Origin of the sequence: Myroides sp. DW712 (assembly GCF_046557355.1) — a bacterium.
Lineage (GTDB): Bacteria > Bacteroidota > Bacteroidia > Flavobacteriales > Flavobacteriaceae > Flavobacterium.
The window spans coordinates 1-115,343 of the sequence record NZ_JBKFDO010000002.1 but is presented as its reverse complement, the minus strand read 5'-3'; the positions used below and the strand labels follow the sequence as shown (position 1 = coordinate 115,343).

General features: G+C 37.6%; 90 protein-coding genes (1 of these 90 running past the window's edge). 26 read left to right on the top strand and 64 right to left on the bottom strand.

Translation table 11 applies throughout. The features are described 5' to 3' along the window. Nucleotides 1-707, bottom strand: the 5' portion of a protein-coding gene (locus ACLJX0_RS02065; RefSeq protein ID WP_410878003.1) for an SCO family protein. It extends 1 nt beyond the left edge of the window; 707 of the gene's 708 nt are visible here — the first part of the coding sequence; the start codon lies at nucleotides 705-707; its stop codon straddles the left edge of the window (only 2 of its three bases are visible, at nucleotides 1-2). Between the two features lie 240 nt (nucleotides 708-947). On the opposite strand from ACLJX0_RS02065, the gene ACLJX0_RS02060 reads away from it, so the two are divergent. Continuing rightward, on the top strand, nucleotides 948-3,014 hold the full coding sequence (locus tag ACLJX0_RS02060) for a M13 family metallopeptidase (RefSeq protein WP_410878002.1): 2,067 nt from the start codon (nucleotides 948-950) through the stop codon (nucleotides 3,012-3,014). A 184-nt stretch (nucleotides 3,015-3,198) separates the two neighbouring features. On the opposite strand, the gene ACLJX0_RS02055 is transcribed toward ACLJX0_RS02060, so the two are convergent. Together ACLJX0_RS02055 and ACLJX0_RS02050 are read right to left on the bottom strand one after the other, a co-directional pair. After that, nucleotides 3,199-4,776: a S41 family peptidase gene (locus tag ACLJX0_RS02055; RefSeq protein ID WP_410878001.1), complete on the bottom strand. Its 1,578-nt coding sequence runs from the start codon at nucleotides 4,774-4,776 to the stop codon at nucleotides 3,199-3,201. 10 nt (nucleotides 4,777-4,786) lie between these two features. Further along, nucleotides 4,787-5,215 (bottom strand): deoxycytidylate deaminase, encoded by a 429-nt coding sequence (locus tag ACLJX0_RS02050; protein ID WP_410878000.1) that lies wholly within the window; start codon nucleotides 5,213-5,215, stop codon nucleotides 4,787-4,789. 256 nt (nucleotides 5,216-5,471) lie between these two features. Here ACLJX0_RS02050 and ACLJX0_RS02045 point away from each other — a divergent pair, with 256 nt between their 5' ends. After that, nucleotides 5,472-5,900 (top strand): TerB family tellurite resistance protein, encoded by a 429-nt coding sequence (locus ACLJX0_RS02045; protein ID WP_410877999.1) that lies wholly within the window; start codon nucleotides 5,472-5,474, stop codon nucleotides 5,898-5,900. A 54-nt stretch (nucleotides 5,901-5,954) separates the two neighbouring features. On the opposite strand, the gene fbp is transcribed toward ACLJX0_RS02045, so the two are convergent. After that, nucleotides 5,955-6,965 carry a class 1 fructose-bisphosphatase gene (gene fbp / locus ACLJX0_RS02040; protein ID WP_410878298.1) on the bottom strand — a complete coding sequence of 337 codons (1,011 nt, stop codon included), beginning with the start codon at nucleotides 6,963-6,965 and terminating at the stop codon, nucleotides 5,955-5,957. Nucleotides 6,966-7,059: 94 nt separating this feature from the next. Between fbp and ACLJX0_RS02035 the strand changes: the two genes are divergently transcribed. The 5 genes from ACLJX0_RS02035 (at nucleotide 7,060) to ACLJX0_RS02015 (ending at nucleotide 13,376) form a co-directional block, all read left to right on the top strand. Continuing rightward, nucleotides 7,060-7,530: a GNAT family N-acetyltransferase gene (locus ACLJX0_RS02035; protein ID WP_410877998.1), complete on the top strand. Its 471-nt coding sequence runs from the start codon at nucleotides 7,060-7,062 to the stop codon at nucleotides 7,528-7,530. 7 nt (nucleotides 7,531-7,537) lie between these two features. Beyond that, nucleotides 7,538-8,791 carry an aspartate kinase gene (locus ACLJX0_RS02030; RefSeq protein ID WP_410877997.1) on the top strand — a complete coding sequence of 418 codons (1,254 nt, stop codon included), beginning with the start codon at nucleotides 7,538-7,540 and terminating at the stop codon, nucleotides 8,789-8,791. Between the two features lie 120 nt (nucleotides 8,792-8,911). Then, nucleotides 8,912-12,322 (top strand): hypothetical protein, encoded by a 3,411-nt coding sequence (locus tag ACLJX0_RS02025; protein WP_410877996.1) that lies wholly within the window; start codon nucleotides 8,912-8,914, stop codon nucleotides 12,320-12,322. Nucleotides 12,323-12,389: 67 nt separating this feature from the next. Continuing rightward, nucleotides 12,390-12,953, top strand: a complete 564-nt coding sequence (locus tag ACLJX0_RS02020; RefSeq protein WP_410877995.1) for a 2'-5' RNA ligase family protein — start codon at nucleotides 12,390-12,392, stop codon at nucleotides 12,951-12,953. A 75-nt stretch (nucleotides 12,954-13,028) separates the two neighbouring features. Next, on the top strand, nucleotides 13,029-13,376 hold the full coding sequence (locus tag ACLJX0_RS02015) for a tRNA-binding protein (protein WP_410877994.1): 348 nt from the start codon (nucleotides 13,029-13,031) through the stop codon (nucleotides 13,374-13,376). 35 nt (nucleotides 13,377-13,411) lie between these two features. On the opposite strand, the gene ACLJX0_RS02010 is transcribed toward ACLJX0_RS02015, so the two are convergent. Beyond that, nucleotides 13,412-14,518, bottom strand: coding sequence for a DUF2891 domain-containing protein (locus ACLJX0_RS02010; protein ID WP_410877993.1), 1,107 nt, complete (start codon nucleotides 14,516-14,518; stop codon nucleotides 13,412-13,414). Between the two features lie 187 nt (nucleotides 14,519-14,705). On the opposite strand from ACLJX0_RS02010, the gene ACLJX0_RS02005 reads away from it, so the two are divergent. The 5 genes from ACLJX0_RS02005 (at nucleotide 14,706) to metG (ending at nucleotide 18,787) form a co-directional block, all read left to right on the top strand. Beyond that, nucleotides 14,706-15,272 carry a hypothetical protein gene (locus ACLJX0_RS02005; RefSeq protein WP_410877992.1) on the top strand — a complete coding sequence of 189 codons (567 nt, stop codon included), beginning with the start codon at nucleotides 14,706-14,708 and terminating at the stop codon, nucleotides 15,270-15,272. Between the two features lie 3 nt (nucleotides 15,273-15,275). Then, the gene (locus ACLJX0_RS02000; RefSeq protein ID WP_410877991.1) at nucleotides 15,276-15,734 is read left to right on the top strand and encodes a cytochrome d ubiquinol oxidase subunit II; all 459 of its coding nucleotides are present in this window, start codon (nucleotides 15,276-15,278) and stop codon (nucleotides 15,732-15,734) included. A gap of 24 nt (nucleotides 15,735-15,758) precedes the next feature. Next, nucleotides 15,759-16,022: a hypothetical protein gene (locus tag ACLJX0_RS01995; protein ID WP_410877990.1), complete on the top strand. Its 264-nt coding sequence runs from the start codon at nucleotides 15,759-15,761 to the stop codon at nucleotides 16,020-16,022. A gap of 58 nt (nucleotides 16,023-16,080) precedes the next feature. Beyond that, nucleotides 16,081-16,554, top strand: coding sequence for a hypothetical protein (locus ACLJX0_RS01990; RefSeq protein ID WP_410877989.1), 474 nt, complete (start codon nucleotides 16,081-16,083; stop codon nucleotides 16,552-16,554). Nucleotides 16,555-16,726: 172 nt separating this feature from the next. Next, complete coding sequence (metG, locus tag ACLJX0_RS01985; RefSeq protein ID WP_410877988.1) at nucleotides 16,727-18,787, top strand: methionine--tRNA ligase; 2,061 nt, start codon at nucleotides 16,727-16,729, stop codon at nucleotides 18,785-18,787. Between the two features lie 46 nt (nucleotides 18,788-18,833). Here metG and ACLJX0_RS01980 read toward each other — a convergent pair whose 3' ends face one another. The 11 genes from ACLJX0_RS01980 to ACLJX0_RS01930 form a co-directional block, all read right to left on the bottom strand. Further along, a complete protein-coding gene (locus tag ACLJX0_RS01980; protein ID WP_410877987.1) occupies nucleotides 18,834-19,784 on the bottom strand; it encodes an aldo/keto reductase in 951 nt (316 codons plus the stop codon). A 136-nt stretch (nucleotides 19,785-19,920) separates the two neighbouring features. Continuing rightward, nucleotides 19,921-22,716: a TonB-dependent receptor gene (locus ACLJX0_RS01975; RefSeq protein ID WP_410877986.1), complete on the bottom strand. Its 2,796-nt coding sequence runs from the start codon at nucleotides 22,714-22,716 to the stop codon at nucleotides 19,921-19,923. Nucleotides 22,717-22,822: 106 nt separating this feature from the next. Next, nucleotides 22,823-24,445, bottom strand: coding sequence for a glucose-6-phosphate isomerase (gene pgi, locus ACLJX0_RS01970; RefSeq protein WP_410877985.1), 1,623 nt, complete (start codon nucleotides 24,443-24,445; stop codon nucleotides 22,823-22,825). A gap of 18 nt (nucleotides 24,446-24,463) precedes the next feature. After that, nucleotides 24,464-25,687 carry a peptidoglycan DD-metalloendopeptidase family protein gene (locus ACLJX0_RS01965; RefSeq protein ID WP_410878296.1) on the bottom strand — a complete coding sequence of 408 codons (1,224 nt, stop codon included), beginning with the start codon at nucleotides 25,685-25,687 and terminating at the stop codon, nucleotides 24,464-24,466. A 36-nt stretch (nucleotides 25,688-25,723) separates the two neighbouring features. After that, nucleotides 25,724-26,599, bottom strand: a complete 876-nt coding sequence (locus tag ACLJX0_RS01960; protein ID WP_410878294.1) for a tryptophan 2,3-dioxygenase family protein — start codon at nucleotides 26,597-26,599, stop codon at nucleotides 25,724-25,726. Nucleotides 26,600-26,656: 57 nt separating this feature from the next. Next, the gene (locus ACLJX0_RS01955; protein ID WP_410877984.1) at nucleotides 26,657-27,433 is read right to left on the bottom strand and encodes a DUF3108 domain-containing protein; all 777 of its coding nucleotides are present in this window, start codon (nucleotides 27,431-27,433) and stop codon (nucleotides 26,657-26,659) included. A gap of 257 nt (nucleotides 27,434-27,690) precedes the next feature. Further along, a complete protein-coding gene (hppD, locus tag ACLJX0_RS01950) occupies nucleotides 27,691-28,851 on the bottom strand; it encodes a 4-hydroxyphenylpyruvate dioxygenase (RefSeq protein ID WP_410877983.1) in 1,161 nt (386 codons plus the stop codon). Nucleotides 28,852-28,894: 43 nt separating this feature from the next. Continuing rightward, nucleotides 28,895-30,055 carry a homogentisate 1,2-dioxygenase gene (locus ACLJX0_RS01945; RefSeq protein WP_410877982.1) on the bottom strand — a complete coding sequence of 387 codons (1,161 nt, stop codon included), beginning with the start codon at nucleotides 30,053-30,055 and terminating at the stop codon, nucleotides 28,895-28,897. 218 nt (nucleotides 30,056-30,273) lie between these two features. Then, nucleotides 30,274-32,502, bottom strand: coding sequence for a patatin-like phospholipase family protein (locus ACLJX0_RS01940; protein ID WP_410877981.1), 2,229 nt, complete (start codon nucleotides 32,500-32,502; stop codon nucleotides 30,274-30,276). A gap of 24 nt (nucleotides 32,503-32,526) precedes the next feature. Next, nucleotides 32,527-34,317: an excinuclease ABC subunit UvrC gene (uvrC, locus tag ACLJX0_RS01935; protein WP_410877980.1), complete on the bottom strand. Its 1,791-nt coding sequence runs from the start codon at nucleotides 34,315-34,317 to the stop codon at nucleotides 32,527-32,529. Nucleotides 34,318-34,897: 580 nt separating this feature from the next. After that, a complete protein-coding gene (locus ACLJX0_RS01930) occupies nucleotides 34,898-35,482 on the bottom strand; it encodes a hypothetical protein (RefSeq protein WP_410877979.1) in 585 nt (194 codons plus the stop codon). 310 nt (nucleotides 35,483-35,792) lie between these two features. On the opposite strand from ACLJX0_RS01930, the gene ACLJX0_RS01925 reads away from it, so the two are divergent. Continuing rightward, complete coding sequence (locus ACLJX0_RS01925) at nucleotides 35,793-37,574, top strand: helix-turn-helix domain-containing protein (protein WP_410877978.1); 1,782 nt, start codon at nucleotides 35,793-35,795, stop codon at nucleotides 37,572-37,574. Between the two features lie 75 nt (nucleotides 37,575-37,649). Here the strand turns inward: ACLJX0_RS01925 and ACLJX0_RS01920 are convergent, their stop codons facing one another. The 7 genes from ACLJX0_RS01920 to ACLJX0_RS01890 all read right to left on the bottom strand — a co-directional run bounded on the left by ACLJX0_RS01920 (nucleotide 37,650) and on the right by ACLJX0_RS01890 (nucleotide 47,107). Beyond that, entirely contained in the window at nucleotides 37,650-38,213 is a 564-nt protein-coding gene (locus ACLJX0_RS01920; protein WP_410877977.1) for a 5-formyltetrahydrofolate cyclo-ligase, read from the bottom strand. Further along, nucleotides 38,206-39,162 carry a succinylglutamate desuccinylase/aspartoacylase family protein gene (locus ACLJX0_RS01915; RefSeq protein WP_410877976.1) on the bottom strand — a complete coding sequence of 319 codons (957 nt, stop codon included), beginning with the start codon at nucleotides 39,160-39,162 and terminating at the stop codon, nucleotides 38,206-38,208. Before ACLJX0_RS01915 ends, ACLJX0_RS01920 begins: the two co-directional genes overlap by 8 nt. Before the next feature lie 185 nt (nucleotides 39,163-39,347). Continuing rightward, the gene (locus tag ACLJX0_RS01910; RefSeq protein ID WP_410877975.1) at nucleotides 39,348-39,941 is read right to left on the bottom strand and encodes a lipoprotein signal peptidase; all 594 of its coding nucleotides are present in this window, start codon (nucleotides 39,939-39,941) and stop codon (nucleotides 39,348-39,350) included. A gap of 84 nt (nucleotides 39,942-40,025) precedes the next feature. Beyond that, nucleotides 40,026-40,412 carry a TraR/DksA family transcriptional regulator gene (locus tag ACLJX0_RS01905; RefSeq protein ID WP_002988912.1) on the bottom strand — a complete coding sequence of 129 codons (387 nt, stop codon included), beginning with the start codon at nucleotides 40,410-40,412 and terminating at the stop codon, nucleotides 40,026-40,028. A gap of 10 nt (nucleotides 40,413-40,422) precedes the next feature. Further along, entirely contained in the window at nucleotides 40,423-43,827 is a 3,405-nt protein-coding gene (ileS, locus tag ACLJX0_RS01900; RefSeq protein ID WP_410877974.1) for an isoleucine--tRNA ligase, read from the bottom strand. A gap of 245 nt (nucleotides 43,828-44,072) precedes the next feature. Beyond that, entirely contained in the window at nucleotides 44,073-44,786 is a 714-nt protein-coding gene (recO, locus tag ACLJX0_RS01895; RefSeq protein ID WP_410877973.1) for a DNA repair protein RecO, read from the bottom strand. Next, nucleotides 44,786-47,107: a two-component regulator propeller domain-containing protein gene (locus ACLJX0_RS01890; protein ID WP_410877972.1), complete on the bottom strand. Its 2,322-nt coding sequence runs from the start codon at nucleotides 47,105-47,107 to the stop codon at nucleotides 44,786-44,788. The genes recO and ACLJX0_RS01890 overlap by 1 nt, the downstream gene beginning before the upstream one ends. A 277-nt stretch (nucleotides 47,108-47,384) precedes the next feature. On the opposite strand from ACLJX0_RS01890, the gene ACLJX0_RS01885 reads away from it, so the two are divergent. The 4 genes from ACLJX0_RS01885 to ACLJX0_RS01870 all read left to right on the top strand — a co-directional run bounded on the left by ACLJX0_RS01885 (nucleotide 47,385) and on the right by ACLJX0_RS01870 (nucleotide 51,453). Next, on the top strand, nucleotides 47,385-48,470 hold the full coding sequence (locus tag ACLJX0_RS01885) for a PCMD domain-containing protein (protein WP_410877971.1): 1,086 nt from the start codon (nucleotides 47,385-47,387) through the stop codon (nucleotides 48,468-48,470). Further along, a complete protein-coding gene (locus ACLJX0_RS01880; RefSeq protein ID WP_410877970.1) occupies nucleotides 48,457-49,266 on the top strand; it encodes a porin family protein in 810 nt (269 codons plus the stop codon). Before ACLJX0_RS01885 ends, ACLJX0_RS01880 begins: the two co-directional genes overlap by 14 nt. A 275-nt stretch (nucleotides 49,267-49,541) precedes the next feature. After that, nucleotides 49,542-50,666 carry a PCMD domain-containing protein gene (locus tag ACLJX0_RS01875; protein ID WP_410877969.1) on the top strand — a complete coding sequence of 375 codons (1,125 nt, stop codon included), beginning with the start codon at nucleotides 49,542-49,544 and terminating at the stop codon, nucleotides 50,664-50,666. A 16-nt stretch (nucleotides 50,667-50,682) separates the two neighbouring features. Then, on the top strand, nucleotides 50,683-51,453 hold the full coding sequence (locus tag ACLJX0_RS01870; RefSeq protein WP_410877968.1) for a porin family protein: 771 nt from the start codon (nucleotides 50,683-50,685) through the stop codon (nucleotides 51,451-51,453). 57 nt (nucleotides 51,454-51,510) lie between these two features. Here ACLJX0_RS01870 and ACLJX0_RS01865 read toward each other — a convergent pair whose 3' ends face one another. Then, nucleotides 51,511-52,779 (bottom strand): ectonucleotide pyrophosphatase/phosphodiesterase, encoded by a 1,269-nt coding sequence (locus ACLJX0_RS01865; protein WP_410877967.1) that lies wholly within the window; start codon nucleotides 52,777-52,779, stop codon nucleotides 51,511-51,513. A gap of 94 nt (nucleotides 52,780-52,873) precedes the next feature. On the opposite strand from ACLJX0_RS01865, the gene ACLJX0_RS01860 reads away from it, so the two are divergent. Then, a complete protein-coding gene (locus tag ACLJX0_RS01860) occupies nucleotides 52,874-53,668 on the top strand; it encodes an NAD(P)H-binding protein (protein WP_410877966.1) in 795 nt (264 codons plus the stop codon). 31 nt (nucleotides 53,669-53,699) lie between these two features. Here ACLJX0_RS01860 and ACLJX0_RS01855 read toward each other — a convergent pair whose 3' ends face one another. From ACLJX0_RS01855 to ACLJX0_RS01825, 7 genes are all read right to left on the bottom strand, one after another. Further along, a complete protein-coding gene (locus ACLJX0_RS01855; RefSeq protein WP_410877965.1) occupies nucleotides 53,700-54,356 on the bottom strand; it encodes a CoA transferase subunit B in 657 nt (218 codons plus the stop codon). A gap of 25 nt (nucleotides 54,357-54,381) precedes the next feature. Continuing rightward, the gene (locus ACLJX0_RS01850; protein WP_410877964.1) at nucleotides 54,382-55,083 is read right to left on the bottom strand and encodes a CoA transferase subunit A; all 702 of its coding nucleotides are present in this window, start codon (nucleotides 55,081-55,083) and stop codon (nucleotides 54,382-54,384) included. 67 nt (nucleotides 55,084-55,150) lie between these two features. Beyond that, a complete protein-coding gene (locus tag ACLJX0_RS01845) occupies nucleotides 55,151-57,451 on the bottom strand; it encodes a penicillin-binding protein 1A (protein WP_410877963.1) in 2,301 nt (766 codons plus the stop codon). 15 nt (nucleotides 57,452-57,466) lie between these two features. After that, nucleotides 57,467-57,964 (bottom strand): gliding motility lipoprotein GldH, encoded by a 498-nt coding sequence (locus ACLJX0_RS01840; protein WP_410877962.1) that lies wholly within the window; start codon nucleotides 57,962-57,964, stop codon nucleotides 57,467-57,469. Next, complete coding sequence (ricT, locus tag ACLJX0_RS01835) at nucleotides 57,951-59,555, bottom strand: regulatory iron-sulfur-containing complex subunit RicT (RefSeq protein ID WP_410877961.1); 1,605 nt, start codon at nucleotides 59,553-59,555, stop codon at nucleotides 57,951-57,953. The genes ACLJX0_RS01840 and ricT overlap by 14 nt, the downstream gene beginning before the upstream one ends. A gap of 246 nt (nucleotides 59,556-59,801) precedes the next feature. After that, the gene (locus ACLJX0_RS01830; RefSeq protein ID WP_410877960.1) at nucleotides 59,802-61,889 is read right to left on the bottom strand and encodes a DUF5689 domain-containing protein; all 2,088 of its coding nucleotides are present in this window, start codon (nucleotides 61,887-61,889) and stop codon (nucleotides 59,802-59,804) included. Nucleotides 61,890-61,911: 22 nt separating this feature from the next. Continuing rightward, nucleotides 61,912-64,743 (bottom strand): carboxypeptidase-like regulatory domain-containing protein, encoded by a 2,832-nt coding sequence (locus ACLJX0_RS01825; protein ID WP_410877959.1) that lies wholly within the window; start codon nucleotides 64,741-64,743, stop codon nucleotides 61,912-61,914. A gap of 141 nt (nucleotides 64,744-64,884) precedes the next feature. On the opposite strand from ACLJX0_RS01825, the gene ACLJX0_RS01820 reads away from it, so the two are divergent. Further along, nucleotides 64,885-65,946 carry an endonuclease/exonuclease/phosphatase family protein gene (locus tag ACLJX0_RS01820; RefSeq protein WP_410877958.1) on the top strand — a complete coding sequence of 354 codons (1,062 nt, stop codon included), beginning with the start codon at nucleotides 64,885-64,887 and terminating at the stop codon, nucleotides 65,944-65,946. A gap of 111 nt (nucleotides 65,947-66,057) precedes the next feature. On the opposite strand, the gene ACLJX0_RS01815 is transcribed toward ACLJX0_RS01820, so the two are convergent. From ACLJX0_RS01815 to ACLJX0_RS01745, 15 genes are all read right to left on the bottom strand, one after another. Beyond that, nucleotides 66,058-67,545, bottom strand: a complete 1,488-nt coding sequence (locus ACLJX0_RS01815) for a DUF5689 domain-containing protein (protein WP_410877957.1) — start codon at nucleotides 67,543-67,545, stop codon at nucleotides 66,058-66,060. A gap of 12 nt (nucleotides 67,546-67,557) precedes the next feature. Next, nucleotides 67,558-70,401 (bottom strand): carboxypeptidase-like regulatory domain-containing protein, encoded by a 2,844-nt coding sequence (locus ACLJX0_RS01810; RefSeq protein WP_410877956.1) that lies wholly within the window; start codon nucleotides 70,399-70,401, stop codon nucleotides 67,558-67,560. A gap of 170 nt (nucleotides 70,402-70,571) precedes the next feature. Next, complete coding sequence (locus ACLJX0_RS01805) at nucleotides 70,572-71,330, bottom strand: 5'-methylthioadenosine/adenosylhomocysteine nucleosidase (RefSeq protein WP_410877955.1); 759 nt, start codon at nucleotides 71,328-71,330, stop codon at nucleotides 70,572-70,574. Between the two features lie 144 nt (nucleotides 71,331-71,474). Further along, nucleotides 71,475-72,338 (bottom strand): ATP synthase F1 subunit gamma, encoded by an 864-nt coding sequence (gene atpG / locus ACLJX0_RS01800; RefSeq protein WP_410877954.1) that lies wholly within the window; start codon nucleotides 72,336-72,338, stop codon nucleotides 71,475-71,477. A 67-nt stretch (nucleotides 72,339-72,405) separates the two neighbouring features. Further along, on the bottom strand, nucleotides 72,406-73,980 hold the full coding sequence (gene atpA, locus ACLJX0_RS01795; RefSeq protein WP_410877953.1) for a F0F1 ATP synthase subunit alpha: 1,575 nt from the start codon (nucleotides 73,978-73,980) through the stop codon (nucleotides 72,406-72,408). Nucleotides 73,981-74,023: 43 nt separating this feature from the next. Beyond that, on the bottom strand, nucleotides 74,024-74,560 hold the full coding sequence (gene atpH, locus ACLJX0_RS01790; RefSeq protein WP_410877952.1) for an ATP synthase F1 subunit delta: 537 nt from the start codon (nucleotides 74,558-74,560) through the stop codon (nucleotides 74,024-74,026). Nucleotides 74,561-74,567: 7 nt separating this feature from the next. Next, nucleotides 74,568-75,068, bottom strand: coding sequence for a F0F1 ATP synthase subunit B (locus tag ACLJX0_RS01785; RefSeq protein WP_410877951.1), 501 nt, complete (start codon nucleotides 75,066-75,068; stop codon nucleotides 74,568-74,570). Between the two features lie 100 nt (nucleotides 75,069-75,168). Beyond that, entirely contained in the window at nucleotides 75,169-75,363 is a 195-nt protein-coding gene (locus ACLJX0_RS01780; protein WP_002988855.1) for an ATP synthase F0 subunit C, read from the bottom strand. 61 nt (nucleotides 75,364-75,424) lie between these two features. Next, nucleotides 75,425-76,603, bottom strand: coding sequence for a F0F1 ATP synthase subunit A (atpB, locus tag ACLJX0_RS01775; RefSeq protein WP_410877950.1), 1,179 nt, complete (start codon nucleotides 76,601-76,603; stop codon nucleotides 75,425-75,427). Nucleotides 76,604-76,692: 89 nt separating this feature from the next. Beyond that, nucleotides 76,693-77,106 (bottom strand): DUF6168 family protein, encoded by a 414-nt coding sequence (locus ACLJX0_RS01770; RefSeq protein ID WP_410877949.1) that lies wholly within the window; start codon nucleotides 77,104-77,106, stop codon nucleotides 76,693-76,695. 5 nt (nucleotides 77,107-77,111) lie between these two features. After that, nucleotides 77,112-77,324, bottom strand: a complete 213-nt coding sequence (locus ACLJX0_RS01765; RefSeq protein ID WP_410877948.1) for an AtpZ/AtpI family protein — start codon at nucleotides 77,322-77,324, stop codon at nucleotides 77,112-77,114. Next, nucleotides 77,324-77,704 carry a bactofilin family protein gene (locus ACLJX0_RS01760; protein WP_410877947.1) on the bottom strand — a complete coding sequence of 127 codons (381 nt, stop codon included), beginning with the start codon at nucleotides 77,702-77,704 and terminating at the stop codon, nucleotides 77,324-77,326. The genes ACLJX0_RS01765 and ACLJX0_RS01760 overlap by 1 nt, the downstream gene beginning before the upstream one ends. Before the next feature lie 15 nt (nucleotides 77,705-77,719). Next, nucleotides 77,720-80,314, bottom strand: coding sequence for a tetratricopeptide repeat protein (locus tag ACLJX0_RS01755; RefSeq protein WP_410877946.1), 2,595 nt, complete (start codon nucleotides 80,312-80,314; stop codon nucleotides 77,720-77,722). Between the two features lie 410 nt (nucleotides 80,315-80,724). Next, nucleotides 80,725-81,432, bottom strand: coding sequence for an ABC transporter ATP-binding protein (locus ACLJX0_RS01750; RefSeq protein WP_410877945.1), 708 nt, complete (start codon nucleotides 81,430-81,432; stop codon nucleotides 80,725-80,727). A 7-nt stretch (nucleotides 81,433-81,439) separates the two neighbouring features. Then, the gene (locus ACLJX0_RS01745) at nucleotides 81,440-82,909 is read right to left on the bottom strand and encodes a DUF5687 family protein (protein ID WP_410877943.1); all 1,470 of its coding nucleotides are present in this window, start codon (nucleotides 82,907-82,909) and stop codon (nucleotides 81,440-81,442) included. Nucleotides 82,910-83,149: 240 nt separating this feature from the next. On the opposite strand from ACLJX0_RS01745, the gene ACLJX0_RS01740 reads away from it, so the two are divergent. Then, nucleotides 83,150-83,560 (top strand): hypothetical protein, encoded by a 411-nt coding sequence (locus ACLJX0_RS01740; protein WP_410877942.1) that lies wholly within the window; start codon nucleotides 83,150-83,152, stop codon nucleotides 83,558-83,560. A gap of 89 nt (nucleotides 83,561-83,649) precedes the next feature. Continuing rightward, a complete protein-coding gene (locus tag ACLJX0_RS01735; RefSeq protein WP_410877940.1) occupies nucleotides 83,650-84,063 on the top strand; it encodes a c-type cytochrome in 414 nt (137 codons plus the stop codon). 397 nt (nucleotides 84,064-84,460) lie between these two features. Here the strand turns inward: ACLJX0_RS01735 and ACLJX0_RS01730 are convergent, their stop codons facing one another. The 10 genes from ACLJX0_RS01730 to ACLJX0_RS01685 all read right to left on the bottom strand — a co-directional run bounded on the left by ACLJX0_RS01730 (nucleotide 84,461) and on the right by ACLJX0_RS01685 (nucleotide 94,740). After that, nucleotides 84,461-85,444, bottom strand: a complete 984-nt coding sequence (locus ACLJX0_RS01730; RefSeq protein ID WP_410877938.1) for a TerC/Alx family metal homeostasis membrane protein — start codon at nucleotides 85,442-85,444, stop codon at nucleotides 84,461-84,463. A 202-nt stretch (nucleotides 85,445-85,646) separates the two neighbouring features. Beyond that, nucleotides 85,647-86,642, bottom strand: coding sequence for an NAD(P)H-dependent glycerol-3-phosphate dehydrogenase (locus ACLJX0_RS01725; RefSeq protein WP_410877936.1), 996 nt, complete (start codon nucleotides 86,640-86,642; stop codon nucleotides 85,647-85,649). A gap of 221 nt (nucleotides 86,643-86,863) precedes the next feature. Then, nucleotides 86,864-87,451, bottom strand: a complete 588-nt coding sequence (nadD, locus tag ACLJX0_RS01720) for a nicotinate (nicotinamide) nucleotide adenylyltransferase (protein ID WP_410877935.1) — start codon at nucleotides 87,449-87,451, stop codon at nucleotides 86,864-86,866. Nucleotides 87,452-87,457: 6 nt separating this feature from the next. Further along, a complete protein-coding gene (gene gmk / locus ACLJX0_RS01715; RefSeq protein WP_410877934.1) occupies nucleotides 87,458-88,027 on the bottom strand; it encodes a guanylate kinase in 570 nt (189 codons plus the stop codon). A gap of 17 nt (nucleotides 88,028-88,044) precedes the next feature. Then, nucleotides 88,045-88,893 carry a YicC/YloC family endoribonuclease gene (locus ACLJX0_RS01710; protein WP_410878292.1) on the bottom strand — a complete coding sequence of 283 codons (849 nt, stop codon included), beginning with the start codon at nucleotides 88,891-88,893 and terminating at the stop codon, nucleotides 88,045-88,047. Nucleotides 88,894-89,403: 510 nt separating this feature from the next. Beyond that, nucleotides 89,404-89,757: an arsenate reductase family protein gene (locus ACLJX0_RS01705; protein WP_410877932.1), complete on the bottom strand. Its 354-nt coding sequence runs from the start codon at nucleotides 89,755-89,757 to the stop codon at nucleotides 89,404-89,406. Nucleotides 89,758-89,760: 3 nt separating this feature from the next. Beyond that, nucleotides 89,761-89,991 carry a ferredoxin gene (locus ACLJX0_RS01700; RefSeq protein WP_410877931.1) on the bottom strand — a complete coding sequence of 77 codons (231 nt, stop codon included), beginning with the start codon at nucleotides 89,989-89,991 and terminating at the stop codon, nucleotides 89,761-89,763. Next, a complete protein-coding gene (locus ACLJX0_RS01695; RefSeq protein ID WP_410877929.1) occupies nucleotides 89,988-91,232 on the bottom strand; it encodes a peptidase U32 family protein in 1,245 nt (414 codons plus the stop codon). Before ACLJX0_RS01695 ends, ACLJX0_RS01700 begins: the two co-directional genes overlap by 4 nt. 13 nt (nucleotides 91,233-91,245) lie before the next feature. Beyond that, entirely contained in the window at nucleotides 91,246-92,604 is a 1,359-nt protein-coding gene (locus ACLJX0_RS01690) for a rhodanese-related sulfurtransferase (protein WP_410877927.1), read from the bottom strand. A 162-nt stretch (nucleotides 92,605-92,766) separates the two neighbouring features. Beyond that, the gene (locus tag ACLJX0_RS01685; protein WP_410877925.1) at nucleotides 92,767-94,740 is read right to left on the bottom strand and encodes a KUP/HAK/KT family potassium transporter; all 1,974 of its coding nucleotides are present in this window, start codon (nucleotides 94,738-94,740) and stop codon (nucleotides 92,767-92,769) included. A gap of 428 nt (nucleotides 94,741-95,168) precedes the next feature. On the opposite strand from ACLJX0_RS01685, the gene recA reads away from it, so the two are divergent. Further along, nucleotides 95,169-96,173, top strand: coding sequence for a recombinase RecA (gene recA / locus ACLJX0_RS01680; protein ID WP_410877923.1), 1,005 nt, complete (start codon nucleotides 95,169-95,171; stop codon nucleotides 96,171-96,173). Nucleotides 96,174-96,307: 134 nt separating this feature from the next. Here recA and ACLJX0_RS01675 read toward each other — a convergent pair whose 3' ends face one another. Beyond that, nucleotides 96,308-97,060 (bottom strand): lysophospholipid acyltransferase family protein, encoded by a 753-nt coding sequence (locus ACLJX0_RS01675; protein WP_410877921.1) that lies wholly within the window; start codon nucleotides 97,058-97,060, stop codon nucleotides 96,308-96,310. Nucleotides 97,061-97,198: 138 nt separating this feature from the next. Here ACLJX0_RS01675 and trpS point away from each other — a divergent pair, with 138 nt between their 5' ends. Next, the gene (gene trpS, locus ACLJX0_RS01670) at nucleotides 97,199-98,176 is read left to right on the top strand and encodes a tryptophan--tRNA ligase (RefSeq protein WP_410877920.1); all 978 of its coding nucleotides are present in this window, start codon (nucleotides 97,199-97,201) and stop codon (nucleotides 98,174-98,176) included. Between the two features lie 47 nt (nucleotides 98,177-98,223). Here the strand turns inward: trpS and dprA are convergent, their stop codons facing one another. Next, on the bottom strand, nucleotides 98,224-99,333 hold the full coding sequence (gene dprA / locus ACLJX0_RS01665) for a DNA-processing protein DprA (protein WP_410877919.1): 1,110 nt from the start codon (nucleotides 99,331-99,333) through the stop codon (nucleotides 98,224-98,226). Nucleotides 99,334-99,506: 173 nt separating this feature from the next. On the opposite strand from dprA, the gene ACLJX0_RS01660 reads away from it, so the two are divergent. From ACLJX0_RS01660 to ACLJX0_RS01650, 3 genes are all read left to right on the top strand, one after another. Next, entirely contained in the window at nucleotides 99,507-100,433 is a 927-nt protein-coding gene (locus ACLJX0_RS01660; protein WP_410877917.1) for an SPOR domain-containing protein, read from the top strand. Nucleotides 100,434-100,513: 80 nt separating this feature from the next. Next, on the top strand, nucleotides 100,514-101,026 hold the full coding sequence (locus ACLJX0_RS01655) for an acyl-CoA thioesterase (protein ID WP_410877916.1): 513 nt from the start codon (nucleotides 100,514-100,516) through the stop codon (nucleotides 101,024-101,026). A gap of 8 nt (nucleotides 101,027-101,034) precedes the next feature. Beyond that, nucleotides 101,035-101,823, top strand: coding sequence for a S1/P1 nuclease (locus ACLJX0_RS01650; protein WP_410877914.1), 789 nt, complete (start codon nucleotides 101,035-101,037; stop codon nucleotides 101,821-101,823). A gap of 46 nt (nucleotides 101,824-101,869) precedes the next feature. Here ACLJX0_RS01650 and ACLJX0_RS01645 read toward each other — a convergent pair whose 3' ends face one another. From ACLJX0_RS01645 to ACLJX0_RS01620, 6 genes are all read right to left on the bottom strand, one after another. After that, entirely contained in the window at nucleotides 101,870-103,204 is a 1,335-nt protein-coding gene (locus tag ACLJX0_RS01645) for a hypothetical protein (protein WP_410877912.1), read from the bottom strand. 132 nt (nucleotides 103,205-103,336) lie between these two features. Next, nucleotides 103,337-105,250 carry an OmpA family protein gene (locus ACLJX0_RS01640; RefSeq protein WP_410877907.1) on the bottom strand — a complete coding sequence of 638 codons (1,914 nt, stop codon included), beginning with the start codon at nucleotides 105,248-105,250 and terminating at the stop codon, nucleotides 103,337-103,339. An 18-nt stretch (nucleotides 105,251-105,268) separates the two neighbouring features. Further along, on the bottom strand, nucleotides 105,269-106,195 hold the full coding sequence (locus ACLJX0_RS01635; RefSeq protein ID WP_410877910.1) for a type IX secretion system membrane protein PorP/SprF: 927 nt from the start codon (nucleotides 106,193-106,195) through the stop codon (nucleotides 105,269-105,271). 62 nt (nucleotides 106,196-106,257) lie between these two features. Beyond that, nucleotides 106,258-112,245: a fibronectin type III domain-containing protein gene (locus ACLJX0_RS01630; protein WP_410877909.1), complete on the bottom strand. Its 5,988-nt coding sequence runs from the start codon at nucleotides 112,243-112,245 to the stop codon at nucleotides 106,258-106,260. Between the two features lie 359 nt (nucleotides 112,246-112,604). Next, nucleotides 112,605-114,518, bottom strand: coding sequence for an OmpA family protein (locus ACLJX0_RS01625; RefSeq protein WP_410877907.1), 1,914 nt, complete (start codon nucleotides 114,516-114,518; stop codon nucleotides 112,605-112,607). An 18-nt stretch (nucleotides 114,519-114,536) separates the two neighbouring features. Further along, nucleotides 114,537-115,343, bottom strand: an 807-nt coding sequence (locus tag ACLJX0_RS01620) for a type IX secretion system membrane protein PorP/SprF (protein WP_410877905.1), incomplete at its 5' end; no start/stop codon positions are given.

The window sequence follows — 115,343 nt, the reverse complement described above, 5'->3', positions numbered from 1 at the left end:
TATTTCGATTTCTTTTCATGTTCATACAACCATTGGATGTCTTCCCACAGTTCCTCCATATTCTTGTTTTCCGGATCTTTGGTATTGAGATTGGTTCCGTCATAAAACCCTCTGATACGACCTTCGCTATCCACGAGAATAAAGTTTTCCGTATGAACCATATCATATAACTCATCAGGCGAACCTGTTTTTACTGCAAGGTAGGAGTTTCGTGCGATATAGTAAATATCGCGTTTATCTCCGGTGACTAAATTCCAAATCGAGTCATCTACACCTCTTTTTAAGGCATATTCTTTTAAAACAGGAACACTGTCAATATCTGGGGTAACCGTATGGGATAATAGTTTTACTCCTGGTAAGGCTTTTATTTTCTCTTGCAACCACTCCATATTATCTCCCATTATTGGACAAATAGTTGGACAAGTAGTAAAGAAGAAATCCGCCACATAAATATGTCCTTCGTAGTCTTTATTGGTAATGGTATCTCCATTTTGGTTAATAAAGGTGAAAGGCGCGATGCGGTGTTTTTGCTTGTTTGCCTCGTGTTGAATTAAGCTATCCACCATCTCGGGATTCACCATGGAAGGAGTGTACACGGGTAAACTCTTTCTGTATTTCAAAGCGTTATAAAACAAAATGAGAATTCCACAACTCATTAAAAAGAAGAATAGAAAGAAATATCTATAGCGTTTAAAAAATTGAAACATGATTTTTTGAGTTTCCTACAAACTTACAAATTCCAACCCATAAATACGTTAAAGCAAGCTTAAAACAAGCTCGTTAATCTAAGACGCTTCTCGCTATTATTTTTGCTTATTAAACCCGCAAATGAAGTAAAAAAACATGATTTATTCCTAAAAATTCAATTTATAGGCGGAAATAGGAATTACTCAAAAGATATTTTCTATTTTTGTTTAAACTAGAATTAAAGTAAAACTTAAATACAAATGAAAAAAAGAGTATTGTTAACCTCTGGTTTAGCTCTAGCTTCGTTAGTTGCTTGTAAAGATGGCAAGAAAGCAGAAGAAGTAGCAGACCAAGAAAATCACGGGATTAATTTAGAGTACATGGACCTAAGTGTGAATCCTGGAGATGACTTTTTCCGTTTTGTAAACGGTACATGGTACGATAACACCGAAATTCCCAATGATAGAACCCGTTGGGGAAGTTTTGATGAGTTGAGACAAAACACAGATAAAGATGCTTTAGCGATCTTAAAAGAAGCTGCTGAAGCGCATAATCTAGATGCTAAGTCGGATCAAGCGAAAGCCGTTGCTTTGTTTGAGTCGTATTTAGACGAAGCTACACGTAACAGTGTGGGTGTTGCTCCATTAAAACCTTATTTGGATCAAATCAATGCGATTCAAACACCAGCAGACGTGACTAAATTGATTAACGATTTAGCAGATGAAGGTGGTTTAGGGTTATACTCTTCTTATGTATATGCTGATGCAAAAAACTCAAATGAGAACACGGTTTATTTAAGTACAGGTTCTTTAGGATTACCTGACCGTGATTACTATGTATTGCAAGATGCAGACATGAAAGAAAAACGCGAGCAATACGTAGCACACGTAGCGCGTATGCTAGAGATGGCTGGTGAATCAAAAGAAGAAGCAACAGCAGATGCTACACGCGTATTGGCAATTGAGACCAAAATGGCTGAGCCACGTTTGACAAGAGTAGAGCGCAGAGATAGCCGTTTAACCTATAATCCAATGACAATCGCTGAGCTCCAAAAAACAACACCAGTTGTGGATTGGACGGCTTATTTCGAAGCAACAGGATTGAAAAACATCGATAAAGTGGTCGTTTCTCAACCGCGCTATATGAAAGCATTAAATGACATTTTAGCAGCTAAAAACATTGGAGATGTAAAAGCATATCTAAAATGGACGTTAGTAAATGGATATGCAAGTACGTTATCCGTTGCAATGGAAACAGCAAACTGGGAATTTTATTCTAAAACATTAGAAGGAGCCAAAGAGCAAAGACCAGCGGAAGAAAGAGCACTTGCTGTAGTAAACAATACAATCGGAGAGGCTTTAGGGCAATTATACGTAGCGAAAAAATTCCCTGCTGAAGCGAAGGCAAAAGCACAGGCCATGATCAAGAACGTATTGACAGCTTTCGGTGAGCGCATCAAGAACTTACCGTGGATGGCTGAAGAAACGAAAAAAGGAGCTTTAGAAAAATTAGCAACTACTACGGTAAAAATTGGTTATCCTGACAAATGGGAGGATTATTCAAAAATGGATATCAAATCTCCTGAAGCGAAAGGAAACTACTTCGAGAACATGAGAAATGCATCGAAATGGGAAGTAGCGAAAAACAGAGAAGATTACGGTAAACCAGTAGATAAATCGCGTTGGGGTATGTCACCACAAACAGTGAATGCTTACTTTAACCCATTATACAACGAAATCGTATTCCCTGCAGCTATCTTACAACCGCCATTCTACGATTACAAAGCAGATGAGGCTATCAACTACGGAGGAATCGGTGCAGTTATTGGACATGAGATTTCACATAGTTTTGACGACTCTGGTGCTCGTTATGACAAAAATGGGAACTTAAACAACTGGTGGACAGATGCTGATTTAGAACGTTTTACTGTTTTAGGTAATAAATTAGCGGATCAATACAGCGCATTAGAGCCATTGAAAGATGTTTTCGTTGATGGACACTTTACTTTAGGTGAAAACATTGGAGATTTAGGCGGAGTGAATGTTGCTTATGATGGGTTAAAAATCTACTTAAAAGAAAATGGAGATCCAGGTCTAATCGACGGATATACACCAGAACAACGATTCTTTATTTCTTGGGGTACTATTTGGAGAACGAAAGCACGTGATGAGGCTATCAGAAACCAAGTAAAAACAGATCCACATGCTCCAGGACATTATAGAGCGTATGTTCCTTTACAAAACGTTGATGCTTTCTATGAAGCATTCGATATTAAAGAAACAAACAAACTTTACATCAAACCAGAAGATCGTGTTAAGATTTGGTAGAAACAGAAATAGTTTACGGTTAACAGGACACTGAACCCATAAAAAAAGCGAGTTGTTTTTAAAAACAACTCGCTTTTTTTATGGTGATGCGTGAACATTTGTTCTTTGTTCTTTGCTCTTTGGTTTACAAGAAATAATCATATCACCAAATCCTCACCAAATCTCACCAATCACTCATCACCAATCACTCATCCCCTTGAACCACTTTTAAAACCATGGGATCAATCTTCAGCAACCATTCATAATAGTCTTCTTGTCCTTTGAGTTGGTTCAGATACTCTGCAATAAGAAAATGCAGGACTAATTCTTTGTGACGATCTAATTTGAAGAATAGCTTATTACTTTCTAAGTGACGCTTAAAGGCATTGTACTCCTTTTTATCCGCCTGCAAATGTGCAATTAATTCCTCCGTCGTCATATTAGTATAGAATTGACGGTCTTTATCAATTTCTTGGAAAACATAATAACTCACCATACCCGACTTCATCATCATAACTATTGCCTCTTCTCCATGCTTGCGAGCAATGGGAACGAACAAATCGGGAACAATTCCACCTCCTCCATAGACAATTCGCCCTGTTAGGGTTTTGAATTGGAGACTATCCGCTACTTTGATACTATCAGCTGCATATAATTCTCCATGTTCATAGCGAGAGCGGAAATCGTTGTTATAGTCTTCTATACCATTTTTGTAATTCTTTTGAATCGATCGTCCTGAAGGTGTATAGTAACGAGCAGTTGTCAATCGAATGGCCGAACCATCGCCCAACATCAATTCCCGTTGTACCAATCCTTTTCCGAAGGTACGTCGGCCAACTATCGTTCCTCGATCATTATCTTGAATGGCTCCAGCAATAATCTCACTGGCTGAAGCGCTATTTTCATTGACTAATACATAGAGTGGTTTGGTTGTAAACAAATTGGTACTTTTCGCTTTGGTAATTTTTTCTTGTCCTCCGCGGTTAATTGTTTTCACAATCGTTTGATCGGGTAATAATAAATCATTTAATATCTTGCTCGACTGATCCATATAACCTCCGCTATTATCGCGTAAATCGATGATCAGCCCTTGAATATCTTGTTCAATCAACTCCAATAGACCCGCTTGAAATTCTTCATAGGTTGTACTGGCAAAGCGATTAATTTTAATATACCCATAGTTATTATCTAATTTGATAGCGATATCCACGCTTTTCAGTGGGATAGGTTCTCGTTTTACCTGGATGGTTTTTCGTTCATCTGTCGTTTTTCGGTAAATATCTAGGGCAATTGTCGTCCCATCCTCTCCTCTTAAGACAGAAGATATGGTATCAGAGGTGATATCCTTACCATAGAGCACCTGCTGGTTGGCCTTTAGGATACGATCCCCTGCTAAGATTCCTGCTTGTTTAGAAGGACCTCCTTCAACGGCTTTAATCACTGCTAAGGAATCTTGGTATAAATAGTACTGGATTCCGATACCCACAAAGCTTCCCTGCATAGACTCCGTTACTTCTTGCATCAGCGCTTTGCCAATATAAACTGAATGCGGATCCAATTGTTCTAAAATCACAGAAACCGTACGATCTACAATAGAATCCGTATTAACTTGATCCACGTATTCTTGCTCAATAAAATCCAGTAGTCGATTGAGTTTTAACTTATTGTGATTGGTAAAAAAACTACCTTGCGCCCGTTGAGAAGCAGACACTAAGAATCCTCCCAACAGAACGCCAAGCGAAATAGACACTGCAACAATAAAAGGCCAAAAAAACTTTTTCATAAGATACGCATTAATCTAAGTCCTCAATATGAACTACCTCAACTCCCGCTTTATCTAGGAATTCAATCCCTGCCATATCTTTATATCCTTCTACATAGACCACTCGTTTAATCCCCGCTTGATGAATAAGTTTACTACAATCTCGACAAGGAGACATGGTAATGTACAACGTGGCATCTTGGCAACTTTGGGTAGAACTCGCCACTTTTAGAATAGCGTTTGCCTCTGCGTGTAAAACATACCAATAGGTTTGATCGTGTTCATCTTCACAGCAGTTATCGAATCCTGTGGGTGTTCCATTATATCCATCGGATATAATCATTCGATCTTTGACAATGATAGCGCCTACTTTTTTTCGCTTACAATACGATAACTGTCCCCATTCCCGTGCGATACGCAAATACGCCTTATCGTATTTAGTTACTTTAGGATTTGACATAAACCTCTATTTTATAACTCATAATATACGACAAAAATACACATAAGTTTCACGTAGGCCTCTATCCTCTTTTGAAATAATGTGATATACCCATTGTATTTCCTCTTTATCTCTTTGCTAAGCCCTGTTATCTCACTTATCTACTCCTTTTTATCTCTCTATTTTTTTTGTGCGATACCCGCATTATTTTAAAGTTTTTTTGTACATTACTTCTAATTAACACCTTAAACCAATTAACAACAAAAAAGAATGCGATATGGCTTATTTAGATTTATATGACAGTGGCTTTAAAGAGCGAAACAAAGGGCATTTTGCCTCTATTGTTCGCGTTGCCTTAGCCGATGGAGATTTTAGCGAAGAGGAACTTAAGTTTTTAAATGAACTAGCAGACAAGCTAGATATTTCACCCGAAGACTATGAGAAAATTCTAGCCAACCCTGAAAAATATCCCGTGAATCCTCCTTATTTAGAGATTAACAGGATTGAACGTTTATATGACTTAGCGCGCATGGTTTATGTAAATCATAAATTAGGTCCTAAACAAAAAGACATCTTGCGCAAATTTGCTTCTGCCCTTGGATTTACAGGAGACATTGACTTGATTGTAAACAAGTCCCTTTCTCTTTTAGTCTTAGAAGTAGACATTGATACGTTTATAGCAGAGATTCAAAAATTGAAACATTAATTTTACAAATAAAAAAAGGGATTCACGATGGAATCCCTTTTTTTATTTTCTATTTTATGGATGTAACGCCATAAATTCTTCTGCTTTTTCTACCATATGTTTACTTCCACAAAAGAAAGGAACACGTTGGTGTAATTGGGTTGGTTCAATTTCCATGATGCGATTGTATCCATCAGATGCTTTTCCTCCTGCTTGTTCCACGATAAAAGCAATAGGATTACATTCGTACAACAATCTCAATTTTCCTTTCGGAGCTTTTGTACTTGTTGGATAAATATAAATTCCTCCTTTTAAAATATTGCGGTGAATATCTGATACTAAACTTCCTATATAACGCGCCGAATAAGGACGATTTCCTTGTTCCTCTTGACAGTATTTTAAATAGTCTTTCACCCCTTGTGGAAATTGAATGTAATTTCCTTCATTAATCGAATAAATACTTCCATCTTCTTTAATTTTCATGTTAGGATGAGACAAATAGAACGTTCCAATTGCTGGGTTTAATGTAAATCCATTTACCCCTGCCCCTGTGGTATACACTAACATTGTCGATGAACCATAAACAATATACCCTGCAGCTACTTGATTCTCTCCTTTCTGTAAGAAATCCTCTAATTGAACTGGAGTTCCTGCAGGCGTTACACGGCGATAAATCGAGAAAATAGTTCCTACGGAAACGTTTACATCAATGTTGGAAGACCCATCTAGTGGATCAATCAACACCACATATTTGCTATCGTTATCACCTTTTTTTCCTTGAATAGTAATAAAATCATCTTCCTCTTCAGAAGCAATTCCACATACAATTTCGCGATTAACTAAGGTATTGATAAAAATTTCATTGGCGTAAACATCTAGTTTTTGCTGTTGCTCTCCTTGTATATTTTCTGTACCAAAAGCCCCTACAATATCGACTAAACCTGCTTGGTTTACTTGATGACTCACCACCTTTGCAGCTAATCGTAAAGAGTTAATTAAGCGAGAAAGCTCTCCTGAGGAGAATTTAAAATCCTCTTGTTTATCAATAATAAACTCCCCTAGTGTTTGGTGTCTTTTTGTTGTCATGGAAAAATGATTCTTTAGTTGTGTATTTTGCTGTGCAAATATCGTTAATTTTGTCATTCAAACGAAGTTATTAACCATAAATCCGACAAAAGACATGAATGTTAGAGCAGCTACACCAGCTGATATGCCAGCTATACTACGCTTAATTCAAGAATTAGCTACTTTTGAGAAAGAACCTGATGCGGTTATCCTCACGGTAGAAGACCTCATTCGTGATGGCTTTGGCGAACGTCCTCTTTTTCGCGCCTTAGTTGCTGAACATCAAGGTGAACTTGTTGGCATGGCACTCTTCTACTATCGATATTCCACCTGGAAAGGCAAAACCATTCATTTGGAAGACCTCATCGTAACAGAGCAAGCAAGAGGAACTGGAGCGGGAATGGCGTTGTACAAAACGGTGATTCAATTAGCCAAAGAAGAAGGAGTAAAGCGTGTAGAATGGGTGGTGTTAAATTGGAATCAGCCAGCGATTGATTTTTATAAAAAATCAGGAGCTCAAGTATTGGAAGATTGGTATACGGTACAAATGGATGAACAAGGCATTCATGCCTTTATCAATAAGTAAAAAGAATATGAAGATTTATAAATTTGGTGGCGCTTCGGTCAAAGATGCCGAGAACGTAAAGAATGTAGGTCAGGTCTTGCGTACCGTAGGCTATGCTGATAGCCTGTTGATTGCTTCTGCCATGGGAAAAACGACCAATGCTTTAGAAGTGGTGGTGCACAATTATTTTCAAAATCGTTTCGATCTAGCTGAATCTGTTCAAGTCGTCAAAGATTATCACTTGGTGATTATGCGTGATTTATTTACGGACACTACTCATACAGCCTATCAAGCAGTAGAAGCTTTATTTGACTCTTTAACCTCTTTCTTACTCCACAACAAATCGCCCAACTACAATTTTGTGTACGATCAAATTGTCAGCTACGGAGAGTTGTTATCTACCACCATCTTACACCATTACTTATCCCTCAGTGGCATCGAAAATACCTGGATTGATGCGCGTAATCTAATTAAAACCGATACGACCTATCGCGATTCGAACGTACAATGGGAGGCTACGGAAGCAGCGATTACGCAAGCAATAGACAAACAAGAGCTCTATATTACGCAAGGGTTTATCGGATCCGATTACAATGGCTTTTCTACCACCTTAGGAAGAGAAGGCTCGGATTACTCCGCTGCTATTTTTGCGTATGCCCTACATGCGGAGAGTGTAACGATTTGGAAGGATGTACCTGGCGTGCTCAATGCCGATCCGCGTTATTTTGAAGAAACGACGCTTTTGGAGCAAATTTCCTACCAAGAGGCAATTGAATTGGCGTTTTACGGTGCTTCAGTTATCCATCCTAAAACCTTACAACCTCTGCGTCAAAAGGAAATTCCATTGTATGTCAAATCCTTTGTCAATCCAACCTTAGCAGGAACTTCTGTTTCTAAAGGCGCGGATTTAAAACCAGTCATTCCTTGTTATATTGTTAAAAAAAATCAGCTGTTGATTTCGCTTTCTTCGAAAGATTTTTCTTTTATCATGGAGCAAAATATCAGCGATATTTTCAAATTGTTCTGTGAGTATAACATCAAAGTAAATGTCATTCAAAACTCAGCAATTAGTTTTTCTGTTTGTGTCGAAGATAAATTCAATCACTTTGAGGAATTACGTCAAAAGCTAAACGATCAATACCGTGTGAGTTATAACGAACAGGTATCACTTTACACGATTCGCCATTTTGACGAAACTTCAGCCGATCGCATTTTACAGAATAAAACCCTGCTACTCAAACAAGTAAATAGAGAAACCATGCAAATGGTAACGAAAGAATAATACAATAGCTTCAGTAAAAACGAAGCTATTTTTGTTTTACTGTGTTGGACTCTCTTCTATTCACTTTGTTAAATATTATGATAAATACACTACTTTTGATGAATTGGAGTTTATACCTACATGAACCTACAGCGATTTCTTTTTATCTTTCTCTTTTGGTACTCTTGTACAATTGCACAAGAAGGGAATTCGCTATATCAACAACGGACTTGGGAGATCGGATCCACCATCTTTCAACTTCCTGATATTCCATTAAACAACAGCTATTTTGAGCTTCGAGATGCCCAACAAGAGCTTGTTCCTGCATCGGACTATCAGGTAGACTTTGAGACGAACACGATTACCTTATACCAAACAACCCTTGATTTTCCACTAACCGTCTACTATCTGGAACTTCCGTCTTTCCTGACGACGCCTATTAGTTACTACGATACTGCGCGTATTGTACCGAATGAAGCAGGCAGTTTTACCTATCAACATCAAACAAATAACCAGCCTACCTTTGTTCCCTTTGAGGGTCTGAATACTATGGGAAGTTTATCGAGGGGATTAACTATGGGAACCAATCAAAGTGCGGTTACCTCATCTAACTTAGATTTGCAAATTACAGGAAATCTATCCGATCGAGTCAAAATTCGCGCCTCCATTCAAGATAATAATTTACCCCTACAATATGGGGGATATTCTCAAAAAATAAACGAATTTGATCAGATTTTCATTGAGTTATTTTCGGATACTTGGTCGATTCGAGCAGGGGATATATTTCTAGAAAATCGCGCACGACGGTTTTTAAACTTCAACAAAAAGGTACAGGGATTATCCACTCGATTTGTTTTTGGCAACGAAGACAACAAAACAACAGTAGAAGCTGCCGCAGCGCTAGCTCGTGGGCAGTATACCCGCAGTACTTTTAACGGACAAGAGGGCAATCAAGGTCCTTACAAATTAAAAGGAAACAATGGAGAACTTTACATTTTACTCGTATCGGGTTCGGAAAAAGTGTACATCAATGGATTGTTACTCAAACGCGGAGAAGAAAATGACTATGTGATTGATTACAATTCGGGTGAATTGCGCTTTACCACCCGTTATCCCATTACTGCAGATATGCGTATTGCTGTGGAGTATCAGTATACCGACCGGAATTACACGCGCTTTGTGGGCTATGGAAACATACAGCACGAAACGCAAACTTGGCAATTAGGATTAAGTGTCTTTACGGAAACCGATTTAAAAAATCAATCCCTCCAACAGAATCTAACTGAAGAACAAATTGACATCCTCAAGCAAGCTGGAAATGACCCAGCCCGCATGATGGCTCCTTCAGCTTATCGGGACACCTATTCTGAAAATAAAATACTCTACACGAAGGAGCAAACACCAGAGGGGCAGTCGTATTACGTATTTTCAACAGATTCCGAAGCAGAATTGTATTATGTCTCCTTTACAGCTGTAGGAAATAATCAAGGTGATTACGTTGTAAAAAGTACCCAATCCGTTGGGCGCATTTTTGAATATAGTCCTCCTGTAAATGGTGTGCCACAAGGAAATTACGCTCCCGTGGTCAAGCTCATTGCCCCCATACAGAACACAATTGCCACAGTGAATGCAGCCTATCATCCTTCTGAAAAGACGGCGATTGACATAGAGGTCGCCTTCAGCAATCACGATGCTAACCTTTTTTCATCTCTGGATGAAGAGGAAAACAAAGGTTGGGCAACCGCTTTCAAGGGAAAACAACGTTTGTGGACCAAAAATCAAGTCCAACTTAACGTCTTGACAGACGTCCAGTTCATCCATAAAAATTTCCATTCGTTAGAAAATCTATTCTCTATTGAATTTGATCGCGATTGGAATTTGCAATATGCCGAAGGCAATCAAAGCTTAGTGATGGGTGGATTAGAATTCCTTATTCCAGGGAAAGCCAACGCTACCTATTCCTTTGAACAACTCAATTTTGGACACGATTACAAGGGAACACGACAAAATTTATCGGGAAAATGGCAAGCCAATCCGTGGCTCATTCAAACGCAAAATAGTCTGATGCAAGCGGATGGGTTAACCGCGGAAACCACCTTTGTTCAGAGTCATTCTCAAGCAAAGTACTTCTGGAACAACAATTATGTGGGTTCCAAACTTTCTTTTGAACAAAATAAAGAAACAAATCTCGAAACACAAGTGCTCAACCCACTAAGTCACCGCTATTCTTCGTTGGATTTATTTGTAGGTAAAGGCGATTCTTTGGGCCAAAACATCGAATTAGGCTATCAATTTCGTCTCAATGATAGCCTACAAGACAACCAGTTGAAGCGATTCTCCAAGGCGCATACCTTTTACCTCAAATCTCAATTAATCAAATCCGAAACGCGAGATGTAAATCTCTATGCTAACTATCGTACTTTACGACATGAAGATAGCAATAAACCTACGGAACATACAGTAAACAGCATTCTAACCTATCGCGATCAGTTTTTTAAAGGATTTGTGCAATCACATACGCTCTATGAAATTAGTTCGGGGACCATTGCTCAACAGGAATTTACCTATTTAGAGGTGGAGCCTGGACGCGGTCAATACATGTGGATTGACTACAACAATAACGGTATTCAGGAGTTGGAAGAATTTGAACTTGCTCCTTATCCTGATTTGGGAAAATACGTCCGTTTATACTTACCGAGCCAGGTATTCTTACCCACTAATCAAAATAAACTTACTCAAACCCTCACGTTAAATCCTGCTGCTACTTGGCAAAATGAAACGGGAATCAAACGTATTTTGGCCTTTTTCTACAACCAAACGTCGTATAGTATTGACCGCAAAGACTTGAAAAAAGGCAACCAAATTCGCCTGCATCCCTTTACCTCTGATGAAGACCAAATGGTGGGATTGATTGAGAATTTCAACAATTATCTATACTACAACCGCGGCAAAAAGCGCCATAGTGTTACCTATATGTATGCCCAATCCAAGAGCAAAAATCTCTTGTCGTTTGGCTCAACGGAAAACACCATTCAAACCCATCAATTGGGCTACAATCATTTGATACGCAAAACGTGGTTACTTGATTTATGGGGTAAAACCGCCCAACAACAAACCAAGTCACCTTCCTATACCAGTAAAAATTACGAGCTCCAAATTCAGGGATTTGAAACGAAACTATCCTATTTATTTTCCTCTCAGGCTCAAATAGACCTCTTCTACAACTTTCAAGAAAAGAAAAATCAAACTGCTGACTTTGAGTCCCTAGAACAACACCGTGTTGGCCTGTCATTTGCAGTAAATCAAATCAAATTATTTACGATGAATGGAGAATTCTCCTTTTTTCAGAATACCTTTACAGGAAATGCCATGTCCCCCATTGGCTATCAGATGTTAGAAGGATTGCAACCTGGCAAAAATATGACGTGGCGCTTGATGTTCCAGAAAAACCTAACGAATTACTTGGATCTGAGTTTAAACTATCAAGGAAGAAGCAATGAATCCACCGCAACTATTCATACAGGAAGCGTTCAATTGCGTGCCTTTTTTTAATTGTTGTGAAGTTTGTTCTTTGTAAGAATTGTTGTAAAATGCAAACTGTAACCGTAAACTATCAACCATGTACAGCGATAAATTTTCTTTGTGTTTTCAGCCCGACTCCTTGCTCATTGAGCAGGTCAAAATGATGAAAGATCGACTAGGAGAAGCCATCGGCTGGTATCCCAGTAAAAATTCTTTAGCGCATTTAACGATTGCGGAATTCCAAGCGAGTGAATCTGATATTCAACGCATGCATCAACAGATTCTGCGTTGTTCTGCGAGCTTTACTCCTGTAGAAACCTACTTACTGGCATTTGGCACTTATCCCAATGGTACCTTTTTTCTAGAAGTAGATGTACAAGCAAAACCCATCTTACAATCCTACGCCAAAAAACTATTTCAAACGTTACAGCTCAAACAGGCATATAAATGTACAGATCCACATCTTTCTATTGGACGAAAACTCGACGAAGAAAAAATACAACAAGCCTATGCCTTGTTTGAACAACCCAACTTACATTTTACTTGCAATCAACTGGTATTAAGACGACTGAACACGATACGTCGACAATTTGACATCCTTGCTACCTATCCGTTTTTATCTCAACCTTTGATCGAAGATATGCAGTTGACCTTATTTTAAAATTCTTTTTTTGTCAATTGACAAATTCTCTTCCTATTTTTTTCCTTATTTTTGAGTTTACACAAATTATCAATTATGGAAAATACCACCAATACTCTAACGTGGGATGACTTTATGAAAGTTGAAATGCGCGTTGGTACGATTATGCAAGCCGAAGAATTCAAAGAAGTTCGCAATCCAGCCTATAAATTGGTTGTTGATTTTGGAGAAGAAATTGGCTTGAGAAAAACATCTGCACAAATCACTAAATTATATACTCCTGAAGAATTAATTGGCAAACAAGTGATCGCCGTCGTTAATTTTCCACCGAAGCAAATTGCCAATATCATGAGTGAATGTTTGGTTATGGGGGCAGTTGAAGGAAAAGATGTAACCCTAATGAGTTTAGACAAACCTGTAAAGAACGGGTTGAGAATAGGATAATAAAAAAGGTTTCGCATGCGAAACCTTTTTTTATACTATTGGTGGAGCAAGGCATATAGCGCAAAAGTGCCTAGCCAATGACTGCCCATATAATCGTCATCAGTAATATTGCCAAACGAAGCCTCAAAATGGTGTTTTCCAATTGGGCGCAAATGCGTTAACTCGGGTAGCTTTTTAGCGAGATCCGCCAAGCAAGTTGCTCTACTAAAGTTCAATCCATCCAAATGCACCAAGTGACCATCAGTACGATCTGAAACCTTTCCTACTTTCCATTGAAAATCAGTTGAAAAAACAGTCGGTAAAAAAGTGGTTAACCACGTTCTAAATGTAGTTTCATCTTGTATTTTACTCATCAATCGCGCTTCTTCTAAACAAGGCGATAGAAAATCGTGTCCACTCGGTTCAAAAGCGAGATTGCAATTTTTATCCTGTGCATACAGTCGATTTGCCGTTCCTATTACTAGTTGTTCAAATGTTGTATTTTTCATTAAACGTGCATATTCCAACGACAGAGATAAACCATAAGCGGTATTATCATGGGTTCCAGTTCGAATAGGATAATTCAACTTTGGCAAATAAGCTTCATAACGCTCAACGAGTACGTTAGCTAAAGGTTCGAGTAATGTGGCCCAGCGCTGGGCGTCTTCATCCTCCCAAGTTGCTAAAGCACCATGTAATTGGAACAACCAAGCCCAACCATAGGTACGCTCGAAGGTTTTGTTGTTGGCATCATCAAAAAAAGTCAATTCTACTTGCACATTTTTTGCCGTTATTAACGTATTCAATCGCTCGCGAATGTGATATTTCTCATTGAGTTCTGGAAAGCGTTTCATCAATTCAATCACCGACCAATACCCATGTACAGCCGAATGCCAATCAAAACAGCCGTAAAAAACCGGACGTAATTGCTTAGGTGTTTTAAGATCCTCATCTCCACCCAGAACTTGCCCTAATTTGTTTGGGTATTCTTGTTCCATGCAATGTAAAGGCAAAGCAATAATTTTCTCCGCCTCCTTAAGGGTTAAAACCAATGGAACACTATTTTCTTTTGTCACTGCTCCTTGATCATGTCTCTTTTTTTCCTTACTGGTACACCCCAATAGCAGTAAACCTGCGAGGATTCCCAAACTCATTTTTCTCATTTTTCTACTTTTAACTCCCAAGGTAGGTATTATTTAAAAATAAAGCCTGTATAAATTTAATTTTTCCAATCGGCCGCACCTCCTTCGTCTGATCTAAACAATTCATATTCTTTTACTTATAAAAAAAGAAAGGAAGAAAAATAAATCCATTTTTACCGTCTACTTTTTTGTACATTTGAAATAAAAAATGCAAAAATTCATCGTATCATTTGTAGGTTTAGTTGTGTTTGCCTTCACGGTAATTTCTTGTGATAATAAATCGCTAAACTCCTCCAAAGCCTTGAGTACTATCGAATCGTACATGGAAACGCAACCCATCTATGAAAGTACAACCTTTACGGTTGGAGCAACTAAATTAAGACAGAAAAAAGATGCCGAACTCATTGCTCGTTATCAACAACTAGCAGACGAAGGCTATTTAAATCTTGCAGATTTCACTGCTAAGAAACGCTTTCTATCCAAAGACAGCATCTGGCAAGGAACGATTGCGTTAACCGCAAAGGCACATCCCTACGTTTTAGAACAAAAAGGAAACAAAATTAGAATTAAAACCATGGAGTATTTAGTGGATAAAGACAATGGTTTTCAATTGGATGCCAAAGGCAAAAAATCGGCAACAGCAACGGTTATGTTAAAGAAAAACCCTACGCCTTTTCATTTTTTGAAAGAAGATAAATCGCCCCATACGGAATTCATCACCAAAAAGTTCAGAATGAAATATGCGGAAGAAACAGGTTGGAGAATTACAAATTAACCGATGGGAAAGAATATTTTTATTTTAGTTTTACTACAGGCTCTTCTAGCAGTATTGATGTCCTTTATGATTTCTAAAATGTCCTTTATGGGACGTATGGGTATTACCTTTTTATATCGTGAATACTTGGTGTTGAAATCGCCTTGGAAAACAGCGGCGCTTATTTTTGCTATTCAGCTGTTTCTCATCGTTATTCTAGCCTTCTTCAAGTACTTTACTCCTGCTAAAATCGCCAATGCCTTAGCCATCTTCACAATCCTTGTAGGTGTTGGTGCAGCTTATTTCACCTATCTTGATTTTACCACTACCTCACATAAGTATATGAAGAGCAATTTTCATATGGGGGTATATTTATTTTGGGTTGCTTGGATCTTTTCTGCCATTTTCTTTCTATTTTTAAAGAAAAAGAAACTAGCGCTGACTGATTTGGAATCCAACACAGCAGATCCACAATCAGAATAACCTTTTATTTTAAATGAATAACCGATGAAATCATTTTATATCCCACTTTTAGGATTACTTGTTATGGGACTTGCAAGTTGCACGGATAAGAGCAAAGAAACACCAGAACCACAGTATATCAAACGCGAACAAACAACGTCTACAAACCAGGGACAACCCGTTCAAATTCCCATGCATGGAACCAAGGAAAACAGTTCCTCTGGCCTCACTTCTTTCAAAATGAAGGAAGATATGAAAGAGACAGGAAATGAAAAAAACACAACACAAGAAGAAGGTTTAACGCAATAGTATTTTTTTACCCAGTAAAAAATATTTAAGTTTACCTTCAAACCACAAAGAACTAATCATGAAAAATTATTTATTTGCGTTATCAACGCTATTACTTTTAGGCTTAACCTCTTGTAAAGACACAGGAAAAGAGCCCTCAAATGTTACAATTGATGGAGCTACAGAGCAACCTGTAGCAACACCAGAAACAGACGGACAAGCAACACCAGTTCAAAATACACCTGAAGCAGCGACAACGGGAGCTGCTGCGAATAACAACATCAATCCGGCACATGGACAACCAGGTCATCGTTGTGATATTCCTGTAGGGGCACCATTAGATACACCTCCAGGTGGCGGTGGAGGAATGTCTGTAACTCCAGCACCAGCTTCATCTAGTCAAGGACAACCGTTCTTAGTGAATGATGACGCTAAAAACCGTATCATGCAAGAACAGGGACAACCTGCAACAGCAAACAGTGGAAAAATCAATCCTCCACATGGACAACCTGGTCACCGTTGTGATATCCAAGTCGGACAACCCTTACCGTAAATTTGTTTTATTATTTAATATCCTAATAGGAGGCGAAATCGATTTGATTTCGCCTTTTTTATTGCTTTCATAGACCAAAAAGAAGAAAACAATCACACAAAATAATCCATTCAACTTCCAGCAATATTCCTTATTTTTGCATTCTTATTAATTTCATATAGAGAATAGTTTTATGATACAAGATCCGAAAAGATATACGCTAACGGCGGCATTGCCTTATACCAATGGTCCAATCCATATTGGACACTTAGCAGGTGTTTATGTTCCAGCTGATATTTATGCTCGATTCTTGCGAATGCAAGGCAAAGATGTTGCCTTCATCTGTGGAAGCGACGAACACGGTGTGGCTATCTCTATGAAAGCAAAAAAAGAAGGAATTACCCCTCAAGAAGTAATCGATAAATACAACGGAATCATCAAACAATCCTTTGAAGATTTCGGCATTACATTTGACAATTACTCGCGTACTTCGTCTTCTATTCACCATCAAACAGCTTCTGAATTTTTCAAGAAGTTGTATAACGAAGGGAAATTCATCGAAGAAATAACCGAACAATTATATGATGAGCAAGCACAGCAATTCTTAGCAGACCGCTTTGTTATGGGAACTTGCCCTAAATGTGCCAATGAAGAAGCTTATGGAGACCAATGTGAAAAATGTGGTACTTCATTAAATGCAACTGATTTAATTAACCCTAAATCAACAATTACAGGTAGTACGCCGATTTTAAAATCGACCAAACACTGGTTTTTACCCCTAGATCAATACGACGGATTTTTGCGTCAATGGATTTTAGAAGGACATAAAAACGATTGGAAACCCAATGTTTACGGACAAGTAAAATCATGGTTGGACGATGGTTTAAAGCCACGTGCAGTAACCCGTGACTTGGATTGGGGAATTCCTGTTCCTGTAGAAGGAGCAGACGGAAAAGTATTGTATGTATGGTTTGATGCACCTATTGGGTACATTTCATCAACCAAAGAATGGGCAGCACGCGTCGGAAAAGACTGGGAGCCGTATTGGAAATCGGAAGATACCAAATTGGTGCACTTTATCGGAAAAGACAATATTGTATTCCACTGTGTGATTTTCCCTGCGATGTTAAAAGCGGAAGGAAGTTATATCTTACCTGATAATGTACCTGCGAATGAGTTCTTAAACTTGGAAGGAAACAAACTTTCAACATCGAAGAACTGGGCGGTTTGGTTACACGAATACTTGGAAGATTTTCCAGGAAAACAAGATGTATTGCGTTATGCCTTAACAGCAAATGCACCTGAAACAAAAGACAACGACTTTACTTGGAAAGACTTCCAAGCGAGAAATAACAATGAATTAGTAGCCATTTTTGGAAACTTCATCAATCGCGTTGTGGTCCTTACAAACAAATATTACAACGGTGTTGTTCCACAACCGCATGCGTTTTCAGACGTAGATATCGCAACTTTACAAGAATTACGCGCCTATCCAGCCGTTATGGAGAGCTCTATTGATCGTTACCGCTTCAGAGAGGCGTTAGGAGAAATGATGAATGTTGCGCGTTTAGGAAATAAATACTTGGCGGATGAAGAACCTTGGAAGTTGATTAAAACAGATGAAGAAAGAGTGCAAACGCAAATGTATGTGGCCTTGCAAATTGCAGCGGCTTTAAGTACGCTAGCGGAGCCATTCTTGCCTTTCACTGCGACAAAGTTAAAATCAATTTTACGCTTAGAGACTCCATTAGCTTGGTCTGCTATTGAAGTGGATCAGCCTTTAATCCAAGCGGGACACCAAATCGGAGAGGCGGAGTTGTTATTTGCTAAAATTGAGGATGAAGAAATTCAGAAACAATTGGATCGCTTAGAAGCTTCTAAACAAGCGAATAAAGCAGCCAATGCAGTGGTAGAGCCTCAAAAAGAAACAGCAACTTTTGACGATTTTGCTAAATTGGATTTACGCGTGGGTACGATTATCGAAGCGGAAAAAATGCCAAAAGCCAACAAACTTCTAGTTTTAAAAGTAGATACGGGATTGGATGTAAGAACTATCGTATCGGGTATTGCAGAACACTTTAAACCAGAAGAAATCATCGGTCAACGCGTAACGGTGTTAGCCAACTTGGCACCAAGAGCCTTACGCGGCGTAGAAAGTCAAGGGATGATTCTGATGACAGAAGATACCAACGGTAAATTGGTCTTCGTTAATCCGGGAGAAGAAGGAGTAAAAAACGGAGCAACAATTAATTAATGATACAAAAAAAAGCCTGCAAATGCAGGCTTTTTTTGTATCGTGATTATTTCCATTGACTACTGCCGTCCAAGCGTGTTAAATCATCTGAATCCAATTTCACTTGCGTGGCGCGAACCAAACTCTGTAATTGTTTCGCATTCGTAGCACTGACAATAGGCGCAGTAATGGTTGGTTGGTGTAACAACCAAGCGATGGCCACTTCAGCACTCGTTACTTGGTGTTTCTGAGCGATTTGAGCCAAGGTATCAAGAATATTCAATCCGCGTTCATTCAAATAGTGTTCCACCATCATTTTACGAGCACTTCCTTCTAAATCTGCAGCTGTTTTATACTTTCCAGAAAGAAAACCGCTTGCCAAGGCGAAATAAGGCATTACCGCGAGTTTTTTATCAGTCACTAGTTCCTTATATTCACTTTCGTATGTTTCTCGATCGTAGAGGTTGTACAGCGGTTGAAGCGCGATATAGGGTGTCCATCCTTTCGCTTCTGCTACTTGATTACTCTCTATTAGGCGTTCTTTACTCAAATTGGACGCACCAAGGGTACGCACTTTTCCTGCTTGAATCAATTCTTGAAAAGTGCCCATAATTTCCTCAATCCCTACATTGAGATCATCGTGATGTGAATAGTATAAATCAATATAATCCGTACGTAAACGCTGCAAAGAAGCATCAACTCCATCGAGAATTTGCTGTCTAGTCAATCCTTTCTCTACGCCTTGCATACCACCACCTACTTTGGTTGCTAAAACCACATCCTGTCTTTTCTTACTCTCCATAAACCATTTGCCGAGAATACGTTCAGACTCTCCCCCCACATTGCCATCTACCCAATGGGAGTAACTATTTGCCGTATCAATAAAATTAATACCTTGTTCATGCAATTCATCCAGCATACGCAAGGATTCCTTCTCGTTTAACGTCCATCCAAATACATTTCCTCCAAAGCAAATTTCAGCGATGCTTAGTTCATTGGCTACTTTCTTTTTCTTCATATCCTTTGTGTTTGTGTGTATAAAAACGCTTATTTTTGATTGAATTAATCTCCCTACAAAAGCGTCTGTACAAGATACAAAATATAAAAAGAGCGGTTATGATGATAACCGCTCTTTTTATATTATACGTAATTTACTAGAAATTATATCTCAATGTTACGTTCCAAGTTCTACCTGTTCCGAACCATACTTGGTTAGAAGTATCAATTCCTTTCCACGTTGATGTCTCACGGTAAGCATTGTAATCTTTAACTTCTTCGAAATCTCCTTTTGTTTTTGCGTGTTTCGAAGTATTTGCTTCTGCAATATAAATTTTATCAAAAACGTTGTTTACGTTTGCTCGAACAACTACTGAATTTTGTTTGTCTTTTCCAACTTTCATTGTAAAGGTCATTCCTAAGTCAAATAAATTAAAGCTAGGTAATTCTAAAGCACCTTTGTTGTTTTTTGTAGACATTTCCATGATGTCAATTTTTGAATACAATTTATCAACAAAACGATAACCTGCATCAAATTTAAGACCTTCTACTACTTCATAATCTACACCTAAACTTGCAGTTAATTGAGCTGCATCTCCAACTTTATTGTCTTTTAAATACACATCCATTTCATATGGTTTTTGTGTATTTGGATCAATTAAAGGCTCGTTTGAGTCACGGTCTAAGATTGTAGCGCCTGTAACATTCTTCGTATACTTCCAATCTCCGAAAGAGAATGCTCCATTAATTGTTAACTTATCTAAAGGACGGATATTGAAATCAACCTCTACTCCTTGGTGAACTTGAGAAATACCTGGTAACTGCACGTTTCCTCTATATCCTTCAATTAGTTCCCCTTTTTCATTGGTGTAATCAATGTAAGCTACTTGTCTTTCAATACGGTCTTTCCAAGATGTTCTATATACGTTTACATTCGCATTGAAAATTGATGAGCGGAATCCGTATCCTAATTCAACACCAAAGATTTTCTCATTTGTCAAATCAGGATTCAACATATTACTGTTGTTAATGTATACTCCATTAAAGAAGGGTTGTTTTGAGTAATACCCAATATTTCCAAACACATTGTGGTGCTCATCAATATTGTAATTTACTCCCCCTTTAACATTACCACCTAAGATGCTTTTCCAAGATGTTTTGTAGTCTAACCCATTGGTTCCATTTACCTTATCTACGAAATGATCTACGCGTTGGAAATCTTGATTAGAGATCGATCCTTGAATAAACGCTGTGAAATCGTTTTTAGAGTACTCTAATTGTGTAAAGGCTCCATACCAACGTGCATTTCCATCATTGTTATACTGAACAATTCCAGTATCACCAGTTTTTGCCCATGGGTTATAGTCTACAGACATTCCGTGTCTTTCCGTTACCAAATAACCATTAGGATTATTTTTATCTAATTTTTCTTGGTAACCATTAGCACCTAAGAAATCAGCGACATTTCTAAAGTGATACCCTTTGTACGTACGAGCATCAACTCCAAAATCTAACGTGAATTCTTCACTTAATTTTTTGTTTAAGTTAATTACTGTACCATACCAGTCATGTGAGTTCACTTTATTTAAAATGGTAGCTCCATTATTAGCATCGTTGTACTTAGTTTCTCTTGCTGCTCCAAATCCTTCTGGCGTTCCCCCTTGATTCCAAGCTACAATACCGTCAAAATCAATTGCTCCATCAGCCGTTCTAAAGTTATCAGCATATTTACCATTAATTTTCCCTGCCAAAGTTGTTCCAGCACCACGTCCCCAAGAACCGTAAAAAACAGTTCCTAATTTTGTGGTTTCGTTAATTTGCCAATCATAGTTCAAGGACATTACCGGTTTATGATAATAGTTTCTAGCAGCACTATAATCTTTCCCATTTAATGTTCCTAGATCTTTATTGTATCGGATATTAGGATCCCCATTCGAACTAGCATCTAAGAACTCCGATAATTTTGTATAGTTATACCGTTGCCAGTGTGTTTGAGGAGCACCTGTCAAAGTTAACTGAACGCTGTGTTTTTTATCTTCTGTTTGGTATCCTAACCCAACAAAGTAGTTACTTCCAACAAATTCTGTTCCGTTTACATATCCATCTCCAAATGTATGGCTCAATAATACCGAAGCAGATAGTCCATTCTCTAATACACCTGTATTATAAGAAGCTAACCCTTTAAAGAAATTGTCATTACCGATTCCTGCAGAAAGAGATCCCCCTTCTCTTGCATCAGCTGTACGTGTTAAAATATTAATGGTACCTCCAATCGAAGAAATTGCTAGTTTAGAAGAACCTAAACCACGTTGTACTTGCATAGCTGAAGTTACATCAGATAAACCAGCCCAGTTAGACCAATATACAGAAGAGTTTTCCATATCGTTTACTGGCATACCGTTTACCATTACCGCAATATTTTTTTGGTCAAACCCACGAATGTTAATACGTGAATCTCCAAAACCTCCTCCTCCTTTTGTAGCATAAACAGAAGGTGTCATGTTCAACATCTCAGGAAACTCTTGTGTTCCTAACTTTTCCTGAATAGCAGCTGCCTTAATTGTAGAAACAGCTACTGGCGTTTTACGGTCTTTTGCAACGTCAGCCACTCCCATGATTACGATATCAGCTAACATGTTCTCATCTGGGTTTAACACAATGTTTCCAATGTTTGCCACGTTGTTTGCATCAACTTTAAAAGCAACCGTTTTCGATTGATACCCAATAAAAGAAAGTACAATTTCTCCTTTATCGCTTGATACGTTTAAGGTAAACGCTCCGTTTGCATCTGTCGATGTTCCATTTTGCGTTCCTTTCACCAATACGGTCGCACCTGGTAAGCTCATATTAAGCTCGCCATCAATGACTGTACCCTTGATTTTGTTTTGTGAAAATGCAGACGTTGACGTAATTACCATTACGAAAAACAACATCCAGTTCTTCAAGTTTCTCATTTTGTAAGTGTAAGTGATAAATTAATTTCACGGCAAATGTACAAAAAGAAAAACCTATTATGTTATGTAAATATTAAATTTAACGTGCTTCCCAATTTATTGAATTCTAAGCATTTTTATTTCTTAAGTAGTAATTCAGCAAAAAGGCCGTAGAACTATCGTGTTTCAATACATTATTCGAAATAATTTCACGCTGAATATTTTTTGCTAAAACCTTTCCGTATTCAACGCCAAATTGGTCAAAACTGTAAATATTCCAGATAATTCCCTGTACGAAAGTCTTGTGTTCATATAAAGCAACTAGTCCACCTAATGATTCAGGAGTCAATTGATCAATCAAAAGGGTGTTTGAAGGTTTATTTCCGGTAAATTCCCTAAAGTTTTGAATCAAGGGATCCTCAGTTTCCTTTTCACGTGTTGCTTCCTTACCATTCAATAAGGCTTCCGTTTGACCAAAAAAGTTAGACATTAAAATGGTGTGGTTGGTATCTGTTGCTGAAAAAGGCTTGATAAACCCAATAAAATCAACAGGAACTACCTTAGTACCTTGGTGAAACAGTTGAAAAAAAGCATGCTGAGCCGATACCCCTACTTCTCCCCAAATTAACGTTCCTGTTTCATACCTCAACTGATTACCTAAGCGGTTTTTATCTTTTCCGTTACTTTCCATAATCATCTGTTGTAGATGGGCAGGAAATTTTTCTAAAAACTGACTATAAGGTACTACCGCTTCGGTTTGATAGCCGAAAAAATTATTATACCACACGCTTAACAACGCACAGATTACAGGTATATTCTTTTCAAAAGGTGCTGTTCTAAAATGTTGATCCATTTTATGTGCTCCTTTCAACAACTGTTCAAAATTGGGGTAACCGATTGCTAGGGCAATCGATAGCCCTACAGAACTCCAGAGTGAAAATCGTCCGCCTATATAATCCCACATCGGAAAAATTACAGCTGGGTCAATCCCATAAGCCACTGCTCGCTCGACTTCTGCTGTTACTCCTACTAAATGTTTCGTCAACTCATCCTGCTCCATGGATTGGCCTAACCATTGCACAACTTTATCCGCATTCAATACCGTCTCTTGGGTCGTAAATGTTTTGGAAACAATCAGTACCAAAGTTGTTGCGGGGTTCAATTTATTTAGAACTGCATAGAGATAATCATCATCGACATTAGAAATAAAGTGTGTTTTTAAGTGATTGCGATAATTCTCTAACCCATTCACCGCCATTTTCGGTCCTAAGTCCGATCCTCCAATACCAATATTAACCACATCAGTAAAAGGTTGTCCTGAACTAGACAAATAACGTCCTTCGACAACTTCGGTTACAAAGTACTCCATGCGTACTCTTGTCTCTTGGATTTCCTCCAATACATTAACTCCATCCACCCAAATTGGTGCTTCTTGAGTAAAATCGCGTAAAGCCGTATGTAATACGGCTCTATTTTCTGTTTTATTTATTTTCCCTCCTGTAAATAAGGCTTCTATTGCCTGTTTTAATTGTACTTCCTCACCTAACTCTAGCAAGTAAGCCAATGTTTCTTTCGTAATTTTATTCTTAGAATAATCGAGTAGAAACTCATCAAACTGAATGTTAAATGAGTTCCCCCTACTAGCATCCTCATCAAAGAGGTCCTGCATCTTGATGGACTTCATGTGCTCAAAATGCTCACATAATTTTGCCCATGCAGCAGTAGTAGTAGGATTAATAGATGGTAACATTTTTACTTAAAACAGCGGTTATTTATTAAATTTATCTTTAATCATAGCGTCCAACTCTGCTTTTAACGGTTGGATATGTTCTTTATAAGCTGGAATATCCTTTTTATCCATCGGTTCGGAATTAGGTAATACTTGTCCTAAGGGATCCACTTGCACGCCATTTTTCCAAAAGCGATAACACACGTGTGGTCCTGTAGCTAATCCAGTACTTCCTACCAATCCAATGGTTTGACCTTGATCTACATATTGTCCTTTTTTTACTAAAATCTTTGACATATGTAAATATTGGGTGGAGTACGTTCCGTTGTGTTTTACTTTAACGTAATTTCCATTTCCAGCGGTATATCCTGTACGCTCTACCACTCCAGAAGCTGTCGTCATAATTGGCGTTCCCGTTGGGGCTGCATAATCCGTTCCGTTGTGTGATTTCCACGTCTTTTGAACAGGGTGGAATCGACTCTTCGTGTATCTAGAGGTAATCCTGAAAAACTTCAGCGGTGCCTTCAAAAACATACTCTTCATTGGACGTCCTTCTTCATCGTAATAATCCTTCCCCTTTGCCCCTGGTCGCTGATAAGGAAAAGAGTATAAATCTTTTCCTCTATAGTTAAAATACGCCGCTTCCACTTTTGAAATTCCTACATAAACCGTATCGTTGATATATTTTTCTTCAATCGTTACCGCAAAGCGATCTTCTGGTTGCAACTTAAAAAAGTCTATCGACCACGCAAAAATCTGCGACATACGCGTAGCCAACGACTGATCCACTCCTTCCTTACTCAAGCTCACAGACAGTGACCCATCAATAGTTGAAGCTACCGTTCTTCTTTTAATCGTTACAGGATAAGTCTTGGTATAAGCGGTGATGCTATCACGAAGATCAATTACTTGATAACCGGAGATATTAGGGTGATAAACAAAAGCCGCCAACTTATCGGGATTATTTTTGTATTTGATCAACGTATAGGGCTGTCCAGCACGAATCCCTCGCACATTAATAGTGTCTTTTACTCTAGTGACAATATTATGCACATCTGAAGCATTGAGGTTATAACCGCCAAAAATCTTGCCTAGATTATCTCCAGACCGAATGGTATCCTCCGATACCACATAATCTTTCAAATTGAATCCATACAATTCAGCGACAATTTCTTCTACTGTATCATCTTCCGTATCCGTACTTACTTCCATTTCCCCCTCTTTTTTACAAGATGAAAAGAACAGTAAGCCTGCGATCAACATAAAAATCTTATACTTCAAAACTTCTTTTTTTCTATTTTAAACCAATCCTTTACCCCAATTTGCTACTTCCTCTTCTGACCATAAATCAGGAAAAAATATTCTCTTTTGATATTCTGGCAACATATATTTTTTCCAGTCACTTCCGCCTGTTGCTTCTTTCGTCACCCCTGTACTTTCTAAATACTTTAATGCCGTTTTGTAATGTCCGATTACCCAAGTCACATTCACTGTGTAGTCGTAATGTTTCATGGCTTGAATTAATTCTGGACAAGCTTGTGCTTCTTTAGGAAGTTCAACAAATTTCTGCCATAAATTTGTTTTTTCATAATCTTTCATTGCTTTAACAAAAGTTTGACTGTATTTTTTTTCAAAAGCACCGAGCAAATACGACTTTTCTCCTGTTTGATAATTCTTCCCTGCTGCTTGCCAATACATCAATTCTAACGCTTCTTCTTCCGAAATATTTTCTGGCATCTCACGAATAAAACGCTTATCGATTAAATTTTTCCAATCTGTTGAAGCAAATTCAATGAGGCGATACTGCGCACTTTGAAAACCACTTGCTGGGGCTAAGGTATTTCTAAACTTGTTGTATTGGTCCACATCCATTCCATCCCCCATAATACTAAAAGAATTAGTCAACATATCAAAATATCGGCTAATTCTCATTAATTTATCAGTAAATAGATCCACGGCGATGGGTGTGGGTACCGCAAGCTGTTCCATCTCCCACAGAATCATTTTAAACAGCAACTCATTGACTTGGTGATACATAATAAACACCATTTCATCTGGATATAACGTGCGTTGAATTTGCAAGCCTAATAAGGCATCTGTTTGAATATAATCCCAATACGTTAGCGGTTTACCATATAACAAACCTTCTAAATGTACATTGGGATTCTGCCCCATTTGGGTAAACTTTTCTTCTAATTTTTTTATAAGTTGCGTGGTGCTATCATTCATTCCTTATTCTGTCTTTAATGTTGAAACTAATCCTTTATATTCCTCTAAATCCGCTTTAAGGGAACCTACAGCTAAACTAGCTTTTATGCGAAGTGGTACTTTATTGGCATCCGCAGAAACCCAAACAGTTAAACTCTCTTTTTCTTTGAATACACGTCCTGCCATCACATAAGGTCTAAAGCTCAAGGCTTTTACTTTTCCAAATTTTGTTTTTAATACTGTCGTACCTAGGTACAACAATTTAAAACGAAAAATTTCGCCATCGAAAAACATATCAATTTCAACTGCTTCATTTTTCTTTAAATTATCTAATTTTGGATGATTTCTCAAGTAGTAAAAAGCGGATACGATATCCTGTACTTCAGCCACAATGGGATAGGTATTTTCTTTTTTCTTTTCGTAATCTTTGACAAGGACATTGTTTTTGGTATAATCAAAAAAGCCTTCTTGATCTTTGGTATAGCCACCTTCATCAATTTTTCGAATAAATCGATAAGGCATTACTGTTTCTTTATCAAAATAACTTTGATAATCATCATACACTTTAAAAAACACTTTGGAGAGTCCTGTTGTATAGCCAATACCTTTGGCATGATACACACTTTTTCCTTTGTAGTTCACTTCAGACAAACTCAATTCAGCTATACCTGCATTCAAAATACCATAGGAGACTCTAAATTTTAAGTATTCACCCGTTTTAAACGCCTGAGGTTTAGACTGTGCAAAACTACTGATTACACAGAAAAGAAAAATATAAAAAACAAATTGTACTTTTTTCATAGTTGGCTAATTTTATTCAAAAATAACAAACAAAAAAACCCAGTCAAAAAATTGACTGAGTTTTTATGCTATTAACCAACCAAAAAACTATAAATTATGAAAAATTTATTACACTCAAATAAAGCTTATGACATCTTTATTTTTGCGAGTGCAAATGTACAGTTTTTTATTGATTATTCATATATCTCAAATCTTTTAACCCTACTTTAACTATAACATATTCAAAATGAAGGTTTTTAAGATATCATTAACTCAGATTATAACGTTCCTCTCAACTCTTGCTCACGCTCAATTGATTCGAAAAGCGCCTTAAAGTTACCTGCACCAAATCCTCTTGCTCCCATTCTTTGAATAATTTCAAAGAATAAAGTTGGACGATCTTCCACTGGTTTAGTGAAGATTTGCAACAAGTATCCTTCTTCATCAGCGTCAACTAAGATACTCAATTTTTGTAATTCTTTGATATCTTCTTTCATCATATCCATGTGAACACCTAAACGACCTGGAATTGCATCGTAATACGCTTGTGGTGGGGCAGATAAAAATTCAACTCCTCTTGCTCTCATTTCACCTACTGTTTTGATGATATCATCAGTTGCAACAGCGATATGTTGAACACCTGGTCCGTTGTAGAAATCCAAATACTCTTCTACTTGTGATCTTTTTGTTCCTTCTGCTGGTTCGTTGATTGGGAATTTAATACGTCCATTACCGTTAGACATTACTTTACTCATTAAAGCAGAATATTCCGTATTAATTTGTTTGTCGTCAAACGATAAGAAGTTTACGAATCCCATTACATCTTCGTACCATTTTACCCACGTGTTCATTTCATTCCATCCCACATTTCCTACCATGTGGTCTACATATTTTAAACCAACTGGAGCTGGGTTGTACTCACTTTCCCATTTCACGAAACCAGGTAAGAATACCCCTTTGTAGTTCTTTCTCTCTACAAACATGTGAACAGTTTCTCCGTACGTATAAATACCTGCGCGTACAGTTTCACCAAATTCGTCTTTTTCTACTACAGGCTCCATATAGGATTTCGCCCCACGGCTTGTTGTTTCTTCGTATGCTTTACGCGCATCTTCTACCCATAATGCCACAACTTTAATTCCGTCTCCGTGTTTTACGATGTGATCATTCAATTCAGACTCTGCCGTAAGTGGAGTAGTTAAAACGATGCGAATTTTATCTTGCACTAATACATAAGACGCTCTGTCCTTCACTCCTGTTTCTAATCCTGCATACGCTAACGATTGGAATCCAAAAGCGGTTTTGTAGAAGTGTGCTGCTTGTTTTGCGTTACCTACAATAAATTCTACGTAATCTGTTCCCAATAGAGGTAAAAAATCTTGTGCTCCTTCAAATATTTTTTCTAAGCCAAATTCAACTGATTTTACTTCTTTACTCATAATATAGTTTTTGTTGTTGTTTATTTTTAATTCTTCTTACTTTTTAATCTTCTAACCAAGATTGGTAGTATTGCTCATCCGCAATTTTCATGGCTTCTTCTGTCACCATTAACGGCTTGAATGTATCTACCATAACGGCTAATTCTTCTGTTACTGTCTTTCCGATCGAACGCTCTGCAGCGCCTGGGTGTGGTCCATGTGGGATACCCGCAGGATGCAGGGAAATATGACCTGGTGCAATATCGTTACGGCTCATAAAATCACCATCAACATAGTATAACACCTCATCACTGTCAATATTACTGTGGTTGTAAGGCGCTGGAATAGCGTCTGGATGATAATCGTACAATCTTGGTACAAAGGAACAAACGACGAAACCAGCTGTTTCAAACGTTTGATGCACTGGGGGCGGTTGGTGAATACGACCCGTAATTGGTTCAAAGTCGTGGATGGAAAAAGCATAGGGATAATTGTATCCATCATAACCTACCACGTCAAAGGGATGAGTAGCATACACCATCTCAAAGATTTCATCCTGTTTTCTCAACTTGATGAGGAACTCTCCTTTTTCATCATGCGTTTCTAAGTTTTCTGGACGACGAATATCTCGTTCACAGAAAGGAGAATGCTCCATTAACTGTCCAAACCAGTTTCGATAACGTTTAGGTGTATAAAAAGGGTGTTTAGATTCAACGATAAAAAGACGATTGTCTTCTGTATCAAAGTCTATTTTATAAATCATTCCTCTTGGAACAACTAAATAATCCCCGTATTTAAAGGTTAAATTACCTAGAAAAGTACGCAAGGTTCCAGATCCTTTATGGATGAAAATCAATTCATCAGAATCCGTATTCTTGTAGAAATAATCTTCCATTGATTTTTTAGGAGCCGCTAATACAATGGTACAGTCACTATTGGTCAAAACTGCTTTTCGGCTTTCTAGAAAATCATTTTCAGGTTCTACTTGGAATCCTCTTAGTCGGTAAGATTGAATGTTATTTGCTTTCGCAATTTTAGGTGCGACGGAATACTGTTTGCGTATTTCTTTCACCTGTGTAGGTCGGTGTACATGGTACATATTCGTTGACATACCGTCAAAACCCACTGTACCAAACAATTGTTCATAATATAAGTCACCGTTCTCCTTACGGAAAATCGTATGACGTTTAGGGGGGATACTCCCTAAGCGATGATATAAAGGCATAATTACTTATCTTTTTAAGGTTGGAAAAAAATGATAGAAGTAAAGGTTTCTCATTCAGGATTTCTCTTGATCAGAAACTTAATATAAGCCAATAAACCGTCCCATTGTATGTTCATAATATCACAAATATCGAAATAAAAATGATATATCCAACTGGATAGCCAAATTTTATTTGCGTATTGCTAAAATACAAGAAGTTAAGTGAATTCAATTCTTAATTAAAACCAAAAGCCAACAGAGAAATAGGTATAACTTCCTCCCGTATCTGGAGAGTAACTATATTTCACCTCAATGGGCCCAATCATCGTTTGCATTCCATAACCAAGCGCATAACCGGAATAGTTGGATTTGAACAACCATTCAGAACCTGAAAAGATATCTTCACCTACGTTTGCAAAATTGGCTGAAAAATTAATATGGTGTTTTTTAATTATTTCGTAATCCAAGTTTATTGATCCCGCGAGATACGAATTACCCGCAATACTCAATAAGTCATAGCCATAAAAGGGAATGATATTATCTCGATCCGCAAACCCATACCCTCCTAAGAAATACATGAACCCCATAGAAGGCGTATTGCCAATAGTTGCCCCCATACGTGAACGCAAATCGACATAGAGCTTATCCACAACTCGTCTGGCATACCCTACGCTTCCATTAATCATCGAAAAGTTGTGAAAATTCCCCAGGTAATCGGAGGAGTAAAAGTAATTCTTATATTCTCCTTTAAACATAAATCCCTTACGTGGAAAATATTTATTGTCATAGGTATCAAAAGTAAAATTAGCAAATCCACCCAAATAGGTACTGCGATCAAACTTACTCTCTTTGATATTCAACGTATTACTTTTAATATCAAAATAACGATGTTCCAATCCTACGGCTAGGAGAAATTTTTGTTGATAAAACGTTTGAAAAACCAGGCGATTCTCCAAGTCCTTATAATCGACATTAAACTTCGCTGGCAAACTTTCTAAATCAATATCCGACGGTATTTCAAAATGATCATCTTTCAACAGCATTTTAAAACGCAAATCATGGCCAAATTGATTATACTTGGAATTGATTCCTACACTCCAATAAAATCCATTATCCACAAAATAATTAAAATTATATCGCACATTGTCCCCAACCGCTACATCCAAGGAGGCAATATCACTTTTCATCAATAGATTCTTTTGAGTAACATTTACTAAAGCCGCGGACTTATACAATCCATCATAGTGTACCCCTAATTTTAAGTAGCGTTTAGTTGGATTTTCAACGAGATCAAGTACCAATTCATCTCCGTCACCATCGGCATCAAATCGATAAGAAATACTGCTAAAGTTATCTGTTCCATTCAACTGGTCGATTCCCTTTTCTAGCTCATCAAATGTAATGGAGCTATTCGGTTTAAATCCTAGTTTACCGTGTACATAACGTCGGGTATATCGAGTTAGCCCATTAATTTCTATCGAATTAACATTGATTTTATCTTTATACTTGGGAACGTACTGTTTTTGCAATACCTCTTTCTTGCCGCCAATTTTTTTGATCTCTTCTAATTTAACTTCTGCTGCTTCCACTCCACGTTGAATAATGGCTTTTCCCTCTTCAAAGGAGACAACTGTATATCCCGAGATATCAGGTTTTATGTAGATATCGGTTTCACCAATTTTATCTTTCATCTGATTAATGGTGGAGTAATTGGAAATTTGTAACAATACATCGGCTGCTCCATTGATTTCATCTATGGATTTTAATCCATCTTGTACATCAACACCAATTACAATATCCGCTCCTAACGCTTTTAGTTCTTCGATGGGATAATTATTGACAATTCCCCCATCAATGAGATGGGTATCATCAATAAATACGGGCGCAAACAAGGAAGGAAATGCGCCACTGGCTAAGATTGCTTGCGGGAGATAACCTGAATCAATCAACACAGGTTTTCCCGTTTCTATATTAGTAGCAATACACAGAAAAGGAATATTGAGATCATTAAAATCGCGTACATGTCGCACATGAGCCAATAATCGATTCATTAAGTTGTAGTTGTACATGCCTCGAGAAAAAGCTTTCGGCAATCCTATTTTAAACTTGTCAAAAGGTAAAGTTAACGCGTAAATTTCATCATTTTTCTTTTCGTAAAACGATTTGGAAATGCGTGGAATATAATCTCTTATTAGTGCTGTAGCATCAATACTACTAAAAATAGAATCCAGTTCAGAAGCAGTATAGCCAGAAGCGTACAATCCCCCTACAATAGCCCCCATACTAGTTCCCGTGATGTAATCCACTTGTACACCTTGTTCTTCTAGCACTTTCAATACTCCAATATGCGCCAATCCTTTCGCTCCACCTCCACTCAACACCACTCCGACTTTTGGTCGATTTTCTTCTTGGGCAAAACTGGTACTTGCCGCTACTATCAGTGCTACTAATGCTATAATTTTGCGCATACTTACTCTTTTTATTCTACTAATTTAGTTTAAATGTTTTAATAAAACCGCAGTTTTTGATTTTCCTATTATACTTTCTATTTCTTCTACTGGCGCTTCCTTGAGTCGCTTGATGGATTTAAAGTGATTCATCAATTTTGTTTTTGTCTTCTCACCAATTCCAGGAACCTCATCTAATTGGCTGGTAATTGCATTTTTACTGCGTTGATTGCGGTGAAAGGTCAACCCAAAGCGGTGTGCCTCATCTCGGAGGTGAATGATTACTTTCATCGTTTCTGAACGCTTATCCAAATAGAGCGGATAGCTGTCCCCAGGATAAAATATTTCTTCTAACCGTTCCGCTAAACTAATAATGGGAATTTTTCCTCTTAACCCTAAGTTTTCCAGGCTCTTTAGCGCAACTCCCAGTTGTCCCTTTCCACCATCAATTACAATTAAGTCAGGCAATGGTTGACTTTCATCAAGCAATCGCTTATATCTTCGGAAGACAATTTCTTCCATAGAAGCAAAATCATTGGGTCCCTCTACCGTTTTCACATTAAAATGACGGTAGTCCTTTTTGCTTGGTTTTCCATCTTTAAATACCACACAAGCTGCTACAGGATTTGTTCCTTGAATATTAGAGTTGTCGAAACACTCAATATGACGAGGTTCTTTTGGCAGGCGCAGATCTTTCATCATCTGTTGCATAATGCGTTTTACATGTCGGTCTGGGTCGACAATTTTTATTTGCTTCAGTTGATCCATTCGGTAAAATTTTGCATTGCGTTCCGATAAATCCAATAACGCCTTTTTATCGCCCATTTTGGGTACTGTTACTTTGATATCTTCGCCTAAGTCTACTTCAAAAGGCACTAGAACTTCCTTAGTCAATAAATCAAATCTACTGCGTATTTCGACAATGGCCAATTCCAACAATACTTCATCTGTCTCTTCTAATTTTTTCTTCAACTCTAAGTTGTGCGAACGAATAATAGCCCCGTAAGACACCTGTAAAAAGTTAACAAACGCATTCGTTTCATCTGAAATAATAGAGAATACGTCCACATGACCAATTTTGGGGTTGACAATGGTTGACTTGGCTTGGTAATTTTCGAGTAATTCGATTTTTTCTTTGATTTGTTGGGCTTCTTCAAAGCGCATATCTGCAGCTAATTCTAGCATATACGTCTTAAATCCTTTCAAGCTTTCTTTGAAATTTCCCTTTAAGATATCTCGTATTTCCGTGATTTTTTTATCGTATTGTTGGCTTGTTTCATATGCCTCACAAGGCCCTCCACAATTGCCAATGTGATATTCAAGGCATACTTTAAACTTTCCACTGCGAATGTTTGACAAAGACAGATCGTAGCTACATGTGCGAATCGCATAGAGTTCTTTAATCAGCTCCATGAGCGTATTTACGGTCTTGATACTCGTATAAGGGCCATAGTATTCCGAACCGTCTTTTACCATGCGTCGGGTGGCAAATACTCTAGGGAAAGGTTCTTTTTTAATACAAATCCACGGATACGATTTATCGTCTTTCAACAAGACATTATAACGAGGTTGTAGTTGTTTGATTAAATTATTTTCTAACAGCAAGGCATCCGTTTCCGTTGGAACCACAATGTGTTTAATCGCTACAATTTTTTTGACCAATACATTGGTTTTGGCATTATCGTGTATCTTATTAAAATAAGAGCTCACCCTCTTTTTTAAGTTTTTTGCCTTACCGACGTACAGAATCTTCCCTTCCTTATCAAAATACTGGTAAACACCAGGTTGATCCGGTAAAGTTTGTATTTGTAACGCTAATTCTTCTTTTACTTGCATCTACTCCCTAAATTTAGTAACAAAAATAAAGTTTAAAATTAGGACAACAAAAGATGCGTTCCTAAAAGGACATTCTTTCATTCAAATCACTACATTTTACAATTCTTCTGAAGGAAAAATTATCTCAATAAAAAAGGGTGTTCTAGTCGAACACCCTTTTTTCCATTTAAATTAATCAATTATAATGGATATAACTCCTTCTTATTTTCCCGTCTAAAACGATATAGCTTACTATTTTCGCCTTATTCCTATGAGACTGATTATCCTTATTAAACACTAAGGCTTAGCCTTGAACAATTTAACACTGATCCCCAAAACCAGAATCATACAAATAATGGCAACCCAAAACCAGGCTGATGGGAAAACCCAAAAGTTCATCCCTGCCCATAGTAGCAATAACACTGCAAATATTTTAAACCGATAGGTAATTATAAGCTCCATTACTATTTTTACTTTCTAAGGATATTAATTTTTGCTTCTCATTCTATCCTCTTCTATGTGTATTTTCTGTATTATTCTTGTTGCGCTAACCAACATTCTGGACTGCTAGCGCTATAGAAACAACACTTATTTATATTTTTTAATTCTTACTTATTTTTGTATACTCTTTAACTAATACAGCTGCAATCACAGCTTTTCCGATACTTTCTTGATATCCATACGCAATAGCTATCGGCTTTTTAGTATTCCATTCATCATCAGGATCATTGATATCACGAAGAGTTGTCAACAAATGAATTTCTACATTGCTTAAATTAGAATCTTTCGTTGGTTCCACAGTCCATGGTTCTTTTTCAACAATTAATTCTTCTAAGTATGTTTTAACCTCCATTGAATAATTCATGTTTTGTATGGCAGCTGAATCATCAGTGAGCATTAGATATGTTAATTCTTCAGCGGTTGGCTCAACATATTTTCCTGCAATACCATTAAATGCAGTATTTGAAGTTGCTATCTTTGTAACCTGTTCAATAAGATCTTCCACATCTTTGTATTCAACATTACTCTCACATGCTACTTCGATTTCATTCATTACATCTACCCAACTAATACTTGCTGCAACATTTACTGTTTTCACCTCTTCAGTAGACGTGTTAGCACTTTCTTCTGTACTACATGATGCAAAGAATAATCCCAATGCTGCACAGATATAAATCTTTTTCATAGTTTTGCGGTTTAAATTAAATGTTTCTTTTTTTCAACGCACTTGGTTCGTTGTGATTTCAAAAGCAAACTTAAGTCGCTCAACAAAAAAGCACAAGTTTTTTGACTCTCAACACGAGATGATTTGTAAAATTTAAACGCATTATTTGCAAATCACTCTGATTTTAAACAAGTTACATTTCTTGTTTTTTACAGATGGAAAAATTGTAATCAAGACGGAAAAATTGTCAATGAATATTGATTATCAATATTTTATAACACATAAAAAAAAAACTTACCTTTAAAGAAAAAAGCCTCTAAACCCTTACCAAATGTTTCTGAAAAAAATCTGGACTTTCTTTTTTCTAATGCTCAGTGGGTATTTCATCTATGGAGCTCCTATACAAAATAATACAGATTACAAAAATTGGTCCTTACAGGATTTACTTTTTAGTATAAACTCGGATTTACTCAATGCAACTGACAAAGAGGTATTTGTTGAATATTATCTTCAAAAAGCAAAACGAGAAGATGTTCCTGAACATATTATGATTGGTTATCGTAAAAAGATTTTTCTCGCAAAAGAGTATAACTTACAAAAACAGTATACCGATAGCTTGCTTACTTATTCTATAGGTTTAAATTCAATAGAGGCTATAGGTATAGCATACAATACCAAAAGTCATATGGAATATGTGAACAAGAATTATACACAAGCGCTAACGTATGGACTAAAAGCGGAAGAATATTTAAAGAAAACCGACGATAAATACACGCTCAACAAAGTAAAAGGCAACATTAGTAGCATGTACTATCATTTAGATGAATTTGAAAAATCCGAAAGAATAACCAAGGAGACCTTGTTATACTATCAAAGTCAACTAAATGACAGTAGCAACGCCTATAACAACTTAAGAGGATACATCACGAACATCTATGCTTTGAGCAAAACCAGCTTTCGCCAGCAAAAAAACGATACCATTACCCAGTTACTTCGTGAAGGATATCTAGCCATTACTAAGCTAAAAACAAAAGACAAAGTACTAGAAACAGCCTATTTTGATTTAATCAATGGGATGTATCACCACCAATCTCGCCAATTTAATACCTCAGATTCCCTTCTAACCAAAGCACTAGCTCCAATTGCTAACAATGACGATTATGCCAACGAGCATTTAGTTTACCTTTATTTAGGTAAAAATGCTTGGGAGCAAAACGAAAGAGAAAAAGCCTTACCCTATTTTCAGAAAATAGAGACCCTGTACCAAGAAACCCAATTCGCTAATACGGAGCTAAGTGAGGCTTTCAACTATTTGATAACCTATTATCAAGATAAAAAAGACTTAGAAAAAGAACTGTACTATACGAAACTCTTGATGGGGTTATCTACTGAATTACATAAAACCAACAGCAAGTTGAGTTCGTATATTCATACACACCTAGACACGAAAAAGTTAGAAGCATCCAAACAAAAATTAGAACACGAACTGTCAAAGAGTCAATCTCAAATTAAAGGTTTGTATGGTTTAGTTACTGTCTTGATTCTCCTGGTATTTATCGGTTTGGTGTACTACCAGAAGAAACAGCAGAAACTACAACAACAATACAAGCTGTTAATACACAACTCTCCTCAAGTACAGCTGCCCCAAACGATGCATCGACAAGAGGAGCAAAAAGGACAATCAGCATCTCAAATCAAATTAGATGAGAAAGCTACGCAACAGCCATTGACCACCAACCAAGTACTCAGTAAAAAACTAACGGATTTTGAACAGAAAAAAGGGTATTTACAGAAGATTACGCAAGATGAACTAGCTCGTCAATTTGGGACGAATCGAAATACGTTATCTAAGTTTTTTAATGAAGAAAAGAACATTAACTTTTCAGATTACCTCAAGCATCTGCGCATTCAGCATGCAATACGTGAATTGACCTATAATCCAAAATTACATTTGCTCAATCTAACGGGATTAGCTGATGAATTTGGTTTTGGTAGCTCCAAGAGTTTCTCCAATTCTTTTAAAGAAATTACCAAGATTTCAGTAACAGATTTTATTAAAATGCGCCAACAAGATGAAGATTTCAAGAATATTGATCACTCAAGGCTATCTTAGTCAGATTGACCTATCCTAAAAGATCCCCAGAAAGATATCGTTCTGAGGGCCTTTTATATGGTAGTAGTTCTAGATTTAAAATTTGTATTGTTTCGTTGGTGTTACGCAGTAATCCAATGCAATATCGAGGGATGAAACATCTTCGATACAAGGTTCTGCTTCAAAAAAGCTCAATCCCACTTTGATTACTTCAGGCTTACATTTTTGTAAAAATCGATCATAAAACCCCTTGCCATACCCTACACGATGTCCTTTTTCATCAAAGGCCAAAAGAGGAACAAATACTACATCAAGCTGATTTTCTTGGATCTGAATGCCGTCTTGAGGTTCAGGAATTCCATAGCTATTCACGCGCAACACGGTATTATCTGTCAATAAAAAATGCTGCATATCTCCTGTTTTGAAATCCGATTTAGACAAGATGATATTTTTGTCTTTACCCGCCAATACTTGTAGCAAATAATCCGTCTCTATTTCCTTTTTCTGGACAATCGATAAGAACAAATGGTAATTTACCTTGTCCCAAATAGGCAAGCGTAGACATTGATTAGCAATTGCTAAACTACGTTCTTCAGCTTCTTCTTGCGTCATGGCTTCTCTTGCCTGGATGTATTTTTGGCGTAATTCTCCTTTATTCATTCATTATATTTTTTGATAGATGAAAGATGGCGTCCCCTTGATATACAATTGGGGAGTCATTGACATTAATAACATAGCCACTATTAGGCGCTTTAATCATTACATTTTCTCTTCCATAAGGATCCGAGATATAAGCGAGTGCTTCTCCTTTACGGACAAAGGTACCCACAGCTACTTGATCATGCATCAAACCGGATTGCTTAGCTCTAACCCAAACGGATTGACTGATGATTACCATTTTATCCCGACGCTGTTCTACTTCAAATTCATCGCGTAACATATCGAAATGGCGCAAGAATCGCTTGGTTCCCTCAACGCCCATTTTAGATACCTCAGCATTAATATCCAATGATTTACCGCCTTCAAATAGTAACATTTTAACCCCTCGCTTGGCACAAGCATTTCGGAAAGATCCTGTAATTTGATTAGAATACAGTAAAAAAGGTGGATGAAAAATCTCGGCTAAGGGTTCTAACACCGCTTTATCGTCAATAGCAATGCGTAATTGAGGCGCATTAAATCGGCTTTGACCTCCTGCGTGAAAGTCAATAACAAAATCAACATGTGGAATAATATGAGTCAGGATATGATAAGCAAAACGTCCCGCTAACGATCCTGTTTTACTACCTGGGAATACCCGATTGAGATCGCGTCCATCAGGAAACTCACGCGTTTTATTAATAAACCCAAAAATATTAATCACAGGAATACATATAATTGTACCTCTTTTGGGTCGATTTAACCCCTGATGCACAAGTTGTCGTACAATATCAACCCCATTGAGTTCATCGCCGTGTAAACCAGCAGAAAAAAGCATGGTCGGTCCCTCCTCTAATGCTCGAGAAATAATAACCGGAATTTTCAGTTTGGTTGTTGAATGTAGTCGTGCAATTTCTAAGTATAGGGTCTTATTTTCTCCAGGTAAGATTACTTCCTCTAATATCTTCATAGCTTGCTTTTTCGAGAAGTGAAGATAGTGAGATTTGATGAAGTTTTGGTACGATTGGGTGAGAATTTGGTGAGGTTGGGGTGAGGATTTGGTGAGAATTGGTGAGATTTCACTCATCTTCCTTTTCCCATCTTCCTTTTCCCATCTTCCTTTTCTACTCATCACGCATTACGCATCACGATGAACTAATTTTTAAAAATGCGTTTATTCCATACAATTAAAATTCCTACCCCAACAGAAATTGCGGTATCAGCAAAATTGAAGATTGCATTAAAAAACGTGAAGTATTTACCTCCCCAGATTGGCAACCATTCAGGTAACGTTCCTCTCCAAATCGGGAAATACAGCATATCAACTACTTTTCCGTGGAAAAATGTACCATAGGGTTTATCTGCGAAAAGAGTGGCTAATTGATGGGTGCTATCGTCAAAGATTACCCCATAAAAAATCGAATCAATAATATTACCTACTGCACCAGCTAAAATCAACGAGATGGCTACAATCAAGTAATTTGATAGCTTTTTCTTTACCGAATCCTGCAACCACCAGCCAATACCAAATACAGCAATGATTCGAAACAAGGTCAATGCAAGCTTACCATAATCACCAGGAAGTGAAACGCCCCAAGCCATTCCTTCATTTTCAATAAAGTGAATTCTAAACCAGTCAAAAACAAAAATCTCTTCATCTAATAAAAAATTTGTTTTGATGTAAATTTTTGACCATTGGTCGATAATTAAAATGATAGCAGCTAATAAATAGGCCTTTTTTAGTGACATTCTCTTCGGTTTTAGAAGCAAATGTAAACGATTTTGCCTGATAAAAAAAGCGCTCTTTTATGAAAAAGAGCGCTTCGTTTTGATTTAACGTTGCATATTTTTTGCTTCGATGCTCATTGTAGCATGCGGAACTAATTTCAATCGTTCTTTGTCGATTAATTTTCCCGTTACTTTACATAAGCCATAGGTCTTATTTTCGATACGGATTAAAGCATTTTTTAAGTCGCGAATAAATTTCTCTTGGCGGATAGCCAATTGAGAATTCGCTTCTTTCGACATGGTTTCACTGCCTTCCTCAAAGGCTTTAAACGTTGGAGAGGTATCATCCGTTCCATTGTTTAAATCATTCATATACGCACTTTTGATTAATTCCAAATCAGCTTGTGCTTTTTCAATTTTAGCTTGAATCAACTCTTTGAATTCTGCCAACTCTGCGTCAGAATAACGTACTAATTCGCCAGTCTCTTTCATAATTTTAATTTTATTTTAAAATTAATACTCGCGTTTTCAGCTCATCAAACTCTACATCTACTCCGTTTTCTAGCGTTTCTACAAATTCTAATGTATGAGTTAATGTTTCAGATTTAATATAATCTTCATTAGCCAAAACAGCTTCTCTTATTTCTACTACATCTTGCAATGTAACTTTTACTTTGTCTGTTACTTCGAACCCCGAGTCTTTGCGGATATTTTGAATGCGATTTACTAATTCTCTGGCAATTCCCTCTTTGCGCAACTGCTCTGTGATGGTAATATCCAGCGCAACGGTAATTCCTCCTTCGTTAGCTACTAACCATCCTTCAATATCTTGAGAAGTAATCTCTACGTCCGAAAGTGTTAATATAATACTTTTTTCTATTAATTTTAAAAGTATTTCGCCGTTTTTCTCAATTTCAGCAATACTCTCCTGGTTGAAATTTTGTATTTCCTTAGCAATCAAGCCCATATCTTTTCCAAAGCGAGGACCTAATGTTTTAAAATTAGGTTTAATTTGCTTCACTAAGATGCCTGACGCGTCATCCAAAAGCTCAATTTCCTTGACATTTACCTCTGCTTTAATCAAATCTTCCACCGCTTGGATCTCTAAACGTTGATTTTCATCCAAAATTGGGATCATAATACGTTGAAGCGGTTGGCGCACTTTAATCATTTCTTTTTTGCGCAGTGATAGCACCAAAGAAGAAATAATTTGCGCTTTGTGCATTCTACTTTCCAATCCAGCATCTACGAATGCAGCATCGAATTTTGGAAAATCAGCCAAATGTACTGATTCAAAGTTTTCTGAGGTCGTGATTGCTGTTAAGTCTCTGTAAAGTTTATCCATAAAAAATGGTGCAATTGGAGCTCCTAACTTCGCTACAGTAATCAAACAAGTGTACAACGTTTGATAGGCAGCGATTTTATCTTGTGCATACTCGCCTTTCCAGAATCTTCTACGACATAAACGCACATACCAATTACTTAAGTTTTCTGTTACAAACTCGGTAATCGCTCTAGCTGCACGCGTTGGTTCATATTCTGCATAAAACTCATCCACTTTTTGTACCAAAGTATTCAATTCTGATAAAATCCAACGGTCAATTTCAGGTCTATCTTGTACAGGCACATCTGCTTCTGCATATTTAAAGCCATCAATATTAGCATACAACGCAAAGAAATTATACGTATTATACAAGGTACCAAAGAATTTTCTTCTTACTTCTGTAATCCCTTCTAAATCAAACTTCAAGTTATCCCATGGATTTGCATTGGAAATCATATACCAACGCGTTGCATCAGGACCATGTTCTGCCAATGTTTCAAATGGATCAATCGTATTGCCTAAACTCTTCGACATTTTCAGTCCATTCTTGTCAAGCACTAATCCATTAGACACGACATTTTTATACGCTTTGGTATCAAATACTAACGTGGCAATTGCGTGTAAGGTATAGAACCATCCACGCGTTTGGTCTACTCCTTCTGCAATAAAATCAGCTGGATATGCTCCATTCTGATCCACTAATTCCTTGTTTTCAAATGGATAATGCCATTGTGCATACGGCATTGCTCCAGAATCAAACCACACATCAATTAAATCTGACTCGCGATACATGGGTTTTCCACTAGGAGAAACTAAAACAATTGCATCCACTACATTTTTGTGTAAGTCGATTTTATCGTAGTTTTCTTCTGACATATCTCCCACTATGAATCCTTCATACGGATTGTCTTTTTGGAAACCTGCTTGCTTCGATTTTTCAATTTCTGCCATCATTTGTTCTACCGAACCGATGATTAACTCTTCCGTTTTATCCTCTGTTCTCCAGATTGGCAAAGGAATTCCCCAATAACGAGAACGCGATAAATTCCAGTCGTTGGCATTTTTCAACCAATTTCCAAAACGTCCTTCACCCGTTGCTTTTGGTTTCCAATTTATCGTTTCATTCAATTCAAACATGCGATCTTTCACTTCCGTAATCTTGATAAACCAAGAATCCAACGGATAGTACAATACCGGTTTATTGGTTCTCCAACAATGTGGATAACTGTGCACGTATTTTTCTACTTTGAATGCTTTATTTTCTTCTTTTAACTTAATGGCAATTTCAACATCAACTGAACGCTCAGGTGCAGTTCCATCGTCGTAGTACTCATTCTTCACATATTTTCCACCAAGCTCTTCGCCCATTTCTTTGACAAAGCGACCTTGTAAGTCCACTAAAGGTACGGGATTCCCTTCTGCATCCAAAATTAACATCGCTGGTACTTCTGGGGTTGCTTCTTTGGCAACTTTAGCATCATCTGCTCCAAATGTAGGCGCTGTATGCACAATACCTGTACCGTCTTCTGTGGTAACAAAATCTCCAGCAATTACTCTAAAGGCGTTTTCTGGATTCTGGTACGGCAAAGTGTACGGCAACAATTGCTCGTATTTAATTCCTACCAAATCCGCTCCTTTGAAATCTTTGATCACCAAGTAAGGTATTTTCTTATCTCCCTCTTGGTAGGCTTGTAGTTCTTCTTCCGTTTCTACAGCAGCGTACTTTCCTGCAAATTGTTTGCCTATCAATGCTTTTGCTAACACCACCTGAATGGTTTCTCCCGTATATTGGTTGAATGATTTCACTAAAGCATAGTCAATCTTTGGTCCCACAGTCAAAGCAGTATTGGAAGGCAACGTCCAAGGCGTCGTCGTCCAAGCCAAGAAATGGATTGTTCCTAATCCTTGCAAGAAACTAGGCAAGCTAGTCTCAATTGCTTTAAACTGAGCCACAATAGTTGTATCGGTTACATCCTTATAGGCACCTGGTTGGTTAATTTCATGGGAAGATAAACCCGTACCTGCTTTTGGTGAATAGGGTTGGATGGTATATCCCTTATACAATAAATTTTTATCGTAAATCTGTTTTAACAACCACCACACCGATTCCATGTATTTCGGCTTATAGGTCACATAGGGGTCATTCATATCCACCCAATATCCCATTTGTTGCGTCAATTCATTCCACAAGTCTGTATAACGCATGACTGTGCGCTTACACGCTTGATTATATTCTTCGATGGTAATTTTTACCCCGATATCTTCTTTCGTAATCCCTAATTCTTTCTCTGTCCCTAATTCAACAGGCAATCCATGCGTATCCCAACCTGCTTTACGCTTTACTTGGAATCCTTTTTGTGTTTTATATCGACAAAAAATATCTTTAATCGTACGAGCCATGACGTGGTGAATCCCAGGTTTACCATTCGCTGAAGGGGGACCCTCAAAAAATACAAAAGGCTTATTATCCTCTCTCGTACTAATACTTTTTTCGAATATGGATTGTTCCTTCCAAAACTCTAGCATCTCGGATGCTACCCCTGACATATCAAGATTCTTATATTCTCTAAATTTAGTGCTCATCGTTATTATTATACTATTTTTTAATCAATTTCGCGAATTTACGCATTTTCATTTAATTACATACCAAATTATTAGCATTAAAAAGCGCGAAAAATATGTAAAAAAGGTTTTTCGTGGTATGTGGGTATTCGGGATGTGTAATCCGTGATGCGTGAACGTTGTACGTCCCTAAATATGGTTGACCAATTATCAGTCAGTTCGCTCCTAACAAATTTCTCATCACGCATCACGTACATCCCATTTCCCTATCGAAATACTTCTTTCAAGATTTCCAATGACTTTGGTTTTTTAAATCCCGTAAAATGTACTTCATAATACTTTAATAAAAGCACTAGGAGTGTATTTCGATCACGGGAAGAGAAAATCTGTTGATTATCTTCAAACCCTAATTTTAATAAGCGTTTAAACAAAAAAGTTTCTTCTGCATCAAAGCAATTAGCTACGTGAATAGACGTAAATATCCCCTCATACCAATCGAAATAATAGCCGTCCATGGAAGAATCATCGGGATAAAAACCCAGGTATTTGGTCAATTCAACTAAGAGTAAAAGATGAAAATTAGCGGTTTCTTCATGGGTATCTAACCACAAAAGGGCAGCTTCAACAAAGGCATAAAACGGTTCGTCCTGTTCCTGTTCACGCACAACCATGCTGAGTATTTCACTGACAAAAAGAGCAATGCTATTTTTAGAAAAATCATAGTAAATACTGTGATACACTTGGTCAACCTTAATCTCTTTAAAATATTCCATGCCACCTTTATTTTTAAAATCAAAGGTGATATCCAAAAGCATCAAAGGTTGAAAATAGGCGATTTTCTGCGCATTTTTTCCCTTAGCAAAGGCATTGCGAACAAAGAATGTTTGCACGCCAACTCCTTTAGTCAAACACTTGACAATTAGACTTTTGTCCTGATATTTTATTGCCTGTAAAACAATGGCTTTTGTTTGTATAACCATTAACGAATAATCATTAATTTTTTCACCTTGGTGTTACCCTGATCTGCGGAAGATACCATCATCAAATACACTCCCGAAGCTACTCGCTTCCCATTGAGGGCATGGGTATCCCAAACAACAGTTCCTCCATTAGACGTGGTTTCAAAAACTAAGTTTCCTTCAATATCCGTAATCTTGACAACCGAACGATCCATCAGTCCAACAATACGCACTTCACCTAAATACTCTGGTCGAACGGGATTGGGATAAGCGTAAAAGGAGCTGTTTGTATCTTGCCCTTCCGACGTATCTGCCATAAAGGAAACCACTCCTAAATCCGTTGCAAAAAACACTTCTCCAGATAGCGGATCTGTTGCAATATCATTGATGGTATTACTTGGTAAAGGCGAATTATCTTTAGTAAAATGATAGATAATCTGCTTATGTGAGGCTCCTACCAAAAAAACTCCAGCATCTGCAATAGCTACCCATTTTCGATTAGCGCCATCGACTTCAATTTTCGTAATATATTGTTGGTAGAATAATTCTTCTGCAAGACCATTTTCTTCAATCACAATATTGGTTGGCTGTATGCTCGTTGTTTGCAAGAATTGATTGACATTGGGAATCACACGTAACCCCTTATTGGTTCCAATCCACAACTGATTATTTTTATCCAAAGCTAGCGCACTGACATTATCCGAAGGTAAATTACCTAAATCCGTATTGAACCGAGCGTTACGGTTGTTTTTTGTTTCATTAAAAGCCACTAATCCATCCTCTAAAGAAGGAATCCACTTGGTATCGTTTTTGTCCACAACCAAACGCCCATAATTACCTCTTTTATAGTCAAACATTCCATAGGTTGAGGCATACGATTGCCATTTTTGATTGGCATCCATGACTTTCAAGGCATTAAAAACAAAATTATTCGTCATCCAGATTTTCCCGTGCTTATCGAACACGACCCCATTAATTCGAACGGTTGCATACCCTGGAGGAAAAGTGGGGTCGCTAGGGTCAATTTCCATATTTTCTAAACCTGTTGTTCCTGTATTCTCATGGTTAAATAAGGTTACTTCACTATCTTGCATGCTATTCTTCCACTTAATTTTTAACAAGCCCGAATGATATGATCCTACGTAGAGTTCTCTATTGTTCCTAGGGTTTAGCGTTGCATAGGTGAGTGCTCGAGCCTCTTTCAAAGCTCCAAAAGACAAAAATTCCCATCCTTTTTTCTTATTGAAATAACTCAACCCTTTAGTAGCCAATGTTGGTACATAAGGATTGTACGTATTTTTATCATATCCACCGCTGATAAACCAAGTACCTTCGTGCGTAGCCAAAATTGAAAACACGCGGTTAGACTCTGGACCTTCCGGAGATAGTGATTCTTTTGCTCCTGTTTTGGTTTGTTGAAAAAGCCCTGCAGAACTACTACCAAAGTAATAAACCCCATTCACTTCCACCGCATCAACCAGATTTCCGTGTTGAATGATTTCGACCAATTGATTTCCGCCTTGTAAAGTCAAGGCCCTGCTTGGTGTAATAATTATCAATTGCCCTTGTTCATTCGCTCTAAACTGTACGATGGGTTGTCCAACATCAACCAATGGCTCTGCTGGATTAGACTGAGTGAACTGATATAGTTTTGTATCTTCTTTTGCACTTAAAAACACTTGATCCCCTTGCGCATACCCATGTTCCCAATTGTCTCCCATTTCCACCATCTTCCATTGCCTGAAATCTACTTTATTTGGATTTTGCAAGGCAATTTGCTTGACTCCCTCTGCTGTTATAGCCAATAAATCTTGACTAGTAGCCACGAGATCCCTCACTGGACTATTCTTGCCGTTTTCACCGATATAATAACTATCGCCAAAACTATTGTCATTCAAATTGAACGCACTAATTCCGTAATTTGTAGCGATATACACTTGTCCTTTTACTTCTAAGAATGCATTTATTCTGCGTTCAAAAGCCTGTAAAGCAGGTTTATTCTTAATATCGGAGAGGGTGCGTATGCGATCATTCTTTACATCAAAAACCAATAAACTTCCATCTTCATTTCCAATCAATAATTTTTGGTGTATTTCGCTAAAATGCATCGCTGTAATTCCATTGGTTTTCAATCCGCTAATTGAATTATACACTTCGATACGATGCTGATTGACAGCATAGCGCAACAAGGCAGAAGGAGTTGCTCCAAACACCACATCTCGTCCTTGGGCTAATGCCACAACTTCAGTATAAGAGAAATAGCTATTCCACTTGTGATTCTCCTGAGCCCAAAGGCTCGTACCCCATATAAAAAATAAATAAACGAAAGTCTTGGTTTTCATACAGACGATTTACAATCAAACAAATATACTATTATCACAGCAATAAATGGGGCTTCTTTTTCTTTTGGTTTGTTCTTTTACTGAAGAATGGTAGAGAATAAAACCTCATTCCATTCCTTCTAGTTAAATGATAGAAATAACGTCTTAAAAAAGTAAAAAACAAACAGTTTTACTACGGGAAAATGAAGTATCTTTCGTGTTAGTAAAAATAATAACAAAACATCAATCAATTTGGCAAGAAAGTTGCGTTTAGGTTATGAATTAATAAAACAACCCCATGAAACACAGCGTTTCCCTTTATTTACTAGGACTTAGTCTACTATGCAGTAGCTGTATCAAAGAGGAAGAATTAGATACCAATGCAGATATCCTTGAAGCGTATATTCCCACTGAATACCTCAAGATGGATCCCATTATCACGAATACTTCGGTTGAGTTTAGGGTTAAATCCAATGTAGATGTAGCACATCAATCGCCTTTTTTCATTATCTCGCCCAATGCCACAATGGATCCACCCAATGGGGTTACGCGCAATTTTTCAACCGCACAAGAAGTAGTTGTTACCGCCCAGGACGAGCGATGGCAGAAGAAATACCTCGTTAGTTTTACCAGTGATGAGTTAAGCACCTATTACGATTTCAACAATGCCGAGCTAACAGATCGAGACCGCTACTACCGCTTTTATGAGATTGGCTCTAACGGGGAGAAGATATACGATTGGGACAGTGGAAATCAAGGATATGCAACGATTGCTGGCTCTACTCCTGCTGAGGCTTATCCGACAACGGTCACACCAGGACGCCGAGGAGGATTAGCAGTTAAAATGCAAACGGTGTACACTTCAAGTTTTGCCGCGGCTACTGGAAACCCAATTGCTGCAGGAAATTTATTTCTGGGGCAATTCAAACTTAATCCGTTCAACACCCTAAAGTCCACTCGTTTTGGGCTACCCTATACAGGAGCACTCCCTCAAACCTTACGAGGAGTCTATAAATACACTGCAGGGCCTGTGGTTACGGATGAAGAGTACAAAGAGGTACCTGGAGCAAAAGACTCCTTTGATATCTATGCCATTATTTTTGAGCTACAGAAAAAAGACAATTACCTCACTGGAGATCACAATTTTGTCGATCCTCGCAATGTGGCTATTGCACGCATTAGTGAACAGGATCGCAAAGAAACGACCACTTGGAGTTCCTTCACCATCCCCTTTCACGTGGTTCCAGGTAAAAGCTATGACCCAAACAAGGACTATATGATTGCCATTGTCATGACCTCTAGTATTGACGGAGCCGCCTTTACAGGAGCCATTGGCAGTACCCTAATAGTTGACGAAATCGAATTAGTTTATGAAAAAGAATAATATCCCTACCCCATACTACCTCCTATTGGTTTGCTTCTTGATTCTACCTTGCAAGAGCAGGGCTCAAGCGTTAGAAATAGACGAAAATACCACTATTTTCAGCGTATTCTTTACAAAAAACATAGCTTATCAAGCGCGTGCACAATTCAGTATTGGAGGGAGTACACCCTTGGGAATTCCGGCGCAAATTCGAGAAATCAACAGCTACAATCCTACCCTACAGTTGGGATTAGAAGTCAATGCCACCAAATGGTTATCGAATGATCAAACCTGGGGAATTCGAACAGGATTGCGATTTGAAGGACGCGGCATGAAAACAGACGCTCGTGTAAAAAATTACTACACCCAAATTGACAGCGAGGAAGGCAAACAAACCAAAGGATATTTTACAGGCAACGTCAAAACAAAAATGAAAAATTCCTATATTACTTTTCCTGTACTAGCAATCTATAATGTCAACTCCAAATGGAATGTCTATGGAGGGGTTTATTTATCTGGACTGATTGACGGTGATTTTACAGGGTATGTATATAAAGGAGTTTTACGCGAAGGCAATCCCATAGGAACGCCTATTGAATTTGAAGAAGACGCCAAAGGAGAATATGACTTCTCCTCTGACCTGAACCGATTTCAATGGGGAGCAGAAGTTGGGTTTGAATACAAAGTCAATAGTCAATTTCGCTTGTTTTCCGATTTAAATTGGGGACTTACTGGCTTATTCAAAAAAGACTTTGAAGCCATTACCTTTAGCATGTACAGCATTTATCTGAATCTCGGATTTGGGTATCAGTTTTAAAGAAAATCATATCATTTATACTTTAGAGCCTCTAGTTGATGAACTAGGGGGTGTTTTTCATCAATACCGAATCTTTTCGTCAAAAAAATAGTATTTTATCTTAATACTAACGAAATAATTCAATATTTTTATTCATTTTAAGCATTGAAAATCATAATATATGCACCTAAAATGCAAAAAACGCTAATTCTAAACATTATAGCGTAAATTTGTATCCTCACTGTTATCTGAATACTAACATTACGTAATTAAAACTAAAATAAACACTAATTTCAATGATGAGAAATACCTACTATTTTCTAATAGCTCTATTCCTAGGGTTATTTTTTTCATCTTGTACTAAAGATGAAGCCTTAAATTCAGAAGCCGATATTGAGACAGCTCAAATCAATCGCGAGTTTTTATTAACTGCTCCCATGATTTCCAATGATAAGGTAACCTTTAGGGTATCAAAATCACTAGATTTAACACAGGTGGCACCAGAATTTACCCTTACGCCAGGAGCGACTATCACACCAGCCAATGGAAGTGTACGCGATTTTAGTCAAGGACCATTGACCTATACCGTTACTTCAGAAAGTAAAAGATGGAGTAAAACCTATACCGTTGCTTTTACCAATGCAGAAATTTCTACCATTTACAACTTTGAGCTCTTTAAAGAAGAAGTTGGTGGTTACTATGGAAATGATTTCTACCATGTGCTTTACGACATCAAAGTGACAGATAGTATTGAGTCCGAAGAATTCATCTGGGCGAGTGGAAATAGAGGTTTTGCCATGACAGATGGTGATCCTGATAATGCTAAAAAACCAAGTGATTTCCCTACTTCTGTGGTTGAAAATGGTTTCGTAGGACATGGAGTAAAGCTAACGACTCTATCTACAGAACCTTTGGGACCTATTATGCAAAGTCCTTTAGCAGCAGGAAACTTATTTTTGGGAACTTTTGATGTTGCTATTGCAGTTTCTAAACCTTTAAAAGGTACAAAATTTGGCCTTGATTTCAACTATGAACCGACTATGTTTAGAGGCTTCTTCAAATATACAAGAGGGAAAGATTTTCAAGTAAACAACGTAGCGAAAAACAAATTAAAAGAAGATCGTTGGGATGCTTATGCTATTCTATTTGAGGCGGAGCCTGACGACTTTTTATATGGTGACCATGATTTCATCGATGAAAAAATTGTTTCTATTGCACGCGTACCGGAAGAAATGAGAAAAGAAACCAATACTTGGACGCTTTTCGAAATTCCCTTCACCTATGTAGAAGGCAAATACTATGATAGTTCAAAAAAACATAAGCTGGCTATTGTTTTTTCATCTAGTGAAGAAGGTAGCTTATTCAACGGAGCTATCGGTAGTACGCTTTATATCGATGAAGTAGAAATTGTAAAGAACTAATTTTAATCCTACAACAATGACAAAATATATCTATACGCTATTGATATTTTCTTTAGGTTTATCCACGTATGCCCAACAAGAAGAGCTAAAAAACAACCATTTTTTCAATGAAAATGTAACGTATCAAGTGCGTTCACAATTTAGTATTGGTGGTGGGGCTCCTCTAGGATTGCCTCGTGAGATTCGCAAAGTTAAAAGCTACAACCCAACACTTCAATTGGGAATGGAAGCCAATATCACCAAATGGTTGTCTGATGAACACAAATGGGGGGTTCGTCTGGGTATTCGCGTAGAAGGAAAAGGAATGAAAACGGATGCACGAGTGAAAGATTATGTAACGGAAATTAACTATAACGGTTCTTTTGTAAAAGGAAACTTTACAGGGGATGTGAAAACAGAAATCCGAAATACTTATTTGACCTTACCTGTTCTAGCTACCTATAACATCAATGAACAATGGAATGTTTACGGAGGATTGTATTTCTCTGCAGCAATTGACCGTTCTTTTGATGGGTATGTTTATGATGGATATTTAAGACAAGGAAATCCAACAGGACAGAAATTAATCTTCCAAGATGGAAAAAAGGCGGATTATGATTTTTCAAATGAGGTCAACCGATTCCAATGGGGATCACAAATTGGGGCAGAATGGAAACTCAATCCCAATTTCTTTTTATTTGCTGATGCTACCTATGGGTTCAACAGCCTCTTAAATCGAGATTTTGATGCTATTTCATTTACCATGCACAACATATACCTGAACTTAGGTTTTGGATATCAATTTTAATACATAAAAAAACTCGATCAAACGATCGAGTTTTTTATTATCTAGGCGCTAATTCAATTACTTTACAAAGGTTTCAGCCAGCTCTAGATTTCCATCAATTTCTTGTTCCTTTATCGATAGTTTTAAGATTTGGGCGATCATCGGATAGATGTGTACATTTTCAAACGATTCTACGCGATTGTTCGCCTTAAAGTTAGGTCCTACTGCCATAAATAAGGCGTGCATTTCCTTTACTTTTGCTGGATCAAAACCATGGCTTCCTGCTAACGCTCGATTTGTAAAATAGTAAGGGGCATGAGCCGTTAATACAATATCTCCTACTCGATTATAGCGATCGTCCTTCGTTCCAAAGTGATAGGCCTCAGGTAACTCATCTTTAAGATGTACTTCCATTAATTTCGGATCAATAGATTCTTTTATTTTCTCATACCAAGATGAAATCTTTTTCGGATCTTTAATAAACAAGCTAACATAGGTTCCATTAGATGCCACAGCCATTTCGCTTTCATCAACTTTGAAAGGCAATTGTAAAAGTGTTTTCTGATCTAATGCTAACATCCCGTGATCAGACACCACAACGAGGTTAATGGGTAATCCAGATTCTTTTACAATATCGTAGAGTTTGCGCATAGCATCATCCACATACTGGACTGCCTTGGTTGTTTCTTCTGCATCTGGACCAAAGCGATGCCCTGCATGATCCACTTCAGGCATGTAAAACGTAATAAAATGAGGGCGTTTTTCTGCTGGTAATTTTAACCAATTACTCACTTGCTCTAAACGACTATCAATACTCGATTTTTCAGAATATTTATAATAATAGGTTGGCATTTTTCCTTGAATAGGAGCTTCTGAACCAGGCCAATAGTAACAAGCACTTAGCATGCCTTGTTGCTCTGCTAAGACCCAAAGCGGCGTTCCACCATACCATTTTGCATCAGTAACTGCCTTTGCATTACCCAATGAATAGCGCTCTTGTGTTTCTCGATCGTACATGGTGTTTCCAACCAATCCGTGATGTCCTGGGTACAATCCCGTTACAATCGAATAATGATTGGGAAACGTTACAGAAGGATAAGAAGGAATCAGCGATTCAGCTTGGGTACCTAAGGTTGCAAATTCCGCCAAAAACTTCGCTTGGTGTTTTTCAATATAGTCATAGCGAAAACCATCCAAGGAAACTAAAATAACATAAGGGCTTTCTTCTTTTTCAGGCGTATTTTTTCGGTCTTCTATAATCATTTGTTTTTCTATTTCTTGTGCTTGTAGAGTCAAACTCCCACCTACAAGGAATAAAGTCAATATGGACCAGGCAAATTTTTTCATGTTTATTGAAATTTAGATATTCAAATATCAACAGATAAATTCACTCCCACAAAGGAATTGCTTACTTTTAGCATTTAATTTAAAGATGAGTCAAATGAAAACGATAGGAATACTCGGTTGTGGTTGGTTGGGTTTACACCTGAGCCAATACCTTCTGAATAAGGGATATAGCATCAAGGGGTCTACAACTAGTGAAGCGAAACTACCCGAATTGCAGGCCGCGGGGATTACCCCTTATCTTGTTAATTTACAAGAGGTAAAGGAAGACCAAATCCATTCTTTCTTAACCGATGTCGATGTAGTAATCCTCACTATTCCGCCAATACGAGGTGAAGAAAGCGATTTATACCAGCAAAGTTTTGCTCGGTTGCTTCCTTACCTCAATCAACATGGCATTCAAAACGTAATCATGATGAGCTCAGTTTCGGTTTATGCACCACAAGAGCACGAAGTAACGGAAGAAAGTAGCGCTTATAGTAATGACCCGACGAGCAAGCAGATTCTAGCGGCGGAACAGGTCTTACTTCAAACCTCCGAACTAACGACCTGCATTTTGCGTTTAGGTGGCTTATTTGGCCCTGATCGCAAGCCTGTACGTTATATTGTGAATCGCGGTATCCTCGAAAACCCTGAATTGCCAGTAAACATGATTCATCTTCGCGATATCCTACAGTTTACTGCAGCTCTACTCGATCAAGGTTTTTCCGCAAACGAAGTATTTAATTTAGTTTCGCCTCAATATAGCAACCGTTTGGATTATTACACTCAAGAGGCAGAGGAACTAGGATTAACCCTTCCTCCTTTAGGGCAAAATGACTGGACAACTTTTCGTAAAATAGCTGGAACTAAGATTGTAAAACAAACAGGACTTGATTACCAAAAAGCATAAAAAAAGGAGGTTTTTCAACCTCCTTTTCTATTTAATCTAGTATCATTTCAGGAATATCTCCTTCAATAATTAGCTCTACTTCTGTTGCCTTGATGATGTCTTCGACTGAAACGCCTGGCGCTCGTTCTACCAATTTCATCCCCTTTGGAGTCACTTCCAACACCGCTAACTCTGTAACGATTTTTTTCACACATCCTACTCCCGTTAATGGCAATGAGCATTTTTTCAAGATTTTAGATTCTCCTGCTTTATTCACATGCATCATCGCCACGATGATATTTTCTGCAGAAGCCACTAAATCCATCGCTCCTCCCATTCCTTTGACCATTTTACCTGGAATTTTCCAGTTGGCAATGTCCCCTTCTTCCGAAACTTCCATCGCTCCTAAAATAGTTAAATCCACATGCTTTCCTCTAATCATACCAAAACTCGTTGACGAATCAAAGAAAGACGCGCCTGGTAAGGTTGTTATGGTTTGTTTTCCTGCGTTAATAAGGTCAGCATCTTCTTCTCCTTCAAAAGGGAAAGGTCCCATCCCTAAAACGCCATTTTCACTTTGAAAATCAACATTCATTCCTTCAGGTACGTAATTAGCCACCAGTGTTGGGATACCAATACCTAGGTTTACAAAAAATCCATCTTGTAATTCTTTTGCAATACGCTTTGCAATACCTACTTTATCTAACATAATTTCTCTTTAAACGGTTGGTTGATTACTTTTTTTCGCGAACAGTGCGTTGTTCGATTCTCTTCTCGTATTTTTCACCTTGGAAAATACGTTTCACAAAAATACCCGGTACGTGAATTTCGTTTGGGTCTAGTGTTCCAATAGGTACTAATTCTTCAACCTCAGCCACGGTGATTTTTCCCGCACCTGCCATACATTCATTAAAGTTTCTCGCTGTTCCTTTAAAAATTAAATTTCCTGCTTCATCTCCTTTCCATGCTTTTACAATAGCAAAATCTGCATCAAAAGCTTCTTCTAAGATATGAGGTTTTCCATTGAAAACGCGTACTTCTTTACCTTCGGCAACTTCCGTTCCATACCCCGCTGGAGTAAAGAAAGCGGGAATTCCCATCTTAGCAGCTCTACATTTTTCTGCTAAAGTTCCTTGTGGAGTCAACTCAACTTGTAGTTCTCCTGACAACATTTGACGTTCAAACTCTGCATTTTCACCAACATAGGAAGAGATCATCTTGTCAATTTGGTGTTTTTGCAACAACAAACCTAGACCAAAATCATCTACTCCTGCATTATTCGAAATACACGTTAAGCCTTTAGTATTCTTGCGAACAAGCTCTGCGATTGAGTTTTCAGGTATTCCACACAATCCAAAACCACCAAGCATTATCGTCATATTATCTTGAACATCAGCTAATGCTTCCTGAACATTGGCTACTTTTTTGTTTATCATAATCTTTGGTTTAATTAACTGCTCTAAAGTATAAAAAAAACGCCTTTAAAAAAAGGCGTTTTTTTTATTAGAAATCAAATTCATTTGTATCGAGTTCTTCGTTATCTGTATCGGCTTCTTGTACAATTTTGGTACAATCCACGCGAATCGATAATCCTTCCGGTACTTCGAAAGCACCTTTGGAAACCTGTAGGGTTTTATCTGCGTAACATTTGTTCATAAATAAACCCCAAATTGGAAGTGACATGGTTGCACCTTGCCCATATAGCATCGTTTTAAAGTGAGCTGCACGATCATCATTTCCTACCCAAACACCAGTGGCAAGATTTGGCACCATACCGATAAACCAACCGTCACTGTTATTCTGTGTTGTCCCAGTTTTACCCGCTATAGGATTCGTAAACTTATACGGGTGTCCAGTCACGCGCTTGTATCCAGGTCCTTGCCAAGTGGTTCTTAAACGAACCCCTGATCCACTTTCCGTTACGCCTTCCAATAGTTTGACCACGGTATAAGCCACATCCTTACTCAAGACATCTTTGGTCTCTGGAACGGCATTAAACAAAATCACTCCATTTTTATCTTCAATTCGCGTAACGAATATTGGTTTTACATAAATTCCTTGGTTTGCAAACGTACTATACGCTGCAACCATATCGCTTACTGTAATATCAACAGCTCCTAAAGCAATCGCTGGACTCTGAGGGATATCAGCCGAAACACCTAAATCACGGGTCATATTCACCACTGCTTTGGGTCCTACTTTATCCATCAGCTTAGCCGTAACTGTATTCACCGATCCGGCTAACGCTTGTTTCAACGTCATAATTCCCTTATAACTTCTATTTGAGTTTTGCGGAGACCAATCTTGACTAATTCCGTATCGTCCTTTTGGCATGGTAAACGGAGAGTCAATAATAGAATCACAAGGCGAATAGTGTAATTGTTCAATCGCTGTAGCATATACAAATGGTTTGAATACCGACCCCACTTGTCTTGCTCCTTGTCCTACGTGATCGTATTGGAAATGTTTGTAATTGATCCCCCCAACCCAAGCTTTGATATGACCTGTTTGCGGTTCCATTGACATCAATCCCGTTTGCAAGAAATGCTTGTAATAGATAATCGAATCGCGTGGTGTCATTACCGTATCAATTTCTCCTTTCCAAGAGAAAATGCGCATTTCTGTTTTTACCTTGAATGAATTCAGGATTTCCTCTTCCGATTTTCCTTGATCCTTCATTTGACGCCAACGCTCCGATGTTTTCATCGCACGGTTGATAATCGCCTCCGTTTCTTTATCTGTAATATTAAAGAACGGAGCATTTTTATTGTTTTTTTGCTGAACAAAGAACTCTTCTTGTAAATTACTGATGTGTTCTTGTACTGCTTCTTCTGCATATTTTTGCATACGTGAATCAATCGAAACATAGATTTTTAATCCATCTCGATAAATATCATAGGTTGTTCCGTCTTTTTTCGGGTTTTCTTTGACCCAACGGCGCATATAATCGCGTAAATACTCTCTAAAATAGGTTGCGATTCCCTCTCTATGACTCTCTGGTGTAAAGTGCAAAGACAAAGGTAATTCTTGCATACGCAGACTCTCTTCCTTAGAGATAAACTCATTCTTTGCCATTTGGTGCAAAACGACATTGCGTCTTTTTTGCACGAGTTCAGGTCTTCTTACTGGGTTGAAATAGGCTGGATTTTGTAACATACCCACCAACATCGCTGCTTCATCAATGGTTAAGTCTTTTGGTTCTTTACCCAAATATACTTTAGCCGCTGATCGAATTCCTACCGCATTATTTACAAAGTCCGCTTTGTTTAAATACATCGTTAGGATTTCTTCTTTGGTATATTGGCGTTCTAATTTAATCGCAATTACCCATTCCTTTGCTTTTTGTGTAATACGCTTTGCTAGATTGCGAGATCCCTCCCCGTGGAAGAGCAATTTCGCCAACTGTTGTGTAATCGTACTCGCCCCACCGCTACTTCCTACAGAAGTCACCGCACGTAATGTTCCTCTAGCATCAATCCCCGAGTGCCCATAAAAACGTTCGTCTTCTGTTGCGATCAAGGCCTGAACCAAATGCGGAGGTAAATCCTCAAACTTCACGGGAACGCGATTTTCTAAATAAAATTTCCCAATGGTCTTTCCATCAGAAGAAATAATTTCAGTTGCGACATTACTTGACGGGTTTTCTAACTCATCAAAGGTTGGCATAGCGCCGAAAACTCCCCAAGAAGCACAAAGGAAAAATAAGATAATAGCCACCCCTAAGCCTAAAAAGGCAAGCCAAAAAGCTGTGATATACTTTTTGAAATTTGTGGCATTTTTATTCGTTTGTTTTTTGTTTTTCATACAACTTTAAAAAACTTATTCTGCTTTTTCGATACTAAATCCTATTTCACTTACGCCCGGTAGCGCAGCAACACCTTCTACATCACCTAGGGCTCTAACCGCTTGTTCTAGCGTAACTTTATATTTTCCTGTTTCATCAAACGTATAGTGTTGTTTCAACCACAGTTTGCTTTCCTTTACATCTGAAAACCCATTGCCTAGCAACGCTCCATTTGGATCTGCCATTTGAAACTGAATCGTATCAATGACAATTGCCGTACTGGGTTTGTAAATTTTACAAATTACAAACATATTGCTGTACGGATAGTTGTTATTCACTCGAACGTTCATAAACAAATCATGAGGCGTTACGGTATCTTGAACCTCCCAGACAAAAGTTTTAACGTCATTTTTTTCCCACGCTCCTTGTGTAGGTTGGAATTCATCAAAAATGACGTTATTCTCGTGTTTACAGCTCATGAACAAGCTACACACGAGGATCAACACTACATAATAAAAACTAGTTGTTTTCACCGTCTTGTTTATTTGTTGGGTTTGTATTGGGATTCGCAGGTCGAGGTTTGCGCGGTTTCGGTTTATTTGACCTTGGCTTTTGCGTTTTATCTGCTCCGCCTTCACCTCCTACCTTCGATTCTCTATTTTCGGTTTTCTTTTCTGGTCTGCCTGCAGGTCGTTCCTTACGATCTATTGGTTTACGTTCTGGCCTGCCCTCTGCTTTTCCTTCCGTTTGACGCTCTGGTCTACCGCCTGCTCTTTCTTTGCGATCCGTTGGTTTACGCTCAGATCTACCCTCAGTTCTGCTACTCGTTTTACGATCTCCTTCTCTGCTTTCTGGTCTTTCGTTTCCTTCTGCCGTTTTAGTAGGTCGGTTCTTCGGTCGGCGTTTTCGATCCTCCCTTACGGTTGAACCTTCTCGGTTATCACCTGTTTTTGCCTCTGTTGCTTTACCAGAGCTATTTCCATCGCGATCCCCAGATTTTCCTTTTGCTTTTGTGTTTTTTCTTCTGCGTTTCGGCTGATCAAAACGCGTTACACTATCTTGTTCCACCGCATTTTGGAAGTGATCTTTATCTGAAGGAACCTCCTCACTGTAACTCTCAAGTTCATTTCCTTTTTCATTTTGTGCATTTAGCTCCAAAATCTCCTTTACTTGTTCCGTAGTCAACACGTACCAATTGGCGGAATTATTGGCATAAGCAAACCACATTTGTGCCTTGAAAATATCAATTTTTTGACAGAAAGCAATACCTTTTACTGTCATTAATTTCGTATCCGAATCTGGCATATCTTTCAATGCTTCTAAATACGTATCCAATTCAAAATTTAAACAACACTTCAATTTTCCACATTGTCCTGCTAATTTTTGCGGATTCAGGGACAATTGTTGGTAACGGGCAGCAGCCGTATTTACGCTGCGGAAATCCGTTAACCACGTAGAGCAACACAACTCTCTTCCACAAGATCCAACCCCACCTAAACGCGCGGCTTCTTGTCGGAATCCCACTTGTTTCATCTCAATGCGGATACTGAATTCCCTTGCAAATTCTTTAATTAACTGTCTAAAATCGACACGCTCACTCGCAGTGTAGTAAAACGTAGCTTTTGATCCATCTCCTTGAAATTCAACATCTGATATTTTCATCTCTAGGTTTAAATTGATGGCAATTTCTCTTGCTCGCATTCGAACAGGTTCTTCTTTTTCTCGAACTTCCTGCCAAATATCAATATCTTTTTGTGTAGCCTTACGGTAGATTTTCAAGATTTCACCGTCTGGATCTGCTTTCTTCTTTTTCATCTGAACCTTAACGAGTTCACCAACTAAAGAAACAATACCCACATCATGTCCTGGTGAAGTTTCCGTTGCAACGATATCTCCCATTGCAATGGTCATTCCACTTGGATAACGATAAAAATCTTTTCTTCCGTTCTTAAATCGAACTTCCACTATATCAAAAATGCTGTCTGAATTTGGGTAAACCATATTTGACAACCAATCAAAAACTGCTAATTTATTACAGCTGTCTGTTCCGCATGTTCCGTTACTCTGACACCCACGAGGGACGCCATTACTATCTATCTTCGTTGAACAATTTGTACAAGCCATGTATGTATTTATGTATTTATATATTAATCCTCCTCAACAAAGGGAGGAATTATTTTCTCACTTTTCGTTGTAAAGATACTATTTTTTTATAGGCCGATTCAAGATTTTTTAACCCCGCTATTGAAAAGTCCATTACTGAAATTTGAGCTTCCTATACAATATACTTTATTTTAGACAAACAAAAAAAGAGGTAAAACAAAAAAGCTCGGACGATGCCGAGCTTTTCTATTTGTATTATACCATTTATTATTCAAATGTAAAACCTGAAACTAAGAAGTTATCCCAAGCTACTGAACCTCCAATTTTCAAAGAAAGGATTGGTTTATCAACGGCTGAATTATAAGCACCTTTCAACGTACTTAAGTCCAAAATCACCTTTGTCCAAGCCCCATTTGTATCAATTGAACCTGCATAGCTATTGCTTTTTGCACCATTTACTGTTACATCAGCACTACCGTTAATCGATCCTAAGTTGAAAGCCGAGAATTTATCACCATGTTGATTTGGCGTTGATTCTTCATCTGGTCCATAGACATTAATAGATAATGATTTTGATGCGGTTCCTTTGATCCAAAATACAATTTTTGTTTTACCTGTCGCGATGTCTTTTCCACTTATGTTTTTTGCAGTAAACACATATGGATTTTTAGCAACATTCGCATGGTTAATAATTAACGCATTTTCTCCTGCTCTAGGACCATTTCCGTTTCCTTTGCTGTAAACCGATCTATCTGGAGTAATCTTATCATCATAAGAAGCAGCGTCGAAATCACTCCAGTTTTTAAAATCAGAACCAAAGAACACTAAATTTCCTAAAGATTCACCTGTTTCTCCACCTGGATTTTCTCCACCATTATCATCATCATTTACTGGTGTACCATCTTCAAAGCGGATTTCGTCGATTACTAAATCATATTCCGCTTTATTTCCAGTTCTGAATCCAATAAAGCTACCTGTTCCTGCCGTGTGAATATTTCCGTTTAACTCTGTTAAATCTAGGATAATTTTCACCCATTTCCCTTGTGTATCAATTGTACCCGTATAAACATTGGTTGTATTTCCAGAAGCTTTTCCATCGAAAATAGTTTCTTCCATATTCGGTTTAACCACTTTACTTGTCGTTACATTCTCTAAGTTGTAAGCATGGTAGTTCGTTCCATTTGCTTTATACACATTAACAGACAATGATTTATCCGCAGTTCCTTTCAATAAGAAAGATACTTTTGTAGCATCTGTTGGCATTTTTACTTTCTCTACAGAGAATAAAAATCCATTTGAAGCTCTTGTTCCTTTAACCGCTAGTCCTCTACTGTTATTCCATCCTTGACCATCTGCTTTTTGAGCCGAAGGATCACTTAACGCATTTTTATAGATTGAAGCTAAAAACTTATCCCAATCTTCAAAATCAGCCCCTGGGAAAGCTAAGAATTTACCTGGTTCAACTACGATATCGTTTGGTTCTTCTGGGTTAACTGGTTTTTCACTTTTAAATCGCGGTTGTTGTAAACTAAGATCCTCCCATTTTCTAGGCACAAACTGATAATCTTTACCATACTTAGTCATTACCCCTGTCATTGAACCACTTTTTGCTGGAACTGTGCGCTGTGAAAAATTATGTGCTTGTTCAGCCACACGGAAAAAAACATTCTCCGATACTTCTACTTTCGATTCAATCCCAACATTGGTTGCTCTATTGGTAGCCGAAACTAGATTGTTCTCGTCCCAGAACAGTTTACCAGTAAATTCTTCTTTAAATTGAACATCAGAAATCGTAACTAATTTACCTAAGTACTTTTTACTAATTGCGTCTTTTAACGTTACTTTATTGTTGAATTTCTTATCGAATTCTTCACCTGTAATGGTTTTACAAGATCTAAAAATTGAGGTTTTATAATCCGTAAGTGCAGCTGGGTAAGCACTACCATCTTCTTTTATTCCGATGGTTAATACGTCGTTGTCAATTCTCGTATACAAATCTTTCAATTTGATAAAGATTACTCGACCTACAGGATAACTACCTGTTGTACCACTTTTGTTGATTTTGATACGAGCAGAGAATTGTCCGTCTTCAGAAACGATGTACAAATCTTTGTAAAAGTTTCCTCCAGCATCACTAGAAACCACAACTCCCGAAATAATATCATTTTCTGTATACTGTTTCAACGAAGTAGTAGAAGAAACAGCTGTAACATCTAAAATGGTCTTATTAGGTGTTAGATTCACTTCTTTACAATTATCCAAACTTGGCACTGTAAAGTCATCATTCTTTGCACAACTGGTCCATAATAAACCAGCGAATGATAAATAAACTATAGATTTTAAAAATGTTTTCATATTTGAATGTATGTAAGTGTAATTAGAAATTATAGTAAACATTTACAAAGAAGTTACGTCCAAATCCGTACCAATACTTGTTTGCAAAAGTATTATATCCACTTCCTGTATTAAAACTCTGGCTATTGTTTAGGATTTCTTGTTTGTAGTTAGCATTTCTTGCTTGTTCAAATCCACCAGTTTTATAATGTTTATTAAATACGTTATTTATACTTGCGAAGAACCCGATGATATTTCTATTTTGCAATCTCCATGATTTACCTCCCGTAATATTTACCAAAGTAAAATCATTTAATTTTTCTTGTTTTAGAAGATCATGCGCTACTTCTTTATCTAATAACCCAAATTGTTGACCTGGGAATTCAGGATCCATAACAAAATTATTGGTTCTACGCAATGCTGAAATATTCGTGTAAGCATCTGCCATATAGTTCACGTTTGCTCCAACCCACCAGAATTTTGGATCACTATATTCTAATCCTAATGAAAGGGCTGTTTGAGGTCCGTTTCCAATTTTATAATTTTTCAAATAAGCTTCACCATAATCAAACACTTGTGCTAAATTATCTGAACTCAAGCGAATATTTGGATTATTCGTATAGAAGGATTGTCCGAATGCAATAGCAGAAGTTGCTTTTAACGTAGTGGTAATTTTATACTCTGCCCCTATTTCCAATCCTAAACTACGTTTGTTTACTCCTGTTAAAATTTCAGAAACAAATCCATTTCCATTATTATATATTTGTCCTTCAGCATCAACAAGACCTGCTCCATCAGCATAATAGAAATTAATTTGATTTGCATTCTTAATTTCTGTAATATACCCCGTAGCACGTACTCTCGCTTTCGGTGTTCTCAAAATATAGCTTACATCTGCACTTAACACATCTTCGTTTCCAATATTTGGTATAACGTAATTGTTTACACGTGCATTAGCAAATGTATTCTTCATGGAAGGTGCTTGGTTATAGTACGCCACATTTGTCGTTATTAAATGCTTGTTCGTAATATGAATGGTAGCTCCCCCTTTGAATCCAAAGTTGTTAAAACTTACTTGTCCACTTTTACCATAAGAATGATCTCTGTACACGGCATTTTGATACAATCCTTCTCTTTCATAAGCCGTATACCCGATGTTTTGAGCCACATAGAAATTAACTTTTCTGTAGTTAAATCTAAATTGTGTGAATACATCAACGATATCAGCAAACGTATTGTAATTATAACCGAAAGTATCTCCATCTCCAACCATACGGTTTGGATGTCTTAAATCGCTGTGTTGATTATCACCTTTTTGGTACGTATCAATATCTAAGTAATAATCTCCTCCTAATAAATCAACCATTTTTTTGAAATACTGTGTTTTTACTCTTCGGTAATTCACTCCAGCATCCAATGTTACTACATCACTTAAAATGGATTTAAAATTAGAGTTGAAAGACAAGGCATTTTCTTCTTGTCTATCCTCATATAAGACAATTTTACTTCTATTTGCAACAGCACCTTGATCTCCAATCTTTACAGGATTTTGATTTAAAGCATAAATATCATCCCAATCTATTTGTCCGTTATTGAGAAAGTACTGTCTTGCATCCGCTGCTCCAGAAGCATTTGGTGTCCAAGCCCAACTATCTCTATTGTGCTTATTCATAAACGAACTAGGCATTTTTTGGTAATAGGTCGGATCTGGATTTAAGTTATCTTGATACCCTAAACGGCTATTTGCAATATGACCAAATTGATATCCAACTGTGGTATTCAACGTGTTTTTATCGTCAATTTTCCAATAATGCGTTAAAGTAAAGATTGGTTCTTCCACATCTTTATAGCGAGAATTTCTTTTATCTCCCCCTTGCCAACCCCAATAGGAGTTGTATTTATATCCTTTTAGATCCACTTGCTCATCGGTAACAGGTGAATTTTTACCTCTTTTATTCTGAGCATAAATGGCACTAAGGTTCACGCTATGATTATCGTTAAATTTCTTCTCAATCGAAGCAAATACAGATAATGCGTCATAGTTTGTTCCTTCTACTCTTCCTTCATTCGCTCCGCGGTAAGACGCAGAAACGACATAAGCCCATCCGTCTTTATCCAATCCTGAGGAATGGATAGCATACGGTCTCCAATTATAGTTGGTGTCTGATCCAGAAAAACCAACTTTTGTTCCTTGTCTAATGTGAGACGCTCTTGTGCTGATTGATTGTGTGCCCAAGATTCCTCCAAACGTGTAATCATTAGGAGTTGTTCCTGTGTAATACGTTTGATTTCTTGTTGCATCATTCAATCCACCCCAGTTCCCCCATTGTGGTCTACCGTCGTGAACTTTGTTCATTACCACTCCATTGATTAAAGTTCTTCCGTACTCGTTGTCAAGACCACGAGTTCTAAAGAATGCTTGTCCCCAATTGTAAGCAGCAGCTTGTTCAAAAGGATCTTTAGTGGCTTGTAAAAGACCCGCTGAACTTTCAGATCCTGAGTCATCATCACCTAAGTCGTTCTCTGTCAAAGTGATTAACCCCAATTGCATTTGAGAAGTTATATCCTCTTCTAAAAGAATGGTACCTAAATCAACATTTTGATTTTCTGATACTTCAACAGGAAGATACTTTGTCGTATAACCGGTGTAAGAGATTACGACTACTTGTTCTCCTGTTTTAACATCCTTTAAAAGAAAAACACCCTCGTTGTTTGTTAAAGTAGAAAGATTAGAACCTTGTACTCTAGCTACCACTGCATTGATAGCTTGATTAGATTTGGTGTCTACGACTTTCCCTTTAATCTCCTGATATTCTTGCGCAAACGTAGTGAATGTTTGAACGGACAAGAATAAAACAAATAAAAGTTTCCTCATAAATTTTAAAAAAATGATTAAAGCGCTAATTGTGAAAAAAACCTTAATAGTTATTTCACAGTACAAAAATAAGTTATTAAAAGAATATGAACTATTTTTGTACTTGTTAAATGATTAGTTTTACTTTAATTTAATATTAGCATGCACAAAAAATTTAAACACGTACTATTAATTGGTCTTTTTTTCAGCCTTGGAATGGTGGCTCAAGAAAAGAAGTATCTCATTTCGACAATTGCTTTCTACAACTGTGAGAACCTATTTGATACCATTAGAGACCCCAAGATTTATGATGAGGAATGGACGCCAAATGGTGCTCAATCTTGGACAAAGAAAAAATATGAGAAAAAAGTACACAACCTATCTCGTGTAATGTCTCAAATCGGAACCGACGAGAATCCAAAGATGCCATCAATTATTGGTGTTGCGGAAGTTGAAAACAGAGGCGTATTAGAAGACCTTGTTAATGACCCGCAAATGGTACCTGGAGATTATGGTATCGTTCACTATGATTCGCCTGATAAACGTGGAATTGATGTTGGTCTATTGTATTCAAAGAAAGACTTTGTACCCACTAGTTCAAAGGCCGTTCCTTTATACATTTACGATCAATTTAAAAGAAGTAAAACTACAGGAGAAGCAAAAAGAATTTATACTCGCGATCAATTAGTAGTAACTGGTTTATTAAATGGGGAGGAAGTACATTTCATCGTTAATCACTGGCCATCACGTGTGGGCGGTGAGAAAGTAAGTAGTCCCAATAGAGAAGCTGCGGCGGCATTAAATGTCAAAATTATTGATTCGCTACAAGCTATTAATCCCAATGCAAAAGTCATTACCATGGGCGATATGAATGATGGACCTTATAATGCAAGTATCAAAAAAGTACTACAAGCAGAGGGTAAAAAATCAAAAGTAAAGCCACAAGGGATTTTCAACCCTATGGAAAAAATGGCAAAAGATGGTTTAGGTACATTAGCCTATAGAGATGCTTGGGATGTTTTTGATCAAATGCTTTTAACCGAGCCCTATTTAACTGAAGGCTATGATTCTTGGAAATATTGGAAAGCCAAAATCTTTAAAAAACCTTTTATGGTTCAATCTGAAGGTCAATATAAAGGATATCCATTAAGAAACAGCAATAGTGAACCTGGATTCAGCGATCACTTCCCTGTATATATCTATTTAATAAAAGAATTAAAATAATAAAAACGAGCTAGAAAAACCTAGCTCGTTTTTTTATTCCTTGTATCTGGGCGTATTTTTTACTCGTCTAGTGCCTTCTCAAGCATGAGAAGCTCTAGGGCAGAACGCTATCTATTGCGTATCTTCTTCTTGTTCCTCAACCTCTTCTGCTAGCTGTCCATCTTCAAAGCGGATTTCATCTATAACTACATTATACTTATTCTGGCTCCCATTTGTTTGACCTCCATATTTAAACGCAATTAATGGACCAACACCTGAAGTATTATAAGCAAAACCATCAATATCCAAAATAATTTTAATCCAATTCCCTTTTGTATCAATAGTTCCTTTATAAATATTAATATTTTTTTGTTCTTTATTCGTTTTTGTTGGCTTTACATGTTTACTTGTACTCACGTGTTTCAAATTATAGGCAACATACGTTCCGTCCTGTTGATACAAATTAATAGACCAGGATTTATCAAACGCTGTTCCTTTCATTAAAAAAGAGAGTTCCGTTGCTTGTTTAGGCACCTTAACACCTGTTACAACAAACGCATTTTCTGTTTTTTCAGGCTCACCAACAAACTGTAATCCCGTTGAATTTCTCCAACCGCCTCCATCAACACTCGTTCCTAGTTTTATACCAGAAGATGTTAGAACTCCATTAAAGGCCTCCCAATCTTCAAAATCAGCACCAGGGAAGGCCAGATACTTTCCAGGTTCAACCGCTATTTCATTAGAAGCTCCTGGGTCTGTTGGGTCAATAGTATCCACAATAAAAGCGTCTTGGTTTAGCTGTATATCCGCTAAACTCCGAGGATAAAATTGAATTTGATTTTGGAACTTATCAGCGATACCCGTGATGGAACCGCTATTTTCTGGTATACTATAATCAACAAAATCGTTTGAAAATCGACTTGTCCTAATAAATATAGTATTCCCCTTTTCATCAACAACCTTTCGTAACGTCTGTTTTTGTTGGTCTACCTCCTGAGGATCATAAAGCGTTTTTCCAACGATACTGCGTTCAAATTGTACGTGATTAATCGTCACCAATTTACCGATAAAATCTTCTCCATTCGTCAGGTCTTCTAGTGTAATAGCATGATTATATTGCTCGAAATTTTCTACTGGTTCACAATATTTACTCAAATAATGCTTGACTGCATTTTTTGCTATTGCGTCTACAGACTGATTTCCTTTTCCTGAAGTATAGATTCCTCCTCCAAGGGTTAGTTTGTCGTAATTCTTTTGAATATACAAGCCTTCAAGGTTTAAATTCACTTGTGTCCCAGGCGGAAATTGAACGAAGGATGCTCCCATTTCGATACTAAGAATAGCTAATTGCTCTGTATGTTCATCGATAATATATAGCTTATTATAAAAATTTCCCCCTTCATCACTCGATATGACCACACCTGAAATAATATCTTTTGCAGGATATAACTTGATGTATTGATTGGCAAACTGTTGGATATCTTCAATGCTTTTATTGGCTGCTTCTTGTGAGGGCACACAGTCTAAGGGTGGTATTGAAAAATTATCAGTATTGGCACAATGAATCAGAAAGAAACTAACGGTAATTCCTGAAAATATATATTTGATTCTTGCTTTCATTCGTTGATTTTTTTAAAAGTTGTAATACATAGTAACAAAAAAAGTGCGCCCATACCCATACCAATATTTAGTACCAAAAACCGGATGCCCACTTTGTGTTCGGGCCATTTCTTGTGCATAATTTGCATTCCTCGCTTGTTCAAAACCTCCTGTTTTAAATTTTAAATTCAACACATTATTTATAGAGGCGAAGAATCCGATAATCGTTCGATTTGGAAATCTCCAAGACTTACCTCCAAATAGATTAAACAACGTCATAGGATTTAATTTTTCTTGGCGTAAACTCCTTCGTAATTTTTCTTCTGTTAAATCGGAGAACACCTGTCCCATCGCATCGGGATCTTCTACGAAATTAGCCGTTCTTTTTAAAGCCGAAATAGCGACATAAGCATCTGCTAAATAATTTATATTAGCAGCGATAAACCAAAATTTAGGATCGCTATATTCCAACCCCAAAGAAAAAGCAGTCTGAGGGCCATTAGATAGTCTGTAGTTTTTTAAATATGCTTTTCCAAAATCAAATGACTTCGTTGCTTGATCAGCATTTAATTGAATAGCGGGATTCTGTGTATAATATGCAGTTCCAATCCCTGCTGCCACGTTAACTTTAATTGTTGCACTCAGTTGATAAGCACCTCCCAATTCAATTCCTATCGTTCGTTTTCCCACATTCGTAAGTGTTTCAGAAACAAACGCTCCCCCCGTTGAATTTAATAATTGACCTGATGGATCGGTAATTCCAATACCATCCGCATAATAAAAATTCATTTGAGTTCCATTTTTGATCTCAACTAAATACCCAGATAGTCTTATATTAAATCGGGGACTTCTCAACATATAGCTGCCGTCTATACTAAAAACACCTTCATTTTTTAGACCTGCTGTTAAGGTATTATTCATTCTTACATTAGCAAAGACCAGTTTACCATAAGGCACTTGGGTATAATAGGCCATAGTTAGGCTAAAGGCATGTTTTCCTGTAATATAATAAGTAAGTCCTCCTTTAAAACCAAAGTTATTCCAGTCAACAAGAGCACTTTTACCCAACGAATTAGCATCATACATGGGATTTCTGTAATGTCCCTCTCTTTGATAGGTAGCATAACCAATATTTTGTGCCAAATAAAAAGTCAGCGAACGATACTCACCTATAACTTGAGAAAACACATCCACAACTTGAGTCAAAACATCATAATTATATCCAAATCGCCCTCCTTTACCTACAATTCTTTGGGGAGTATTTAAATCACTATCTTGTAATTCATGAGGTAAAAAGGTATCCACATCCAAATAGAATTCACCTCCGAGTAAATCAACTATTTTTTTATAATTTGTAGATTTTATTTTGCGATAATTCGTTCCTATCGTAAACTGAAGTTTATCGTTTAAGCGTGTATGAAAGGAGGAGTGAAATAATAAAGCTTGGTCTTGTTGTCGATCTTCATATAAAACAATCTTGCTTTGCTTCTTACCTGATTGATTAATGCGATAAATTGTTTCCCAATCAACTTGACCTCCTTCAACAAAAGATTGTCTAGTTTGTTCTGCTTGATTTAATAGCGCTTGTGTGCTTTCTTTAAATGGATCATCATGGGGTAACTGATTAAACTCTTCTGGAGTCATTGCCCAATACTTGGGAGCAATCTTTGAAAAAAAATAACTAGGAAGAAATTTATAATACGTTGGGTCAGGATTCAAATTATCCTGATACCCCAAACGACTAGTAGAAAGATGTCCAAATTGATAGCCAATGGTTGTTGTCAGAGCACTATACTCACTAATCGTCCAATGATGATTGAGCAAGAAAAGCGGCTCTTCCACTTCCTTATACCGAGCATTTCTCTTTTTATCCTCTTGCCAACCCCAGTAGGAGTTGTAATTCATTCCCTTTAAAGCCACATATTCATCTGTAACTGGCGCCGTTTTACCTCTTTTATTACGAGCATAAATAGCAGAAAAATTCACACTATGTTGTTCATCTATTTTTTTCTCTACAGCTGTAAATAAAGATAAAGCATCGTAATTAGTACCTGGTGTATAGCCTTCTTTGGCCCCTCGATATGATCCCGAAAAAGTATAGGCCCATCCTTTTTTATTTAGTCCAGAAGCATAAATAAAATAAGGGCGCCATTTATAATTGGTTGTGGAGCCCGAAAAACCAATTCGCTTCTTTTTTCGAGTATGGGAAGCTCTTGTTTCGATAGCCTGTACGCCCAAAATACGCCCAAAATTCACAGGTGCAGTCATAGAGCCAAGTGATACGGTTTGATTTTTCATTGCGTCGTTTAAACCACCCCAATTGGCCCATTGTGGACGTCCATCATAGGTCTTATTCATGACAAGTCCTTGCACTGCAACTGTGCTATATTCGCTATCGAGTCCACGAACGCGATAAAAAGCTTGGCCCCAATTAAAAGCAGCAGCTTGAGAAAAGGGATCTCTGGTGGCTTGTAACAAACCGAAAGAAGCATCCGTACTTCCATCATCCTCTTCCAAGTCTTGTTCATGCAACGCAATGATACCTAAATTCAACTCCCTCTCAAAGTCCTTCTCAAAAAAAACATGGCCCATATCAATTGTTTGTTCTACTCCTGTCTCAACCGCTACATACTTGGTGATAAATCCAGGAAAGGAAAAAACAATCTTATAGGAACCACTTGGAATAGAAGGAATAGAAAATAAACCTTGATCATCTGTCAACGCAGTGTACATCGTTCCTTCCAAATGCAGCACTACCCCCTGCACAGGTGTATGAAGTTTAGCGTCGATCACTCGTCCTTTTATTTCATATAAAAGTTGAGCCTGCACCCCAAAGGGTATGAATAATAAAACATAAAAAAGCAAGTTCTTGGGCATAGTCTACGGAAATTAAAAAAGAAAATCACGTACTAATTAAACCAACAACTATGCCTTTACATCCTAATTATCAGAATTTTACATATAAATATCAAATAAAAGAAGTAAATAGATAAAACAAAAAAACGAGCTAATTAGTAGCTCGTTTTTTTTATCACTTCTCTCTCTTACTAAATAAATAATCGATCGATAATTTCTCTTCCATAAATAAGAGATATTTTTTCCACGAAAGACTCAAAACTGTAATGCGCTTCCTGATTTGCTTTATCGGAGATGGTTCGAATTACAGTAAACGGAATACTAAATTCATAGCAGACTTGAGCTACAGCAGCTCCCTCCATCTCTACGCAAAGCACATTGGGCAGTGCCTTTTGCACCCCTTCTTTTTGTTCCTGGGTGGAAAAGAACTGATCCCCACTGGCTATCGTTCCATAGTAAACCTTTGGTTGTGTAATGGAAAATTTGGTCAATTCTTCATCTGTAATACATTCTTTAAGCACACTAGGCGCTAAAAATGCATCAATATGTTGAACTACTTCTTTTGCACGAGATTCACAACTCTCGAAGTACGTCTTATTCAATAACGGAATTTCATATTTTGGGCGTAAAGGTGACACGTCCATATCATATTGTACTAAATTATTAGCAACCACGACATCGCCAACCTCAATATGCGGGGCAATTCCCCCTGCCACTCCAATAAAAATAACTTCATCAACGTGAAAGTGAAGTAATAAAGCAGAAACGGTTGTAGCCGCTGCTACTTTTCCAATGCGAGAATAGACAACAACTACTTTTTGCTTTCCCAATTTTCCTTGATAGTAGGTTCTATTTCCAATTATCGTTTTTACTTGATCTTGTAAAACCGCAATAATTCCATCAATTTCTTGTGGGATAGCTCCCATTATTCCAATAATTTTAGACTCCATAGATACAATGCTTAAACCTCTCAAAAATAGCAAGAAATATTCGATTTAACGTTAGTGAACTACAAGAGAACACTAGGTACTTCCCAACAAACAAAAAGGCCATACAGTACTGTATAGCCTTTTAAAAGTATAATTAATTTGAGCTTAGTTGTTCAATGCTTCTGCACCACCAACAATCTCTAAAATTTCGTTTGTAATCGCAGCCTGACGAGCTTTGTTGTAACTTAGTTTCAACTCATCTCTCAATTCTTGTGCGTTATCTGTTGCTTTGTGCATGGCTGTCATACGTGCTCCATGTTCAGAAGCTACTGAATCAGCAATTGCTTTGAACAGTTGTGTTTTTAACGACAAAGGAATTAACGTCTCAATGATTTCTTCTTTAGAAGGCTCATAAAGATAATCAGATGCTGCAGCAGATGCGTCAGTTTCGATTGGCAATAATGGCAAAAATTGCTCTGTAACTATGATTTGAGTTGCTGCATTTTTAAACTGGTTATATACAATTTGAATGGAATCATATTTTCCATTTACAAACGCTTCCATTACATGCTCAGCGATTACGGCTGTATGCTCGAAATCAAAATGATCATATAATGAACTTTGGTTATCAACCACGTGGAATGATTTTTTTAGGATGTCATTTCCTTTCTTTCCAATCGTCAATAAATCAATGTTTGCTCCTTTGTATACGGTATTCGCTAATACACTAACTTGTTTAATAATGTTGGCATTGAAACCACCACATAATCCTCTGTTCGAAGTTACTGTAATGAACAATACATTTTTTACCGCTCTAACTTGCGAATATACACCTGAATTCTCCCCTTCTAAAGTAGAGCTAACATTTTGAATAATCTCCGTTAGCTTCTCTGAATAAGGACGCATAGCTGTAATCGTATCTGTTGCTTTTTTTAATTTTGCTGCAGATACCATTTTCATCGCAGATGTAATCTGCATTGTAGATCCAATAGAAGAAATCCTATTGCGTATTTCTTTAAGATTTGCCATTTGAAAACGTATATAATTCAGAAAGAGAATAAGCTGTTGAACCAGCTTACACTCTTTCAAAAAATTCTTAATATTTTGAAGCTAATTCTTTAGCAACTTTCTCTAAAACGCTCGTTTGTTCGTCACCGAATTTACCAGCTTTTAATTGATCTAAAACATCTCTGTGACGTGATTTAAGAGCTGCTAAGAAATCTTTCTCAAACTCTTTTACTTTGTTTACAGGAACGTTTCTCAATAAGTTTTTAGATCCAGCATAGATAATCGCTACTTGATCTTCCACTGTATATGGATCGTTAACTGCTTGCTTCAAGATTTCAACGTTTCGTTGTCCTTTTGAAATTACATTCATTGTAGCTGCATCTAAATCAGAACCAAATTTCGCGAATGCTTCTAACTCACGGAATTGTGCTTGGTCTAATTTTAATGTACCTGCTACTTTTTTCATGGATTTAATTTGAGCAGAACCTCCAACACGAGATACCGAAATACCCACGTTAATCGCTGGACGTACCCCTGAGTTGAACAAGTCAGACTCCAAGAAAATCTGTCCATCCGTAATTGAAATTACGTTTGTTGGAATATAAGCAGAAACGTCACCCGCTTGTGTCTCAATAATAGGTAAAGCTGTTAATGACCCACCACCTTTAACGAAAGGTTTGATTGACTCTGGTAAGTCGTTCATGTTTTTAGCAATTTCATCATCCCCAATAACACGAGCAGCTCTTTCTAATAATCTTGAGTGAAGGTAGAACACGTCTCCAGGGTAAGCCTCACGTCCTGGTGGTCTTCTTAAAATCAAAGACATCTCACGGTAAGCTACCGCTTGTTTTGATAAATCATCATAAATAATCAACGCTGGACGACCTGTATCACGGAAATACTCTCCAATTGCAGCACCTGCCATAGCAGAATATACTTGCATTGGCGCTGGGTCAGATGCGTTAGCCGCAACGATAATTGTATAATCTAAAGCACCTTTTTCTTCTAATGTTTTAGCAATAGCAGCCACAGTAGAAGCTTTTTGTCCAATAGCAACATAGATACAGTAAACCGGTTGACCTGCATCATAAAATTCTTTTTGGTTTAGAATTGTATCGATACAAACTGTTGTTTTTCCTGTCTGACGGTCACCAATAACTAACTCACGTTGTCCACGTCCAACTGGAATCATCGCGTCAATTGCTTTGATACCGGTTTGCAATGGTTCAGTTACTGGCTGACGGTAGATAACACCTGGTGCTTTACGCTCCAATGGCATTTCATATAAATCACCTTCGATAGGACCTTTACCATCAATTGGTTGTCCTAACGTATTTACAACACGTCCTACCATTTTCTCTCCTACGCGTAGAGAAGCGATACGACCTGTTCTTTTTACTGTAGCACCTTCGCTTACACCAACAGAAGAACCTAACAATACAATACCTACGTTATCTTCCTCTAAGTTTTGTACCATTGCTTCTAATCCGTTGTCTAATACAACTAGCTCTCCGTACTCAGCATTTGTTAACCCATATACACGAGCAACTCCATCTCCTACTTCTAGTACTGTACCTACTTCTTCTAAAGAAGCCTCAGAGCTAAATCCAGATAATTGTTTCTTTAAAATCGCTGAAATTTCAGCTGGTTTAATGTCCGCCATTTTTATCTATGTTTATACACGAAAATTCGTGCGGTGATTTTTTTTACTTAATTAATTCTCTTTTTAAAACTTGTAATTGATTTGCTAAAGAAGCATTGTATTGAACATCTCCAATCTTCAGGATAAATCCACCTAAGATTGACTCATCTACAATATTGGTAATTACCGCCTTTTTGCCAGGCGCTAATGTTTTTACTTTTTCAAGTACTTTCGCCTCTATACTAGCATCAATAGGCATTGCTGTAGTAACTGTTACTTTCTCAATACCTTTGTACAAATCGTACTGTTCTTGGAATGACAAAGCAATTGCTTCTAAAATTCCAAATCTACCATTTGCTTTTACTAGGTTAAACAACTCTTTTGTTCCCTCGTTTACCGCTGCAAATACTTCCAATAAAGCATTTAATTTCAACTGGTCTTTAACAATTGGGTTATTCAAGAAAGTCTTCAACTCACTGCTTTGAGCTATTGATTGAGAAATAAGGATCATATCCCCATTGATAGCATCAACATTTCCTTTTTCTAAAGAAACCTCAAGCATTGCTTTTGCATAACGTGCCGCCGCTCTTGTGCTTACCATAGTGATATTAGTTTAATTTTACATCATCTAACATTTTCTCAACCAATTTCGTTTGAGCTTCTTTGTTAGATAATTGATCTTTCAATAATTTTTCAGCGATTTCAATTGAAATAGATGAAACTTGCGTTTTTAAGTCAAGAATAGCCGCAGCTTTCTCGCTTTCAATTGTAGCTTTTGCTTGAGCGATTAATTTTTCACCCTGAGCTTCCGCTTCTGTTTTAGCATCAGCAATCAATTTTTCTTTGATCTCACGAGCTTCTTTTAGTAAAGTATCGCGCTCTGCACGTGCTTCAGCTAATAACTTCTCGTTATCCGCTTTTAAATTAGCCATTTCTCTTTTAGCGTTCTCTGCCGCTGCTAATGCATCAGTAATCCCCTCTTCACGAGCTTCTAAAGCATTTACAATTGGTTTCCACGCGAATTTTCCTAAGATAACAACAATTACTATCATAATAATTAGTTGCCAGAAAAATAGTCCAAAACTGAAATCGTTAATTAACTTATCCATTATCTAAAATTATACTTTTTAATACCTGATTTTGTTTAATTAAAATAAGAAGTTTACCTGTAACCAACCGTTACAGATAAACTCTTTGTACTGACTTGGATTAATTACCTAAGATTAAAGCACCGAATGCTAAACCTTCCAATAATGCTCCAATGATAATCATCGCAGTTTGGATTTTTCCAGCAGCTTCTGGTTGACGAGCAATAGCGTCCATTGCAGAAGAACCAATTTTACCTAAACCGTAACCAGCTCCGATTACGATTAAACCTGCACCAATGATAGTTGGAATTGTCATAGTATTGAATTTAATATTAATTAAACAAATTTATTTATACTCTATTTTTATTCTATATTGATTAATGTGCTTCTTCATGATCGTGATCTGCCACAGCCATTCCGATGAATAAAGACGACAACATCGTAAAGATGAACGCCTGTAAGAAAGCAACTAATATTTCTAAGATTACTAAGAACGTCGATAAGAAGAATCCGATTCCAATCGCTCCACCAGCTCCTAAAGCTTCTTTCATTACGAAGATGATTGCAATTAATCCGAATACTACGGAGTGACCTGCTGTAATGTTTGCGAATAAACGCACCATTAACGAGAATGGTTTAATGATTGCTCCTAAAATTTCAATTGGCATTAACATGATTTTCATGGGAACAGGAACTCCAGGCATCCACAACATATGTTTCCAGTAGTCTTTGTTCGCAGAGAAGTGTACAATCACAAAAGTAAAAATTGCCAAACAAGCCGTTACTGAAATACTACCTGTTACGTTGAATCCTAGTGGAGTTAACCCTAAAATATTTAAAAGGAAAATCAAGAAGAATACAGACAACAAATACGGCATGAACTTTTTGTATTTTGCTTTACCAATATTTGGCACCGCCATTTCATCGCGCACATACAACACCAAAGGTTCTAATCCTCTAGCAATTCCTTTTGGCAAGTTGTTGGGTCCGTTTTTGTATGTTTTAGCTAATCCTAAGAACAGGATAAACATTAAGATTGTTGTGAAGAATAAAGAAGCTACGTTCTTTGTGATAGAGAAATCAAGCGGTTTCTCATTGGTAGGATGGTGTGCCTCATCGTACGTAATTGTACCTTCAGCGTCTGTTTTGTAAATCTTTCCGTGGTACAATTTATAAAATTGTCCGTCCTTTTCCACGAGTTGTTTTCCGTAATCAAATTCAGAAGACATAAAAACTTTAAGACCGTTGTCAATTAAAATCACTGGCAAAGAAAACCCGTAATTTTTACCTGTCTCTTCATCCGAGAAGAAGACAAAGGAGTAATCATCTGCTAAGTGATGCGCAATATGAGCCTTAACTTTCTCAGCTTGCGTCATTTCTGCAGGATTTTCTTTCACTTCCCCTTCTACTACTTCAAGGGTTCTTTCAATAGATTGCTCAGCTTTTTGAATTGAGTTTTCAAGCTTTTGAGTAGTAGTTTGCGCGTACGAAAATACCGACGAGGCTGTAAATAAAACAGCTGCTAATAAATTCAGTGATTTCTTGAGAGTCACCATATCTTAACTTCTTGAATATTTTGGTTCCTAAAATTTTGTGCAAAAGTACAATAATTCTTGTATTATCATACCTTTATATCAAACTTTTTTTACTTAGTTTCGTCTGGCGTAGTATTCTTATTTAAAATACTATAGGCGATAAATGCATCCCCTCCGAGGAAAACCAACACAATAAGTAAAAAATTATATTTAAATCCTTCATCTGTCATCTCGTGATTTAATCCATTTTTTGCGAACAAATAACTCGCAATTAATCGCATGGTGATAAATCCCAAAAAGACAAAACCCAAGTTATTGGGCAAGCTATTTTTGATTCCGAACAGGGCAAAAAAGATGATAAGAGAAAAGATAAATTCAAATCCATAAAACTTTTCTAAGCTATATCCAACTTCAAGTAAAGAGTTTCCTGCATCAGTAAAAGCGACCGCTGCATAGTGTAAGACAAATACCACCACTAACCCGATAAAAAGTTTCAATCCTATTTGTACTGTTTCTTTATCCATTCTTTTTATTTATTTAACTGACTGACTTGTTTAATTACTTGGTACAAAGCTAAACCTACTCCCAGTAACGTACAAATTTTATTTGCAATTGCCTGTTCAAATCCATACTTTTCATCGATCCAAGTCCCCAATAAATGGGATAAATAAATAATGACCCCCATTTGAATGGGAATATTAATTAAGGTCAACCACTTATTGGGTGCGCCCTTTTTTGTCATTAGGATTGAGGCTCATGGCCCACCATTTGGCATTTGACATCAATCTTCGCTCCTGGTTCAACTGCTAGGCGTCCCACCTTGATATCTCCTTTGATTCGAGCTGCCGATTTTACAGTCAACAAATCATGAACCAAAATATTACCTATAATTTCACCTTCAATTTCGCTGTTTTCACAACTGATATTTCCCACAATTTTTGCTATAGGGCCAAGCACTAATCGCCCTTTCACCACAACATTTCCTTCAATAACCCCGTCAATTCGGATATCTGCCATCGCTTCAATATCCCCTTTGATCGTTGTACCTTCAACAATTCGATTTGTTTGTCCCAACAAATCTAATCCTGTTCCTTTTGCTTTCTTTTTCGATTTATCAAACATGGTAAACACCGTTTTTTATTCTGACTCCACGCTTCCTGGAGCCTGATATTCATGTAAATTCTTTTTGATTTGAATCACGCTATAATCCTCTTGCATCATTGGAATATAAGCAGGGTCGTCGCCCAAACGACCGATCATTCGCGTTGCTTCTGCTTTGGATTTAAATCCGTGCAGTACATATATTTTTGTAGAAGCCAGATAATAGTCTTCCGTAAACTTCAATCCTGTGCCAGCCTCAACACCAGCTAAACGTTGCATATTCGATTTTATGGAAGCAAAATCAGCTATTTTATCCGTTGGCACGGCCACAATAATTTTCCAATTACTCGAATCTGTGGTTGCAAATTGTTTGCCTTCTAAAGCAGGGATAACTTCTTGCAGCAATTGAGCCGCTTCACGTCCTTCTGCTGTAGAACTATAGGTTAATGCCAAGTAATTCAACGCTTCTTTATACTTTTTCACCCCTTCCGTCCGAGCAATCAACATCGCATTCAACAACTCAAATTTGCTGACATACGTATCGTCAATACGCTCTAAAGCATCTTTCATCATGGTCTTGGCCTCTTCGTACTGATCGGCTTTAAACACTTGGTAAATCGATGCATATATTTGTTCTGGAGCAAGATCTCCATCACTGCCTATACTTAAGTTTTGCATCAATTTAGCATAGCGTGACTCTGGATATGTCGCAATAATCTCCGCCTTCATTGCTGCAGCTTTAGCTGGATCAATCTCTTGATACAGTTTATACAACTTATACATTGCTGGTAGAATCAAACGCTCCTTTGGATCAAAAGTCAATAATTGTTCCAAACGATTTATCCCTTCTGGAATTTTTCCAAAGCGCTCGCTGTAAATTGCACCGAGTTCAAAATACGCCAAGTCACGATCGTCTTTTAATTTGGCAATTTGCGTACTATCAGAAGGAATTTTACTAACGTATGTTTCTATTTGATAACGCGGATCAACAAAATCATCCGTTTGTTTTTCTTTATTCACTTGATTTTCAGCTAAGGCTTGTTCCTCACCCTCATCACTAACTTCATTCACCGTCGATTGGATCGCACTCCACCTCCAATTATCCGTCAAGGTACGATTGCCCCATCGGCGTTTAAAATCTTGACGTCCACGTAATAACGCTTGATTAGAGTAAAAATAGAACGTTGTTTTCCCGCCCATGCTTCCAAAATTCGATTCAGCAAATGATTTTTCAATCGCCTCACCAAAATTGACCACATTAAAAAAATCGGCCCCTGAATTACCCTGAACACCTAAATTTGCCTGCATTTTTCTGTAATCTTCCTTGCGCAATTCATCTATAAACGCTTGAAAATAGGCATCTCTTTCTGCTGGAGCTAAAGCAACCAACTGAAGGATACTGTCATTTTTATGCGCAACTAGCTCTAAATCCACTACTTCACGTAAGGATTCTCTTCGTTTGCTGATTCTAAACGTTTCTTTTGCTTTAGGAGGCAATAGCGCAAGCGCACTGTCGTAATATTGTCCTGCCTCGGCATACCCTGCGCTGTTAAAGTAGATATCGGCAATGCTCAAAAAATTCCTCGCTTTGAGTTGTTTATCTTGTCCACCTTTATTAGCCGCCGTTTTTAAATAGGATAAAGCTTTATCTTGTTGATCAATATCGCGGTAAAAAAGTCCAACCTGACGATTTAACACATCTAGATAAGGTCTATTCTCTCGATCTTTTAATAAGCTATTATATTGTTTTAGAAAGGCTACTGAATCTAATTTATTCGCTCCTGTTAGTTCAAAAATCTCAGCATAAGCATGCACTGTATAAGATCTCGGTGCTTTGCGATTCATGTCAATAATCGTCTCAAAATTTTGCGTTGCCTCTTCTTTTTTGCCGATTCGTCCATTTAGTTGGCCTAAGATATAATGATAGCGTGCTTTTTCTTCTTGGTTAGACACCAATGCCACGGCTGATTGTAAAGCAGTACTTGCACTATCCAGCTGTTCAAGGTTGATATAGCCTTGAGCCAACATGGCATATGCATCGGATTCTACTTGTCTTCCTAGACGACCTTTGCGTTCGCGCAAGAGCTCTTTTAAGTTTTTAATCGCTAAATCGTCATAGCGCAAGCGCAAATTGGTCTTTTCGCGCCACACTTTAGCTTCACCAATCAAATCACTATCAGGATATTTATATAAGATATAATTAAATGCTTCCAAAGCAGGAACAAAACGCCCATCGTAATAGCGCGATTTACCTAGCAACAAATACGCATTCGCCATTTGACTATTACGCTCTCTTCCCTTGATATACATAGAGTGCTTTTGGATGGCTTTTACTGCTTTATTTTCAGATCGGGTGAACCCTTGTCCATCGGTACTTTCAGGCCCACCTAAATCGGTACCCGCCACAGACAAATTATCTAAGATACTCCCTTGTTGTGATTCCAAAGACACCCCGCGTTCAAATTCTCGTTCAGGGTCAACTTCAATCTGAATCCGTTCTACAGGTAAAATTTCCCAATAATCATCAAAATAGCCCTCCTTCAACGCATCGAGCGCCTCAGTATAGGATTCATTACCGTGAAAGAGGATATTGTACTTTGTAGTCAAAGCATGATATCCTCGATTTAACATCTTATCCTTTTTTACAGAACACGCTATAAAAGAAAGTAGCAGCAGGATAATTCCTCCTATACGAATGACAACCTTTGTTTTCAATATCTGGGTTAAACTTTATATAACAACTATTTTTTCGGGCTATTAGTATGCACACGACAGTAAAAATACATCACTTTTTGCTATTTTATGTAACTATTGTTAAAAATAAGAAGATTCTTTGCTGTCTTTTTGGCCTTTTCTTTTTACTTCAACCCTTAAACCACGCTACATTATCAGCCTCATCTACTGCTGAAAACAACGTATACATTCATGCAAATTACAAAAGAAAAGGCGATTACAACTCCATGTGAATCATAAAATTACCTATCAAAAGACAAAAAAAAGCAGCACTCAAACAATGAGTACTGCCTTATATTGGATGAAATTTACATTTCTATTTCTGTACTAAAGAATCCTTCTAATTCATGGTAGGTTAAGGTCGATGTTTGCACATCGTGTAAGAGTCTGCCTTTATCCAAGGCAATAATGCGATCCGACACTTCATATGTATGCTGCAAATCGTGGCTTGAAATGAGGATGGTCATCGCTCTAGTTTCCCGTTTTTTCTTCACTAACTCTTTGAGCCTAATTTGGGTCGAAGGATCGAGATTCGCAAAAGGTTCATCGAGGATAACCAGCTCTGGGTTACCAATAAAAGCCCCTATAATTCCTATTTTCTTTTGATTACCCTTCGAAAAATCGCGAATGTATTTCTTTTGATTGAGGACTTCTCCATTAAAGAACGCCTGGTGCTCCGCAATAAAAGTTTCCACCTCTGTTTTAGACCACCCACGCAAGCTGCCTAAAAACACGAAGTATTCCTCCGCTGTCAAGTAACCAATTAAGAAGGTTTCATCTAAAAAGGCTGTTGTATAATTTTTCCATTGTTCGCTAGTTGCTACTGACTTTCCGTTGGAATAGATGCTCCCCGCGCTGGGCTGAATAAGATCCAACAACAAACTAAAAAAAGTAGTTTTCCCTGCTCCATTATTTCCCACTAACCCAATACTTTCGCCTCGTCCAAGTGTAAGTGATTCTATTTGTAGAACCGTAGTTCCATTGTATACTTTATGTAAATTATCTACTTGTATCATAGCATTATTATTTTTTATAAGCAGCTATAGCTGCATATTTTTCACGGATATAAATTTTTTCTATAAACTGGAATACGTAAGAATACAGGAATATTCCTGCTAATCCAATGAGAATTAGCAAAACAAATCCTCCCCAAAACGGATAAATAAGGGATCCAATAAAATAAAAGAGAATAGGCAATACCATTTTAGGAAAACTAATGAGCATGACGCGAAGGTTAAACGCATTTTTATCGCCAAATACATTCTTTGCTGCAGTTAGATCCATGGGTGTTTTGAGATACGCACCTCCCCAAAGCACAAAATAACCATTAATGCCAATGTTGAAAATCCCCATGGCTAACATTAAGTAAAACAGCTGCATGTTCACAAAAATATAGAAGCAACACAACAGAGTAGAAACGAAAGTTCCCAAGGCAATAATTAACCATTTCGACATCAAGTAATCGCGGTACAATACATTTTGTGTCATCAGTAAAGGATAATAAGACGAGTCCCAACTCGGCACATATTGCCCAAATAGCATTAAAAACCCTCCCGTAGAAAAGAAAGCCAGAAAAACCGAAAATGCCGCAGGGATTGCTTCTTTCCCAGAGGTATTAAACATAAAAACGCCATAGAATAAGAAGAACACGCTCATCAATACCGTCACTCTAGCTCTTTTATTTCGGACAATCAAGCGAATATCATTGCGCAAGAAACTAGCATATCGACCAAATCGATCCAACCAGCTCATTTCTAAAGCGATTCCTTCCTTAATATTTACCTTTTCTAAATTATCCAAATACAAACGATGAACAAAGAAGCGATGTGTACACCAAATAAGTCCTGCTAGTATTAATACATAGGCCAGTAAACTGAGCGGGTATTGATAAGCCACGACGTACAAATACTGTGTATATAAAGTAGGGTCGACGATATCGTAGTACTGCAATCCAAAACACAGCGCTACAGCTCCAATAACGCCATAGAAAACAGGCGCATAAGCCTGCATTAAAATCGTTATACAATGCATCATAAAGACAATACAATAAACAGCTAAACTCCAGCTTACAACGGCCATCCAACTTTCACCATGAGTAAGCGCCACAATGGCGAAGGGAATAAGGAAAAATAGTTGCAAAATATTAAATGCACTCAAAAAGGTTTTTCCTACATAAAAAGTGACAATCTTCGTTCGAGGAATATTGAGAACCAGAAAAGGTTTTATACTCGCTACTGGGCCTTTTTGAAAGAAAAATCGAAACATTAGTTCTATTGCAAAATAGTAAATCAAATATCGACTTACGCTTTCAATCGGTGTTACTTCAGCAAAGTACTCTTGCATCCCTTGATAGGCTGCAATACCCGCAAGTAGCATCATGCATCCAAAGTAAATAATAGCCAACCATTTAAAAACAAGAACGACAACATCCATATTACTCTTGTTTCCTCTGGCTAAACGTTTATGTTCTAAAGTGATAAACCATTCATACATTATATCAGTTTTTTTGTTGTTACTCCAGTTAGTAGAGTATTGACTCAAAACGTTACAATGTATTTTTATCGCTATAAAAAAACCTTCCACTCTGTCAAGTGAAAGGCCTTTTTCAAAACTAAAACCAAAAAACTATCATTATTAATTTAGATTATACAAATTTCAGGCCAAACCTTGATTATAAAAAAACAAAAAGTAGAATCGTAGAAATAATTTTATCTTTGCATAAATTTTATTCGCATGAAAAAAGACATCGAAATACCACAAGTAACGGCAGTAGAAATTGCAGTGGTTAAAGAGTATAATGAAGATTTTTTACAAGACGCTTGGTACGCTTATTTGTTTAATAACAGTACAGCGCCCATTGAGGCCATATTGATTGTATCTAAAGCAGAAGGAGAAGTTAATGGAGAGAAAAAAACATCGAGTATTTTCAGACATGCTTTTCCCTTACTAGCCGCTGGAGAAGCTATTAAAATAGAGCTGCTAGATGAAGCTATTTTCGCCTTAGACAATACGTTTATGTTGAGCTATTTTCAAGGGGGTAAACTGTACGATAAAAATTTTGTTTTTCCTGCAAATAGCATTAATGACGCTACCTTAAACAAGTTAGATTACGCAGACAAAAACGGAATTACTGCTATAAAGTAAGGAAACTCCAAATAAGTGCGTCCTAATTTATACTAATTCCAAATGTGAGTTTACCTATCTTAGTTCACCAACCAAAATTGTGAAAAGATATGAAACTAAAAAACACAGGAATTGTAATCGGCTTTTTAGGCTTGATGATTAGTTTACTTTCGTTCAAGAACACGACGACGGTAACAGAAACTACAGTAGAACCTGGTGAATGGAAAAATTTAACCGTGCTTCCAAAAGACATTTCTAAAGAAGATTTAGAAAGCCTCATGAAAGGGTATAATAAAGCACTCGGTGTAAAATGTAGCTATTGTCATGCACCCGCAGAAGGAAAAGAGGGGTTAGACTTTGCTTCAGATGCGAAAAAAGAAAAAGAATTTGCACGACACATGATTGTGATGACGCGTAAAATTAACGCAGAGCATTTCAATTGGGAAAATGATCCAAATCCAGAAAACATCAACGTGGTAACTTGTACCATGTGTCACAGAGGAAATACTAGCGCTACGAAATAAATACAAGTTGAATCGTAATCCGTTAATGAAATAACCTAAAGAACAAAGCGGGTGACCTTTTGGGACACTCGCTTTTATTTTGTACAGTTCCTCATTACTGGTCAACTGTTCACCTACTGTATATTATCACGATACTGCTAGTATAATGCATCCATACTCAGTCTATAGAAAACCTTCTTTTTAATGGACTCACTATGGAGTCACTATGGACTGAGTATGGACTCACCTAAAAGAAATGTTAGCCATCCTCTCACCTTGCTATTTTCCTGACAAAAACAAGTACTCGTTTTCGCTGCTGTTTTTGTTTTTTAATCCGCTACAACCAACTAAGAGACAAAATAAGCTTATCCTATTTTCTTTTTAGTCCTTTGCTTTTGTATGGAATTCACTTAGCTTTTTAGGCTTCTTTTTTCGGTGGAAATAACAACGATAACACAACCGACAAGACTAATACACTTGCAATAACTGCTAGAGAAACTAGGGATTCAATATGAACAAATGGCGAGATAATCATCTTCACTCCGATAAACGATAAAATAATTGCTAACCCGTATTTCAATTTGGAGAATTTATCCATGAAATTAGCCAATAAGAAATAAAGCGAACGCAACCCTAAAATCGCAAAAATATTTGAGGTATACAAGATAAAAGGATCATCAGGCGCAATCGCAAAAATAGCAGGAATACTATCCACAGCAAATACTAAATCTGTAAATTCAATCACCATCAAGGCAACAAAAAGCGGTGTTACCATTTTTATTCCGTTCTTAACGGTAAAGAACTTATCGCCATCATAATCATCACTTACTTTAAAGAATTTATGCACCATGCGGACCGCAAAGTTTTTTGATAAATCTTGCTCTTCGCTATGATCGTCTTTGGCGAACCAAGATTTGATTCCAGAAACTAGTAAAAAAATCCCGAAAATTGTCAGTACCACATTAATTTCGACCTGTTGTCCAAACAATTCAAAAGCAGGCAAATAGGTATGATTAATTAACTCAACTCCTGCAAAAATAAAGATTGCTCGAAACACTAAAGCGCCGATAATTCCCCAAAATAATACCCGATGATGTAGTTCTTTGGGTACTTTAAAGAAGGTAAAAACCAAGATAAACACAAAGAGGTTATCTATGGACAGGGCTTTTTCGATCCAATAAGCTGATTGGAAGCGCGCAAAATTTTCAAAGTCCATGTAGTAATAGATAACACCACTGAATACCATGGCTAAACCAATCCATACGACGGTCCAGGTTAACGCTTCTTTCGTTGAGACAACATGGCTATTCCGATTGAACACACCTAAATCCAACAAAAGCATAACAACAACTACAATTCCAAAAACAGCCAACAGGTCAGGGTGATTAATTAAATGATCCATTCTATTTGTTTTTTTAACAGCACAAAGCTACATCCTATATTTTTCCCCAAGAGAAAGTCTCGTAATGGAGTATATATCAACAATTTACGACTATTTTTTAATTTTTAATAGAAACAAAAAAAGCAACATAAAAAACTGTTTATCAGCTCATTACATTGCTTTAAGCGAGAAAATAACCGTAAACGGTCTTTTTTATACTTTTTTAATCTAATTTTTCTGTCAACTTTCGAAACGTTTTCTTTGGGTCTTTTCCGTTGTATAAAATATCATATACTGCATTGATAATCGGTGTTTTAGCTCCGTATTGCGCATTGAGTTCATACGCGCTCTTTGTCGCGTAATACCCCTCAGCAACCATATTCATTTCCATTTGTGCCGATTTTACCGTATATCCCTTGCCAATCATATTCCCAAACATTCGGTTACGCGAGAAGAGCGAATAGCCCGTAACCAATAAATCGCCTAAGTAGGCTGAATTATTGATATTGCGCTTCATGTGGTGCACTTTTTTAATAAATTTCTTCATCTCCCGAATAGCATTACTCATCAAAAGCGCCTGAAAGTTATCGCCATATCCCAACCCATGTGCCATTCCGCAAGCAATAGCATAAATATTTTTGAGTACAGCGGCATATTCGGTTCCAATGATATCATCCGTTACCTTCACCTTGATGTAATGGCTACTGATACAGTTCTCAATGACTTTAGCATGTTCTTCGTTTCGACAAGCAATCGTCAAATAAGACAGACGTTCTAGGGCTACTTCTTCCGCATGACAAGGTCCAGTTATCACCGCAATATTATCATACGAAACCCCATACGTTTGATGGAAATGTTCGCCTACAATAAGACTCGTTTCTGGAATAATTCCCTTGATTGCCGAAATAACTACTTTATTTTCTAAACTTACGTAGAGTTGTTCCATTTCTTCGCTTAAGAAAGCCGACGGAATGGCAAAAATAACGTAATCAGCATAGGAAACAGCCTTATTAATATCATTGGTCAACAACAACTGCTTGATATCAAACTCAACAGAGCTCAAATAATTAGGATTGTGATGGTTTACCTTAATTTCTTCTATCGCATTTTCATTTCTCATGTACCATGCAATCTGCTGTAGATTCTCACTCAACATTTTCACAATAGCTGTCGCCCAACTTCCTCCCCCAATTACTGCAAACTTTGGATAATCACTCATAATTTTAGCTTATAACTTGTCAAAAGTAACTAAAAAACTTAATGCAAACAATTGAAAAACGGTAAACAATACGTTATAGTTCTAAGACTTTTACTTCATTTAATTGTATGCTATGCAAAAATATACCTTGTTCGGTTATATACTAGCAATTTATTAATACCCTTATACGCTAAGGGTATAACAAAACAAAAGAGCTGTTAAACAGCCCTTTTGTAATTTTTCTATTTTTTATAAAAAAGATTGTGATCGATATACTTCCACACCTCTTTATCTAGTAAAGGTTGTACATTCTTTCCTTCTTTGATCGCAGTACGAATGAAAGTAGCTGAGATTTCCATAATGGGCGCATGTTCTACCCGTATAACATGAGGATGTTGCATAAGAGAACTTTCTTCTATTCGCTTGTGATCGACACGCGGGTAGACATAAATCCTATACTCCTCCAGCAATACTTCATAATTCTTCCACTTCGGCAAAGAATCCAAATTATCCTCTCCCATGATTAAAGCGAATTCATGCTTGGGAAAACGCTCGTGCAAATAGACCATCGTATTGACGGTATAATTGGGTTGAGGCAAGTTAAATTCAATATCTGAAGCGCGAATATAATCGTAATCTGCCGTTGCGAGATTAACCAAGTGTAAGCGGTGAAAGTCTTCGAGTAACCCCTTCTTCTTCTTTAGAGGATTATGGGGCGTTACTACCATCCACACCTCATCCAAATCGGTGTATTGCACCAGGTGATTCGCAATCACTACATGTCCAATATGCACGGGATTAAAGGTTCCGAAATACAAGCCAATTTTCATGTGCCTCTATTTTACAAAGTTACGCACCAGTTGATAGGCCTCTTCTTTGGCTGTATCTAAATCGTAATTTTTGATAATTGTATCAAACTGAGGTGCTGTTGCCAGCTCTACGGATGCTTTGGCAATGCGCATATTGATTTTATCTTCACTTTCCGTTGAACGCTTCTTCAAGCGAATTTTCAACTCATCAATGCTCGGTGGTTTCACAAAAACAGCCAACGTTTCTTCTGGGAATTTGCGCTTAATACGCAATCCTCCCGCTACGTCAATATCAAAGATAACATTTTTGCCCATGGCCCAAATGCGCTCTACTTCTGCCTTTAACGTACCATAAAAATTATCGCGATACACTTCTTCCCACTCTAAGAAATCATCATTTTTAATGTGCTGCTTAAAGTCTTCTAACGAAAGAAAGTAATAATCTTTGCCATGCTCTTCTCCTGTTCTAGCTTCACGCGACGTACAAGAAATAGAAAAATCAAGATTCAAATCCTCTTGTGCTAATAAATGGCGTACAATGGTCGTTTTTCCCGATCCAGAAGGAGCCGAAAAAACGATTAATTTCCCTTTATTCATATGATGTTGTGTTGTCTTTACAATACGTTTAATACCTGTTCTTTAATTTTTTCCAACTCATCTTTCATTCGAACCACAATTTGTTGCATTTCTGCATGGTTGGATTTAGAACCCATCGTATTAATCTCTCTTCCCATTTCTTGTGCAATAAAACCTAATTTTCTACCGTTGGCTTCATTTCCACTCAACGTTTCTAAAAAGTAGTCTAAATGTTTAGCTAAACGCACTTTTTCTTCGGTAATATCCAATTTTTCAAGGTAGTAAATCACCTCCTGCTCGAAGCGATTCTCATCAATAGTTAATTGTAATTCCATCAAATTCGTACGCAGGCGTTCTTTTACACTTACAATGCGTTCTTTATCTAAAAGAGAAACTTGTTCCATATAGGAGAAAATATTGCCAATACGCGCTCTAAAGTCGTCCTCTAGTGATTTTCCTTCACTCACGCGAAAGGCCTTCATATTTTGAATCGCTTCCTTAATCACAACTTCAATTTCCTTCCATTCTGCTTCATCAAAATCATTGCGTTCTACTTTCAATGCGTCAGGCATACGAACCGCCATTTTCATCAATTCCGTTGCATCTGCATTTGGAATAATCGCCTTCATTTGCTCAATGTACGCCAATACGATTGGAGCGTTAATTTTACTCGATGTTTCTTCTGCAGTAATCTCGCAAAACAAAGAGAAATCTACTTTTCCACGTTCTAGCTCTAAAGCAATTTGATTGCGCAAAGCCAACTCTTTTTCTCTATAACTTAAAGGTAAACGCACGTTTAAATCTAAGTTTTTACTATTAAGTGACTTCACTTCGATTGTGATTTTTTTTGTGGGTAATTGTAAACATGCTTTACCAAACCCCGTCATTGAATGTATCATATTCTTCTAGATAATGACTGCAAAGGTAAGAAAAAATGGTGAACGGTTGACGGTTGACGGTTCAGTTAACCGTTAACTGTAAACTAAAAAAAGAGAAGCCTAAGCTTCTCTTTTTCAAACCAACGTTGTACTTAACTGTAACTTTTTTTAAAACAAACCAATCTTTAACTACGTTAAGTATTCTCAACTTTCCTACTATTATGAAATAAAAATGTTCTTTTTCAATAGCAATTTTTCTCCTTTAATAAAAAACTATACTGGCTTTTCTTTCTGATTGAACCCCTTAATAAACAATTAAAATTCCAAACCAGTATAGCGTAAATTTTCTTCTTATTAAATCTTGAAAAACTTCATAGCAATTATTCCCTTTTTCATTATTAAGACAACTGCTTTCTCATTTGGTCACATTTATTTTTAATAAAAAACGAAATTATTTTTCAACAACCTAAAATACAGCACTTTACAAAATAAAAAATCGAAGTTTTCACTTCGATTTTTTTATTTTGTTGCTTTTTCAATGGCTTCTTCTACCACTTTTTTGCTATTTCCAACAAATACCGCTTGATCAATGACGATAACTGGGCGATTTAGAAAGGTGTACTGTTCCAGAATTAGCTCTTTGTAGTCCTCTTCTTCTAGTTGCTGCTCTTTTAATCCTCTTGATTTATAGAGTTGTGCGCGTTTATTGAAGAGCTTTTCATAACTTCCTACAACCGCGTATAGTTCTTCTAACTGGGTGACAGTCAAGGGATTTTTTTTGATGTCTTGCAATTCAAATGTTTCCAGCGCGGGAATTTGCCCCAAAATGCGCTTACACGTATCACAAGAACTCAAATAATATATTTTTCTCATGCTTTAAACTTCTTTTACATTAATAATATGAACAGGACATATTTTTTCTGCTTGTTCACAAGCCTCCAAAATTGTATAATCTGGAGATTTCAACGTGTGAAAGCCCTTGGTATTGATGGCGCGCAAGAGCACTGTTTTTCCATCCTTTTTCGACATCTGAAACTGTTGCGGTGCTACTTCTACGCAATAATTGCACCCAATACACTTTTCGCGCTGTAAAGTAATAACAATCATTCTGCTGTCACAATTTTATACATTTTATCGGATAAACGCACGCGAAATGGTAATTTAAGTGTACAATCATCTCCTTTGGTTGCTTTTTCTGCTTGCTGCTCGTTAACAAATAAGGTTTCGATTGTCAATTCCTGGGCTCCTGTACTGGGACCTGTAATTAAAATACGATCCCCTACTTTAATATCGTAGGCCTCGATTTTAAATTCACCAATGGATGCTTTTTGAAAATAGTGTGCTGCTTTTCCTACATATACTTTCTTCTGTGTTGCATTACTGCCTGGATTATCACTCCATTCACCTAATTTCTGTCCCAGATAATACCCACTCCAAAACCCGCGATTGTACACTGTTTCTAAAGCAACCATCCACTCCGCAACTTTCTCCTTGTTATAGGTACCTTGAGCAATGGCATCAATTGCCTCTCTATAAGTGCGAATAACAGTCGCTACATATTCTGGAGCTCGTCCTCTTCCCTCAATTTTGAGTACTTTGGCTCCTGCATCAATTACTTGATCAAGAAAATCAATCGTACACAAATCTTTGGGGGACATCATGTATTCATTGTCAATTTCAATTTCAAAACCGCTTTCTTGATCAATAACGGTATATTTTTTTCTACAGTTCTGCTTGCAAGCCCCGCGGTTTGCAGATGAATTATGTGAATGCAAGCTCAAATAACACTTACCTGATACAGCCATACACAAGGCTCCATGTCCAAAAATCTCAATCTCCACTAAATTTCCTGAAGGTCCTTTGACCTGCTCTCTTTCGATGGCTTCTGTAATTTTTTTTACTTGACGCAAACTCAATTCACGTGATAAAACAATGGTATCAGCAAATAAGCTATAAAACTTAACAGTTTCAATATTGGTGACATTCAATTGGGTCGAAATATGCACTTCCAAACCAATGGCTCTAGCTGAAGCAATAACGGCTTGATCTGAGGCAATGACCGCCGTCAAATCCGCTTCTTTTGCTTTATTGAGCAAGGTTTTTACCACGGACAAATCATGATCGTAAATGATTGTGTTCAATGTCAAATAGGTCCGTACATTTTTGGCTTTACAACGTCTAGCAATTTCGGGTAAATCATCTACTGAGAAATTAACCGTTGAACGTGCACGCATATTCAATTGATCTACTCCAAAGTACACTGAATCTGCTCCGTTGTCAATTGCAGCTTGCAATGATTCGAAGTTTCCAGCGGGAGCCATCAATTCAACTCTTCCTGAAACTGTCATAGCTTATTTATTTTTAATCTAAAATTTTAAAGATTTGATCGTTTTTACGCACGCGGAAGTCTACCTCCATCGTCATACGATCACCTGCTTGTGCCACAGCAACCTCTTGTCCATTCACTAACATTTTTTCCAATGTTAAGCGTTCATCTCCTGTTGTAGGGCCAATAATGGCTATTTTATCCCCCAACTTCACCGCTTTGTCCAACAAAAATTGTCCTACACTCGCCTTGGTAAAATAGTGTTGTACCGTACCGACTAATTGTTTACGCTCCACCTGTTTTTTGCGGATTTGAGTCACTGTACTCACCTTAACGGGTTGAATAGGCGCGCCATCCTCTACGTCTTTTTTGAACTTTAGTGATTCCGAACGTCCTTTTTTGAAAATTAAATTTCCTTTTTGAACCCCTTTTCTCAAGCGTTTTTGTTCTTCTTCTGGCAATTGAATAATGTCCAAACATTCATTTGAACAACAACCATGCATTTTTTCTGCACATTCATCACATTGAATAAATAACAAATGACAGGCTTCGTTTGCACAATTTACGTGTACATCACAAGGCTTTCCACATTGGTGGCAATTGGCAATTACATCATCTGTAATACGCTCTCCTAAACGGTGGTCAAATACGAAGTTTTTTCCAATAAATTTACTTTCTAACCCTTCGTCTTTCACTTGACGCGTATATTCAATAATTCCTCCCTCTAACTGGTAAACATTTTTGAATCCGTGGTGTTTAAAATAAGCCGAAGCTTTCTCACAGCGAATCCCTCCTGTACAATACATCAATAAATTTTTCTCCTCTTTGATTTCTTCCAATTGATCTTTAATAATAGGCAAGGATTCACGGAAGGTATCTACATCAGGGGTAATCGCCCCAACGAAATGTCCTACTTCACTTTCATAGTGATTGCGGAAATCTACCACTACCGTATTGGGATCTTCTAACAATTGATTAAACTCTTTTGCTCTCAGGTGAATTCCTTTGTTGGTTACATCAAAAGTGCTGTCGTTTAATCCGTCAGCAACGATTTTGTTTCTAACTTTTACAGTTAGTTTTAAGAAAGACAAGTCGTCTTGCTCTACCGCAACATTCAGGCGAATGCCCTTCATGAAATCATAGGCCTCTAACGTTTCTCTAAATGCTTCGAATTTCGATGCAGGTACAGACATTTGGGCATTGATTCCCTCATGAGCCACGTAGGTACGACCTAAGGCATCTAACGCATCCCATGCGAGGAATAAATCATCTCTAAATTGTTGTGGATTTTCGATTTTGGCATACGCATAGAAAGACAAAGTCAAGCGGTTTTCTCCAGCTTGTGCAATAAGTTCTGCTCTTTCTTCTGCGCTTAATGTGTTATACAGTTGCATGCTATATAAGTTTAAGTGTAGATAAATAAAAAAACGAAATGAAATTCTAAATGGAAGAATTTCAAAGGACAAAGATACGCTTTTGATTTAAAAAACAAATACCCTAAAACAAAAAACTAACGTATATTACTACACATCAGTTCTTTACAAAATTATACCTTTTTATTCTAAACGTTTCAAAGGCAAGTCCTCAATTGGATTAATAATCAGTGGAAAACGCTCCACTTTTACGGCACTACTATCCAAACCAAAGGCCTTTTCTTCTGAGAGTGATATCTTTTTCAGGAAATCATAGAGGTCGAGAATGATTTTCTCTTTCATGGGTAGATCATTGTCATACGACAGCTCTTTTTCAATTAATACGTACTCAAAGTCACCGATTGCATCGATCTTATGCAGGGATTCATAGCGCGTAGTAATGTCAATTTCTCCCTCTAGCATCAATTCGGTCACCACTTGTTTCATCAATACATTGATGCGTTGTTCATTTCGGAACCCGAGATAAAAATCAATGCGCAGAATATTTTGATTGGCTCCGTATTTCACAACTTTATATTCCAATTTATAGGGTTCGTCTACAACATTAACGTGAACAAACCAATAATTATCTGCTCGTTTGGGACGGCGATTGATAATGGAAAACATGGCCTTATACTCTACTTTAGATGGATTATACGCATTGGTTAAATACACGAGATTTGTCACATACTTTGGCATGGTATGATCCTGACTTAAATCGGTCAAGATCTCTTGATAGTCCGTAATATTCACTAGATCGGTATAGTTGCGTCTGATTTTTTTTCCGAGGTAATTTACCGTCATCACAGAAGCTAATATTCCCGCAATAATAACTGTGACATAGCCTCCATGAGAGAATTTTTGCACATTGGAAATAAAAAAGGACACTTCAATCGTCAAGTAAACAATTTCCACCAAAATAATAATGATAATAGGCACGCGCTTCAACACCATGAAATACCCCAATAAAATAGTAGTCATGATCATACACAGCGTAATCGCTAATCCGTAAGCTGCTTCCATATTACCTGATTCTTTAAAGTGGAGTACGACAAAGACACAACCAATAAACAAGAGGAAGTTAATAGACGGGATATACAATTGACCGCGGATATTGGTTGGGAATTTTACGCGTATTTTAGGCCATAAATTCAATCGAATGGCTTCGTTTATTAAAGTAAAAGAACCGCTAATCAAAGCTTGAGAAGCAATAACGGCAGCAATCGTTGCAATGCCAATTCCAAACGGTAAGAACCAATCCGGCATCACCAAATAAAACGGATTCGCAGGTTGATTAGAATTTGGTGTTAGATCCATTAAGGTTACCCCCGCATGTTCAATCAACAAGGCTCCTTGTCCAAAGTAACTTAAGACTAACATGGTCTTCACAAACATCCAACTGATTCGGATATTCTTAATTCCACAATGACCTAAATCGCTGTATAGTGCTTCAGCTCCTGTGGTACACAAAAATACAAAACCCAAAACCAAATATCCTTCCGAATGGATGGTTAACAGGTGAAAGGCATAGTAAGGATTTAAGGCTCTCAACACACTAAGATTATCAATTAAGTGACTAAAACCTAAAATACCCAGCATCAAAAACCAGATCATCATCATCGGACCAAAAAAGCGACCAATGGTTTTAGTTCCGAACTGTTGAATAAAGAAAATTCCGACTAAGATTCCTATTACAATGGGAATCGTAGCCAGCTCTGGTTGGTAAATTTTCAGTCCTTCAACGGCCGATGAAATAGAAATCGGAGGCGTAATAATACCATCCGCTAGGAGAGCACTCCCACCAATAATGGCTGGTACGATGAGCCAAGGTTTTTTGAGTTTTTTCACCAAGGTAAATAGGGAAAAAATTCCTCCTTCTCCATTGTTATCAGCCTTTAAGGTCAAAAAAACATATTTGACTGTGGTTTGCAACGTAAGCGTCCAAAATACACAAGAAATAGCGCCTAGAACCACTTCTTCTTGGATAATAGCTCTCCCCATAATAGCTTTCATCACATAGAGTGGTGAAGTTCCAATATCACCATAGATAATGCCCAAAGTAACTAAAAGCGTACCCAGCGATACGCGATCAATATGCGTTGATTTTGATTGTGACATCACAAAATAAGATTTTAGATCATTACATCCCGTTTACTTGACGGCCTAATTCCATACAAAGGTATAAACTAAGCCAATACAAAAACTAAAATGAATATGAAATTTACAATCAAACCCCAACTTGACAAAGAATTTCTACAGTATAGGCTTCTATTTTTATTTTTTTCATACAGCCCCTATCATTATGATAAAAAAAAGACAGATATAAAATCGCATTTTATCACAATAGTTTCCTAAAAAAATCACCAAACACAATAAAAAACTAGATTCACGCTTGGACAGTACCTTTAGCGAAGACACCAAGACAGAAACAGAGCAATAAAAAACAGTATTTTTGCTACAATTTGTAGCATAATTTCATTTCATCCGTTTTCTCTTGTTTTTTTATCTTATTTTTACATCAGTTAAGAATCAATATTTCAAAAAAAATGAGTGCAGATAAAGAAGCTAAATTGAAAGCCTTACAGCTTACATTAGATAAGTTAGACAAGACCTATGGAAAAGGAACGGTAATGAAACTAGGTGATACCGCTGTAGAAGAAGTTGAAGTTATTTCTTCAGGTTCATTAGGTGTTGACTTAGCTTTAGGAGTAAATGGATATCCAAGAGGACGAATCATAGAGATTTATGGACCAGAATCTTCGGGTAAGACGACCTTAACTTTACACGCCATTGCCGAAGCACAAAAGGCAGGTGGGATTGCAGCATTTATTGATGCGGAGCACGCTTTTGATCGTTTTTATGCACAGAAATTAGGCGTTGATATTGACAACTTAATCATTTCTCAACCTGACAATGGGGAACAAGCCTTGGAAATTGCAGAGAACTTAATTCGTTCTGGAGCAATTGACATTGTGGTGATTGACTCAGTGGCGGCATTAACGCCAAAAGGAGAAATTGAAGGCGATATGGGAGATTCTAAAATGGGGCTACACGCGCGTTTAATGTCTCAAGCCTTGAGAAAATTAACTTCTACCATTAGCAAAACCAACTGTACGGTATTTTTCATTAACCAATTGAGAGATAAAATTGGGGTTATGTTTGGTAGCCCTGAAACAACAACGGGAGGTAATGCCTTAAAATTCTACGCTTCGGTTCGTATTGACATTCGTCGCTCTACGCAAATCAAAGATGGTGAACATGTTATTGGAAACCGTACCAAGGTTAAAATTGTAAAGAACAAAGTTGCCCCTCCTTTCCGTACAGCAGAATTTGATATTATGTATGGTGAAGGAGTTTCCAAAGTTGGAGAGGTGCTAGACTTAGCAGTAGACTATGAAATCGTGAAGAAAAGCGGATCTTGGTTCAGCTATGGTGATACAAAACTAGGACAAGGAAGAGACGCTGTAAAATCATTGATTAAAGACAATCCAGAGTTAATGGAGGAATTAGAACTAAAAATCAAAGAAGAAATTAAAAATAGAGAAGCTTAATTTGAGTTTCCACACCAAAAAGAGCCGCAATTCAAGCGAATTTGCGGCTCTTTTTTATCTCTTTATTTCTGGTCACACCAGCATATCTCTTTTTCTAGGAAGACAATTCACCTCCTTTTCTCCATTCAACTAATTTATATGCGATTTTGCTCCCATTGAAGAACCGCCTGTTCTACTACATGATGGGCACGATGCTTCAACTCTTTTTTATGATCATGTGTCATGCCTTTCGTTTCTATTGGTGGAAAAACAACTACAGGTACCCGACCAGGTTTACCAATTCCCCACTGAAAAGGAAAATAATACTTTAGATACCCCATTGCAATGGGCACAATTGGGATTTGATGATCAATAGCCAATCGAAAAGCACCATCTTTAAAACTGTCTAAGATAATACTACGATCATCAGGTACGCCTCCCTCTGGAAAAATACAGATACTCAATCCTTTGTTCAGCTTCTTTTGTGCTTGTTGAAAGACTTCATATCGACTTTTAGAGTCTTTTCGATCTACTAAAATACAGGTCTTTTTATAAAAAAAGCCAAAAATAGGCAACTTTGCCAGTTCTTTTTTACCGACAAAAACAAAGGGATTATCCTTGACTAACAGCAACATCATCATAATATCCATCATGGAGGTATGGTTGGCAATAAACATATAGCTCTTCCCTTTCTCTAAAGGATAGGATGCTTCAATCTGATAGGACATGCCCATGCCGTAAAACGTCAATCTAGCCCATAAGCGAGCTACTGTATAAAAAGCAGGGTACGTCTTATCCGACCAAATGGTTACAAGAAGTAAGGGAGAAAGTAAGAGTATCACAATCAGCATCCAGAGGTAAAACCAAGAGCGCCATAAAACACTAAAAAACGTGCGGATGTATTTCATTCAATGATGCATTTTAAAATTGCTTGCAACCTTTCAAAAATAAAAAATAAAGAAATGTTAAACCAACGAAAAGCAAAAAAAGAAAAACAATCGCAACAAATGCCATATCTTTGCTCTTATTATAAATACAAACACGCAATGGCTAAAATTCTAACGGGAGTTCAAAGTACAGGAACTCCACACTTAGGGAATCTCTTAGGCGCTATTCTACCCGCAGTAGAAATGGCAAATAATAAAGAGAATGAGTCTTTTATTTTTATTGCGAATTTACATTCAGCAACACAGATCAAAGACGCAAAAACATTACAGGAAAACACCTATAGTGTTGCGGCTACATGGCTTGCTTGTGGTTTAGATGTTAATCATGTAACTTTTTACCGCCAGTCTGACGTGCCGCAAACGACAGAGCTTACTTGGTACTTAAGTTGCTTCTTTCCTTTTCAACGCTTAACCTTAGCACACTCTTTTAAAGATAAAGCAGAGGTTCTAGCCGATGTAAATACAGGATTATTTACTTATCCAATGCTAATGGCCGCGGATATTCTATTATATGATGCAAATTTTGTTCCTGTAGGAAAAGATCAATTGCAACATTTAGAAATTACCCGTGATGTTGCAGCGCGATTTAATCACCAAATGGGCGAAACCTTCGTCTTACCTGAGGCTAAAATCTCGGAAGACGTGATGATTGTACCCGGATTAGATGGAAATAAAATGAGTAAGTCTAGAAATAACATTATCAATATTTTCGAAAACGACAAAACGTTGAGAAAACAAGTAATGAGTATTGAAACGGATAGTACCCCCTTAGAAGAACCGAAAAATCCTGATAGCTGTAACGTATTTACTCTTTACAAACTTTTAGCTACACCAGAGCAAATCGCACAAATGCGCGCGAAATATGAAGGTGGAAATTATGGTTATGGTCATGCTAAACAAGAATTATTCGAATTAATCGTAGAGCAATTCAAAGATATTCGCACGAAGTACGACTACTACATTAACAATTTAGAAGAAGTTGATCGTTTATTACAAATAGGAGCTTCTAAAGCTTCCACAATAGCAACTGCAACACTAAATCGCGTACGTGAGAAATTAGGTTACGCAACAAAATAATCCCATAAGGGCATCCATATTCGGATGCCCTATTTTTTTAGCTTTGATTACGCTAGGCATTCAAAGTATTTTCCTGGCAAAGGGCGCACTAACCCTTGTAATTCAAGCTGTAGCAAAATCGTACTGACTTTGTAAATTGGCAAATTACAATGAATGGCAATCAAATCAATCACCTCTCGTTCTACCTGAACTAAGTAGTCATAAACTCGTTGTTCTTCTTCTTGGAGGTTTACAAACAACTTGGGCTGAATTACTTTTTCCTGTTTCTTGTTTTTATTCCAATTCAAAATTTCTACGAGTTCCAAGGGGTCACTCAACAATTGCGCGCGATTCGTCCGAATTAATTCATTGCACCCCTGACTTAGAAGATCATCAATGCGACCTGGAACAGCAAAAACATCTCGGTTATAATCATTGGCAAAGGAAATGGAACTCATGGATCCTCCCTTTATAGCACTTTCAACCACTACTGTTGCTTGACTCATACCTGCTACGAGGCGATTGCGCTGGATGAAATTCTCCCGATCAATTTTACTTTGTATTGGAAATTCTGTTATAACTCCTCCCTTCTCCCTCATTTTTTCTGCTATTGCTGTGTGTTTGGCTGGATATATACGATGCAAACCATGTCCTAGAATTCCGAAAGTTTCTAAACCATAGGCTATCGCCTGTTTGTGGATACAAACATCAATTCCATAAGCCAGACCACTGATGATGATAGGGTTATAGGGCTGAATAGCTTCGACAAAATGTTGACAAAAATCCAATCCTCGAGTGGTTGGATTACGCGTTCCCACTACACTAATCACATTTCGGGTCTCCCAATTCATATGAGTCTGCCCTTTAGCAAATAACAACAACGGACTATCATCACATTGACGTAAATAATAGGGGTAGTCTTTGGCTTGATAGAACAATACTTGTATTCCTGCCTTCTTTATCAATTTCAATTCCTTTTCTACCCAATCAAATCCTTTTTTCTCTTTAATTTGTTTGACTAATAAAGCTGAAACACGCTTGGCTGCCAGCTCTTGATATGAAGCAGCAAAGACCTGTTTGGCCGTACCAAAAACTTCAATTAGACGCTTTCCCGTAATTGGGCCGATTCCATTCACTTTGGCTAAAGCTAAAGTAAAAAACAAGTCTTCTTCTTCCATTCAAACGATGTTAATTAATTAAAATGTATTACCTTAGTAAGGATAACATCAAAAACCTAACCATTCAGTACCAATTACTTAAGAAGTGTATTTTAAATGAGAAAAATCTTCTTAAAAAAACTGGATTTATTATTTGCTAAACTATTGGTTTAGACTACTTTTGTATTATGAAGATGACTCCATACATATCAGCCTTATTGTATCGCTATCCTTGCGTGATTGTTCCAGGATTTGGTGCATTTATCACCGAAATCCAATCGTCTTTTTACGATGCGGAAAAACAGTTGTTCTTTCCTCCTCAAAAGCGAATTTCATTTAATAGAAATATCGTGAACAACGATGGATTGTTGGCGAATCATATTGCAACGCAAGAACAACTTTCGTATGAGGAAGCCGTTATGCGTATTCAGACCATGGTTGTGGATTGGAATAATACCTTAACTTCATTTGACACACTAGACTTAGAGTCGATTGGTGTATTCAGCTATAATGAAGAGAAAAGCTTGCAATTTGAGCCCATTCAGAATCAAAATTACTTAGCCACTTCATTTGGTTTGTCTCCCATGGAGGTTCAAGCAATTCAAAGAGAAGAAGCTGCAACTACTGCTGTTATTCCTTTGGAAACAGTTGCTACAAAACGCAATCGAACGGCAACCTTCTTCAAGTATGCTTCTGTTGTAGTTCTTACCCTGGGTGTTGGAAGTGTTTTAGTACAAAATGGTTACACGGCCTATGTCAATGATCAAACGTTATCGATTGAAAACAAGGTGCAATCACAAGTTCAAAATAAAATTCAACAGGCTACCTTTATTATTGAACCTACAATGGACGCCATTGCACTACCTGTAAAAGAAGAAACTACCGTTGTAGCACCTCCCTATCATTTAGTGGCTGCTGCATTCCGCAGTGAAGAAAATGCTGCTATTGAGGTAGAGCTTTTGAAAAAGAAGGGATTCGAAGATGCCTCTTTCTTAGGACGTACAAAATATGGGATGTATCCTGTAGTCTATGGTAGCTTTACTACACACGAAGAAGCCAAAAAAGCCTTGAGAGAAATTCACAGAACCACAAATAAGGAAGCTTGGATTTTTATTAAATAATACGTTAAATATACCAACCGAACGCAAAACGTTCGGTTTTTTTTTTGCTTTGTCTTTATCTTTGCTAAAAATATAGTTTTATGACGTCAAAATTAGTATCTGAATCAGCTACGATAATCAGTGATTTAGTTCTTCCTGGAGAAACGAATCCTTTAAACAATATGTTCGGAGGAGAACTATTAGCGCGTATGGATCGAGCAGCTGGAATTGCCGCCAGGAGACATTCAAGAAGAATCTGCGTGACGGCCTCTGTCAATCACGTTGCTTTTAATAAACCAATTCCTCTAGGTAGCGTTGTAACCATCGAAGCTAAGATTTCAAGAGCCTTTACCTCGTCTATGGAAATCTATTTGGATGTATGGATTGAGGATCGTGAATCTGGAAATAAAACCAAGGCCAATGAGGCCATTTATACCTTTGTTGCTGTTGATGATATGGGAAATCCAGTACCTGTACCGGAATTAATTCCTGAAACGCCCTTAGAACACCAACGCTTTGAAGCGGCTTTACGCAGAAAACAATTGAGCTTAGTATTAGCTGGAAAAATGAAACCTAGTGATGCAACGGAATTAAAAGCTCTTTTTAATCAATAAAACAAACAATGAAAAAAATTTTAATGGCTCTAGCAATCACCTTTTGCCTGTTACAATCTACAGCAATCTTTGCTTGGGGAACAACAGGACATCGTGTTATTGCTGAGATAGCAGAAAGAAACTTAAACAAAAAAGCGAAAAAAGAACTAAAAAAAATCATTGGCAACCAGCAATTAGCCTATTGGGCAAATTGGCCTGATTTTATTAAATCAGATCCGACTTGGAAGTTTGCAGATGGTTGGCATTATGTGAATATGCCAGGGGATTTAACCCGCTTAGCCTTTGATCAAGAATTGAACAACTCTACCGATGAAAATCTATACAAAAGAGCACTCTTGTTGATTGAGGAATTGAAAAATAAAACCCTAACACTAGAAGAAAAACAACAAAAACTGTATTTCTTGATTCACATCATCGGAGATGCTCACCAACCACTACACATAGGAAGATCAGAGGACTTAGGTGGAAATAGAATAAAAGTAGAATGGTTTAGAAAACCGACAAATCTACATAGTTTATGGGATTCTGCTTTGGTTGATTTTGATAAATACAGCTATACGGAATATGCAACAGTACTTGATATTCACGACAAAGCATACAATCAAAACTTGACAAAAGGAAGTTTAGAAGATTGGATTTTTGATTCCTATACAAAAGCAAACATACTGTATAAGAGTGTGGAGGAAAATGAAAATTTAAGCTATCGCTACCATTTTGACTTCAAAGATACAGTTGAAGAACAGCTGTTAAAAGGAGGGCTTCGATTAGCGAAATTGCTGAATGAAATTTATAACTAATAAAAAAGAGCAAGTTTCACTACTTGCTCTTTTTTTATGGTAATTTTTATCTACTTCTTGAATAAGAGGAAGACGATCCGCTACTGCTGCTTCTAGTGCTCGAACTTGAGCTGGAACTACGTGAATAGCTTGGACTACTGCTTCCTGAACTATAACTCGATGAACTACGCGAATAGCTTGGACTACTACTTGAGTTATAACTCGATGAGCTACGCGAATAACTTGGACTACTACTTGAGTTATAACTAGATGAACTACGCGAATAACTTGGGCTGCTGCTACTTGAATTATAATTCGATGAGCTAGAATTACTACGAGAATAGCCTGAACTTGGAGTACTACTGCTCGAATTTCCTCTAGAATAGGTTGAGCTTGATGTTCCACTTGAGTTTGAGGAGCTACGCGAATAGTTTGTGTTTGTGCTACTGTTGCTATATCCACTACGTGAGTAGTTAGAGTTACTATTTCCCGTTGAACTACTTATAGCTTCTCCTCTTTTGTACGAATTATCTGAACTTGAGGAAGCAGATCCTCGTGAGTAGGTGTTATCTACGCGATTAATATCACGCGTATATCCACTTGTAGAAGATGAATTATTACTTCTCGAATACGTATTATTATTGGCCTCAGCATAAGCTGTTCTTGAATTAGCTAATTCACGACGGTTGGAATACCCATTATTTCTTTCGTAAAAGGAATTATTGGGATTTGATCGCTCATAGTAATCGCGTCGAACCTCGTTATACATGGTTCTCGTACTTCTGCTGTAGTAATTGTTGGTATATACATATCGGTTATTGTAGTTGATATGGTTGTGTACGTGAACAATATACGTTGGTGTTGGATAGGGAGAATAGTACGAATAATACGAAGGGTAATATCCCCAATACCAAGACGAATAGTATGGGCGATAAGAAACTCCCCAGAACAGACTAAATACAGGTGGTGTACTTACATACACGGGTTCGTAAATGTAATTGGGGCCGTATAAATAGCTATTTCCTACAATTTGCACAGAGACTTGATTACGGCGCTTATTTTTTTCTATTTCTATTGTAGCTACATCTTGATACATATCGCGTCCTAAAACGGCTTGAATCACGATTAAATGGGCATTCCCTTCCACGACTTCGATTACGCGAAGATAATCAACATAACCATCGTTATTCAAATCTAGGTTGTTAATACGCAAACTTGGGTCATTTAGGCGATATTCAAAATCCTCAAGGTCTTTTGAATCCCCAAAAATAGAAGCAACTGCTTGTAAATCTAAGTTATCACTGATGTCATAACTTTGGGCAGTCACTACGGCATTTTGTGCTTGCACAGGCAGCGTACACACAAAAAGCAAGGCGATTATATGGTAATATAAAAACTTCATTTCTTCTACTATTTACGTTAAACACATCTTGTATTTCAAATAATATGCCAACAAATTATAACCAAGGTACAAAAAAAGCCCTTACCGATATGGTAAGGACTTCTTAAAATATACTAAACTTAAATCTTTTAACTATTTCAGGATGACGAACTCACTGCGTCTGTTGATTGCGTGTTCTTCTTCTGTACAGTTCGCTTTACAATCAATCTTCGGTACACTTGGGCCATACCCTTGCGACTCTAAGCGGTACGCTTCAATGCCTTTCGACAACACGTATTGTACTGTGGTTTTCGCGCGATTCTCTGACAACTTCTGGTTGTAAGCCGCACTTCCGCGGTTATCCGTATGAGAGCCTACCTTGATGCGCATCTGTGGGTTGCGCTTCATTACTTTAACCAACTGATCCAACTCTAAAGCACCTTGTTGAGTAATGTTGAATCGGTCAAATTCAAAGTAAACATCTCCTAGAATAACTTCCTCTTTCGTCACAAGTACCTCAATAGGTCTTAACCCTACATTTACTAACTGACGACCTCCTTTGCGGTTTAAGGGAACCTCGATGGACTTCCCTTCAAAGTCATCCATGTCCACTTGTAAGTGGTAAAATTTCCCACAATCCACAACATATTCTACAATACCACGATGATCCGTAAACTTCGTCTCAATCAAATTCTGGCGATCGTCATAGATATCCACGCGGGCCCCAACTAAGATCTTACCTGTGTCTTTGTGTGTCACCGTTACATACATCTCCGTATTACAAACCGGTTTTGCCTTGTAGATATCATCGCGACCGATGCGATTGGTGGAGAAGAATCCAATGTCTTTACCTGGGTAAAACGAAAAAGCAAAGTCGTCTTTCGCTGTATTGATCGGCGCGCCTAAGTTCTTCGGCTCGGCCTGTGGAATCGCTAAGTCAACCACATAAACATCCAAACCACCAAAACCTTTGCGAGAATCCGAAGCAAAGTACAACTTACCATCTTCCGAAATGAAAGGGAATGACTCGCGACCTTCCGTGTTGATTTGGCTTCCCATATTCACTGGAGTGCCATAGTTCCCCTCTTCATCGATATCTACTTTCCAGATATCCGTGCTTCCCATCGTTCCTGGCATATCCGAAGAGAAGTACAACGTACGACCATCTTTGCTCACACTGGGGTTACTAACCGAATAATCACTCCCGTTAAAAGGTACCGGTTCAAAATCAGCCCACTTACCCTTTTTCTTGGTCGCACGGAAAACACTAACTTTTCCGAGCTTTACTAGCTTTGCTTTGTTCTTGGTGTATTTACCTGCACGGAAACTCTCCGTAGCAAAGTACATCGTATGTCCGTCACCTGTTACAGTAGCGGGACCATCGTGATACTTTGTATTCAATTCAGATACTGGCTCTACATCATACAAAGGATCATCTGCATTTTTGTATTTCGCTTGAAAGATATCCAAGTATCCTTGGTTATCCCAGCCGTATTTCTTCTTGGACTTGTTTCCCTTGCGCGTAGAGGCAAAATAAAGTGTATCTCCTACGGTTAAAAAAGCACCAAAATCATTCCCTTGACGGTCATTAATTCCAGACTCCTCAAAGGTAAATAACTCCTCTTGCTCACGTAAGCGTGGAATGTAGTCTGGTTCGCGCATAAAAGCAATAGCCCGTTGATCCTCTGGATTGCGCTCGGCAAACTTGCGCATAGCGGCATTCGAGGATTCATAACGACCACTGGCCTTGAGCATCTGAGCGTAGCGGTAGTACAACTCAGAATCCAAACTAGGGTCTTTCTCCAACGCTTTACCATAGTACTTTGCCGCTTCTACCGTATTAAATACGTTATAGTAACAATCGGCTAGTTGCAAATAAATATAATTGTCTGTCTTTGCCCCGCGAACTAACTTCTGATAAACCTTCGCTGCATCCACAAACTCATAGCGATTATAGTGCTCGTTGGCAATCTCTAAAGGAGTTTTAATCGGCTCCTGAGCAACTACACTTTGAGTCGCTAAAAATCCGCCTAACAACAGCGCTAAATAAACCTTTCTTATTTTCATTGTTTCCTTTTTATGCGATTAGAAGTAACGAGATGAACTTGATACTTTCTTAGATAAGAAGATATCATATAAAACCATAAACTCGTGTGATCCTTTTGCTGCTTTATTGATGTCGGAGGTGATGTAATCATAGGCATAACCCACGCGTAATTGTGGCGTAATGCGGTAATTAATCATACCGCCAACAGCATCCTCTAAGCGGTAACTTACACCAGCCTCAATCTTGTTCAAATACATCACGTTCATGTTCACATCAAAAGATACTGGAGAGTTCAAGGCATACTTAATCATCGTAGAGGGTTTCAACTTCCAATCTTGATCCAAATCAAAAACATAACCTCCATTCAAGTACATGTGGATTTCTCGTTGACCAAAGTCCTTCCCATCGTAGTTCAAATAGTACTCCTTGATTAAATTGGGAACCCCTAAACCAACAAAGTACTTATCAGTATAGTAGTACGCTCCAATACCCGCGTTAAACAAGGTGGACTTGCTATCCTCGCCAAACGCAGGGTCATCCGGATCTATCGTATACCCATTTCCTACTTTGGAAAATAAATCTGCGCTGTGAAACGTAGCACCTGCTTTAACTCCCAAGGCCAACTTGTGAACTCCTCCTAATTCTAAGGTGTAAGAAAAATCTCCATAGATATTGTTCTCCGTAACAGGACCAATGCGGTCATTGATAAAAGACAACCCAACACCAACTTTTTTACCTACACGACTGTTGATGAAAAAAGTTCCTGTTTCTGGTGCGCCATCAAAACCAGCCCATTGTTTGCGGTACAAGGCTCCCATAGAGACTGCATCTTTCGATCCAGCATAAGCAGGGTTCACCACACTCATATTGTACATATACTGCGTATACTGTGGGTTCTGTTGGGCGTGGACCTCAAGGCTACTAAGCAAACTCAGCACACCTAATGTTAAATATAGTTTCTTCATATACGGTTTAATTTTTTATAATAAAACAACTGTGTGCGTAAACACACAGTTGTTTGTTTGTATTAATAATTAATTTGTACCCAACCTGTAATTGTTTTTTGTACTGTTTCTATCACGTAGAAATAAGTACCTGAAGGTAGTTTATTACCTGATTTATCTTGTCCCATCCACTCTCTAGTATAACCTAATCCATGAGAATAAACTTCTCCTCCGTTACGGTTAAATACTTTAAAGCTTTTCACTTTATAGTTAATCAAATCAAAATAATCATTCAATCCATCTCCATTTGGCGAAATTCCTCTTGTGATTAAACAGTTGATTTCATCCGCTTTTAATGTAATCGATTGCTCTTCATAACATCCTTCTTTCGTTTCAATATAAACGGTGTACTCTCCTTCTTTACTTACTGTAATTTCTCTTGTATCTGCTGTGAATCCACCTGGGCCAACCCATTCAAACTTAGCATGATCCATATCAATATTATTTAATACATCAATCACTCTCAAGTAGTAGTCTCCCTCAAAACAATCGCCATCAATTGCAATTTCGAATTGCTCAAAAATAGTAATCGTCACCGTATGTTCAACATCATCTCCGCACATACTAGCTGGAACTCCATAGAAATACTTCACCTCATAAACCCCTGGTGTACTTTTTTCCACATTAATTGCACCTGTACTTGCATTCAAAGATAGTCCTCCTTTTGGTTCTTTCGTTGAATTCATAGCGTTTGTATGACTAATTGTTTTATAAGTAAATTTACCTCCTAGTGTAAATTCAGGACCAGGCGTAATTGGTAATTCTTCTACATTATTAATACAAATTGGCGCATCATAAGAAAAGTCCGCATTGAAATAAGCGGTTGCTTTAATCTTTAATTCAATTTCATAATGTCCTCCACATTTATAATTTTTATCGCGGTAAACATCAACATAAATAGTTTCATCTCCAGCTGATTGATATAAATCATCTATTTCAAATGCATTTCTCCTTGCATTTAAATCCTCCAAACTATGATAGTATTCATGTTTAATTGTTGATGATTCTGTATGACGTTCAATCGCACTTTCTACCACATCTTTGACATCAAAGAACGCAAATCCTTCATTTTCTAAATCACATTGTTGCATTATTGTTGGTAAACCTAATGAAATCGGATCATAAAATTTCACTATGATTTCATCTTCTGGATTCTCTTCACAAAGATCTTTTTCTACTTTAACGCGATACGTTCCGGATTCAGAAACAATTAATTTCTTTGTATTAAAAATCGTTGGATCTAACATTTCACCATCTTTAAACCAAGTGTATGTCATATCTTCCGTTGAACCAGCAGCAGAGATATTTGCTACAATTTCATGCGATCCAGTTCCTGGGCATAGGTATTGGTCTGGGCCTAAATCTACTTCACATAAGAATTTACAATCTGTTGTTCCTGCATTATTCTGATTGGCATTTTTTTGTACGAGCTTAATAAAACCTGCTCCCCTATCATAATTCGTAATCAATACCGCATAGATTTGGCCTCTTCTTGCATTGCGAATTGTTAAAGTTTCAATTGGAGAAGCAGAATAATTACAATCTATTAGATTACCCATTGGATAACGACCGTCATTCGGATTTGAGTTACTTGTACAACCTGTACAAGGACCTAGAATTGCTTCTCCACATGCTTGCTCTAAATTTTCAAAAGGTCCAAAAGCAACAAAGTCAACATCCATACCTGTACCAACAGGATCTCCATTGTCGTCAAAACGCGAATTTTGGATAATATCAAAAATCAACTCTCCATCTTGATCCACTTTTAAGAAATACCAAATAGGAAATCTTACCGAAGTTACACAAGCAATCGCTCCCTCATAAGGGTACTCTTCAGCACCATTGTCTTTATTGTTATTTGGAAAGATAATTCCTTCCGGACCAGCACAGAATGGTTCAGCATCTAAAATACTAGCGCTATTCGTTCTCACCTTTATCTTTCTCCATTCACTATTTGTAGTTGGTGAACAAATATTGCGAACATAGAAATAATATGTTGTTGCAACAGTCAATCCATTTGCCGTATAGTTTGGTTCGTCTACACGTTGAATATTCGCTGGATTAGGTTCAGGCAAATCTGTTGTTTCCAAAGCAATATCCCATTGTGACATTCCTTCTTGAGAATCCCAACCATAGTTAATATAATCTGAACCAGCACAAGCGCTCAACCCTGTAACTCTAGGACAGGTTATTTGTTCCACTTTTACATTATCAATTGCTCCAGCTGGATCACTTCCTCCACCACTATCATTTCTCCATTCAAAAATAAGGCGTAAATTTCTTCCTGCATAATTAATAACGTCAAAACTTTCTGACACCTGGACGAAATCTTCTTGCATATTATAATTCCCCCCAATTTGAATTCTATCTCCACTGGCAACAATCTGTGTACCTGCAATCGGATTGAAAGTTACAGGAGCAGCCCATACGCGAATATAATCACAACATGATTCTCCTTTTGCTCTCCAATCAAAAGTTAATCTAGCTTCACTTGCATCTGCAGGAATTGTAATATCTCGATACGCATGTGCTACCGTTGTGGTACTATTACTATAGGTATTAGTAACCCCTTCATCTTTCGTTATATACAATGATTTTGTTCCTCCATTTTGAACAGCAGTACCTACCACCCATTTATTGATGGCATTACTTTGTTTTGTCCAGCCGTCTTCTCCTTCAAAATCATCATTATAAGGCAGTTCTCCAGGCACTTGACCTGTAATAGCCGTTGTTCTTTCCCACGAACTTTTATCTGTAGCGGAACAGATGGTTCTCACCCAAATAAAATATTCCGTATTCGGCGTTAATCCAGTGATGGTATAAGGAATATCCGTTGTTTCTATTGAACCTGTCACTTCTTCTCCTGGTGGTGTATTGGTTGTTGCATAATACACTTCATAGTTGGTTTGTCCAGCTACTGCTGTCCACGATACGGTTACCGTATTTTGTGTCACAGCTGTTACAATTGCATTTCTAGGAGCCGAACAAGTGACAACCTTAATTGATAAATTATCAATAGCTGCTGGTGGTTGTGCACCTCCACTATAATCTTGACGCCACTCAAATACAAGGCGCATATTTTGACCTGCAAATACAGCTAAATCATGAACAATGCGTTCAGCTAAATAAACTTCATTTTGGTTATATTCAGTTTGTCCTACTTGGATTCTATTAGCGGCAGCTGTAATTTGTGTACCTACTACGGGCGTAAAATCAACAGGCACTGCCCATACCCTAAAATAATCATATCGCGTTGATGTTCCTTCTCCCATACAACGCCAATCAAAGTTAATTTCTAAATCATTAACTCCTGTCGGAATAATAAAATCTTTATATACATGAGTCACTCGTGAACCCGAAGTTTCGTAATGATTCGATACTCCATTATCATCAGTAATATATAGCGCTTTTGTTCCTCCATTACTCGTTGCAGTTCCAATCACCCATTTATTCACAGGATCATTTACATATCCATATTTAGAACCTTCTTCAAAATTGTCGGTAAAAGGCAAGGCAACAGGTATTACTTTAGTTACTGCTTCTAAAGGTCCTACCCAATAACTTTGATCTGTTGCAGAACAATGAGAGCGTACCCAAATATAATAGACTGTCCCGTCTTCTAAATCCGTAAAGGTATGTGTAAGCCCAGTAACATTCACTACTGTAGCATCTTCAGCAGGTGCTGTTGCATTTTGACTGATATATACATCATAACTAGACACCCCTGGTGCACCTGTCCAATTTACTGTAATTTCACTATCTGTAATCGTTTCACCTAAGGTGAAACTTCTAGGCTGATTACAGCTAATTGCGTTAATTGATAAGTTATCAATAGCTGCTGGAGGATTTGCTCCACCACTACCATCTTGTTTCCATTCAAATACTAATCGCATAGTTTGTCCAGCAAATACAGCCAAATCATTGATGATTTCCTCGCTTGTATAGACATCCTGTAGATTATATTCGGTTTGTCCTAATTGGATTCTATCAGCAGCAGCAGTTATCTGTGTTCCTGCTACCGGTATAAAACTAGCAGGTACTGCCCATACTCTAAAGTAATCATATTTAATTGTTGTTCCTTCACCCACACAACGCCAATCAAATGCAATTTCTAAGTCTAGTACACCTGTCGGAATAATAAAATCTTTAAAGGCATGCGAGGTTTGTCCTCCTGTTACACTTTGGGTGTAGGCATTTGTTATAGCAGCATCATTTGAAATATATAAAGCTTTTGTTCCCCCATTATTTGTTGCATTTCCAATATACCATTTGTTGGTACTATCATTTGAATATCCATAGGTAACCGCTGCTTCAAAATCTTCCGTATACGGAATAGGTACTGCGATTAATGTTGTTGTAGCTTCCAAGCCTACCCATAAACTTTGGTCCGTATCCGAACAATGCGAACGTACCCAAATGTAATATTGCGTAAATGGATCTAATCCTTCAAAGGTATGAGTTGTTCCTGTAACGGAAATTACAGTTGCATCGGTAGCTGGTCGATCAGGTGTTGTTCCAATATAAACATCGTAACTAGTTACCCCATCGACTGCAGGCCAATTTACTTGTAGGCTATTTCCAGTAGTCGTATCTAACGTTAATGCTGTAGGCTGACTACAGGTAATTACACCAACATATAAATTATCAATGGCTGCTGGGGGTTGATTTCCTCCACTAATATCTTGTTTCCATTCGAAAACTAAACGCATGTTTTGCCCTGCAAAGGCATTGGCGTTAAAAATAATATTCTCATTTACAAAAACATTGCTGTCATTATATTCTGTTCTTCCAACTTGAATTCGATCTGTTGCTGCAGTAATTTGAGTCCCCGCTGTTGGTGTAAAAGTAGATGGAACAATCCATACTCTAAAATAATCGTATTTATAAGAGGCAAATCCCTCTCCTTTACAACGCCAATCAAAATTGATATTGATATCCTCCGTTCCAGTTGGTATTGCTATATCTGTAAAAGTTTGTGAAACTTTTTCTCCTGAGAAATTATACTCATTCGTTACACCATTATCTTTACTAATATATAAAGACTTAGTACCTCCATTGCTCACTGCAGTACCAACATGCCATTTATTAACTGCATCGTTAGTAAAGTCAAAGTTAGTCGCTCCCTCAAAATCATTTTCATAAGGCAAGTTTACAGGGACTAATTTAGTTCTAGCAGCTAATGGTCCCATCCAAAAACTTTGGTCTGTATCTGAACAATGCGAACGTACCCAGATATAATATTGTGTCACGGGTAAAAGTCCTTCAAAAGTATGTGTCGTTCCCGTAACAGGTATTACAGTAGCATCGGCTGTTGGTTCTGTAATCGCTGTCCCAATATATACATCGTAGTCTGTCACCCCTGTTGCGGCTGTCCAATTTATACTAAGACTAGTTCCTGCACTAGATTCTAAGCTTAAATTAGTTGGCATCTGACACGTAATTTCATTGCCAAATGTAAGTCGCAAATTAGGTCTCCCACTTACTGCAGTTAAATCTTCCGTTGGAGCTACATCATCTTTCCCTTTGAAAAAGTGCATATTTGTAGCAGCTGTTCTTTTGATAGCAAAAGAACCTCCACCACCACTTCCTCCATAATTGGTTTCAACCAAGACTAATAAATTCTTCGTTCCTCCTGTATAATTAAACGAGTTTAAAAGATTTAACGTATAAAAACCTGTAGTAACAGGGCTCGCAACACCATCGTAAACTAACGTTGCATCAGTAGTAAAATTCGCCCAATTATTTGCAACCAAAGTCGTTGCTTCTACTTCTTTTAAGTAAATTTTTATGGGTCTTGAAGCAGAGGTACTACCCACATCCCAAGCTAATTTATTGATAAATCCAATCTGATTAATTTCAGTAGCCGTATATAAAGCAGCAGATCTTTCATAGCCAAATAGAGCTCCCATAGGATACCTATCGACTACCGTACCATCTCCAATCGTAACTTCCTGCCCATAAGTGAAAATCACACTTAATAAGAAACAGAGAAGCACTGTAATTCTATTCATACGTTTTAAGTTTTAAGTTAGTTAACGTCAAATATAGAATTTTTTTATACAAAGATTAACAAAACAGAGCCGTACAACAACTGAAAACCATCGACAATACTCGACTCTTATTTCTATTCACCCAAAATAATAAATAATTTTACTTAGTATTTTCTATTTTTTAAGTTAAAAAATAACCATCACAAACTATAACCTACAAAATATCTAAAATATAGTTTTTTTCACAAATTCATATAACTTCTCAGAAATTCAATCATTTAACATTTTAATTTTCAACTCATACATAAAAAAAAGCCCCTATCATTGTCAAATGATAAGGACTTCTTAAAATATACTAACTTAATACTTAAAACTCTACTTTATTTTAGGATGACGAACTCACTGCGTCTGTTGATTGCATGCTCTTCTTCTGTACAGTTCGCTTTACAATCAATCTTCGGTACACTTGGGCCATACCCTTGCGACTCTAAGCGGTACGCTTCAATGCCTTTCGACAACACGTATTGTACTGTGGTTTTCGCGCGATTCTCTGACAACTTCTGGTTGTAAGCCGCACTTCCGCGGTTATCCGTATGAGAGCCTACCTTGATGCGCATCTGTGGGTTGCGCTTCATTACTTTAACCAACTGATCCAACTCTAAAGCACCTTGTTGAGTAATGTTGAATCGGTCAAATTCAAAGTAAACATCTCCTAGAATAACTTCCTCTTTCGTCACAAGTACCTCAATAGGTCTTAACCCTACATTTACTAACTGACGACCTCCTTTGCGGTTTAAGGGAACCTCGATGGACTTCCCTTCAAAGTCATCCATGTCCACTTGTAAGTGGTAAAATTTCCCACAATCCACAACATATTCTACAATACCACGATGATCCGTAAACTTCGTCTCAATCAAATTCTGGCGATCGTCATAGATATCCACGCGGGCCCCAACTAAGATCTTACCTGTGTCTTTGTGTGTCACCGTTACATACATCTCCGTATTACAAACCGGTTTTGCCTTGTAGATATCATCGCGACCGATGCGATTGGTGGAGAAGAATCCAATGTCTTTACCTGGGTAAAACGAAAAAGCAAAGTCGTCTTTCGCTGTATTGATCGGCGCGCCTAAGTTCTTCGGCTCGGCCTGTGGAATCGCTAAGTCAACCACATAAACATCCAAACCACCAAAACCTTTGCGAGAATCCGAAGCAAAGTACAACTTACCATCTTCCGAAATGAAAGGGAATGACTCGCGACCTTCCGTGTTGATTTGGCTTCCCATATTCACTGGAGTGCCATAGTTCCCCTCTTCATCGATATCTACTTTCCAGATATCCGTGCTTCCCATCGTTCCTGGCATATCCGAAGAGAAGTACAACGTACGACCATCTTTGCTCACACTGGGGTTACTAACCGAATAATCACTCCCGTTAAAAGGTACCGGTTCAAAATCAGCCCACTTACCCTTTTTCTTGGTCGCACGGAAAACACTAACTTTTCCGAGCTTTACTAGCTTTGCTTTGTTCTTGGTGTATTTACCTGCACGGAAACTCTCCGTAGCAAAGTACATCGTATGTCCGTCACCTGTTACAGTAGCGGGACCATCGTGATACTTTGTATTCAATTCAGATACTGGCTCTACATCATACAAAGGATCATCTGCATTTTTGTATTTCGCTTGAAAGATATCCAAGTATCCTTGGTTATCCCAGCCGTATTTCTTCTTGGACTTGTTTCCCTTGCGCGTAGAGGCAAAATAAAGTGTATCTCCTACGGTTAAAAAAGCACCAAAATCATTCCCTTGACGGTCATTAATTCCAGACTCCTCAAAGGTAAATAACTCCTCTTGCTCACGTAAGCGTGGAATGTAGTCTGGTTCGCGCATAAAAGCAATAGCCCGTTGATCCTCTGGATTGCGCTCGGCAAACTTGCGCATAGCGGCATTCGAGGATTCATAACGACCACTGGCCTTGAGCATCTGAGCGTAGCGGTAGTACAACTCAGAATCCAAACTAGGGTCTTTCTCCAACGCTTTACCATAGTACTTTGCCGCTTCTACCGTATTAAATACGTTATAGTAACAATCGGCTAGTTGCAAATAAATATAATTGTCTGTCTTTGCCCCGCGAACTAACTTCTGATAAACCTTCGCTGCATCCACAAACTCATAGCGATTATAGTGCTCGTTGGCAATCTCTAAAGGAGTTTTAATCGGCTCCTGAGCAACTACACTTTGAGTCGCTAAAAATCCGCCTAACAACAGCGCTAAATAAACCTTTCTTATTTTCATTGTTTCCTTTTTATGCGATTAGAAGTAACGAGATGAACTTGATACTTTCTTAGATAAGAAGATATCATATAAAACCATAAACTCGTGTGATCCTTTTGCTGCTTTATTGATGTCGGAGGTGATGTAATCATAGGCATAACCCACGCGTAATTGTGGCGTAATGCGGTAATTAATCATACCGCCAACAGCATCCTCTAAGCGGTAACTTACACCAGCCTCAATCTTGTTCAAATACATCACGTTCATGTTCACATCAAAAGATACTGGAGAGTTCAAGGCATACTTAATCATCGTAGAGGGTTTCAACTTCCAATCTTGATCCAAATCAAAAACATAACCTCCATTCAAGTACATGTGGATTTCTCGTTGACCAAAGTCCTTCCCATCGTAGTTCAAATAGTACTCCTTGATTAAATTGGGAACCCCTAAACCAACAAAGTACTTATCAGTATAGTAGTACGCTCCAATACCCGCGTTAAACAAGGTGGACTTGCTATCCTCGCCAAACGCAGGGTCATCCGGATCTATCGTATACCCATTTCCTACTTTGGAAAATAAATCTGCGCTGTGAAACGTAGCACCTGCTTTAACTCCCAAGGCCAACTTGTGAACTCCTCCTAATTCTAAGGTGTAAGAAAAATCTCCATAGATATTGTTCTCCGTAACAGGACCAATGCGGTCATTGATAAAAGACAACCCAACACCAACTTTTTTACCTACACGACTGTTGATGAAAAAAGTTCCTGTTTCTGGTGCGCCATCAAAACCAGCCCATTGTTTGCGGTACAAGGCTCCCATAGAGACTGCATCTTTCGATCCAGCATA

Coding starts and splice junctions, on each gene's coding strand:
- ACLJX0_RS01870 (WP_410877968.1), top strand. CDS start 50,683: ATGACAAAATATATCTATACGCTATTGATATTTTCTTTAGGTTTATCC.
- pgi (WP_410877985.1), bottom strand. CDS start 24,445: ATGTTACCATCTATTAATCCTACTACTACTGCTGCATGGGCAAAATTA.
- gmk (WP_410877934.1), bottom strand. CDS start 88,027: ATGAATAAAGGGAAATTAATCGTTTTTTCGGCTCCTTCTGGATCGGGA.
- ACLJX0_RS01960 (WP_410878294.1), bottom strand. CDS start 26,599: ATGGGGCAGAATCCCAATGTACATTTAGAAGGTTTGTTATATGGTAAA.
- ACLJX0_RS01915 (WP_410877976.1), bottom strand. CDS start 39,162: ATGAAGATATTAGAGGAAGTAATCTTACCTGGAGAAAATAAGACCCTA.
- metG (WP_410877988.1), top strand. CDS start 16,727: ATGATACAAGATCCGAAAAGATATACGCTAACGGCGGCATTGCCTTAT.
- ACLJX0_RS01975 (WP_410877986.1), bottom strand. CDS start 22,716: ATGAGAAACTTGAAGAACTGGATGTTGTTTTTCGTAATGGTAATTACG.
- ACLJX0_RS02050 (WP_410878000.1), bottom strand. CDS start 5,215: ATGTCAAATCCTAAAGTAACTAAATACGATAAGGCGTATTTGCGTATC.
- ACLJX0_RS02005 (WP_410877992.1), top strand. CDS start 14,706: ATGCAAAAATTCATCGTATCATTTGTAGGTTTAGTTGTGTTTGCCTTC.
- ACLJX0_RS01920 (WP_410877977.1), bottom strand. CDS start 38,213: ATGAATAAAGGAGAATTACGCCAAAAATACATCCAGGCAAGAGAAGCC.
- ACLJX0_RS01810 (WP_410877956.1), bottom strand. CDS start 70,401: ATGCCCAAGAACTTGCTTTTTTATGTTTTATTATTCATACCCTTTGGG.
- dprA (WP_410877919.1), bottom strand. CDS start 99,333: ATGGAAGAAGAAGACTTGTTTTTTACTTTAGCTTTAGCCAAAGTGAAT.
- ACLJX0_RS02060 (WP_410878002.1), top strand. CDS start 948: ATGAAAAAAAGAGTATTGTTAACCTCTGGTTTAGCTCTAGCTTCGTTA.
- ACLJX0_RS02045 (WP_410877999.1), top strand. CDS start 5,472: ATGGCTTATTTAGATTTATATGACAGTGGCTTTAAAGAGCGAAACAAA.
- ACLJX0_RS01955 (WP_410877984.1), bottom strand. CDS start 27,433: ATGAAAAAAGTACAATTTGTTTTTTATATTTTTCTTTTCTGTGTAATC.
- ACLJX0_RS01625 (WP_410877907.1), bottom strand. CDS start 114,518: ATGAAAATAAGAAAGGTTTATTTAGCGCTGTTGTTAGGCGGATTTTTA.
- ACLJX0_RS01650 (WP_410877914.1), top strand. CDS start 101,035: ATGAAAAAAATTTTAATGGCTCTAGCAATCACCTTTTGCCTGTTACAA.
- hppD (WP_410877983.1), bottom strand. CDS start 28,851: ATGAGTAAAGAAGTAAAATCAGTTGAATTTGGCTTAGAAAAAATATTT.
- atpB (WP_410877950.1), bottom strand. CDS start 76,603: ATGGTGACTCTCAAGAAATCACTGAATTTATTAGCAGCTGTTTTATTT.
- ACLJX0_RS01705 (WP_410877932.1), bottom strand. CDS start 89,757: ATGAGAAAAATATATTATTTGAGTTCTTGTGATACGTGTAAGCGCATT.
- ACLJX0_RS02010 (WP_410877993.1), bottom strand. CDS start 14,518: ATGAGAAAAATGAGTTTGGGAATCCTCGCAGGTTTACTGCTATTGGGG.
- ACLJX0_RS01695 (WP_410877929.1), bottom strand. CDS start 91,232: ATGACAGTTTCAGGAAGAGTTGAATTGATGGCTCCCGCTGGAAACTTC.
- ACLJX0_RS01820 (WP_410877958.1), top strand. CDS start 64,885: ATGCACAAAAAATTTAAACACGTACTATTAATTGGTCTTTTTTTCAGC.
- ACLJX0_RS01725 (WP_410877936.1), bottom strand. CDS start 86,642: ATGAGTGATTATCCAAAGTTTGCAGTAATTGGGGGAGGAAGTTGGGCG.
- atpG (WP_410877954.1), bottom strand. CDS start 72,338: ATGGCAAATCTTAAAGAAATACGCAATAGGATTTCTTCTATTGGATCT.
- ACLJX0_RS01755 (WP_410877946.1), bottom strand. CDS start 80,314: ATGTTAAATCGAGGATATCATGCTTTGACTACAAAGTACAATATCCTC.
- ACLJX0_RS01735 (WP_410877940.1), top strand. CDS start 83,650: ATGAAACTAAAAAACACAGGAATTGTAATCGGCTTTTTAGGCTTGATG.
- ACLJX0_RS01965 (WP_410878296.1), bottom strand. CDS start 25,687: ATGTTGATCGCAGGCTTACTGTTCTTTTCATCTTGTAAAAAAGAGGGG.
- ACLJX0_RS01690 (WP_410877927.1), bottom strand. CDS start 92,604: ATGCAACTGTATAACACATTAAGCGCAGAAGAAAGAGCAGAACTTATT.
- ACLJX0_RS01745 (WP_410877943.1), bottom strand. CDS start 82,909: ATGTATGAATGGTTTATCACTTTAGAACATAAACGTTTAGCCAGAGGA.
- ricT (WP_410877961.1), bottom strand. CDS start 59,555: ATGGCTTGTACAAATTGTTCAACGAAGATAGATAGTAATGGCGTCCCT.
- ACLJX0_RS02000 (WP_410877991.1), top strand. CDS start 15,276: ATGGGAAAGAATATTTTTATTTTAGTTTTACTACAGGCTCTTCTAGCA.
- ACLJX0_RS01780 (WP_002988855.1), bottom strand. CDS start 75,363: ATGACAATTCCAACTATCATTGGTGCAGGTTTAATCGTAATCGGAGCT.
- ACLJX0_RS01630 (WP_410877909.1), bottom strand. CDS start 112,245: ATGAATAGAATTACAGTGCTTCTCTGTTTCTTATTAAGTGTGATTTTC.
- ACLJX0_RS01990 (WP_410877989.1), top strand. CDS start 16,081: ATGAAAAATTATTTATTTGCGTTATCAACGCTATTACTTTTAGGCTTA.
- ACLJX0_RS01945 (WP_410877982.1), bottom strand. CDS start 30,055: ATGCCTTTATATCATCGCTTAGGGAGTATCCCCCCTAAACGTCATACG.
- ACLJX0_RS01880 (WP_410877970.1), top strand. CDS start 48,457: ATGAAAAAGAATAATATCCCTACCCCATACTACCTCCTATTGGTTTGC.
- trpS (WP_410877920.1), top strand. CDS start 97,199: ATGGCTAAAATTCTAACGGGAGTTCAAAGTACAGGAACTCCACACTTA.
- ACLJX0_RS02055 (WP_410878001.1), bottom strand. CDS start 4,776: ATGAAAAAGTTTTTTTGGCCTTTTATTGTTGCAGTGTCTATTTCGCTT.
- ACLJX0_RS01685 (WP_410877925.1), bottom strand. CDS start 94,740: ATGTCACAATCAAAATCAACGCATATTGATCGCGTATCGCTGGGTACG.
- ACLJX0_RS01770 (WP_410877949.1), bottom strand. CDS start 77,106: ATGGATAAAGAAACAGTACAAATAGGATTGAAACTTTTTATCGGGTTA.
- ACLJX0_RS01875 (WP_410877969.1), top strand. CDS start 49,542: ATGATGAGAAATACCTACTATTTTCTAATAGCTCTATTCCTAGGGTTA.
- atpH (WP_410877952.1), bottom strand. CDS start 74,560: ATGGTAAGCACAAGAGCGGCGGCACGTTATGCAAAAGCAATGCTTGAG.
- ACLJX0_RS01910 (WP_410877975.1), bottom strand. CDS start 39,941: ATGTCACTAAAAAAGGCCTATTTATTAGCTGCTATCATTTTAATTATC.
- ACLJX0_RS01805 (WP_410877955.1), bottom strand. CDS start 71,330: ATGGAGTCTAAAATTATTGGAATAATGGGAGCTATCCCACAAGAAATT.
- ACLJX0_RS01905 (WP_002988912.1), bottom strand. CDS start 40,412: ATGAAAGAGACTGGCGAATTAGTACGTTATTCTGACGCAGAGTTGGCA.
- ACLJX0_RS01785 (WP_410877951.1), bottom strand. CDS start 75,068: ATGGATAAGTTAATTAACGATTTCAGTTTTGGACTATTTTTCTGGCAA.
- nadD (WP_410877935.1), bottom strand. CDS start 87,451: ATGAAAATTGGCTTGTATTTCGGAACCTTTAATCCCGTGCATATTGGA.
- ACLJX0_RS01635 (WP_410877910.1), bottom strand. CDS start 106,195: ATGAAGAAACTATATTTAACATTAGGTGTGCTGAGTTTGCTTAGTAGC.
- ACLJX0_RS01995 (WP_410877990.1), top strand. CDS start 15,759: ATGAAATCATTTTATATCCCACTTTTAGGATTACTTGTTATGGGACTT.
- ACLJX0_RS01925 (WP_410877978.1), top strand. CDS start 35,793: ATGTTTCTGAAAAAAATCTGGACTTTCTTTTTTCTAATGCTCAGTGGG.
- ACLJX0_RS01740 (WP_410877942.1), top strand. CDS start 83,150: ATGAAAAAAGACATCGAAATACCACAAGTAACGGCAGTAGAAATTGCA.
- ACLJX0_RS01760 (WP_410877947.1), bottom strand. CDS start 77,704: ATGTTTGATAAATCGAAAAAGAAAGCAAAAGGAACAGGATTAGATTTG.
- ACLJX0_RS01850 (WP_410877964.1), bottom strand. CDS start 55,083: ATGATAAACAAAAAAGTAGCCAATGTTCAGGAAGCATTAGCTGATGTT.
- ACLJX0_RS01830 (WP_410877960.1), bottom strand. CDS start 61,889: ATGAAAACATTTTTAAAATCTATAGTTTATTTATCATTCGCTGGTTTA.
- ACLJX0_RS02030 (WP_410877997.1), top strand. CDS start 7,538: ATGAAGATTTATAAATTTGGTGGCGCTTCGGTCAAAGATGCCGAGAAC.
- ACLJX0_RS01930 (WP_410877979.1), bottom strand. CDS start 35,482: ATGAAAAAGATTTATATCTGTGCAGCATTGGGATTATTCTTTGCATCA.
- ACLJX0_RS01845 (WP_410877963.1), bottom strand. CDS start 57,451: ATGAAAAACAAAAAACAAACGAATAAAAATGCCACAAATTTCAAAAAG.
- ACLJX0_RS01980 (WP_410877987.1), bottom strand. CDS start 19,784: ATGAAGAAAAAGAAAGTAGCCAATGAACTAAGCATCGCTGAAATTTGC.
- ACLJX0_RS02035 (WP_410877998.1), top strand. CDS start 7,060: ATGAATGTTAGAGCAGCTACACCAGCTGATATGCCAGCTATACTACGC.
- fbp (WP_410878298.1), bottom strand. CDS start 6,965: ATGACAACAAAAAGACACCAAACACTAGGGGAGTTTATTATTGATAAA.
- ACLJX0_RS01885 (WP_410877971.1), top strand. CDS start 47,385: ATGAAACACAGCGTTTCCCTTTATTTACTAGGACTTAGTCTACTATGC.
- ACLJX0_RS01660 (WP_410877917.1), top strand. CDS start 99,507: ATGACTCCATACATATCAGCCTTATTGTATCGCTATCCTTGCGTGATT.
- ACLJX0_RS01940 (WP_410877981.1), bottom strand. CDS start 32,502: ATGCGCAAAATTATAGCATTAGTAGCACTGATAGTAGCGGCAAGTACC.
- ACLJX0_RS01640 (WP_410877907.1), bottom strand. CDS start 105,250: ATGAAAATAAGAAAGGTTTATTTAGCGCTGTTGTTAGGCGGATTTTTA.
- ACLJX0_RS01645 (WP_410877912.1), bottom strand. CDS start 103,204: ATGAAGTTTTTATATTACCATATAATCGCCTTGCTTTTTGTGTGTACG.
- recO (WP_410877973.1), bottom strand. CDS start 44,786: ATGGTTATACAAACAAAAGCCATTGTTTTACAGGCAATAAAATATCAG.
- ACLJX0_RS02025 (WP_410877996.1), top strand. CDS start 8,912: ATGAACCTACAGCGATTTCTTTTTATCTTTCTCTTTTGGTACTCTTGT.
- atpA (WP_410877953.1), bottom strand. CDS start 73,980: ATGGCGGACATTAAACCAGCTGAAATTTCAGCGATTTTAAAGAAACAA.
- ACLJX0_RS02020 (WP_410877995.1), top strand. CDS start 12,390: ATGTACAGCGATAAATTTTCTTTGTGTTTTCAGCCCGACTCCTTGCTC.
- ACLJX0_RS01655 (WP_410877916.1), top strand. CDS start 100,514: ATGACGTCAAAATTAGTATCTGAATCAGCTACGATAATCAGTGATTTA.
- ACLJX0_RS01675 (WP_410877921.1), bottom strand. CDS start 97,060: ATGAAATACATCCGCACGTTTTTTAGTGTTTTATGGCGCTCTTGGTTT.
- ileS (WP_410877974.1), bottom strand. CDS start 43,827: ATGAGCACTAAATTTAGAGAATATAAGAATCTTGATATGTCAGGGGTA.
- ACLJX0_RS01710 (WP_410878292.1), bottom strand. CDS start 88,893: ATGACGGGGTTTGGTAAAGCATGTTTACAATTACCCACAAAAAAAATC.
- ACLJX0_RS01750 (WP_410877945.1), bottom strand. CDS start 81,432: ATGATACAAGTAGATAATTTACATAAAGTATACAATGGAACTACGGTT.
- ACLJX0_RS01815 (WP_410877957.1), bottom strand. CDS start 67,545: ATGAAAGCAAGAATCAAATATATATTTTCAGGAATTACCGTTAGTTTC.
- ACLJX0_RS01865 (WP_410877967.1), bottom strand. CDS start 52,779: ATGAAAAAATTTGCCTGGTCCATATTGACTTTATTCCTTGTAGGTGGG.
- ACLJX0_RS02015 (WP_410877994.1), top strand. CDS start 13,029: ATGGAAAATACCACCAATACTCTAACGTGGGATGACTTTATGAAAGTT.
- ACLJX0_RS01890 (WP_410877972.1), bottom strand. CDS start 47,107: ATGAAAACCAAGACTTTCGTTTATTTATTTTTTATATGGGGTACGAGC.
- ACLJX0_RS01765 (WP_410877948.1), bottom strand. CDS start 77,324: ATGACAAAAAAGGGCGCACCCAATAAGTGGTTGACCTTAATTAATATT.
- ACLJX0_RS01855 (WP_410877965.1), bottom strand. CDS start 54,356: ATGTTAGATAAAGTAGGTATTGCAAAGCGTATTGCAAAAGAATTACAA.
- ACLJX0_RS01860 (WP_410877966.1), top strand. CDS start 52,874: ATGAAAACGATAGGAATACTCGGTTGTGGTTGGTTGGGTTTACACCTG.
- recA (WP_410877923.1), top strand. CDS start 95,169: ATGAGTGCAGATAAAGAAGCTAAATTGAAAGCCTTACAGCTTACATTA.
- uvrC (WP_410877980.1), bottom strand. CDS start 34,317: ATGCAAGTAAAAGAAGAATTAGCGTTACAAATACAAACTTTACCGGAT.
- ACLJX0_RS01700 (WP_410877931.1), bottom strand. CDS start 89,991: ATGATTGTTATTACTTTACAGCGCGAAAAGTGTATTGGGTGCAATTAT.
- ACLJX0_RS01730 (WP_410877938.1), bottom strand. CDS start 85,444: ATGGATCATTTAATTAATCACCCTGACCTGTTGGCTGTTTTTGGAATT.
- ACLJX0_RS01825 (WP_410877959.1), bottom strand. CDS start 64,743: ATGAGGAAACTTTTATTTGTTTTATTCTTGTCCGTTCAAACATTCACT.